The sequence below is a fragment of the Paraburkholderia sp. EG286B genome, from assembly GCF_040965655.1.
Lineage (GTDB): Bacteria > Pseudomonadota > Gammaproteobacteria > Burkholderiales > Burkholderiaceae > Paraburkholderia.
Genome location: NZ_JBFRCF010000021.1, coordinates 1 through 114902, shown reverse-complemented (window position 1 = coordinate 114902; position 114902 = coordinate 1). Strand labels below are relative to the sequence as shown.

Below are 114902 nucleotides of genomic sequence, written 5' to 3'. Positions count from 1 at the left end.
GGCCGGGCGCGGCCGAGGCGAAGCATCTGTCCGACTCGCTCACGAAGCTCGCGAACGCGAGCCCGGCCACGCGCGACCGCGCGGAAACCGCCTTCAGCCTCACGCTCAAGCTCGCCTTCGCGCAGCTCGCGCGCCTGTTGCAGCCCTCGGAAATCACGCGTGAAAACCTGCCGCCCGAGATGGCGCGCGACTGGGTGGCGCCGACCGGCCAGGCGATCGTGGACGTCGCGCCGCGCGTGCCGCCGGGCGTCGATCCCAACGACGACGTGATGCTCGCCCGCTTTGCACACGCGGTGAAGGCGGCCGAGCCGAACGCGATCGGCGGGCCGATCTCGATCCTGCACTCGGCGAACGTGATCATCCTCGCGTTCTTCCAGGCAGCGGGGTGGTCGGTGCTGCTCATCACCGCGCTGCTCTGGATCACGCTGCGCAATTTCGGCGACGTGCTGCGCACGCTCATTCCTCTGCTGGTATCGGCGCTCGTGACGCTCGAACTGTGCGTCGTATTTGGAATTCAGCTAAATTTCGCCAACATCATCGCGCTTCCCCTGATGCTCGGCGTCGGCGTCGCGTTCAAAATCTACTTCGTGATGGCCTGGCGCGCGGGGCAGACCGGCCTCCTGCATTCGAGCCTCACACACGCGGTGCTTTTTTCCGCCGCGACCACGGCCACGGCGTTCGGGAGCCTGTGGCTATCGCATCATCCGGGCACGTCGAGCATGGGCAAGCTGCTCGCACTGTCCTTGTTCTGTACGCTAATAGGCGCCGTGGTGTTCCAGCCGGTGCTGATGGGCAAGCCGCGCGCAAAACGCGCGAGATCGGAAACTCAGGGGATCGACCAATGAAGAAGAATCAAGCCGCGCTCACCATGGCGGCGGCGAGCCTGGCGCTCCTCGTGACGTCAGGCTGCGCCACGGGCCCCGACCGCAAACCGGGCGATCCGTTCGAGCCCGCGAATCGCGCAATTTTCACGTTCAACGACAAACTCGATACCTACGTCGCGCAGCCAGTTGCCAAGGGCTACCAGAAGGTGACGCCGCAGCCGCTGCGTCAGGCGATCACGAACTTCTTCTCGAACATCGGAGACGTCGACAACTTTGCAAACAACGTGCTGCAGCTGAAGATCACCGACGCCGTCCAGGATCTGATGCGCATCGCGATGAACACGACCTTCGGTCTGGGCGGCCTGATCGACTTCGCGACGTTGGCGGGGCTGCCCAAGCATCATCAGGACTTCGGCCTCACGATGGGCCATTACGGCATGCCGGCCGGTCCGTATCTCGTGCTGCCGCTGTTCGGGCCCAGTTCGGTGCGCGACGGCATCGGCATGGCCGTGGACGTGAAGTTCAACGTCATCAACTACTTCGAGCCGGCGGTGCGCAACCCGATGTATCTCGCGCAGTTCATCAGCGCGCGTGCGGACCTGCTCGGCGCAACCGACCTGCTCAAGCAGGCCGCGCTCGACCCGTATTCGTTCGTGCGCGACGCCTACCGCCAGCAGCGCGAATCGCTGATCCGCGGCTCGCGAGGCAACAATGCGCCGCTGCCCAACTATGGCGAGCCGGACGGCGAGGCGACTCCGAACGAGAACGGGGCACCCAATTACGAGGATCCGGGCGAGTCGGGCGGTGCCGGCGGTGCGGGTGGTGCGGCCGCCCCCGGCGCGTCGAACAATGGTCTGCCGAATTATGAGGATCCGGGCGACGGGAGCGCGGCGGGCGCTGCCGGGGCGGCTGCGACGGGTGCTGCCGCGGCGGGTGCGGGTCCAGGTGCTGCTGCCGCGGCCGGCACAGCGGGTGTAGCGGCAGCGGCGGCCGCTTCCGCACCGGCGAGCGCATCGGCGCCCGTCGCGGCTTCGGGTGCGACGGCAGTGCCTGCGAAGCCGGCATCGGCGCCCTGAACGGCACATAGCGGCCGCCCGTTTGTGGGCGGGCGGCGTACGAACGCAAAAAAACCCGGCAACCTTTCCAGGTTGTTTTTTACTGCGTCGTGCGCGCCGCTCAATGCACCGAAGCGTCCTCGCTCTCGGCCTGGCGCTCGGCTTCGTTCGCCGCCGCCAGCGCCGTGGCGTCCGCCGACGTCTGCACGGTCTGGCGATAGCGCTCGTAGGCTTCATCGGCATAGCGGATGCGTTCGCGGCCGTGCGGGGCCGGCACGCCATCGGCGCCCAGGTTCACGAACACCATCTTCTCGATCGTCAGGATGCTCTTGCGCGTGATCTTGTTGCGCACTTCGGCGCGCAGCGTGATCGACGTCCGGCCGAAATCCGTGGCCGTGATGCCGAGTTCGATGATGTCGCCCTGGCGCGCCGAGCTCACGAAGTTGATCTCCGACATGAACTTGGTCACCACGCGCTGGTTGTCGAGCTGGCAGATCGCGTAGATCGCCGCTTCTTCGTCGATCCAGCGCAGCAGGCTGCCGCCGAACAGCGTGCCGTTCGGATTCAGGTCTTCTGGCTTGACCCACTTGCGAGTATGAAAATTCATGGCTGGTAACTCCCCGAAATGTGATTCGTCCCCAGCTCGCGAGTACGAACCTAGGGTTAACACTCAGATCTTACCAGAGATAGGGGTTTACCCTAGGTATTTCAATAACCCGCCAGAGTCATTTGGGGAAAAAGGCGCCGGTGGCCGTCAACACCTGCCGCGCGGCGCTCAGCGACTGGCGTGCCGCTTTCGCGTCCGCGGCCAGGCGCAGCAGGCCGCCCAGCTGCGCCGGGTCGCGCGCCAGCTCGCGCAGGACCGGGAGCACCGCCGTCGTGCCGTCGTCGCGCAAACCGGCCATGGCCGCTTTCGGCAGGCTGCGCCACGCCGGATCGACGATCGCGCGGCACACTGCGAACGGCACGCCATGCGCGGCCGCCGCGGCGGCGGCCAGATGCGATTCCATGTCGACGGCGAGCGCTCCACACGCGCTGAACAGCGCGGCCTTGTCCGCCGCACCGGTGAGCGGCGCGGCAACGGCTGCCTCCACGCCGCGCCGGGTTTTCGCGGCGAGCGGCGAGGCCATCAGCGCGTCGGCCATGCGTGCGCTCCAGGCGGCATCGGTCGCGACACGCCCGAACGGTCCTTCGATCGCCTGCGCGATCACGAGGGTGCCCGGCTCGAGATCGGGCGCCAGACCGCCCGCCGTGCCGAAGCTGACGATGCCCGCCGCGCCGTCCTGGAGCGCCGCCGCGAGCGCACTCTGCAGCAGATCGGCGCGCGCGGCGTAGACGGCGCGCACGCCGTCCTGGCCCTTGCCTGCGGCAATGCTCGCCTCGAAGGCCATACCCGTTACTGCGATCACGGGCAGGGCACGCGCCTTGATACCAGCCGCCACGCTCACAGACCGACCGTGACGCGCGTCACGCCCGCGCGCTTGAGGTTGCGGTAGCGCGCCAGCGCCCACAGCGGGAAGAACTTGCGATAGCCGTGGTAGCGCAGATAGAACACGCGCGGGAAACCCGTGGCCGTGAAGCGCGTCTCGTCCCAGAGGCCGTGCTCCTGCTGCGTTGTCTGCAGATACTCGATGCCGCGTGCCACCGCCGGATGATCGACCGCGCCCGCGGCCATCAGGCCGAGCAGCGCCCAGGCCGTTTGCGAGGCGGTGCTCGAGGCGCGCTCGTAGCCGCGGTATTCGAGCTTGTAGCTCGTGCCGTCTTCGCCCCAGCCGCCGTCGTCGTTCTGGATCTGCACGAGCCATTGCACCGCACGCTTCATGCGCGGGTCGTCGTGATCGAGGCCGGCCGCGTTGAGCGCGCACAGCGCCGTCCACGTGCCGTAGATGTAGTTCATGCCCCAGCGGCCGTACCAGCTGCCATCGGCTTCCTGCTCTTCGAGCAGGTAGTTGTACGCGCGGCGCGCGTGCTCGCTCGCGGCCGGCAGTTCGCCGAGCTGCGCGAGCATCGACAGGCAGCGGCCCGAGACGTCGGCGGTCGGCGGATCGAGCAGTGCGCCGTGGTCCGAGAACGGGATGTTGTTCAGGTAGTACTGCGTGTTCTCCGGCTCGAACGCGCCCCAGCCGCCGTTGCTGCTCTGCATGCCGACCACCCATTCGCGCGCGCGGGCGATCGGGGCGTCGTAGGCCTGCGTGTTGTCGAGCTTGTCCACGCGGTCCATCGCGGCCACGACCACGGCCGTGTCGTCGACGTCGGGGTAGTGCGGGTTCGCGTACTGGAACGCCCAGCCGCCCGGGCGTACCGCCTCGCGGCGCGAGATCCAGTCGCCGCGCACGTCGAGAATCTGCAGCGGACGCAGCCATTCGAGGCCGCGGCGCGCGGCATCCTCGGCGCGGGCGTCGCCGGTCTCCAGCAGGGCGTGCGCCGCAAGCGACGTGTCCCACACGGGCGACAGGCAAGGCTGGACGTACGCTTCCTCCGTGTGCACCGTCACCAGCTTTTCGAGCGACTGGCGCGCGATCGCGCGATGCGGATGATCGGCGGGATAGCCGAGCACGTCGTACATCATCACGGCGTTGGCCATGGCCGGGAAGATCGCACCGAGACCGTCCTCGCCGTTCAGGCGCTCGTCCACGAACGCCACCGCGGCGTCGATCGCGCGCTGGCGCAGATAGCTCGGAAAGAGCGGATCGGTCACGCGCAGCACGCCGTCCACGGCGCGGAAGAAACCGAACCAGCCCTTGCTCTGATGCGGGGAGCGGGCGTTCAGGCCCACGCTCACCGGCGCGCCGCGGAACAGCTCGTCGATGCGCACGCCACGCGGGTTGCGCGCCACCGGGCGCTTTGCGCCCAGCACGAGCAGCGGCACGATCACCGTGCGCGCCCAGTACGACACCTTCGACAGATGGAACGGGAACCACTGCGGCAGCAACGTGATCTCGACGGGCATGATCGGGACTGCGTACCACGTGATCACGCCGAAGAGCGCGAGCAGGATGCGCGTGAACACGTTGACCTGCTCCGCGCCGCCCGCCGCGAGAATCGCCTCGCGCGCGCGCACCATGTGCTCGGCATCGTCGGCGTCGCCGATCATCTTGAGTGCGAAGTAAGCCTTCACGCTCGCGCTCACGTCCATCGCGCCGTCGGTGAAGAGCGGCCAGCCGCCGTCCGGCAGCTGGATGCGGCGCAGGTAACGCGCGATCTTCTGTTCGAGCTCGAGGTTCGCGGTTTCGCCCAGGTAATGCACGAGCAGCACGTATTCGGCCGGGATCGTGGCGTCCGCTTCGAGTTCGTAGACCCAATGGCCATCGGCGCGCTGGTCGGCGAGGATCGCGTCGGTCGCGCGCGCGACGGCGGCGTCGAGCGTCGCGAACGGTGCGGCCGTCTCATCGGCAAACGTGGGGGTGGGCATCGCCACGCCTGGCGTGGCGACGCCGAGCGTGTGCTGGGATAAATCGTTCATCTACGTTCCAAATTTTCGGTCAGGAGCAGCTCGGCGGCCTTGCGGCCCGAGCGGATCGCTCCTTCGATCGTCGCGGGCAGACCGGTAGCCGTCCAGTCGCCTGCAAGCATCAGATTGTTCCAGCGCGTGCGCGTCGCGGGGCGGCGCCATTCCTCGTCCGGCACCGCGGCGAAGGTCGCGCGCGCGTCGGCGCACACGCGCCAGGCGGGCAGCGGCTCGAGCGGCAGCGAGGCCGCCTCGGCCACGTCGGCCCACACGCGGCGCGCGATCTCCTCGGGATCGAGGTCGAGCACGCCCTGCGCGTCGTGGATCGTCGCCGAGAGGCGACCTTCGGCCGCGCACAGCCAGTGGGCCGTGCCGTTGACGAGCGCCATCGGCGTCACGAGGCCCGGCGGCGCCGGCACCGCGTAGTGCACCGTGACGATCGCATTGTGGCGCTGCGGCGCCTGCAGCGCAGGCACGAGCGCCGCGGCGGCCGCGCCGGGCACGGCCAGCACCACCGCCTCGTCGGGCGCGAGCGTGACGCGCCCGTCTGAAAAATCGAGTGCGGCGACGCGGCCCGCCGCGTCGTCGTACACGATCTCCCTGAGCGGCGAGTCGAGGCGAATCGCCGCGCCGCCGTGCTGAAGCATGCGCAAGGCCGGATCGACGAACGCGCTGGAAAGGCCCCCGCGCGCCGCCAGCGGCCGGAACGACTCGCCGCCCGCCGCGAGCGACTCGCGCAGCATCGCGCCCGCCAGCTCCGCGCTGCCCACGCGCGGCTCGACATTGAGCGCCGTGAGAAAGAACGGGTGCAGCAGCCGATCCCACAGCACGCCTTCGCAGCGCATGGTCTGCGCCATCGTGCGGCCCGGCTTGGCGAACAGCAGCGGCAGCAGCCCCAGATAGTCGGCGGCGCGCGTACCCGGCACGCGCGAGCGCGAATCGCCGATCCAGAACGGCATGCGCGAACGCGAGAAGCGCACCGTCCAGCGCGAGCGCGCGGCGATATCCATGAACGCGAAGCCCGGCTCGGTGGGGCCGGAGAGCGCGTCGCCGGCGCCGATCGTGCGCACGTACTCGAGCGTGCGCGCATGTCCCGCCAGCACCAGATGATTGCCCGTATCGAGCGTCGCCGACAGCGTGCGGTCGTAGTACGAGCGGCAGCGTCCACCTGCCTGGCTGGCGGCCTCGTAGAGCGCCACCTGCACGCCGCGCCGTTGAAGCCGCACGGCCGTCGCGAGGCCCGCAAGCCCAGCGCCGATGACGTGGACTAGCCGAGGCATCAGAACAGCGCGTAACGCGCGACGATCCACATGAGCCGTGCGCGCGGCTTGCTGACTTTCGTGCGCGGCAGGTCGAAGCCGCGATCCACGGTGCGCTCGAGCAGCACGCGGTAGACGCCCGACATGATGCGCGGCGCTTTCACCTGCGCGCGCGGCGCGGCGTCCATGATCGCGTCGGCCTGCGCGAAGTGCGCGCGGGCGCGCTGCACAAGCGTCTCGCACACACGCGGCAGCGACGGGTCGGCGGCGATCGTGTGCGGATTGCCGGCCGCGATGCCTTCGCGCGCGAGCAGCTCGCGCGGCAGATAGCAGCGGTTGATGTCCGCGTCTTCGTCGATGTCGCGCAGGATGTTGGTGAGCTGCAGCGCGCGCCCCAGATGGTGCGACAGCAAGCGGCCCGGCTCCTCCCGCATCCCGAAAATCCTCACCGACAGCCGGCCTGCGGCGCTCGCCACGCGGTCGCAGTACAGGTCGAGCGTGTCCTCGTCGGGGGCGCAGATGTCCTCGGCGGCGTCCATGGCCATGCCGTCGATCATCGCGTGGAAATCTTCGCGCTGCAGCCCGAACGTATGGATGTGGCGCGTGAGCGCCGCAAGCGTGGCGCGCGGCGTGCCGGCATAGCACGCGTCGATGTCGGCGCGCCATTGGTCGAGCCCTGCCGCGCGCTCGGCACGCGGCAGGTCGCTGTCCGCGATGTCGTCGACAGCGCGGCAGAAGGCGTAGACCTGATACATGGCGTCGCGCTGCGCAGGGGGCAGGATCCGCATCGCCAGATAAAACGAGCTGCCCGACGAAGCGGCGGCAGCGTCGGTTTGTTGTGTATCGTCCACGACGAGATTGGAAACAGCCAAGACGATCTCCGCTGGGGGCGCCCTCACGGGCGTTCGACTCTATTCGGGCCCGCATTGCCGCGGGTCGCCCGCGCGCGCGGACACGCGCGAGGCACCCGACCCTTAAATTGCTCGCCAGGAGGCGCGCAAGGCCGGAAACGGGCAAAAGTATATCAACCTTTGGGCGACCCGCGCAGGGCGGTCGGCGCATCAGGACCGCAGCGGAGACAGGGGCGCGCGGCCCCGGGGCATGCATGGGGCGAAGAGCCGGATTGAGGCGGGGGCCGTCGGCGCCCCGGCCGGGATCAGGCGAGCGCGACCGAGCGGTTGCGCCCCTGGCGCTTGGCCGTGTAGAGGGCGGCGTCCGCCTCGTTGATCATGCCTTCGTAGTCGGGCGCACCCGTGCGCGCCGTGGCGGCGCCGACGCTGGCCGTCACGGGCACGATCACGCCCTGCACCTCGATCGGTTCGTCGCCGATCGTGCGGCGGATTTTCTCCGCGACGTAAAGCGCGTCGTCCAGCGGCGTGCACGGCAGGAGCAGCGCGAATTCCTCCCCGCCGAAGCGGCCGAACACGTCCTGCTTGCGCACCACGCCCGAGACGCGCTGCGCCATCGAGCGCAGCACCGTGTCGCCGGCCACGTGGCCGAATTCGTCGTTGATGCGCTTGAAGTGATCGAGGTCGAACAGCAGCATCGACAGCTCGCCGCCGTAGCGCTGCCAGCGCAGGAATTCGTCGGCGAGGCGCGTTTCGAAAAAGCGCCGGTTCGCGATGCCGGTGAGGCCGTCGCGGTCGGCGTATTCGCGCAGCTTCGCCACGGCGTCCTCGCGCTCGCGCTGCATGACGCTCACGTGCGTGACGTCCGAGATGGTCACGCACACGGCGATCACATCGCGCCCGCGCATGAGCGGCATGAAGGTGCAGTCCTGCTGCATGTAGTCCACACCGCCCGTGATCGGCCGGTCATGGTCGAACTGGAACAGATACGGGCGCTGCTCCCACGAGCTGAACGCGAAGCTGCCCAGCTGGAACACGCTCTCCACCTTGCGCGTGAGCCACGCGCGCGGCAGGTCGGGGAAGCGCTCGAAGATCGAGCGGCCGATCACGTCCTCGGCGGTCACGCCGCTGTGATCCTGCATGAAGCGGTTCCAGCTCAGCACGTTCATGTCGCGATCGACCACGAAGATGCCGAAGCCCACCCGTTCGACCACGAGGTCCGCTAGTGTTGGCAACCCGGCTGGCTCGTTCATAGGCTATGTAACAACGCGTCGATGGCCCGGCTCACGACATGGATCGACTCCTCGGCCATCAGCATGACGAGGTGGGCGCGAAAGCGCTGGTCTTCCAGCGCGAAATTGACTTCGACGAGCAGCGCGACGTCCCAGGCGAGCAGGCCCGGCTGGAACACCTCGTCGAGCATGATCGCCTCGCCGAGCAGGCCCGGCTGCGAAAACACCGGCATGCGCCCGAGCTGGTCGAGCATCGACGACACGCACGCGCCCGTGAGCGCGTTGGCGACGTCGAACATCAGTTCTTCCTCAGTGAGGGCATCGTCGCCGATCGTCGCATAAGGTCCGCCGACCAGACTGCCAAGTTCGGCGATCTCGCCGCTGCGGCAGATCACCAGCGCCTCGCCCTTGATCTCCGAGCGAAAGCCCTGGCGCACGGCCGCAACCGGGCCGTCGATACCGGTCATCTCGCGCAGCGCCGCCGCGGCCTCGGAGACGGCGACCACGCGCACGCGCGGCACCGACAGCTCGATGAAGGCGTTGAGCAGCCCCGACAGTCGCGTCGCAGCCTGCCCCATGCCGAGATTGGCGATCTCCTGCAGCGCGTCGCGCTGGAGTTCCGTAAACACTCGATCAGGCATACAACCCGTACTCCTTCAGGATGGGCAGCAGCGCCTCCTGGGTTACCGGCTTTGCGACGAACGCCGCCGCGCCGAGCGCGTGCACGCGCTCGCGGGCACGAGGCTGGACGTCCGCGGAAACGACGATCACGAACGTATTCAGGTCTTCGTGCTGCAACGCTTCGAGGACCTGAAAGCCCGTCAGGTCGGGCATCGTGAGGTCGAGAAACATCACAGCCGCGCGACCGGCGCGGTAATGGGCGAGCGCTTCGTGTCCGTTCGACGCGTACGAAATCGCCACGTCCCAGTCCTCGGGCAGCGCCTTCGTGAGCACCTTGCGGGCTAACAGCGAGTCATCGGCGATCACGATGGGCAAGGACATGGATATGCTGAATGAGTGTGCGTTGGACGGAGTGCGTTTCGACGGATTAACGGCGGCGTGGGCAATTACTTTAGGGAAACTGCAAAGAAAATTGCAAACCGGGCCGAATAATTCGTAACGCATAAACGGACCCGCGCGCGGGCGCGCGGGCGCGCCGACGCAAGGCGCATGGCCGCGCCGTTGCCCAATGGCTACCGGCAACCCGTGCGCCGGTCGTGAAGGCCCTCGTCTGCATGCCTGCAGCCACCCCGTAGCGTGGCCATGCGCCGCAATGGCGAGCATGGCGCTCATGCGAATGCGTTATTTATCGTGTCCGGGATTCTCGAATCAAATTGAATCAAATGCAACTCGCCGTTAATCAATCAACGAACAAAATCGACTCATTCCAGCTAGTTTATGGAAATAAATGATCCATCCCCTAAATAAAGAACGTCGATTATCCCTTTGTGGTACGTTTGCGCTTTGCCGATTTTCGCGCATTCGGCATCCGGCGAGAGGAAAACCCCTGGGCGGCCAGCCTGCCGCACGATGCTTGCGGCGCGCCGGGGATGCGCTGGCGTCGGGGCGTCATCGCGGTCGTTTATCATGTCGACTGCCCCGCCGCCTTTTCCCTGCTTTTCCGTACGATGATTGCTGACCGGCCCGAGCGGCCAGACGAACGCATAGCCCAGCCGCCCCCTGCCGACGACGCGCCGTTTCCGGCCGCGCCGGGCCACGACTTCACGGTACGCCGGCGCACGCTGCTCGCGCTGCTCGTCGCGGCGATCGTGCTGCCGTGCCTCTACGTCGCCGCCATGGCGTACAACGACCTGCGCGCGCGCGAAGCCGACGCCACCGACACCACGCTGCGCACCGTGCGCGTGGCCGAAGAGCACGCGCTCAAGGTGTTCGACATGAACGAGGCGCTCGACGCGCGCGTCGTCGACCTCGTGCGCGACCTGAACGACGACGGCATCCGCGCCAGCGAGCCGCAGATCCACGAGAAACTCGATGCGATCGGCGGCGGTTATCCGCAGGTGGCGGCGGTGTCGATTTTCGGGACGGACGGCGCCCTGCTCGCGAGCAGCCGCTATTCGCCGCCGCCGCCCATGTCGATCGCCGCGCGCGACGACTTCACCGGCATCCGCGACGGCCACGTGCTCGACCATGTCTCGCGCGTGATGCAGGGCCAGGTGAGCGGCGAGACCGTGTTCAACATGGGCGTGGCGCGCCTCGACAACGCCGGCGGATTCGCGGGTCTCGTCTCGGTCGCCTTGCGCCCCGGCTATTTCAGCTCGTTCTACCGCGACCTGCTCGGCCCCGACTCGCCGATGTCGCTCGGCCTCGTGCGCAGCGACGGCACGATCCTCGCCTTCGACCCGCCGCCGCGCGTGGACGCCCCGGCGATCACGCCGCACTCGCCGCTGGGCGCCGCGCTCCAGCGCGGCACCGAGTCCGGCGTCGTGCGCATGCATTCCGCGCTGCTCGGCAGCAACGTGATCCTCGCGTTCCGGCGCGTGGGCGCGTACCCCGTCTACGTGACCTGCGCGTATCGCACGCCGGCGATCTGGGCGGCCTGGTACCGGCACCTGAGCGTGCTCATCATCTCGATGTTCACGCCGTCGATTGCCCTCTGGTGCGTGATCTGGCTGTCGCTGCGGCGCCTCGCCGCCGAAGAGGAGGCGTGGGAGCGCTGGCAGGCCGAGGCTTCGATGCGCCGCTCGATCGAATCCGCCTACCGGCAGTCGCGCAAGATGGAAGCGCTCGGCAACCTCGTGGGCAGCGTCGCGCACGACTTCAACAACCTGCTGATGATCGTCTCGGCCAACGTGCAGATCGCGCGGCGGCGCGGCGCGGCGGGCTTCGAGCGCGAACTCTCGGCGGTCGAGCGCGCGCTCAAGAGCGGCCAGTCGCTCACGCGCCAGTTGCTCGGCGTGGCGCGCAAGCAGCCGCTGCGCAACGAGACGATCCACGTCGGGCGCTGGCTGCCGGCGGCCCGCGAACTGCTGCGCGCGTCGCTCGGCGCGAAGGTGTCGCTCATCGTCGAAGTCGACGACGACGTGTGGTCCGTGCTCGTCGATGTGGCCGAATTCGAGCTCGCGCTCATCAATCTCGCCGTGAACGCGCGCGACGCGATGCCCAACGGCGGCCGCTTCACGGTGCGCGCGCGCAACATCAGCTTCCGGCCGGGCGAAGGCTTCCCGCTCGACGGCGACTTCGTGCATGTCACCCTCGAAGACACCGGCACGGGCATGCCGCCGGATGTGCTCGCGCGCGCGTTCGAGCCGCTCTATACGACCAAGTCGAAGGGCACGGGCACCGGACTCGGGCTGCCGCAGGTGTTCGCGTTCTGCGAGCGCACCGGCGGGCTCGCCGCCATCGACAGTGCGATCGGCGCGGGCACGACCGTGCATCTGTATCTGCCGCGCTCGCTCGCCGAGCCGCCCGCGCCGCGTCCGAGCGAGCCGCGCGAGGAGAGCGCCCAGGTGCAGCACGGGCTGAACGTGCTGCTCGTGGAGGACAACGACGAAGTCGCGGCCGGCACCGAGGCGCTCCTGCAGATGATGGGCCACCGCGTGACCTGCGCGAGCGACGCGGCGAGTGCGCTGGAACGGGTCGAAGCGCCGCCTGCCGAGGGCGAGCCCACGCCGCGCTTCGACCTCGTGCTTTCCGACATCCACATGCCGGGGACGATGAACGGCATCGATCTGGCCGAGGCCCTGCAGGGGCTCGAGCCGGACCTGCCCGTGATCCTCGTGACAGGCTACGCGGAGGAACTCGAGCGCACGCGCAATGCCGATGTGCGCGTGCTGTCGAAGCCGTTCGACATCGCGCTGCTGGAGAAGATGCTCGAGGCGATTCGCGAGGACCGCCAGGCGCGTGCGAAGCGCGAGCACGATGCGACGCTCCCGAGCCCTCGCGCATGACAGGCCGCGGGTGACGCGCCTCGCGGCACGAGGCTTGCGGCAGGCGGCACGACCCGCAGAATCAGGCGGTTAGACGTCGCGCGCAGCATGCGCCAGCCGATGCACGAGCCACGCACAATCGGCGCATGATGGAAGCAGGCGTCGCCATCTGGCGAAGGAGGCTGCCATGAAACAGACCGTGACCGGCGTTTTCCAAACCTACGACGAAGCACGCCACGCGCAGGACGCGCTGCTGCAACGCGGCTTCGCGGCGGGCGACATCGACCTGCCGGCGCGCACCGAGGGCGTGCTGGCCGGCATCGAGCGGCTCGTGGGAAGTTTTTTCTCGTCGACGGGCGATGCGCGTCGCACCACCGAGGTGCAGACGGGCATGACGCCGCCGCCGGGCAAAGCGGTGCGCATCGGCGTGCACGTGAGCGATGAGGCGCACGCCAATCTCGCGTACGAGACGCTGCGCGAAGAGCACGCGACGGAAGTCGCGCTACGCGGCACGCCGTGGGCTTGGCCCGCGACGGACCGTCCGGTTGCGCGCGAGCACTCGGCGCTCGACGAACTGGGTCTCTCCGAATTCGCCGACGCCATGCGCCGCCGCGCCGCGCAGACTGAAGCGGCACGCGAACGAGGCTCCGTTGCCCCGACCGTCGAACCCACTGTCGAACCGGTGCGGCCGACGAGCGAGGCCGAAGCGACCGTGCTCACCTCCGCCAGTGCACCGGGCGCCGGTGCGGTGATGGGCGCGCATCACGTGGACGTTCCTGGCGCGCCCGAAGCGACGCGACCCGCAGCGGGTGTCGCGCCGCAAATTCCGGACGAATTCCTCGAATACGAGGAAGACACGCCCGAGCACCACAAGGATATGCCGGGGCAGCGCCGCACGTTGCACTGAAGCCCCTCGCGCCAATGCGGCGTGGGTCGCGATCAGGCGTCAGCGGCCGAGCTGGCGCTTGACCCAGGCCACGTAGGTGTCGACGAAGCCCTGCAGGAACTTGCGCGTATCCTCGCTGACGATCTCGCCTTTCTCGTTGATGCGGCTCGGGTCGTGCTTGATGAACATCTCGGGCTGACCGAGCAGCGCGACGTCGAGATAGGCGAGCACGTTGCGCAGATGCTGCTGCGAGAGCGCTGTGCCCGTTGCCCCCACCGACGTGCCGAGCACTGCGCCCGGCTTGCCGCGCCACGAATTCGTGCCCCACGGCCGCGAACCCCAGTCGAGTGCATTTTTCAACCCGCCCGGAATCGAGCGGTTGTATTCGGGCGTGACGAATAGCAGGGCGTCGACGGCTTCGATCTGCTGCTTGAAGCGGCGCGCCACCTCGGGATAGTCGGCGTCGTATTCCTGGCTGTACAGCGGCAGCACACCGATGTCGAGATACTCAAAAGTAAAATCGGCGGGGGCCAGCGAAGTCACCGCGTGTGCGAGTTGCCGGTTGAATGAATCCTTGCGCAGACTGCCGACCACAACTGCGATCTTGTAGGCCATTTCGGTTTCCTCGGTAGCGCGCGCGAAGCGCAGTGGAAGGAAACATCATCATAGACGCGTGCGCATTCCGGCGATGCGCACGCGCACGCCCGGACCCGCCCGATATCAGTATCGGCGCGGCGCTGTGGATAACCAGGGGTAACGCGAATTTATCCACAGATTTTGGGCATAAGCTTGTGGACAACTTGCGTGGAGAGCCGATGAACAGGGGCCTCGCGTCGGATTCGTCTGCAGGTTAGCAAAGATGCAATTTCCATGCGCGCATGGCCGGGTTGGCACCTCGTCCATGCACGCGGGCGCATGCGCTCGCAATTCGCTCGCGTTTGGCGCGTGAGCAACCCAACGCATGCATCCCGGCAAGGTCAACCGAACAGCGCCGCGATGTTTTCGGTCGGGCGTCCGATCACGGCGCGGCCATCGCGTACGACGATGGGTCGCTGCAGCAGAACCGGATGCCGCGCAATTGCTTCGTAGAGCTGATCATCGGTGACACCGGGTGCATCGAGGCCGAGCTCCGTGTACTCGGTTTCGCCGGTGCGGATCATGTCGAGCAACGTGCCGCCCAGCATTGCGTGCAGCGCCTTCAGTTGGCAGACGGTGAGCGGCTGCTTCAGGTATTCAATCACCTCGACTGGCTCGTTCGCCTTTGCGGTGGAGACCAGCTCGCAAGCCGCGCGGGACTTGGAGCAGCGGGGGTTGTGGTAGATCGTGATCATGGCGTCGGAAGTGCGAGAGGGGAGTAGTGGGTGAGCCTCGGTGAGGCCGGGGCGTCGCTGCGATTTTACCGGGGGGCGTGTTGGCACGCGTAGGGCTTCAGTCGATGAGGTCGGACTCTTGTGCTCAAGGCTTGCTGCCAGGGGGTCCCGCGTGTGGGATTCGCGCTGAGATTCTCCGGTCGCGCGCTTGTGCGAGACGGGAGTGCGACGAGGTGAGCCTGACTTTATGCGCATAAAGCGGTGAGGTCCGCGCAGGGTCATCTTCCAGCGCGCCCGTTATTCGACGGATCGACACCACGCAAGCGTATGTCAGTACTGCAGGCGACCGCTACGCGGCATCCCCATCCTCCCCCGAGCTTTATGCGCATAAACCTTATCCGAATGGCTAATTCAGCCACGAATTACACCAAAAATCATTGAACTGAAAAACATTCCAGGTAAAATCCCAACCTAATAGCAAAAAGGAGAATACCAATTGGCAGCAGAGATAATCGCAGTCACGCAGCAAAAGGGCGGAGTCGGCAAGAGCACGATCGCGATGCATCTCGGCGCGGCCTTTCACGAGAAGGGGAAGCGGGTTCTCGTCGTGGATGCCGACGGCCAAAACACGCTGGTCCATTGGGCCAGTGCGTCAGCCGATGGTGATACCGGCATCCCGTTTCCGGTCGTCAATCTTTCGGAAGCCGGTGGCCAGATCCACCGGGAGATCAAGAAGTTCGTCAACGACTACGACGTGATCGTCGTGGACTGCCCGCCGTCGATCACGGAAAAGGTCTCCGGTGTGGTGTTGCTCGCTGCGACCGTCGCCGTCATCCCGACTTCGTCTTCTCCGGCTGACTACTGGTCGAGTGTCGGTCTCGTGAAGCTCGTCCAGCAGGCCCAGGTCATGAATGAAGATCTGCGCGCGGTATTCCTGCTGAACAAGACCGAAGAGAAGCGCATGCTCACCCGCGAGCTGAAGCGCGCCCTCGAAGAGCTTGGTTTCCCTCTGCTCAGAACGCAGATTCCCACACGAGAGGCGTACAAGCAGGCGATGGCCTTGGGCCAGACGGTTCTGCAAATGAACGACCGCGGCGCTCGCCTCGCCGCAGTGGAAGTGCGCGCATGTGCCGACGAGATCGCGGCGATGCTCCCCTGACTTTATGCGCATAAAGGACCCTGAATGAAACCCTCCCAATTCGCCAAAGGCTTTCAGGCTCGCCCTGACACGACGAGCAGCGAGAAGCGCACTGCGCTCGACCGCCTCAACGCCATCGACGGGCTCGTCCAGGACAAGCCAAAAACGCGCGAAGTTGCTGGGCGCTCGAGTCAGCCTGCGCTTGTGACGGGCCTTGAACCTGCCGTCGAGCCGATTCTCGACGACGCAGTCGGCCTCGAAAACGAGTCGGTCGAATACCGCGCCTGGCGCATCGCGCAAGGCTACCGCCCGGGGCAGATCATCGAGTTGCCCCTCAAGGACATCAAGCCGAGCCCCTTCAACCCGCGTCACTTTTATCTGAAGGCCTCGATCGCCGAACTCGCTGTCAATCTCGCGAAACAAGGTCAGCAGCAGGCGATCCATGTGATCCCCGACTACGCAGCGCCGGGCAGCTACTACGTGAGCGATGGCGGCCGTCGCGTGCGGGCCCTGAAAGAAGCGAACAAGGAAGTCGTCAAGGCCATCGTCGTCGACCTGCCGATCGGCATCCAGAGCTACAAGCTCGGTTACGACCTGAACGTCCAGCGTGATTCGCAAACCGTTTTCGATAACGCGGTGGTCTGGAAGCGATTCATCGACGAAAAGCATTTTCAGAGTCAACGCGAACTTGCGGATCACCTCGGCCTCGACGAATCGACAGTCGCGGTCGCGCTCGCGATCGGCAAGTTGCCGGAACCGGTCATGCAGGAAATGGTGGCACGCACGGACCGCTTCGGCTCGAACATGGCCTATCAGGTCGGGCGCTATCACGGCGCGCGCGGCACCGACGCCACGCTGCGTCTCATCAACCGCATCGTGGCCGACGACCTCAGCACGCGTCAGGTGGCGGATATCGTGAAAGGCCGGGCGAGCGCACAGGAAAGCCCGAAGCCGGCTGGGCGGCAACGCTACGCACAACGGCTGGAGATCAAACTGGATGGTGTCGCCGTCGGCGACCTGAAGTCATATGGCGACGACCGGCTCGAGTTGCGCCTGAAGGGACTCACCAAAGATCGACGCGACGCGATTCTTCAGCAGATCGAGCAGATCCTGAAGACGAAGTAAGGTTGGAAAATGTGTCGACGGCTGCCATGCTTTGGGCGGACCGTCGACGATGGAAGCAGGATCGTTTCACGCCTTCCAATCGGCCGAACGGCCCCCACCATCACCGCCCCGCCTTGCACGGGCCGGCCACTCCTGACGCTCAGGCAGCGCGCGTCTGGCTCAACGTGAACGCGAGCAGATCGCCGTCGGTCGGTTCGCCCCAGGTCTTGCGCGCGAGCCAGTCGAAGAACGCCGTATCGGCCAGTTTCGATTCGAGCCCACGACGACGCCAGTCGTCGCGCAAATGCGTGCCCAGTCCGGGCAGTTCATCCGTCTCAAACGACTGACGCGCCAGTTCGCGCTCCATGTCGCCCTGCTCCTCGTAGAGCGAGCGCGCTTCCTTGCGCCGATACGCCGCGTATTCATCGAGCAGGCGCGCCTTCGGATCGTCGGCCGTCACCGCTGCCGCCGCGCTGCGGCCCACGGCCGGTGTCGCGCCAGCCGCCGTCTCGACCGGCGGCGCATAGCCCTTCTTCAACGCGTCCTTGAACAGCGCCGCGGCGCTGCGCACCGGCGGCAGGCTCGTACTGCGCATGCGCTGTTCGGTCAGCTGCAACGCGGCGCGAATGCGGTTTTCCTCGCTGTCGGCGTAAAGCGACTGCGCTTCCTTGAGCGGGATCCCGATCTTGACCATGCGGTCGACGAGCGTGCTGTCGAACACATTCGGATGCTCGTCGAGCGCAAGCATCGGCTGTTTGCGCTCGGTTACGCGAAACTGGATTTCGGCGACCCGGCGCCCTTCGCGGTGCTCGATCAACTCGACGAAGATATTCGTCACCGCGTTCACTTCGGCAATCGCTGGCCGCAGATAATCGCGCTTGAAATACTTGTACTCGCGTTTGGCTTCGTCGCCCGCTTCGGTGTCCGGGGTGCCGGACAGGATCGGGCGCCACCACTCCCAGGTCTCGCGCATCGTCAGATGGCTGGGGTTGGTCAGATAGCGCACGCAGATCTCGTAGAGCGCCAGCCCCGCGCTGCTGCGCAACTGACTCTGGAATTGCAGGCTCAGGCGGGCGTACTGGACCGGATCCAGCAGCTTCTTCTTGATCTTCGGCGCGAATGAGAACTCCACCCAGACGCGACGGGTTTGCGGATCCTCAAGAATTTCCGCGTCCGCAATCAGCGTGGAGATCCCCCACTTGCGACCGGGCTTCTGGCTCGACGTGCCCTGGCTCCATTCGACCTGCACCGACACCATGCGACGCAGGTGCTCCTTCACGAGCGCCGTATCGTTCGAATCGAACGCCGAGTTGGCGACGATGTCGGACAGCAGCGCACGGTAGGTATCGCCAGACTCGTCGGCCTGCTGGGCGACGGCCAGCAGGACGTTGAACAGCTTGCGGGTCAGCAGGGTGATCTTGCCGCTCTTCGGCTGGATCGCGATCGCCTCGACGGCCTTGCGCAATTCCGCCGAGCTGGGGCTTACCACATCGGTCTTTTTCACGCGCTTCGTGGCCATGCGTCGGGTCGAGGAGAGAATTTCGCGAAAGGATACCGTCTGTGGTGATAGGCGTCTATAGGGCCTCCCTCACCATTGCCGGTGATGCGCATCTCGCGCGCGCCGCTCACCGCGACACCTTCCCGTATCGCCTCACCTTTAGCCAGACGCCCATCCGGCGGGGCGCTTTGCGTCATGCACGATCCGGCTGGGTTCCGCATTTCTGCCGGTTGCCAGGGGGCGACATCGGCTCCCGTATTCGCTCACCTTAAATATTTTCGCGCGGACGGTGAAAAAAGTCCGTCGATGGTCGCGAAATCCTGGCGACCGGCCAGTTGTCAACCCAAACATACGCAATGAGGCGATCGCACTGCAACAAAACATGGCGTGTCACCGGCACAAAGCGATCGGAAAGCCCCAATTGTGGCGGCAAAAGTGGCCCGACACGGCGATCGAGGCATCTAATCATCGGCGCGGCGCCCAAAAGTGCCCGAAGGATCCCGAAAAGCCTCACCTGTCGTCGCGCGGACCAATCACATCGAACCGCTCCCGAAGGCCGTCGCTGCGGCTGCCATGCCGTAACCGCTCCTGAAAACCCTCACCTTTGGCGTCCAAGTACGGTTCCGCTGCACCGTCGTGGCCTCTCCCGGAGATCCTCACCATTCATCGCATCGAAAAGAAAAATTCAATGGATTCCGTGACTTATCCACATGCGTGGCAGGCGGGGGACGGCGATATCGGCTCCCGCATTTCCTCACCGCAGATCGCGACGCAAAATTCAACCACGTGCGAGTTTGCCGCGAAAACCCTCCTGAAAAATCTCACCCACGCTGGATTCCAACCGGGAGCGACACCATCCGCGAACCCGTAATCTCGGCGTTTGCAGCGCAGTGAACACCAACTTTCTCCCGAATCGGCTCACCTTCGGCAGGAAATGTGCCAAAAAGCGCCCCCGAAAAGCCTCACCTTATCCCTCCAGGCGCCAACGAACGCCTCTGGTTTCGCGGCACTGCGGCAATCTCCCGAAAATCCTCACCTTATGTCGCGAAAAGTCTTCGCGAACGTCCTGCGGGCAGCTGGCCGATCCGCGCGGCTCGCGTGCAAGCCCCCGAAAAAGCTCACCTCTGGGCCCCGAAAGCGCCCATTTCGCCCGATTTCGGGCGTCGGCTCCCGAAAAACTTCACCTTCGACTCGCATTTTTTCCCGATCCTTCTCACCCCACGCGTTTTCGCCCCTCGATTTCGCCGAAAAATGGCGCCAATCGCCCCTCCCGAATCCGCTCACCGTTGCATTTCCAGTAACATCCAGGCCAGGCCCGGCCACGCGTGATCTGCCCGGCCGTGACTTCCCGTATCGCCTCACCCTTGCCGGGAAGTCAAGAATCCCCCCGCTCCTGAACCCGCTCACGTCCTCTCCTGCAGTGGCTCACCGGCGTTCCCGAAGCCCGCCACCCATCTGTCCCGCAGGCGCTCACCCAAGGTCCCGTAAAGCTTCACCTGATCGGCCGCAAAGTCCCGCCAGGTAAGGATTTGCCGTGGCGTTAACGTTTTTAACCGGTATCAAGGGTGTTTACTTTTATATCTCTCAAGCAAGAATCCCCCCGCGAGCTACCCGAGATATCCACATCCCAAACCAGACACCGCGCCAGATCCTCGAGGCCGCTCGCGTGAAACAACGGATCGCAGTAGAATCGAGCGAGAAATTCGCGCGTTTACAAGGGCTTATGAAACAAAGTTCGATTTGTTTCACGGAAGCCCCACGCTAATTGCCTCTCGCGACGAGATAAAGGCCCCATGAGCGCCATTTTGCCACTCCCGGCAATCTCCAGATTCAAAAACGTAGCAAATAGAACGTAATTTGTTATTATTCGTCCACTCCCCTGCCGAGAAGACGAAGATGCGAGACCAGGACCGCCAGGCAATCCGCGAAGAAATCGAGGATTTGCGCAAAAACGGAGCACGCAGGCAGGAACTGTCCTTACACGCCTGCAAACGCTTGTTCTTCGATTTCGAGATCAAGCCATCGATGGCTGCCGTCCGTGAGCTGACCCAAACCGGAAGCGCCAGCGACATCCCCAAGGACATCGAGCTTTTCTGGCAGCGCATTCGCGCGACTTCCAAAGTGCGGGTCGGCGCCGGGGCCATTCCGCCCGCGCTGGAAGAGCGCGCCGGCGAGTTGCTGGGCGCGCTTTTCGAGGAAGCGCTCGCGCTCGCGGGCGAAGCCCTGCAGGCGGACCGCACGGAATTCGAAGCCGGCCGCCTCGATGCCGAGCAGGCGACCCGGGAGGCCGAAGCCCGTCGTTCAGCCGCCGATGAGATGCTGCAACGCAGCGAAGCGCGTGTGGAAGCCGCCTATGAGCGGGTGCGCGAACTCGAAAGCCAGCTCGCCGCGACATCCGCCCAGGGCGTCGCGGCACATGGCAACCGCGAAGTGCTGGTACAGCGTCTGGAAATGGAAAACGACGCCCTGCGCAAACGGGTCGAGGCGGAGCAGACCACCAACGCGGGGTTGCGCGATCGCATCGACGGCTTGCACGAGGAAATGCGCAAGAGCACCGAGCATTACGCGCAGCAGATCAAGGACGCGCTCGCCGAGGCCGAACGGCGCGTCAAGCCGATGCTGGTCGAACTGGATTCGTTGCGTTCGATGTCGTCGACCTGGCAGGCGGCCCAGCGCGATGCCAGCAAGAAGGAATTCGATTTCATCCAGCAGCTGGCGACGGCGAAGGCCCGCGCCGACCGGCTCGACGCCGTGCTGCGCGAACGCTCCGACGAAGTGGACGTGCTCACCCGCCAGGTCACGGCATTGCGCGGACAGCAGGGACTCGACACCTCGGTCGCGTCCTTGCTGTGTTCACTCGCCGCCGCGGGCCGGCTAGGCGCAACCGAACTGGCGAACCTCGGCACCGTGGTCGATGGTCACGTCGCCTTGCCCGCGCGTTGTCCTAACTGTCACGAAGGGGAACCGGAGTTGTCCGAAGTGGACGAGGGTTTCGAATTCACGTGCCCGGAGTGCGAGCACACCTCGGGAGCGGGGGCGTCGAAGCTTGCGGCGTACGCGCGCTTCATGGCCGGCAAGCATTCGCACGAACAGGCTTGACGTGAGCTTTTACGGGAGGCGCGCACGCGCCTCTCAAACGCCCGATCACCGGCCGACGCGGCGTTTCACGCCTCGTCCGCTTGCTCAGAGATGTGCTGGGACGCCTCGCGTTCCGCCCACGTTTTCCATGCGCGATGGAGCCGGCCCGCAGAGATCGGCTGCAGGAAGCCGAGCCACTGCCCTACCTGATCGGTATCGACGCCGCGCTCGAACAGGTCCGCCGCGAACGTGTTGCGCAAGGTCTGTGGGCTCGCGCGCTCGGCGCGCGTTTCCGCCACGCCGGCCGCTTCCATCAATGCGTCGATGGCGCGCAGCACCGTGGCCTTGTGCATGGGGCGCCCCGAGGGCGAGCCCGGAAACACCAGCTGTCCCGGCAGTCCAGCCAGGCGGCGTGCTTCGAGCCAGGCGCCGAGCACGTCGACGGCAAACGGCGTCAGTCGCGTGACGCGCGTGAATGCCGGGTTGGCGGCTTCGATCGTGACCCACTCCGAGCCGATCGCCACGCAATCGAGCGTGAGCGCGATGGCGTCCCCCGTTTTCAATCCGCCGCCCAGAAAGATGGCGACGAGCGCCCGGTCGCGGCGTTCGCGCCATCGTTTCGCAGCCGATGGCTCGACGAGCGGTGAGAACAACTGGCCGATGATCGCGGCGCGCTCGGCGGTCGCCAGGAAGCCGGTCGGCTCGTTTTCGCGCGCGTTGCGCCATGCGGCCTCGCCGTCCTGGGCGATGAAGCGCGCCGGATTCGTCGAGGCAAGTTCGATTTCGCGCACGTGATCGAGCACGCGCTCGATGAGCCGCAGGTAGCGAAGCCGTTGCGGTTTCTTCACGTCGAGGCTCGCGACGAATTCGGCGATCGTGCCGGTATCCACGGTCATGATCGTCTTGCGCTTGAGCGCGAGCCATTCGAGAAAGCGTCCCCATTGCACGCGATAGACCTCGGCGGAGGAACGGCGCAAGTCCTGCGAGGCGAGCCAGGCGTCGAACGCGGCGACGGGGTCGCGCTGCCAGTCCTGGCGTTGCTGGTCGAAGAGGTCGCGTGAGGAAGTGGAAGACGCCATCTCTATCATTCCGTTAGTTGCGTTACGGGGCCATTATAGCGATAGCACGATCCTGGCTGACGCTATTGTTCCGTGCGATGCCTCGCCGCCTTGCGATCAGCCACCCCAGGCCCTCGCACGCCGTACCGCGTCGTGGCGTCTTGCCTGCCGGCGCGATTCTTCTGCGCCTTGTGCGGCGCGTTCGTAGGCCGACACCGCGAACGCAAATACGGCCGGCAGCGCGTTGGATTGTCCGAAGTCGACGGTCTCGTCCGTTTCCGGCCAGGCGAGGTCGCCCGGCCGGAAACGGACGAGCATGAGGGCGTCGTGGCGGCTGGCGAAGCCGAGATCCGCGAGGGCTTCGGCCTCGATCGCATGCAGCAGACGCCAGGTGAGCGGCACCTGCCGCGCGATATAGCGCTGCGCGATGTTGCGGACGATGTGTTCGAGGTCGCGCGCGGCGGCCTGAAAGCGCAAGGCCGCTAGAGCGGGCTCGCACGGCAGTTCGGTTGGGAGGGACATCGACGGCTCCAGTCGGACTTTCACTGTATAAATATACAGTAGTCAAGCCGATCGCGCAGCCTCGTCCGTTCGGTCAGGGCGAGTGGTGAAGCGCACTCTCAGCCGTGGATCACCACCAGCAGAGCACGCGCCTCGCCCTTGCCGACGTTGCGGATCGCATGCGGCTGATCGGCGATGTAGCGCGCCGTGTCCGCGGCCTTCAGACGCTGTGCCGCGCCGGCCGCCTCCACCTCGATGCTTCCCTGCAGCACCGTGAGATGCTCGCGCGTGCCCGGTTCGTGCGCCGCCGAAACCAGCGCCCCGCCCGGCTTGAGCGTCAACTCGTACCATTCGAAATGGCCGGCCAGCTCGATGGGCCCCCACACGCGCAGCTGGTAACCCGCGTCGTGGCCGTGCAGCGTCGGGATGTCGTGCGGACCGGCCACGGCGATCGCTTCGGGCGCCTTCGGGGCGGCGAACAGCGAATCGAGTTTGACGCCTAGCGCGTTCGTGAGCCGCCAGGCCACGGCAATGGTCGGGTTCGCCTTGTCGCGCTCGATTTCCGATAGCATGGATTTTGAGACGCCCGCGGCGCGCGACAGGTCGTCGAGCGTCATCTTGCGCTCGGTGCGCAGCCGCTGGATCTGTTCGCCCACGCGCGGCGGCGTGGTGGCAGGTACGGCGGATGCAGGCGGCACGTTGGTTGCAGCCGATGCAGCCGACGCCGGAGCGTCAGGAACAGCGCCCGCCGGGGCGGTTCGCGATTTGCGGGTGCTTGCCATTCACGGCCTCATCGATTAGAGTGCGTTCGACATATCGAACTTAGGTTCGAAATAAAGGAAATTTTCGCCAACGGCTGACGGCGACTATAGCACCGCAGCAAAACTGCGGCAGGCCGCAGCGATGTGAGGAGCACGACTCATGCGTACCCCGTATCTCGACCACTTGCGCGCAACGCTCGACCAGATCCGCGCCGACGGCTTCTACAAGAACGAGCGCGTGATCGCCACGCCGCAGTCGGCCGACATCCGGCTCGCAGACGGCAGCGACGTGCTCAACTTCTGCGCGAACAACTACCTCGGCCTGGCGAATGACGCGCGGCTCATCGCCGCCGCCAAAGACGGCCTCGAGCGCGATGGCTTCGGCATGGCGTCCGTGCGGTTCATCTGCGGTACGCAAACCGTGCACAAGCAGCTCGAAGGCGCGCTCGCCACGTTTTTGCAAACCGAAGACTGCATTCTCTATTCCAGCTGTTTCGACGCGAACGGCGGTCTCTTCGAAACGCTGCTTGGCGAAGAAGACGCCATCATCAGCGACGAACTCAATCACGCGAGCATCATCGACGGCGTGCGTCTTTCGAAGGCGCGCCGCTATCGCTACAGGAACAACGATCTCGCGGATCTCGAAGCCAGGCTGAAAGAAGCCGACGAAGCCGGCGCGCGCTACAAGCTCATCGCCACGGACGGCGTGTTCTCGATGGACGGCATCATCGCCGACCTCAAGGGCATCTGCGATCTCGCCGACCGCTACGACGCGCTCGTGATGGTCGACGACTCGCACGCGGTGGGCTTCATCGGCGAGCATGGGCGCGGCACGCCTGAGCACTGCGGCGTCCTGCAGCGCGTCGACATCATTACCGGCACGCTCGGCAAGGCGCTGGGCGGCGCGTCGGGCGGCTATATCGCGGCGAAGCAGGAAGTCGTCGACTTGCTGCGCCAGCGCTCGCGTCCGTATCTTTTCTCGAACACGCTGACGCCGAGCATCGCGGCCGCCACGCTCGCGGTGCTCGAGCTGATTGCGAGCGACGAAGGCGCGCAACTGCGCCGCCGGGTGCGCGAGAACGGCGCGCAGTTCCGCCGCGAAATGAGCGCGCTCGGCTTCACGCTCGTGCCCGGCGAGCACCCGATCATTCCGGTGATGCTCGGCGACGCCCAGGTCGCCTCGAAAATGGCCGACGCGCTCCTGCACGAGGGCGTCTACGTCATCGGCTTTTCGTATCCCGTCGTGCCCAAGGGCCGCGCGCGCATTCGCACGCAGATGAGCGCCGCCCACACGTCCGCGCAGATCGGGCGCGCCGTCGAGGCGTTTGCACGCGTCGGCAGACAGCTCGGCGTGATTTAACAAGGATTGCGAATCAAATGAAAGCACTCGCCAAACTCGAACGCGCGCCTGGACTCACGCTCACGCGCGTGAAGAAGCCCGAAGTCGGCCATAACGACGTGATGATCAAGATCCGCAAGACCGCGATCTGCGGCACGGACATCCACATCTGGAAATGGGACGACTGGGCGCAGAAGACCATTCCGGTGCCGATGCACGTGGGCCACGAATACGTGGGCGAGATCGTCGAGATGGGCCAGGAGGTGCGCGGCTTCCAGATTGGCGACCGCGTGTCGGGCGAAGGGCATATCACCTGCGGTTTTTGCCGCAACTGCCGCGCGGGGCGGCGCCACCTGTGCCGCAACACTACGGGCGTGGGCGTGAACCGCGAAGGCGCGTTCGCCGAATACCTCGTGATTCCGGCCTTCAACGCGTTCAAGATCCCGCCCGAGATCTCCGACGAGCTCGCCGCGATCTTCGATCCGTTCGGCAATGCCACGCACACGGCGCTGTCGTTCAACCTCGTCGGCGAGGACGTGCTGATCACGGGCGCGGGGCCGATCGGCATCATGGCCGTGGCGATCGCGAAGCACGTGGGTGCGCGCAACGTCGTCATCACGGACGTCAACGACTACCGGCTCGAGCTTGCGCGCAAGATGGGCGCGACGCGCGCCGTGAACGTTTCGCGCGAGTCGCTGCGCGACGTGATGAACGAACTGCACATGACCGAAGGCTTCGACGTGGGCCTCGAAATGTCGGGTGTGCCGAGCGCGTTTACGGCGCTGCTCGAGTCGATGAACCACGGCGGCAAGGTGGCGCTGCTCGGCATTCCGCCCGCGCAAACCGCCATCGACTGGAACCAGGTCATCTTCAAGGGGCTGGAAATCAAGGGCATTTACGGCCGCGAGATGTTCGAGACCTGGTACAAGATGGTCGCGATGCTGCAGAGTGGGCTCGATCTCTCGCCCATCATCACGCACCGCTTCGACGTGGACGACTACGAGAAGGGTTTCGCGGCGATGCTCTCGGGCGAGAGCGGCAAGGTCATTCTCGACTGGACCACGGCCTGATCGTGCATTGATTCGATGCTGCGCTTACGACGCTGCGCCCGGCGCCGGCTGCTCGAATTCGGCCTCGATGCGCACGTCGATTTCGTCGCCCACGGCCGGATACCAGCTCGTCAATCCGAACGCCGAGCGCTTGAAGTGGCCCGCTGCGGTGAAGCCGAGCGTGGGCTGCTTGGTGAGCGGATTCGGCGCGTAGCCGTTCAAGGTGACGTCGAGCGTGACTGGTTGCGTCACGCCGCGGATCGTGAGATTGCCCGTGAGCGTGCCGCGCCCTTCGCCCGTGCGCTCGAAGTGCGTGCTCGTGAAGCGGATCTGCGCATAGCGCGCTACATCGAGCATCTGCGGTCCTTTCACCATGGTGTCGAGTGCGCCGACGTTGGTGTCGAGGCTCGTGGCGTCGATGGTCGCGTCGACCGTGGCCGCTTCGAGGCCGCCGGCCTGCCAGTCGAGCGTCGCCTGCGCGCGGTCGAAGCGCATGACGAAGCGCGTGTAGTGGAAGTGATCGACGTCGAACACGACGCTCCAGTGATGCGCGTCCATCACGTAATGTCCCGCCGGCACGTCGGTTTCCGTGCGGCTCACGCTGTGCGTGACGACGCGCAGCGGCGTGCACGCCGCGAGACTCGCTGCGCATAGCGCCATGCAGAAGGCGCGGCGCGAGCCGCGAACGAGAGGCGCAAGCGATACCAGCGGCCGGTCTTTCATCTCATCTCCCTTTGACTCGTCGACACCCGTAAGGACGTTTGGCGACGTGCGTTTCTTCCATCCGGTTCGCGAAGCATAACGGACGGGGTCGGATCACGGCGAACCGCGCAGTTCCTCGTCCAGGTCACGCGCACATTGCGCGCCGCGCGAAACTCGGGTCTCATACGCCGATTGGAGCCCGAACGAGCGGAGAGCCGAGCATGCCAGCCACGAACCACGCCGTGCGTTTTCACGCCACGCTGGTGCGCGACGTCGACGCGATGACGGCGGCCACGGCGCGCGCGTTCGGGCGTCACACGCACGACCAGTACGGCATTGGCGTGATCGATCGCGGCGGCCATGTCTCGCTCAGCGATGCCGGCCAGGTCGAGGCCGTGCCGGGCGACCTCATCCTCGTCAATCCAGGCGAGGTGCACGACGGCCGCCCGCTCGACGCCGCCGGGCGCACGTGGCGCATGCTGTATTTCGAGCCGCGCTGGGTCGATGCGCTGCAAGCCGACATCACGCAGGGTGACGACGCGGCGTTTGCGCTGCACGCGCCGGTGATCAGCGAACCGCGTTTGCGCGCCTTGTTCGATGCGGCGTTCACCCACGTCACCAACCAGAGCAGCGACCTCTCGCAGATGGCCTTCGACGCCGCCGCGCTCGAGGTGATGACGCGGCTCGTCGAGGCGCTCGGCCACCGGCGCGCGCTCGCGCAGTGCTCACCGGCGTCGCTTGCGCGCGTGCGCGAGATGATCGACACCGATCCGGCTCAGCCGTTCTCACTCGCCGAACTCGCGCAGGCGGCGGGGCTGAGCCGCTTCCAGCTCCATCGCGGCTTCCTGCGTGCGTTCGGCGTCGCGCCGCACGGCTACATCCTGCATCGCCGCGTGGCGCTCGCGCGGCGCCTGCTCAAGGCGGGCCATGCGCCGGCGCAGACCGCGCTGGCCGCCGGTTTCTGCGACCAGAGCCACCTGAACCGCGCGTTCGCGCGGCAGTTCGGCGTATCGCCGGGACGTTACCGGCTCGCGCGCGCGGCATGAGTCGCACGCGCGTCAGGCGCTGACGCACAACGATCCAAGACGGCGCGTCGTGGTGAGCCTATACAGGCGTATCACCACGAGGAGCGCTCCATGTCGAACCGATTGCCGTCGCGCGAAAAAGCGCGGCGCTTGACCCACTCCCCCCGATCCGTCGCGCAGGCGCAATTGACGGCAGCCATGCTCACCGTCGGCAGCACGGTCATTGCGAGCAAGGCCATCGGCGCCGGGCTCGATCCGCTGCCTGCCACCGCGCTGCGCTTCGGCATGGCGTTGCCGGTATTTCTGCTGCTCATGCGTCTCACCGGCACAGCGTTTCCGCGTCCCGGCCTGCGCGACGAGCTGCTGCTCGTCGCGCAGGCGGCGATCGGCAGCGTCGGCTATACGGTCTTGCTGATCGCGGGCACGCAGCGTACTTCGGCGAGCGACGCCGGCATCATCCTCGGCACCCTGCCGGCCGTTTGCGCATTGACGGCGGCGCTCGTGCTGGGCGAGCGGCTGCGCGCGAGCACGCTCGTTCCGGTGACGATCGCGAGCCTCGGCGTGGCGCTGGTCACGCTCGCGCCCGGGGCGCATCGCGATGGCGCACGCTCGCTCACGGGCGACGCGATGATCCTCGGCGCCGTCGTGTGCGAAAGCCTGTTCGTCCTGCTGAACAAACGCCTTTCGCGGCCGTGGCCGCCCCTTGCGCAGGCTGGCGCGATGACCGGAATCGGCTTCGTCGTAGCGGGTTTGTGCGCGCTACCCGGCTGGCTTGGTGCGCCCCACGCCGTGCCGCTGAACGCCGTGCTCGGCGTGGCGTATTACGCGCTCGTGCCGACCGTGGGCGGATTCTGGCTCTGGTACGCGGGCGCGGCGCGCGTGCCGGGCAGCGAGGCCGCGGTGTTTACCGCGGTGGCGCCGGTGTCGAGCGTGGCACTGGCCACGGTGCTGCTAGGCGAGCCGCTTACGCTCACGCGCGTGCTCGGCCTCACCCTGGTCGTGGCCGCCGTGTTCGCGGTCTCGGGGCGCGCGCTTTGGGAACGCTTAAGCGCGCAACGCGGCGCGCGCGACAGCAAAGTGTCTTGACTTCGGAGAATGATCGTTCTACATTGCGGGCTGGGAGAACGATCATTCTCCCGCTGATTTCCGCAATCCCGCCGCAATCGCGCTGAACGAGACTAGCCATGAGCCCGCCCGCCGTAACGAACTCCGAAGCGTATGCAGACGCGCCGCAGGCCGACGCGCGCGAGCGCCTGCTCGAAGCCGCCGAGGCGTTGATCTACGCGGGCGGCATTCACGCAACGGGCGTCGATGCGATCGTTCGCGCAGCGGGTGCGGCGCGCAAGAGCTTCTACACGTACTTCGAATCGAAGGACGCGTTAGTCGCGGCTGCGCTTTCGCGGCGCGACGAGCGCTGGATGCGGTGGTTCGTCGCCGGCACGCTCGCTCACGGACGTACGCCGCAGGCACGCCTTGTCGGCATGTTCGACGTCTTGCGCGAGTGGTTCACGTCCGAAGGCTTTCACGGTTGCGCGTTTCTCAACGCCGCGGGTGAGATCGCGTCGTCCGACGACCCCGTGCGCGTGGTCGCGCGCGAACACAAGGAGCGTCTGCTCGACTTCGTGCGCGAACAGAGCGAGGCGTGGGCCGCGAGCGTCGGCGTCGATCGCCGGGTCGCCGCCCGCCTCGCGCGGCAATGGCTGATCCTGATCGACGGCGCGATCGGTGTCGCGTTAGTAAGCGGCGACGCCGATGCGGCGCTCGACGCGCGCGCGGCAGGCCGATCGTTGCTCGACACCCTCGCACCGAAAAGCGGTGCCGATTCCCAAAACCGATCCCCATCGCGCGCACCGTCCAGGCGCGCCATCCAACGCAAGGAGCAAGACCATGAGTGATTCGCCCGAAGTGCGTCCGCCGCTGCCGCCGTTCACGCGCGAGAGCGCCATACAGAAAGTGCGCGCCGCCGAAGACGGCTGGAACACGCGCGACCCGCAACGCGTTTCGCTTGCGTACACGCCGCAAAGCGTGTGGCGCAATCGCGCCGAGTTCGTGACGGGCCGCGAGGCCATCGTCGAACTTCTCACGCGCAAGTGGGCGCGCGAGCTCGACTATCGCCTGATCAAGGAGCTATGGGCGTACACGGACAATCGCATCGCGGTGCGATTCGCCTATGAGTGGCACGACGATTCGGGCAGCTGGTTTCGCTCGTATGGCAACGAAAACTGGGAGTTCGACGCGAACGGCCTGATGGCGCACCGTCACGCATCGATCAACGACCTGCCGATCCGTGAGGCGGATCGTCTCTACCACTGGCCGCTCGGGCGCCGTCCCGACGATCATCCGGGCCTCACCGAGCTCGGCCTCTGACGCTTCGCTTTCATCGGGACGACTCGCTACGCGGCACCATGCCAGCGGTGAGCGAGTTGCCCGATCCGAGCCTGGACTCCATTGCGCACGCATCGGGTTGCGGTACAGTTCGTCATTCACCGCGAACCAGCAATCAGAAAACAGGCGATCCCCAGGTGGATCGGCGCAAGAAAGGACGGAGAGCCCATGCGGTTTTGGCAGAAGCAAGGTGGCGCAACTACCATAACGACAACGAACGCGACAACGCGAGCGAACACGCAATCGAAGAGAACGAAACGCGGCGCGGCGGCTGCCCTGCTGCTCCTGCCGCTGCTGTTCGGCGCGGCGCAGTCGGCACACGCGGCGAACTGGTGTAGTTCGGGACTGTGGGTCGATGCGATGGTGGGCTCGTACCACATCCATCCCGACAAGGACTTCGAACAATTCAACCCGGGCCTCGGCGTCGAATGCTGGCCCGGCGATACGTGGGCGCTCACGGCTGGTGGCTTTCGCAACTCCTTGCGCCGGCCCTCTTATTATGGCGGCGCAGTGTGGGCGCCCGAGTTTCTGCACTGGGGCTTCGTGCGGCTCGCGGCGATGGGCGGCATCATCTCCGGCTACAACTATGGCAACTGGGGCCTTGGCCACGACCATACGATCGGGCCCGTGGTCGCGCCTATCGTGATGGTCGCGTACAAGCGCGTGGGCGTGAACTTCATCGTCATTCCGCCGATACCGTCTGACGATCTGCCGTTTACCATCGGGTTTCAGTTGCGGTTCAAGTTTTAAGGGCCCAACGTCCTCCCGCAAACTCTCACCTTTGCTGCTCACCTGACGCCTCTGCCATATTGGCGTCAGTGACGTGCCACGGCCCGACCCTAAGATACGAGCCTTCGCTTCACAGGCGCGCGACGTGACGCGCTATCCAAGTCAGAGGAAAAGAATGAAGAAGTTCACACGCATGCTGATCGCCGCAGGCGCACTGGCCATGAGCGCCGGCGCCATGGCCGCCGCGGCTCCTGAGCCCACCTGGTTGCCCGCAACGGCGGCTGCAAGCCTGCAGAATGCGAGTGCGATCGTCGAAGGTGCGAATGGGTCGAACGTGAAGTCGACGCTTTATGTCTTTATGGACCCAAACTGTATTTACTGTCACCTGGTGTGGAAAGCGCTGCAACCGTATGAAGCGGTCGGCCTGCAAGTGCATTGGATTCCTATGGGCTTTCTGAAGCCCGATTCGGCGGGCAAGGCGGCCGCGTTGCTGGAGGCGAAAGACGGCGCTGCGCTGCTCAAAGAGCTGGAAACGCACTACTCGGAGAAGGACGAATCGGGCGGCATCGCGCCGCTCGCGCACATTTCGGCCGCCGACAAGAGCAAGCTCGACGACAACATCAAGCTCTTTCAGGACCTCGGTTTCGACGGTACGCCTACGCTTGTTTATCAGGGCTCGGGCGGCCGCTGGGCCAATGTCAGCGGCCTGCCGAAGCTGGGCGACCTGCCGGGTATGCTGAATCTGCCGGCGCAACCGATCACCGATGCCGAACTGCAGAAGTATCGTTGAGCGCGCGGCGGTGAGTCATTCACCGCATCGTGAGTTCACCGATACAACGATAGGTGAGGAGTTCCAGGAGTCGAACGTCGTGCTCTCCTCCCGAAAAGTCTCACCTTTGCCCTCGCGGCCCAGGTTTCAGAACTTGTATTCGGGATTCTTCGGATCGAATGCGTCGTCGTCGAAGGACTTCGGCGTGATGCTGTCGATGACGATTTTCTCGAACATCTGGCCGTCGTCGCCGTAGGCTTCGACGGTGCGGAAATACGGATGCCGCAGGTCCAGCCCGAGCGTCTGCTTCTTCGCGTAGAATTGCGGCTTGCCGCTCGGCGAAACGTAGGTCAGCGCCACGACGCGCACGCCATCTATCGTTTTCACCTCGACTTGCGGCTTGTATGACGCGCCCACTTCGACGTACTTCTTCGCGTCGGTCATGAACTGGCTCACGATGAATTCGGTGCCGAGATCCGTGATCTTGTGATTCGACTGCGAGCGCGCGAGCGTGCCGTCGAGCGCGGTCCACATCGGCATCACGCCGAGCAGGCCGCCGAGGTGTCCGTACATTTCGTCGTGGCGCTTCGAGGCGTCGTAGATCACCTCCTCGCCCGAATGATCGCTGTCAGGCAGCCATTTCGCGTAGATGCGCAGCGGCTCGTGATCCAGCTTCACCAGCATGTGCGCGGGCTTCGCGGGCCACTTGCCGTTCAGGCGCTCCCAGCGCGACAGCACGAATTCGTATGAGGGATAGCCAGCCGGGCCGAGCTTGATGAGCGTGGGCACGACGAGCGGATCGAACGCCTCGAAGAGCGCGGTGAGCTGCGCGTCGTCCAGCTTCGTGAGCGCGTCGGTCTTCTGCGCGCGCTGCAGCCAGCGTACCTGTTGATCGACGCTCAGTTTCGCGACTTCGGCGGCGGACGTCGCGCCTGGCGATGCGTTGCCTGTTTCTGTGCCGTCGCTCTGGGCGAATGCCGTGGCGCTGGCGAGCGCAAGCACCGCACACGCGATGAACGTCCGCGCTTTCTGAACTTTCATTGCCTGTCTCCCTTGATGAATGCTTGCGGCCCGCGCGTTCGCACGCGGGCCGACGCATTTTTCAGCTTCGCGGTTTCCTCTTCACGCAGCGCACGCCGCGTGGCGAGGTCGGCTAAGTCGCAGACGGATTGCCCAGCACGCCCGGTGCCGGCGAACCGGTGTCCGTGCCCGGCTGATCCGCCTCGATCGCGCGCGCGTGGCCCGCTTGCACCGTGCCCGCGAGCGCGCAGAGCAGCCAGTCATAGGTCGTGGACGGCGCGGTGACGGGCAGCATGTGGCCGCCGCTCACCACCTTGAGCGTCACCTGGCTCGTGAGGCGGCTCAGCGCGTCGCCGTGTCGGGTCCAATTCAGTACGATGTCGTCGCGTCCAAACAAAACATCGACGGGAACGATCAGTTGTGCGTAGCGTCGCTCCATCTGCGCGAGATCGTCGGTGTCTTCAATCGCGATGAGATCAGCCGAGGCGTGGTAGAAGCCGCTGGGCCGCAAGCTCAGCAGTCCGCCGCCGCGCGTGCGGAAATCGCCCGGTACGGCCTCGGGTGCGAACACCTGCTTGAGGACGGCGGAACTGGTCGCGAGTCCGATGGGGGTCGCGAACGTGCGCGCCACGAAGCGGCGCACGGCGTGCGAGCGCAGCACGAGCGCGCGAAAGGCCCTGGGCACCTCGGTTTGTACGTGCGTGAGCGGCGCGATCAATGCCAGCCGCGAAACGGCGTGCGGATGATCGAGCGCCACGGCCAGCGCGATTGCCCCGCCCAGCGAATGCCCGACGAGCACCGGCGATTCGAGACCCAGCGCTTCGATGAAGCGCGCGACCGTGCGCGCCTGCGCGCGGATGGTCGCCGATGCGTGCGGCCCGCGCGTGGAGTAGCCGGAGCCCGGGCGGTCGATGAGTATCACGCGATGTTCGCGCGCGAGCGCCTGCATGGGCAGCCACGCGAAGTTGCGCATTTGCCCGCTCAGACCGTGAATGAACACCATGGGCGGCCCACTGCCGTATTCGACGTAATGAATCCGGTCGCCGTCGATGTCGATCAGTTGACCGTCCATCGGCACGGCGGCTTCGATGCGGCGCGTGGCGCGTCGCGAGAATGCGGCGAGCGCGGCGCTTCCTGCGACGAGAGCGGCGCCGGCGGCAATGACCGCGGCAGGCAGGGCAAGTGGGTTCACTGGCGGTCCTCAGAGTGCAGGTTGGGTTCGAAGCCTTGTGCGCGAGGCGAAGCGCACGTGGCAAAACGCGTGAAGCGCGCCGCGATCTGCCGTGCCTCGCTCACCACGGCCCAATGCGGCGCGGCGATAATCTCGCGCTGATGTTGTCCAAGCCAGCGCTCGATGCCTTCGGACATGGCCGGCGTCACATAGCGGTCGAAACGCGGCACGATGAACTGCACCGGAATACGCGTGCGGCGCTCGCGCGGGCGCCGCGCACGCGCAAGAAAATTCGCGCGATAGAGTTGCAGCCCGTTGAGCGCGTTGCGCAACTGCCGGGGATCAGGCTCGACGCGCACGCGCTCGGTCTTGCGCAGCCACCACGGCCACAACGCTGCGCCGCCGAGCCGCCAGGCGAGTTCGGGCACGAGCGGCAGATGAAAGAATGCGATGTACCACGACTTCAGCAATTGCGCGGGAACGCGCGGCTTGAGAAACACATGGTCGAGACAAGGACCGGAAATCGAGGTGTACGAAGCGATGCGCGAGGTGTTTGCCGGATCGGTCACGGCCTCCCAGCACTGGATCGACCCCCAGTCGTGCGCCAGCAGATGAAATGGCTGCGCGCCGCAGGTGGCATTGGCGACCGCAAACAGATCGCGCGCGAGTTGCGCGAGCGCGTAGCCAGACTGCGCACGCGGCGCTTCGGAGGCCCCCATGCCGCGCACGTCGTAGGCGATCACGCGAAAGCGCGTCTCCAGTTCGCTGCGCAGCGCGCTCCAGATGCGCGCCGAGTCGGGGTAGCCGTGTACGAGCACGACGGGCGGCGCATCGACGGGCCCGCTGACGTAGACCGCGAGGCGCACGTCGTCGGACTGGACGAACACGGGTTCGGGCGCGCCGCGCATGACGTGGCTCACACCGCGCGCGGCGTTGCCGCCGGATGCAGCGGCACGCGGCGCGGGGCGGCGCGCGAGGCGTACTGCGCGTTGGCCTCGTCGATCTGCGCAACGAGGCCGTCAATGCGCGCGAGATGCCGCCGGTTGTCGTGATCCCACGGATGAAAGCCGGGCTTGAAAAAGCGCAGCCATTCGAGCGCGATGCCGGAAAACACGCCGTGACGCGGCCCGTAGAGAAACTTCACGAGCTTCCACATGCCGCGCCCCTTGCCCTGGCGTCGGCGGTGCGCGCGCAAGAGCGCCAGGTGATAGTCGAACACGATGAGCCAGAAGAGAACCGTGGTGGCGAGCATCGTACCGGTTCGCATGAGATAGCGCTTGACGCCTGGCTCGATCACGAGATTCCAGACATCGAACGAGACCGACTTGTGCTCGGTTTCCTCCAGCGCGTGCCAGAGCCACATCTGCTTGTAGCCCGCCACCGAGCCTTCGATACGCGTGCCCGTGTCGGCGAGCAGCAGGTCGGCGAGCATGGCCGTGTAGTGTTCGAGCGCCACGGTTTGCGCGAGTTGCAGCGAAGGCGGCAACACCTTGCGCGCGAAATTGAGGATGGCCCACAGACGCTTGTCGAGCTTGTGCGCGGGCAAGCCTGCCGCCTGCAGCAAGTCGTTGTACTCGACGTGCTCGCGCGTGTGCATCGCTTCCTGACCGATGAAGCCCATGACCTGCTTCTTGAGTTCGGGGTCCTCGATGCGGTCGCGATAATGCCGCACCGAATCCATGAAGAAGCGCTCGCCCGCGGGAAAGAGCAGCGAAAGCGCGTTGAAGAAGTGGGTGACCGGCACGCCCTCGACGTGCCAGTCACACGCCCTCTCGGGCGGCAATGCAAAGCGGATGTCGCGCCGTATCGGCATCATGTTATGGCTCCCTGTTGTGTGCCTGCTGTTGTTCATGGCGTGGCGGCCGACCCGCGCGCGGCGCGGCGGCGTGCCTTCGCGGCTTCGCGCCGCGCGCTCAACACGACCAGTGCCTGGTAGGCGGCGGGCAGCGTGCGCGCGAGCCAGTCCGCCGCGCGCGCGTCGCGGCCGATCAGCACGCGCCGCGCGTTGCGCTTCACGCCGCTCAGGATGGCGCGGGCCGCGTCGTCGGCGGTGGTGATGAAAAACTTCTCGAAGTCGTCCTTGCCTTGCTGCTCGCTAGCCACCATGAAGCCCACCATGTTGGGCGCGACGCGGCTCGATTGCGCGATGTTCGTGCGGATGCCGCCCGGATGCACGCAGGTCGCGGACACGCCGCAGCGCATCATGTCGAGTTCCTGGCGCAGCGCTTCGGTGAAGCCGCGCACGGCGTATTTGGTCGCGTTGTAGCCGCTCATGCCTGGTTGTGCGAAAAGACCGAACACGCTCGAGGTATTGACGATATGCCCTTCGCCGCATGCCTTCAGATGCGGCAGAAATGCTTTCGTGCCATGCACGACACCCCAGAAGTTGATGTTCACGATCCATTCGAGATCGCTGTACGCCATGCCTTCGATGGTGCTCGACAGCGCGACGCCCGCGTTGTTGAAGACGAGATTGACGCCACCGTGCGTGGCCGCCGTCTCGTCGGCCCACGCGAATACGGCGTCGCGCTCGCTCACGTCGAGCACGCGCGTGCTCACGCGCACCGAAGGGGCAAGCGCGCCCACGATGCGGGCGGTCTCCTCGAGCGCCGGGGCGTTCCGGTCGGCGAGCGCGAGATGGCAGCCGGCGCCGGCAAGCTGGAGCGCGAGCGCGCGGCCCATGCCCGAGCCGGCTCCGGTGATGGCGGCGACCTTGTTGTCAAAGCGTTTCATGGGCGGGCTCCGGGTGGGGCGATTGCGCCTGGTCAGGCGGCCTCGGTGGGTTGCGTGGCGACGGTGAGCGGCGCTTCGTCCTGCGCGGCATGCGGCGCGCGATAGACCTGGTAATCGGCGAGGGAGAAGTGCGCCGTGGCGCGGCGAAAGCGCCAGGTGAAACCGGGCCACAGCGTCGTGTTCCGGCCGGTGCGGGGGTCGAGATACCAACTCCTGCAACCGCCCACCGACCAGATCGCGCGGCCAAGCTTGTTCTGGATGCGCTCGTTGTAGCGCGCTTCCACATAAGGCCGCACCTCGAGCGAATCGGCGCCGTCGTGCTTCATGGCGGCGAGCGCGCCGAGCACGTACTCGATCTGCGATTCGATCATGAACACCATCGAGTTGTGGCCGAGTCCGGTGTTCGGGCCGACCAGCATGAAAAAGTTCGGATAACCAGGCAAGCTCGTGCCGAGGTAGGCATGCGCGCCGTTGCGCCAGGTCTCGACGATATCGATGCCGCCGCGGCCCACGATCGTGCCCGGCGGGAAGGGATCGGCCACCTGAAAGCCGGTGCCGTAGATCAGGCAATCGACCTCGTGATGCACGCCATCGGCGGTCACGACACCGGTGCGGTCCACCCGCTCGATCGCGTTCGTCACCACCTGCACGTTCTTGCGCGAGAGCGCCGGATAGTAGTCGTTCGAAATGAGCACGCGCTTGCAGCCTATCGTGTAGTCGGGCGTCACGGCCGCACGCAGTTCAGGATCGGGCACCTGATGGCGGATATGGCGCAACGCGAGCTTCTGCACGTTCTTCATCAGCGCGGGATGCACCGCGAAGCCGAGCACGCGCGTTTCGAGCAGCCAGTAGAGCCCTGCGCGCGCAAGCGTTTGCGTGAAGGGCAGCGTGCGGAACAGCCATTGTTCGAAGCCCGAAATGGCGCGATCGGGCTTGGGCATGATCCACGGCGGCGTGCGCTGGAAGAGCGAGAGCTGCGCCACGCGCGGCGCGATCTGCGGCACGAACTGGATGGCGCTTGCCCCCGTGCCGATGACCGCGACGCGCTTGCCTTCGAGTGCATAGCCGTGGTCCCAGTGCTGCGAGTGGAAGGTCTTGCCTTCGAAGCTGTCGAGTCCCTCGATCGCCGGCAACGCGGGGCGCGAAAGGCCGCCCATGCCCGAGATCAGCACGCGAGCGGTGAGGCGCCGGCCATTGGCGAACGCGAGGCGCCAGCAGTGCGCGGCCTCGTCCCATGTCGCGTTCGTGAGTGCGTGCCCGAAGTTGAGCCACGGAAAAAGCCGGAAGCGATCGACGCAGCGGTTCAAATAGGCGCGAATCTCGGGCTGCGGTGCGAACATGCGGGTCCAGCGCGGATTGGGTGCGAACGAGAACGAGTACACGTGCGATTGCACGTCGCAGGCGCAACCGGGGTAATGATTGTCGCGCCACGTGCCGCCCACGGAGTCGGCCTTCTCGAACACCGCGAAGTCCTGGTTGCCGCTTTGCAGCAGGCGGATCGCCATGCCAAGGCCGGCAAAGCCAGTGCCGATGATGGCGATGCCGATCGCGTCGCCGGTACGGGCGGGTGCGTTCATCCGGAGCGTCTCCCTGTTGTCGATCCATCTATGACTGTGACATTGATGGATGTAAACATAGTGCGATCGACGTCGATGCGCAAGGGGCTAGATTCAGCGCTCTAACTCATCAACAACCGTAGGGGCGCAAAGGGGGCGCGAGCGCGCGAAAGGCCGCCTGGCGGGGCCTTTCACACGTTCGGCAAAGCAGAAACCAGCAGGGAGGACGTGCGCGTTCAGCGCTTCTTGAGCGCGGTTTTCTTCGCCGGGCGAGCCGGTTTCGCTGCAGCCGGCGCGCGCGCGGCGCTCTTGCGAGGCGCGGCTTTGGGCGCGCGTTTCTTCGCGGCGCTGGCAGGCGCGGAAGCGGGCGAAGGCGCGGCCTCGCTCGCACGCTCGCGGCCGAGCGTCTTGTCGAGGATCGTCGCGACCCGGCCGCCCAGATAGTCGCTCGACTGCGCTTCGAGCGCGCGCAGGATCTCGTGCTCGACGAACACCGTGGAAAGCGGGCGCAGCCGCCAGATCGCGTCGACGAGCGCGGGCATGTCCGTGGCGGGCGGCAGCGCGCCCTGATCGTAGCGGTCCAGATGGCGCACGACCATTTCCACCAGCACGCGCGCGATGGCGTCGAAATGCGGACGCGTTTCTTCGAGCACGTCGAGCAGCTCGCGCGCGGGAATGCCTTCGCGCACGGTTGCGGCCGCCGCGTCGAGCATGCCCGGATTGCGCGAGACGAACGACAGCCCCTGGCGTTCGAGCAGCCCGAGGTCTGCGAGGCGCGCAAGGCTGCTCGGCGCCTGCGGCCCGAACAGCTTGATGAGCTGCGGCAGCGAATATGTTTTCGGCCGCGCGTGCGACCACGGACCGCCAATCGCATTCTCGAGGCCGAGGATCGAGCGCAGGTCGCCGCCGTCGTCGATCGCCAGGATGAGGTCCTGAATGTTGGCGAGCGTGTAGCCGCGCGCCAGCAGGTGGTTGATGAGCTTGAGCCGCGCAACGTGCGAGTCGTTGTAAATGCCGACGCGCCCGCGCTTCTCGGGCGGCATGAGCAGGTCGCGGTCCTGATAGGCGCGCACGTTGCGCACCGTCGTGCCCGCCACGCGAGCGAGTTCGTCGACGGTGTATTCGCTGTCGGTGACGCGCTCGGGCGCGGTATCGGTCACGGGGGCTTTGGGCGTTTTCGGCATGCAGCGATTTTAGCGCGAGCGGCCCGGCCCACGCGAGCGCGCCTGGGTACACGCTCAGGTCCGTGCCCGGGCGTGCCCTTTCTCGCCCTTACGCGCAGGCGCCGCCTCGCTGTTGCGCCGGCCCGGCGCGCCCCTAGAAGCGGTAAGAGAGCGCAAGGAACGAGATGATCGGATCGGCCTTGAGGTCGGCCCGGCTCACGCCGAGCTCGCTGCCGTCCGCAGCCTTGACGATCACCGATGACGTCGTCTTCAGCGGAATATAGGTGACCGACGCAACGATCCCCAGATGCTTCGTGACGTTGTAGGTCGCCCCGAGATTGAAAACCGGCGACCACGACGACGACGCCTTCGCGCTGATCTGCGTTTGCCCTGGCTTGCCCGCGCCCGCCGCGAGCACGGAGCCGAGATCGTCCTGGGTGGCCTTCACGAAGTTCGGGTTGAGCTGGATATCCGAGAACCAGTTGTACGACACGCCGATGCCGAGGAACGGGCGGAATTTCGCATCGGCGTCGCGAAAGTAGTACTGGAAGATCAGCGCCGGGCTCCATTGGCGCACGCTGCCGACAATGGGGTTCGTTGCCGGATCGTTGAGATTCTGGCTGCCGAGCGCGCCCGCTGGGCCTGGCGGCTTGATCGTGCCGTGACCATAGAGCTTGAAGGTGGGCGGCACGCCCGCCACCGAGGTAAGCGCGATATGGTCCGTGAAGAAGTGGCTGATGACGAGGCCGACCGTATCCGCGTTCGATGCCGAAAGCCCCGTGCCCGCCGAAGTGAACGAGCTGGGCAGCCGCAGCGGCGTGTTGATCGGCACGGGCGCGACGTCCGTGGTGAGCGGCGTGCTCGAATTCTGCGTCGTGACGTGAAACCAGCCGAGTGCGACGACATTGTCGCCGGCGTGCTGCGCATACGCGCTCGCCGTCAGCCCGGCGGTCAGCGCCGCCACTGCCATGCGTTTCATGATGTCCCTCCCAGGAGCGGGTGTGCCCTTACCCGCGCGCGGGGCGGCTCGATGCATGCTTCGGGATGCCCGGCATGCATCGTCCGCCTTTGCTGCGCGCGCCTTTGCGGCCCGGCCGCCGCCGCGTTGCGCGACGGCCGGGAGTGGCCACCTCGTGAATGGCGCGGTTCGCCGCGCCGGTTATTGTTCGATACGTTGCTTCGTGATCCTTACTGAACGAACGCGCCAGCCGTGAAGTACGGGTCCGATGGCGTCGTCATGTCGAGGTAGCCGAACACGCCGCCCGTGAAGATCATCTTGCCGGTGGGTGTCGCGCCGGTGGAGGCTCCCACGTGCGTGGTCGTCACCGTGCCCGGTACGGTCTGGGCGAAGTTCAGATCGAGGGCGGTGGCGAGCGCGGCCTGCGAGGCGTTGAACGGATCGAGCAGCGTGGCCTGGGTGCCCTCCAACGCGAGCGTGCGATAGTCGAACTGGCTGTCCCCGCCGATGTATTCGCCGTTCTGCGAGCCTTGCGCGATGGCCGTTTGCGGCGCGAGCACGGAGATGCCCGATTCGTCGTCGGCCACCGGGCCCGTGGCGCCGCTTTGCGGATCGACGCCGACCTGCGGATACGCCACGCCGGTGCGCACGAGCACGGGCACGAGCTGCCCGCGCAGCTTGCCGACGATCATGAAGCCCTTGCCGGCCGGCTCCGTAGTGACGAGCGTCGGCTTGACCTGCCCCTGGAAGTGATCGGTTTCGAACGCGCCGCTGCCATCGGCCGACTGCGCGAAGTTGGTGCCGGGCTGCTGGCATTTGCCGGCGTTCACGCCCGTGTTGTCGCATTCGGTCCATGTGCCGTTGGCATTGATCGTGATCCTCGCGTCAACCGCAGCGGGCTGGAAATTCTGCGAAGGCACCTTGTGATAGCCGAGCTGGCTGTACGTGCCGGCGACGTTCGCGAGATTCGTTTCGATCGCGGAGAAGCCGATGAACGGGTAGTACGGGAACGTCGTGTCCGGCACGACGCCAATACCGCCCGAGCCCTTGTACGCGATCTCGGCGCCCGGAATCGTGCCGCCGGCCACCCCTTCGCCGATGAATACGCGCGCCGGGCGGTTGGGATCGAGGCTCGCGCCGTTCAGGCGGAACGCGCACTGGTTGAGCTTCGCCGTGGGGAGACCGGTTTCCGCCGTCAGCGTGCCGGTGGCGACCTGGCCTTTGCGCGTGGGCGTCACGGTGCCCGTGGTCTGCGGGATCGGCGACTCGACATAGGTGATCTGCCAGGTCATTTTGGCCGTGTCGAGCTGCAGCTTGACGAGTTCGCCGTCGCCGCCGCCGCCGGTGTAGACGGTGTTGTAGTCGAGCGAGGTGGGGCACAGCGCTGTTTCCACGAGCGGCGCGCTACTGCTGCTGCCATTGCCGCCACCGCACGCGCTGAGCGCAGCGATCATCGGTGCGGCAATCGAGAGCGCCGCTAAAAATTTCCAGTTCATACCGCGTCTCCAGAGTCTTGTTGTTGGCGAGAGCGCCTGGCCTGTCATTCGTAGTGCGAAATTAAGGCGGTCGTGACGGATCGGGCTGCCGCGACCGCCTGATGGACTACTGTGGCTGGATCAGTGCACCGACACCGAAGTAAGGCTGATTGGGCGTGGCGCTGTTCGCCGAACTGGCCGTGACGCCGCCGTTTTCCTCGCCGTCGATGAAGATGCCGTAAAGGCCGCCCACCGCAATCAGATTGCCCGCCTTGCCCTGGGAATCGGTCACACCGATCAGGCCGGGGTGCGTCTGCGTGTAGTCGAGCGTGAACTGGCTCTGCGTCGTCATCGTCGAGGGTTTGAGGAAGCCGGCCTGCTGGCCGTTGATGAGCGTTGCCGTGTAGGCGAAGTTCGAGTCCGCGCCGATGTAGCTGCCGTCGAACGCGCCCGACTTGAGCATCGTCGCGGGCGCGAGCAGGGCGATGCCTGACTCGTCGTCCACGGCGATCTGGTTGCTCAGGCTGATGGTTTCGTTCACGTAGCCGGTGCGTACGACCACGGGCACGATGGCCCCGTTGAGCTTGCCGAGGATCAGGTGCCCGGCGCCGCCCTGGCGGCTCACGATGACGTTGTTGCCGAGATTCAAGGGGAACGGCAACGGTGTGGGCGTCTCGATCTGCGGTGCGTCGGCGCTGTCGAAATAGCTGCCGCTCGTGCTCGCCGTCCATGCATTCGCGGCGGTTGCGCAGCTCGTGTTGGTCGCGCCGCCGGGCACGCTGCAATTGCCGCTGGCGTCGTACTGCTCCTGTGTCACCTTCGCCGCCGGCGCAAAACTGCTGGAAGGCAGGATGTGATAGAGCAGCGCGTTATACGAGCCCTTGAGATCGGCAAGGCTCGTGCTCACCGACGAAAAGCCGATGAACGGATAGAAGTCGAACGTGCGCGGCGCGACGCCGCTGAAGAGCAGATTCGCGGTGGTGTCGCCGTCGATGTTCACGGTCGCGCCCGGAATGCCGCCGCCCGCCACGCCAAAGCCAACATAGATCGTGGGCGGATTGTTGGCGTTGTACGCCGTGGTGTAGGTGCTGCCGTTGATCGTCCCCGTGCCCGCCTGAAGCTGGAACGCACACGTGATCTGCGCGGCGGTGGGCAGCGAGCCCGCGGGCGGATGTTGCACGGCGCCCGTGATGGTGAGGCCGGCACGCGTGTTTTGCACCGAACTCGCCGCCACGGGAATGGGCGAGGTGAGGAACGTGAGCGTGTACGTCATCTTCGTCGGGTCGATGTTCAGGCTCACGACCTCGCCACTGCCTGCGCCGCCCAGATACGTGTTCGCCGCGATGTCCGCCGCGGCGGGACACAGCGCCGTGGCCGTGGGTGCGCTACTGGGCGGGCCCTGGTTCGCGCATGACGAACCCGAGCATTGCGCCGGGGTGATGGGTGCCGGATTACTGGCGGTACCTCCGCCGCAGGCGACCAGCAAAGGGGTCGCGGCCGCGGCCAGCATCAAGCTGCTGCGGACAATGCTCTCCAACATTTGTCTGCCTCCCTGTGTCGTATTTATGCGCAGAAGATTGGATCATGACATTGACCACTGTCAATTGAACGAACCGTCTAAAACGCGTGACGAGGTCGCTTCTGCTTGATGCTTCGCGGTTTGCGCACGCGGCAAGCGGGGTTTTTCCCGAGGCCGCGGTGCACGCGCCGTGCGCCCCTGCGCAATTGGCGTGCCTGAAACGCCTCGTTGACATGTCATCGCGATTCGTTGCGTGCGCGACGGTCGCTGAAAGGCAGAGGAAAGCCGACGATGGAATCGCGTTAGTCGACCAATTGATTCGGAATGCAGATGAATATTCGCGTACTGTCTGTGGGTGAGGATATTCGGGGGTAGTCATCGCGCCGCAATGCTCAACGGTGAGTACATACGGGAATGGTCGGGGTGAAGCACTGCACAAACCTGCGTAGCAGGGTGGGCGTCGCAAAGAAAACCAAAGGTGAGCGTGTGCGGGAGCGTAAGTTCACTGCGGTGTGCGCCGCGCGATTTTTCGTCGCACCGTTTCGCACATCGACGGCCATATTGAGGGCTATGTGCCACGTGTTGCGCAACCCAAAGGTGAGTGTTTTCGGGAGCATGAACGCAATTCGGGCCGTTGCTGCGTTGCGGCAGCGTCGCCGCGGGTGGGTCGTGATTCGCGGTATAGTCATTCGCGACAAGAGGCCTCGTTGTGCGCCCTGCGCTTCACCGCCGCCGTGTCCGAGCGGTCTGCAACGGAGTTAATCCATGGGTATCCTGGACAGGCTTTGGCCGCGCGCCCGCGCGAAGCAGGTGCCGGAATCGCCGCAAATCCAGACGCTGATCGGGCGTCTGCTCGTGCTCAGCCCGACGCTCAAGCTCGTGCCCGAGTGGCGCGAACGGCTTGCCCCCGCGCTCGCGCAATCGGTCGCGTATGTGCGCGAGGTGGTGGACCGTATGCCGCCCGCGCGCGAAGCGAGCGCCGCCACGTGGTCGAGCGACCCCTATATTCACGCGTTTTTTGCCGCGCCCGACGAGGTCGGCCATGTGCTGAGCCGCTCGCCCGAGCTGCATGCCTGGTTCGAGAGTCATCCGCTTGCGCGCGAGACTTACGCGGTGCTCGGCATGGCCCTGAACGAGCGGCGCGCCTTCGGCGCTGAGCAGCATGGCGACGATGTGCACACCGATGTCATGCAGACGACGTTGAGCTTCGACGATCATCAGGTGCGCGTGTGCGGCGAAACCGAAAGCGACCTTCGCGAGCAGATCGTGCAGCGCGTGGTCGAGCAGATCGCCCTGGAAGGCCTCGAGCAGATCGGCGCCGACGAGTCGCGCCGCGACGTGCTGGAACAGGAGCGCGCGCTGCTCAGAACGCGCCTGCAACTGCTCACGCGCCACGGCGCGGGGACGCAACGCATGCTGGGCGAGCACGCCGTGCCAAACGTCGCCGAAGTGGCGAAGGTCGAGGCGCAGATTGCGCAGAACGAGAGCGAGATCGCCGCGCTCGGCCTCAAGAGCGAAGCGCTCGAACATCAACTCACGGTGATCTGCAGGGTGCTCGCGAATCCCGCGCAATACACGAACGTCGAAATGCGCGAGATCTGCCTGAGTCCGATGAATGTCCTGCTCGCGAACGGCGGCCCGGGCAACAGCGCCTCGATCATGTTCCCGCTCGCTCGGCTGCCGTCGAGCCCGCAAGGTTTGCGCGCCTTCTCCCTGGTGCGCTTTGCGCGCACCGACCTGCAACCGTTGCCGCGCGTGCTCGTGGAAGACAGCCGCTTCATGATCTGAGCATGGTGCCGCGGTCATAGGTGAGAAGATCCGGGAGCCGTGCGCGTGGCTTTGCGACGGTTCGTCGACGAAGCGTGCCGTAATCACCGTCGCGCGCGATCGGCTGCGGAAGTTTCGTGATCCCGATGGACAGGAGAACCTGGTTCCAGCGCGCAAGATTTTCCTGGTAGTCCCAGGTTAAGGGATGCGAATATTGCCGACTACCAGGTGTTCGCAGTCGAAACCTTGCGTGCTCGAGCGCGAGATGCCAAAAGGTGAGCGTTTTCGGGAACCGTGAGCAACGGTGCGAAATGGCGTATCGAATCGCTAACCGTTTACGCAAAAAGCCCCTTTAGCCGGGGCTTTTTTGTCATCGGCCGCGACAACGGTGCAGGTCCGTCGGCGCGAAAGGTGAGCGTTTTCAGGAGGCGTGAATCAGGCGCCCTGCGACGCCGGCCAGGCAAGCACGGCGTTCGCGTCGATCGAGAAGCGCAGCTCGCCGGTATGCGATGCCGGCGCATCTTCTGCGGCGATATCGAAGGTTTCTCCGGTGATCTCGACGGTAACGTAGCGGTCGCCGTGACGCAGCGACGTCCCCGCAATACGCCCTTGCCAGGCGCCTTCCTGCGTCGCGACGAGCGCGCGCGGCGAGACCCGCCACATTACGCGCGTGCCCACCGCAAGCGAGGTATCTGCGCAGGGCAGGCGCAGTCCCGTCGGCGTTTCGATCGCGCCGCCGGCACGCACGATCCCCTCGCCGACGTTGTGCAGGCCGAGCAGTTCGGCCACGCGCAGTGTGGCGGGCCGCCGGAACACGTCGGCCACGGTGCCCGCCTGCAGCACGCTTCCCTGTTCGATCACGAGCACTTCGTCGGCGAGCAGCGCCGCTTCATCGGGGTCGTGCGTGACGATCACGGTTACCGCGCCGACTTCGCGTTGCAGCGCCCGCAACGACTGCTGCAGACGGCGGCGGCGCGGCGTGTCGAGCGCGGCGAACGGTTCGTCGAACAGCAGCAGTTGCGTGTGCCGCGTGAGCGCGCGCGCGAGCGCTACGCGCTGGCGCTGGCCGAACGAGAGCTGGCGAGGCAGGCGTTCGGTGAGCGTGTCGAGGCCGAGGTGCGCGAGCCAGTAGCGTGCGCTGGCCGCGTCGGCATCGACGGGAAACGCGAGTTGCTGCGCCACCGTCATGTGCGGGAAGAGCCCGTAATCCTGCGGCATGTAGCCGATCTGGCGGCGCTCGGGCGGCAGCGCGCCGAGGTCGGTTGCCCCAAGCGTGACGGAGCCCGCGTCGTTGCGCTCGAGCCCGGCGATGATGCGCAGCGCGAGCGACTTGCCCGAGCCCGAAGGGCCGATGATCGCGAGCCGGCGCGTTTGCGGCTGCCACGCCACATCGAGCGTGAATGCGCCGAGTTGCCGGCGCGCCGCGAAGGCGAGACGCAGGCCGGCGTTTTCGGCCGCGGTGGCGGCCGGCGTGATAGCGGTGAGTTCGTCGCCGTTGTCCACGTTCACCGCCAGCGTCGAGCGTGCGCTGCGGCTATAGACGGAGAGCACCGCGCAGATGATCGCAATGCCGAGCGTCGGCAGCAGGAGCGGCATCATCGCGGGCAGGCCCTGGCCGCCGAACACGACGTAGGTATACACAGGCAGCGAATACGGGTGATACGCGACCATCACGGTCGCGCCGAATTCGCCGAACGCGCGCAGCCAGGCGAGCGCGAGCCCCGCGCGGATGGCGGGCCACGCTATGGGCAGCGTAACGCGAAAGAAACGGCTGGCGGCGTGATGGCCGAGCGTGGCGGCGACGTCGTCGTACACGGGATCGACGGCGCTGAACGCCGAGCGTGCCGCGACGATCAGGAAGGGCGCGGCCACGAAGGTCTCGGCGAGCACGATGCCCGTGAAGGAGTCGGTAAGCGAGCCGCCGAAGAGCTGGCCGATGCCGCTATACGGCCCGATGAGAAACAGCAGCAGCACACCGCTCGTGAGCGGCGGCAGCGCGAGCGGCAACTGCACGACGAAGCCGAGCAGGGCAATGCCGCGCGCGCGCGAACGCGCGAGCCAGTAGCCGAGCGGCACGCCGCCCACCAGGATGATGAGCGCGGCCACGCTCGCGCTCGCGACCGAGACGCCCACCGCCGACCAGGTGGCGTGCCAGTCGACGCCGGCCCAGTCCGCCTGGCCGATCTGCGGAAGGCTCGCAACGAACGGCGCGCACAGGTAGACCGCGAGCAGCGCGCCGAGCCACCAGAGCGGCTGGGAGCGTTTCACGGCAACCTGTTCGGCACGTTGCGGGGCTTGTGTCATTGCTGTGCGGCGTCGATTACGGCTTGCACCGACGGCGGGATCGCCTGGGTCTGACCGTTGACGGCAGGCTTCGTCACATCCACGCCGTGCTCGGCGAGCAGCTTGCGGCCTTCTGCCGAGAGCAGGAAGTTCACGAAGCGCGCCGCGCCGGCGCTGTTGGGTGCGTCGTTGAGAATCGTGAGCGTGTAGTTCGCCTTGATCTTCAGTTCGGGCGCGGGGTGGATCGCCGGAATCTTCAGGTCGGACGTTTCGGTCGAGTAGAAGAAGCCCGCGTCGAGCTGACCCGACTGCAGACGGCCAACGAGCGTTTCTTCCGGCAGCACCTGCTCGGGATTGTCCGGCGTGCCAAGTGTTTTCTGCACGAGGTCAGGCTGGTTGTACGCCTGCGCGGCCTTCGTCATGAGCTCGACGGTGAAGGCGCCCTTCGGGTCGAGCTTCGGATCAGTGCGGCCGAGGCGGATGCCCGGTTCCTGCAGCACCTGATCCCACTTCTTCGTCTTGAAGTCGCCGGCGAAACGGCTCTTCGGGTTGTAGCCGATCAGGAGCGGCGATTCGGCGAAATTCACGTACCACGTAACGTGATTGCCGTTGGCCTCGCCCGTCAGGCTCGCGTTGACCTTCGGGCTCGCACTGATGAACACATCGCCGCGGCGCAGCTTGCCCTTGATCTCATTGGCGATCTTGTTCGAGCCGGCTGCATAGCCCTTGAAATGCAGGCCCGTTTCCTTTTCGAACGCGGGGCCCACGCTCTTCTCCATGAGGTTCACGAGCGAGCCTGCATAGAGCACGTTGACATCGGATTCGTCGGCGAATGCGTTGGTGCTCGCACCCATCGCGCCCATCACACCGCTCATCACGACGACTGAAGCCACCAGCTTGCGGATAAACATGTTCGATACCCCGTGCGTTATAAAGGCCAATATATTACGATGGACTGCTGTATTCATGTGCTGATTCAAATGGCTATTTTGGTGATCAGTGCGCGTGCGCGTCACACTGACACGGCTAAACTGTCAGTCCAGTCTTTTCCCGGCTCATTGTCCTGTTCAATTGTGGAGGACCTCATGCGTACCAGCGCCCGTAACCATTTCTCTGGTCAGATCAGCGCGGTCAAGGCCGGCGCTGTCAACGACGAAGTCACGCTGCGCGCCGACGGCGGCCTCGAGATCGTCGCGATCATCACGCATGGCAGCGCCGCTTCGCTGGGTCTCGCCGCTGGCAAGCCGGCCTTCGCGCTGGTGAAAGCATCGTCGGTGATCCTGATGGTCGACGGCGACGCGAGCAAGGTGTCCACGCGCAATGTCGTGGCGGGCACGGTTTCGTCGGTTACGAAGGGCGGGGTGAATGCGGAAGTCGTGCTCGCGGCGCCGGGCGGCGCGCAGATCGCGGCCATCGTGACGAACGACAGCGTCGATCGTCTCGGCCTCGCGGCGGGCAAGCAGGCTGCGGCGCTCTTCAAGGCATCGAGCGTGATCGTCGGCGTAGACGGTTGATACGCGGCTTCGGTCGCAGGTGAACGCAATGACTCAAGGCAGTCAGGACTCCGGCGCGCCGCCGCGCAATGTCGATGCGCTGGCCGCCGCGCGCAGCGACGCCCTGACGGGGGCGCCAGAGGCGCCGCGCACGCCCGATGCCTGGCTCTTCGCACGGCTCGTCGCGGCGCGCGAGGTGCGCGGCGAATTGCCGTTGCTCGGTCTAACGCGCGCGCAGATCGACGCGCTCGGGGCGCGGCACTTCGTGTGTGCGGTGACGAGCGAAGCGCCGCACACGCACGTGATGGCCGATGCGTCGCAGGCTGCATTCGCCACCGCAATGCATGACTTTCTCGTGGCGCTTGCCGCACCGCAAGCAGACTCCGACGATGTGCGTTGCCTCGCCGCGATCATTGCCCACGCGTGCCTGCGCCCCGATCATCTGTGGCGCGATCTCGGCCTGCGTGGCCGCGATGACGTGACAGGCATGCTGGAGCGCTTTTTCCCCGAAGTCGTGGCGCGCAACGTGGAAGGCTTGCGCTGGAAGAAGCTGCTGGCGCGCGAACTCGCGCTGGCATCGGGCGCCACGCCGGGCCCGGCGCCCGGTTGCCCCGGCTGCGAGGACTTCGGCTTCTGTTTTCCTGCTGGTCATTAGCCATCCAGAGGGGAACGGGGTGCGGCACGCATCGTGTATCCTTGCGCGCATGACCAAGTCCCCCAACGACCAACCGCGCGCAGACGCTCGCGTGCCCGCCCAGGCGCAGCAACCGGCCCGACCCGAGGTGCGTTTTCGCATGCGCATCATTCAGGACGGCACGATCGCGCTCGGTCCAGGCAAGGTGTCGCTGCTCGAGGCCGTTCGCGAGCATGGCTCGATCTCGGCTGCGGCGCGCAGCATGAACATGTCGTACCGTCGCGCGTGGCTGCTGATGGATGAACTCAACCGCGCGCTGGAGTCGCCGGCCACGGTCTCGGAGCATGGCGGGCAGAGCGGCGGCGGCAGCATGCTCACGCCCGTGGGCGAAGAGATCGTGCGCCTGTATCGCAGCATCGAGGCGCGCGCCGCGGCGGTCTGCGAGGCCGAGATCGAAGCACTCGTCAAACTCGTGAAATCCTGATGCGATCTGACGTGATGTGACGCGGCGGCGCACTGCCGCCAACGCCAGGCGCCTAGCCGTGGCGCAGGCAGAAACGCGAAACGGGCACCGCCGCAAGCGTCGGCGTCGTGTTCGCATGTAGCCGCATCATCAACTCGACGAAGCTGGCAAGGCTCGCCGTGCGCAACGGGTGCCACGTGACCTGGTGGCGTTCGCACACGCGCTTGAGCGTGCTCATCGAATCGTGGTCGATGCAGTCGACGGGAAACACCGCGAGATCCGCGTTGGCGAGCGCTGCGGCGAGCAGGCCCTTGCGATCTTCCATGCCGCCGTCGTGCACGGTCAGCTCGCCTCCCGCCGACTCCACCCAGCGCCTGAGCGCGTGATTCGAACCCGGCCTGCCACCCACGTAGACGATCCGGCGCCCCTTGAGCGCATCCTCGGGCAGCGCGCGTTGGGCCTGCGGGTCTTCGTGCGCCTGCGTGGTCTGCTCCATCGCGTGGACTTCGGCGCGCAAGGCGTCGATCAGCGCGTGGGCTTCGTCGAGCTGCGCGCGCAGCGTGTGGAGCGCGGCGGCATCGGCATGCGCGCGCTGCTCGGCGATCTCGCGGCGGCTCGTGTGCAGCGCGACCCGCGCGTCGCGTGCCGCGAGCGCTTCCTGCAGCGCTTCGAGCTGCGCGTGCTGCGTCGTCGTCTCGCGCTGCGCCGCCAGTTGCGCGGTTTGCGCATCGAGGGCATGGCGCGCGGCGTCGCGCTCACGGCTCATCTCGTGCAGACGCGCTTGCTGGCGCTCGATTTTGGCCCGGAGTTCGGCGTTTTCTGCTTCCAGCGCCACGAGGCGGCGCAAGTCCGCGCGATTGGCCGCGCCAACCAGGTGCGAGAGCATGTGCAGCTCGCCGAACGCGGCCTGGCGCACCTCCATCGTCGTGGCCGGATGTGTCATCACCGCCCAGTACGCGGGCGGGATGTCGCCGTTCGCGAGCGCTTCGTTCCAGAGCGCGAGCACGGCCTGCGTGTCGCGTGCACTGGCGAAACGGCGCACCGCGCCGGCATAGCGTGTGTCGAGGGCCTTTTGCAGTGCCTTGCCGCCCGCGCCGCCTTCTATCGCCAGCTCGACCGCGGCGTGGTGGATCTCGAGATCGCTCGCGCGCTGGGCGTCGAGCCGGGTAAATTTCGGGACGAGCTTGCGCAGCTCGTGCGTGCTCAGGCACGTGCCGATGATGGAGCAATGCAGATGGGCGTCGAGTTCGACGAGGCGCGTGCGCTGCCGCGCGCGGGCGAATTCGGCTTGCGAAGGGCCGCAGCAGTCTGCGCTCGTCAGGCCGCGCAGCGTGGTCTCTTCGGCGGGTATGCCGCCCGGCGTGCGGGCGAGGCGGAACGGCGGTGCGTGCATGGTGACCTCTGATCCACTGCGGAACGCGGGGCGGTGCATGGGCGCGTGCGGCGGCTGTGCCTCGACCCGGCCAGGCGCCCCCGGCTAGGCGCGCCGACAGCGCAATATACCATGGAATATAACGAAGGCCGGATGGCGGCCAGGGACACGGATCAGGCGGCGGGTTCGCGCACGAGCGTCGCTTCGACGGCGGTGGCGGTGACGGCTTTGGTCACTGAGCGGCCCGCGGCCGCCTCCCGTGAAAGCGTTTCACAGTGCGCTTCGGCCGCGTTGGCATGCTGCGCGAGCACGTGCTCGACGCCGAGCCCGACGAAGGCCGCATCGAGCCGCTCCAGTTCGGCCACGGTGCGGCGCAGCGCTTCGGTATCGAGACAGAACGCGTCGCTGAAAAGCGCATCGCGCGTCTTGTCGAGGCGGCGCGCGTCGCGAATCGCGCGCTTGAGTTCGCGCTGGTGGGCGAAGCGGGCCAGATCGATGCGCCGAGAGAGCGCGACGAGGAGCGGTTGCAGCGACGCCCCGGCTGGCGCCGCGTGCGCGTCACTCATGCCGCGACCGTCAGCGCCTTCGCCACGCGCGAGCATGCGCTCGAAGCGCTCGATGCTGTTGCGCAGGCGCCGGAACGCGTCGATCAGGTCGCGGATCAGTTCCGCGCGCTCGTGCCCTGACGCGGGACGCAGCGTCGTGATCGTGGCCGCGAAGCCGTCCGCGCCGGCCCGCGCGGGTGCGCGACGCACCCGCCGTATCGATGGTGCCGGTGTTGCGCTTACGAGGCGCCGACTACTCGCCAATTCCTGCCTCCGTCTGCTGGATGGTCGTTCGATGTATTCTATAGGATATAACGATTCAGAGAGGGAGCGCATGAATCGCGCGGCCCCGTGTTTCTGTGGCGCCACGTCGCATGAACTAAAATTCCCCCTTCGCGCCTCGTTGCGCACGCACCCGATTTTTCGCTTTTTCCCGCTGTTCAATGACCACACCTTCTCCGGAGGCGGCGTCCGACGACCCGCCCAGCCTTTCGCGCAATCGCGGTTTCCAACGCTTTTATGGCGCACGCGTGCTGTCGTCGCTCGCGTTCCAGATGCTCGCCGTCGCCATGGGCTGGCACATCTACGCGCTCACGCATAGCGCGTTCGCGCTCGGTCTCGTCGGCCTCGCGCAGTTCCTGCCGATGTTCTGCCTCACGCTCGTCGTCGGCCACGTGGCGGACCGCTACGACCGCAGACGCATCGCCTCCGTCTGCCAGCTCATCGAATGCGCCGCCGCGCTGACCTTCGCGGCCGGCACCGTCGGCGGCTGGCTGAGCGCGCCGCTCATCTACGCGCTCGCCGCGTGCGTGGGCGCAGCGCGTGCGTTCGAGTCGCCCGCCATTTCGTCCTTGCTGCCGGGCGTCGTGCCGCGCTCGCAGCTGCCGAACGCGACCGCGTGGTCGACCTCGGCGAACCAGACCGCGAACATCGTCGGCCCGGCGCTGGGCGGCCTGCTGTACGGCATCGGCGCGACGCCGGCCTACGCGGCCTGCTCGCTCGCGTTCGCGGCGGCGGCCACGCTCTCGGGCACGATCCCGCTGCGCGCGAAACCGCCCGCGCGTGCGCCCGTCACGCTCGAGTCGGTGTTCTCGGGCATCGCGTTCATCCGTTCGCAGCCCGTCATTCTCGGCGCGCTGTCGCTCGATCTGTTCGCGGTACTGTTCGGCGGCGCGACGGCGCTCTTGCCCGTGTTCGCCCGCGACATCCTGCACGCCGGGCCCATCGCGCTCGGTCTGTTGCGCTCGGCGACGGCCGCGGGCGCGCTGGCGGGCTCGATCTGGCTCGCACACTTTCCGCTGCGGCGCCGGCCGGGTCTTGCGATGTTCGGCGGCGTGATCGTGTTCGGCTGCGCGACGATTGCGTTCGGGCTCTCGCACAACATCGTCGTGTCGCTGATGGCGCTGGCGGTGCTGGGCGCGTCGGACGTGGTGAGCGTGGTCGTGCGCACGTCGCTCGTGCAGCTGCGCACGCCCGATGAAAAGCTCGGCCGCGTGAGCGCGGTCAATTCGCTTTTCATTGGCACGTCGAACCAGCTTGGCGAGTTCGAGTCGGGGCTCACCGCCGGCTGGTGGGGCGCGCAGCGTGCCGTGCTGGTGGGCGGCGTGGCGACGATCTGCGTCGCGCTGCTGTGGATGCGGCTCTTTCCGGCCCTGCGCGACACGCGCTCGCTCGAGCGCGAAGAGGCGCACGCCACCGCCAGCGCGAACTGATCGCGCGCGGCCGCCTGCGGCGCCCCGTCCCGCCGCTGCCGCGCGCCGGGGTTTGCCGTTATCCTTGCTCCAGGGCCCGCTCGCCGCAGCGGAAGTAGCGGACCGCCGTTTTTCTCATCCACCCATCAAGTCATGCATCCATCGACCATCGCCCCGAGGAGCGCCGCATGCGCGTAGGCCGCCCCGTCAAGGCGCTGCCGCAGCCGCTGTGCGACTACTGCGGCGCGAAAGCGGTGCTCGCGCGCTTTGCCGACGAGGCCTACCCGTATCGCGACGATCATGGCCCGCTCTGGGTCTGCACGCCCTGTGAGGCCTGGATCGGCGTGCCCGCGCGCAGCACGCGCAACGTCCCGCTCGGCCGGCTTGCCAACGCCGCCCTGCGCGACGCCAAGAGCCGTCTGCACGACGCGCTCGAACCGCTGGTGGCCGCGAAGATGCGGCGCGACAAGGTCAACGCCTTCGAAGCGCGCGGCAAGGCCATCCGCTGGCTCGGGGAGGAGCTGGGCTTCGACCTGCCCAATCCGTCGATCCACCTCCTGAGCCTCGAGCAGTGCGAGCAGGCCATCGCCCACATCGAGGCGTTCATGGCCGCGCGGCGCGCCGAGGGCAGGGGCGAGCGCGAACCGCGCTGAGCCGGCCGCCGCCAGCCGCTTGCCCGCCCATCAGGCGATGCGCGGCGCATGTCTGTCACTGATCGTTACATTCGATTTGAGGGTCGGCGCTTAACCTTCGGCGCGCCGTGCCGTTATTGCACGGAACAGACTCTTACTTGCCCTTCCATGGCCAGGACCATCCCTTTTCCGCAGCGCTCGCAAGCCGGTCGCCCCCGACGCAGCAAGTCGATGCTGCTGCCGATCCCGCGCGCGGTCGCCAACGAGCTCGCGCTGCAGGTACATCTCGCGCTCGCCGCGCTGCGCCGCGGCGGCACCGGCGCCGACGCACGCGCCTTGCTCCATGCTCACGTGCTCGCGCAATCGATTGCGGAGGCCGGATATGGCGTGCTCGAACCGGAACAGGTGCGGGCGGCCGATGCCGCGCTGATCGCCTGCTTCGAGCGCGGCAACACGGGCGGCGGCTGGCAGCTGGACGAAGCGGGCTTCGAGGCGGTTGCGCAGCTCGTGAGTGTGTACGACCGGCAGCTGCAAGGCGCGCCGCTGTGGGCGCTGACCGAGGCAAGCGAGCGGCTCGAGCGCATGGGCGCGGGCGATGCCAGCCAGCAGGCCTTGCGCAAGAGCGCGTGACGTGAGGGATGGGGCACGTCGGGTACGCCCCTTGCGGCGAGGTGGAATGACCGTCGCCGCACAGAAGCAGTGGGCAGCAGGCAGTATGGTGAAGTGAACGATCCCTCTTCGAAAGACGAGCCGGATCGAGGCGATGGACGGAAGGCCGCCGGCGATGTATCCCCAAAAAGTGCATGGCCGCTCCGGTCGAGCCTGGGATGCGCTGGAGCGAACCTGGGGCGAGCCCGACGCGGGCCGCCGGCGGGCGCTGTGGCGACATTGGCACGAGATTTGACGCGGGACGCGAATCGTGTTGACTTCGGACAGGTGGCGCGCCTAAAATTCGCCCGTCTTAACAAAAGGGGCTGACGCCTTGGACAGTAGCAGTTGTCGATCTTCGAACAGTTTCGCTGCCTGACCGGCAGGACGTCCGCGCTCCCTTTCTTTCAGCCGCCGTCTTGCCAGCCAGGCAGATGGTGCGCGTCCAGCAGTAAATCCTCGTGCACTCTTGAATAGCGTCGACCGACGCCGCAGCGCCTTGACCGTATCAAGCGCCGCGGATGGCCGACATCGCGCCGTAAGCCCGCCCTGATCGATGTGCGCTTGCGGCACGGTTCGTTCGTTGCGCCCTGCGCGCGACGCGCGGATCGACACATGCGCGCTTTGCAGCCCTTGAAGCCGCTTCGCGTTCGAGCCACCGGCTCGATGCAAGCCCTGGGGTCAGCCGCCGTGACGATAAGGAGTTCCGATGTCTGACAGTGACAGTTATCCGTTATGCCGCTTCCTTTTGAATTGCACTGAGGAAAGCGGGCAGACGCGAGCCGCCGCGCGCTGAACGAAGCGCTCTGCCGGGTCTGCTGGCTTTCCTCCTCAACGCGTCCCCCGCGACGCCAGGAGAACCAGTATGAACTTCGGCCTTCTTTTGCCGCATCTGTCGCAACTGCAGCAAACGCAGCACACCCTCCATCCCGATGTGCTCGGCGCGCGTGAGCGTGCGAGCGCCCCGCCGCCCTGCCGGGAATCGCAACTCGCCGCGCGCTGGCGAGACCTGCGAGCGCGCGTGTTTCGGGTCTGAATCAGACAAGCAGTAACGGATCCCCGCGCGTATGCCCAGCCGGCCGGGCCGGCCCTACGCGCTGCGCGAGGGATTCGCGCAATAACTCATCGCCGGTGCTTCGACATGAACCAGTTCAACCACACATTGCGAACGACCCGCCGCGCAGCGCGCGCCTGCGCCGGCGTGCTCGTGCCCACGCCTGTACTCGCCAACGGAGGCCGCTAATGGAGTTCAGCTTCAACCTGAACCGCACGGCCAACGCCTCGGCGTGGCGCGTGCTGCCGAACCGCTGGGACTTCGTGGCGTTCCCGCTGATGATCGGCCTGATCGCGATGGCGGCCGTGGGCTTTCACGAAACGATGGCGCCCATCGCCACGTTGAAGGCGCAGCCCATCTCGCTCGATCCCGCGAACCTGCCCGAGTACGCCATGCGCACCACGCTGCGCATGCTCGCGGCGATGGTGGCGTCGCTGATCTTCACGCTCGTCTACGGCACGCTCGCGGCGAAGAGCCGCCGCGCGGGCCAGGTGCTCGTGCCGATTCTCGACATCCTGCAGTCGGTGCCGGTGCTCGGCTACATCTCGTTCACGGTCACGTTCTTCCTCGCGCTGTTTCCCTCGCGCGTGCTCGGTGCCGAACTCGCGGCGATCTTCGCGATCTTCACGAGCCAGGCCTGGAACATGACGTTCAGCTTCTACCAGTCACTGCGCACGGTGCCGCGCGATCTGGACGAAGTCTCGCGAAGTTTCCACCTCACGGGCTGGCAGCGCTTCTGGAAGCTCGAAGTGCCGTTCTCGATGCCGGGCCTCATCTGGAACATGATGATGTCGATGTCGGGCGGCTGGTTCTTCGTGGTGGCCTCCGAAGCCATCACGGTGGGCAACAACACGATCACGCTGCCGGGTGTCGGCGCGTATCTCGCACAGGCCATCACCGAGAAGAACCTGCACGCGGTGGGCTGGGTAATTCTGGCGATGACCGTCGTGATTCTCGCCTATGACCAACTCCTGTTCCGCCCGCTCGTGGCCTGGGCCGACAAGTTCCGCATGGAGACGACAAGTTCTGGTGATGCCCCCGAGTCGTGGCTGCTCGACCTGATTCGCCGCACGCGCCTCATTCACCGCCTGCTCGTGCCGATGGGCTTCCTGCTCGCCACGCTCGCACGCGTGCCGTTCCGAGTGCAATTGCCGAAGGCGCTGCCTGTCGTGACCACGGTAAGCAAGCGCTCGCGCATCGGCGACATCGTCTGGGCCGTGCTCGTGATCGCGCTGACCGTGTTCGTGTTGTGGCGCGTGGTGGCCTATGTGCGCACGGGCGTCACGCTCGATGAAGTCTGGCACGTGTTCGTGCTCGGCCTCATCACGCTCCTGCGCGTGCTGCTCTTGATCGCCATCGCTTCGGTGATCTGGGTGCCGCTCGGCGTGCTGATCGGCCTGCGCCCGTCGCTCGCCGAGAAGGTCCAGCCGCTCGCGCAGTTTCTCGCGGCGTTCCCGGCGAACCTGCTGTTCCCGGTGTTCGTGATCGTGATCGTGCGCTTTCACCTGAACCCGGACATCTGGCTCTCGCCGCTCATCGTGCTCGGCACGCAGTGGTACATCCTCTTCAACGTGATCGCGGGTGCCAGCGCGTATCCGAACGACTACAAGGAAGCGGCCACGAACTTCCGCATTCGCGGCTGGCAATGGTGGAAGAAGGCCATGCTGCCGGGCATTTTCCCGTACTACATCACGGGCGCGATCACGGCTTCCGGTGGCGCATGGAACGCGAGCATCGTCTCCGAGTTCGTGCAGTGGGGCGACACGAAAGTCGTCGCGCATGGCCTCGGCGCGTACATCGCACAAACGACCGCCGCCGGCGACTTCCCGAAGATCATTCTGGGCATCGCGATGATGTCCCTGTTCGTTACGTTGTTCAACCGCGTGCTCTGGCGTCCGCTGTATGCCTACGCCGAGTCCCGGCTGCGCCTCGATTGAGATGGAGTGACATTATGCTGAATCCGAAAATCGTCTCATCCGATCTGCTGCCGATGCGGCCCGCTCCCGGCCAGGAAGTGCTCGCCGTCAAGCATGTTTCGCGCGGCTTCGCGAAGAAAGAGGACGAGCGCCTCGTGCTCGACGATGTGAACCTCACGCTGCGCGAGGGCGAGATCGTCGGCTTGCTGGGCCGTTCCGGCTCGGGCAAATCTACGCTGCTGCGCATCATCTCCGGGCTCATCGAGCCGACCGAAGGCGAGGTGAACTGGCTCGGCAAGCCGCTCGAAGGACCCGCCGAAGGCGTGTCGATGGTGTTCCAGACCTTCGCGCTATTCCCGTGGCTCACCGTGCTGCAGAACGTGGAAGCGGGCCTCGAAGCGCAAGGCGTGGGCGCGCGCGAGCGGCGCGAGCGCGCGCTTGCGGCCATCGACCTGATCGGTCTGGACGGCTTCGAAAACGCGTATCCGCGTGAGCTTTCCGGCGGCATGCGCCAACGCGTGGGTTTCGCTCGCGCGCTCGTGGTCGACCCGACGCTCCTGCTCATGGACGAGCCGTTTTCCGCGCTCGACGTGCTGACCGCCGAAACGCTGCGTACCGACCTGCTCGACCTGTGGACGCAAGGGCGTTTGCCGATCAAGTCCGTGCTGATCGTCACGCACAACATCGAGGAAGCGGTGTTCATGTGCGACCGCATTCTCGTGTTGTCGTCGAATCCGGGGCGCGTGTCGGCCGAGATCAAGGTGCCGTTCAAGCATCCGCGCAACCGTCTCGACCCGGCGTTCCGCAAGCTCGTCGACGACATCTACGCGAAGATGACGGCGCGCGAAGCCGCCGAGGCCACGACTCGCCGTCTCGAAGTGGGCAGCCGTCTGCCGGACGTGTCGACCAACATCATGGCGGGTCTGATCGAGACGCTGGCGGCCGCGCCGTATCACGGCCGCGCCGACATGCCGGAAATCGCGCGCTCGCTGCATCTGGAAGTCGACGACCTGTTCCCGATCGTGGAAATGCTGCAGCAGCTCGGCTTCGCCGACGTGCGCGAAGGCGATGTGCTGCTCACGCCGCCCGCACGCGTGTTTGCGGAGATGGGCACGCAGGCGCGCAAGCTCATGTTCGCCGACCACCTGCTGCGCAACGTGCCGCTCGCGGCGCGGATCAAGAAAGTGCTCGACGAGCGGCCCGGCCATCGTGCGCCGCGCGTGCGCTTCGAGCAGGAGCTGGAGGACGTGCTTTCCGATGTCGACGCCGAAGAAACGCTCGATACCGTGATCGAGTGGGCGCGTTACGGCGAGGTCTTCTCGTACAACGACCAGTCGGAAATCTTCAGTTTCGAGGACGTCGAGGCGTAACGCCTGCGCCCTTGCAAAAACAAGAACGGGCGGCGAGGGTGACACCTCAACCGCCCGTTTTTTTGCCTGCAGAATCTGCTGGCCTTACTGGCCGATTCCGAGCAGCTCGATTTCGAACGTGAGGTCGCTGTTCGGCGGGATCGGGCCGACCGCGCGATCGCCATAAGCGGTCGCCGCCGGGCAGGTCAGCTTCGCCTTGCCGCCGACCTTCATCTTCTGCACGCCCTGGGTCCAGCACGGAATCACGCGATTGAGCGGGAAGGTCGCCGCCCCGCCATGCTTGTCGGAGCTGTCGAATTCGGTGCCGTTCGCGAGCGTGCCGCGATAGTTCACGCGCACGACGTCGGTGGCGGTAGGCTGCGGACCGGTGCCTTGCTTGATGTGTTCGACGACGACGCCCGACGGCAACTTGTCGATGGGGTTGGCGGCGAACGCGGTCGTTGCAACGGTGGCAGCGGCGACCAGGGCAATCAGTGATTTCATGAGATGTCCTCGTTGAATGGCAAATCGATTATATCGGGCGCGCCGCCTGGGTCCCGGTTCGCTGCCGGTATGGCATTTCAGGCGCCGGTGTACGGCGTGCCGTCCTTGTGCAGAAACCGCCCGTCACTGCTGGGGCTGATCATGTCGACGTCGGAGCAGGTGATGACGTCTGCCGGCGAACGTGAGCCGACTTCGAGATACACGGCGACGCGATCCGACCGGTTGATCATGTGGTGCCCGTTACCGGAGTGCTTCGCAAACGCCGCGCAGTCCCCCGCGCGCAGCACGGTTTCGCCATCGTCCTCGATCAGGGTCAACTCGCCTTCGACGACGTAGACGAATTCGTCTTCGTCCGAATGCCAGTGACGCTGGCTCGACCAGTTGCCCGGCGGCAAGTGCATGAAGTTGACGCCAAAGTCGCGCAGACCGCCGGCGTCGCCGAGCCGCTGGCGGATACGCTCGGCGCATGGCGCGTCGAATGGCGCGGGATAGCCGGTGCCCTGACGCTTTGGCACGCTCGCGATGTCGATCTTCGGCATGGACGACTCCACAATTTGCGAAGGCAGAGGCAAAGGTGAGCTTCTTCGGGACTCACCGCGCCGCGCGTGCGGCGCACCATGCCACCGCTCGCAGACCCTTGATTAGACGGAGAACTTTACCCTGCCAGCGTTGCGCCGCGAGGTGGCTTGCGGCGTATCGGTGAGACTTTTCGGGAGATCGGCCGAGTGAAGCGACGGGTGAGGCCGGCGCGCGTAAGGCGCGCACCGGCTAGTGTGTCGATGCATCAATTCGGCTTGCCGCTCGACGACCCATTGCCGTCGCCCGAGGCACCGGCGCGGCCAGGGCGCGGCTTGCCGCCTTGCGAAGCCGTCTTCGAAGCGCCGTGCGCCTGCGCCCGCGCGCGATCGTTGTCGGTGGCGTCGTCGTCGTGATCGTCGTCGCCATACGTACGCCCTTCGACATCGTCACCGCGCGCCATGCCGATGAGGAAGTTGCGCTGCGGATTCGCCAGTTCGATGCCGCGTTCCGTGAAGCGCAGCAACACGCGCTTGTTGAACTCGCGCTGCACGCCCCAGCGCGCCGAGTCCTTGCACTGAATCTGCCCGACGAGCGTCACGGCCGCGCCATCCACCTGATCGACGCCCCAGTAGGCGAAGTCGCTGAGAATGCCGTTCTTGAACGCGTCTTCCTTGCGGATCTCGGCGCCGATGTCCTTGAGCGTGTCGATGGCGCGCTGCAGATCCACGCCATGCGCGATCTGCACCTTCACCGCCGCGTTGCCGATGCCGCGATTCGTGTTGTTCACCGTCGTCACCGAGCTGAACGGCACGGTGTAGAGCGAACCGTCGCCGCCGCGCAGGCGCACGGTGCGGATCGAGAGAAACTCGACCGTGCCCGAGACGCCCGCCACCGTCACCCAGTCGCCCACCTGCATGGCGTTTTCCGTCAGCAGGAAGATGCCGGTGATGAAGTCCTGCACGAGCTTTTGCGAGCCAAAGCCGAGCGCCACGCCGAAGATACTCGCGCCCGCAATCAGCGGCGCGGTGTTCACGCCGAGCTGCGAGAGCGCGGTGAGCCCGACCACGACGAGGATCGACACGAGCAGCGTGGTGCGGAACATCGGCAAGAGCGTGCGCAGACGCGCGGCGCGCACGAAGTCGCCCGCGTCGGTCCAGGCGTTCAGGCGCCGCTCGGCCGCGCCGTTCGCAAACTCCCAGATCGCGACGGCGGCAATGACGGCGATCACGATAGTGAGGAGTGCAGAGCCCAGCAGATGCCCCATCGGCGCGAGCGCGAGAATGCGTGCGGGACGCAGGCCCCAGACGTGCAGCAGCAGGTCGAGCGTGACGATCCAGATCGCCACGACGACGATGCGTCGCAGCGCCGGGTAATAGCGATACGCACGGCGCTGGCCGAAGCTCATCTTCTCCTGATCCTCGCGCAAGCCGAACGCGCGGCTCAACGCGCCGAGCAGCACGATGGCGCTCACGCGCGCGGCGAGCAGGACGACGAGCGAGAGTCCACCGGCGCGCAGCAGCGCCGCGTAGCCGCCGCGCAGATCGAGCGCCCAGACGAACCAGAGCGCCAGGACGACGAAGAGCGCGACGCCAACCCAGATGTCGGCAAACCATTGCATGAACCAGGCATACGAGCCATGGCGCGCGGCGGCGGCGCGCATGGCGTCGGCCACGGGGCGGCGCAACTGCAGGATCATCACGGCGAGCGCGAGGTGGCCGACCAGCGTGACGACCTTCACGAGCGCGAGATGCGCGTCCTCGGTCATGCCGAGCGGCACCGCGCCGCCGATCGCCCCGCCCACACCGCCGATCACGACGATGCGTACGAGCCAGCGCTGCGCGTAAGCGGCCCAGTCGTCGGGCAGCGGCACGAGGCGCAGCGCGGCGGCGTCGGGGGCGAACAGCAGCTTGCCGAACATCACGATCACGCGGCAGATCACGTACGTATCGACGATCTGGCCCACGGCTTCGGCGGGCGCGGCGTCGTCGGGGCCGAAGAGCGACAGCACGCCCGCGGCGCACAGGCCGAAGGCGACCACGGGCACGACTTCGAGCAGCATCACGAGCAACGCGCCCGGCAGACGCTGCAAGAGGCGCCAGTGATGCGCCCCACGCAGCGCGTGGTACGCCTCTTTCGCGCGGTCCGCGGCGGTCTTCGGCGTGGCGCCGGCGTTGTCCTCGGCTTGCGCCGCGACCACGGTGGCGCGCGCTGCGGCGTTGGCGCTGGCGTTCGCGTTGGGGCCGGCGTTCGGGTCGCTGTCCTTATCGTCCTTGCCGTCCTTGCCCTCGGCCGGTTCCATGCCGGCGGCTTCGCGCAGGGCGTCCTGTTCCGCGTCGGCCTTCGCATCGGCGGCTTTCGCCTGCGCGGCGAGCGCGAGGCTCGTGCCCGTCGCTTCAGGCGTTTGTGGCTGCGGCGTCGGTGTGCCGCCTTGCGCGGGGCCGGCGTCCTCGCGCTGTTTCGCGGCCTGATGCGCGGCAATGGCGCGCTCCGGCGTGGCGACGACGCGGCGCAGCAGCGTGGCGAGCGCGAGCGCGGGCACCAGCGTGAGCAGCAGCACACGCAGGAGCGCGAGCAGCAGCGCGTGGCCTTCCGGCGTGTTCAGGTGGTCCTGCCACCAGTTGCGCGTGGACCAGAGGCCGAGCAGCGTCGCGAACGTATGGTTCAGATGCTGGCCGATCGTGCGTGCGCCGTGCGCGGCGTGATCGGCGATCTGCACGACCAGACCGTTGGAGCGCAGTGCGCCCGCGAGCGGCGCCGAAGCGGGTGTGGCCGCCGCCGCGCCGGAGGCCGCGGCGGGCGCACTGGCCGGCGCGCTCGCCGAGGGGGGCACGGCCAGCGCGCCGGCGGCGGCGATGGCGCGCAGCGTGTCTTCCATGTGGCCGCGCTGCACGGGATCGTCGAGAACCTGCAGGGCGGCTTGCGCCTGGGTGGGCGTGAGCGCCACGGGGGCGGCCGGGTTGGCCGCGTTGGCGCTAGTGGCGGGCGCGGCAGGCTGGGCGGGATGCGCTGGGCTCGTGCCGGGCCTGAGCGCTTCGGCGACGGTGGCCGGTGTCGCCGCCGCCGCACTCGACGCGCCGAGCGCTAACGTCAGGCCGGCGGAAACGGCGAGGACGGCAACGAGAGCATGCAGGCTCGACGCGCGCGGGAACCGAAAGGCAGAAGAAAGGGACATCCTTGTCATTGGCTTACGGGTCGCGACTGCGGCGACCCTTCAGTGGCGGCGGAGGAAAAGACAGCGGGACGAAACGCGCGGCGGGAAGCGCGTTGGCGCGGCGCACAGCCTGCCGCCGCCCGATTCGTCGGAACGTTCGACGCGCTGCCGCAAGTTTGGTGCCCACTTTGTGGGTGGGTGGCCCGCATGGCGTTTGCGGAACCGCCAAAAACGGCGCGGCGCGCGAAACGTGAGTGCTGACTATGCCGGGAGTATGCCTCTTTTACCTTACGAACGCGGATGAGGTGCGCACGCCGGGGCGCCGATAAAAGGGACGCTTCAATGCCGTGCGGTCTGTCGCCTACGCGGGTTTTGATCAGTGGCGCGTGCGCCCGCGCGAGTGCTACCGTTGCACGGTCAACATTCAGGCCCGCCAGAGGCCGACGAGGAGAGCCATGAACAGCGTCAGCATGACCGGAGTGCGCAAGGGCAAATTGAGCCGCACGCAGTTGATCGTCGCCGCAACGATCGGCAATGCGCTCGAATTCTTCGATTTCACCGTCTACAGCTTCTTCGCGCTGACCATCGGCAAGCTGTTCTTTCCCACCATGTCGAGCTACGGGCAGTTGCTGGCCTCGGTGGCGACCTTCGGCGTGGGCTTCGTGATGCGGCCGCTGGGCGGCGTCGTGATCGGCGCGTATGCCGATCGCGCCGGACGCAAGCCCGCCATGACGCTCACCATCTTCATGATGGCGCTGGGCTGTATGCTGATCGGCCTCGCGCCCACCTACGCGCAGATCGGGGTGGCCGCACCGGTGTTGATCGTGTTCGCACGCCTGCTGCAGGGGTTTTCCGCGGGCGGCGAAGTGGGCGCTTCCACCACGCTGCTGATCGAGGCGGGCACGCCCGTCAATCGCGGCCTGCTCGGCAGCTGGCAGTTTGCGAGCCAGGGAATGGGCGTTGCGCTCGGCGCATTAACGGCCGGACTCCTGACGACTTTCCTCGCCGCCGACACGCTGCTCGCCTGGGGCTGGCGCGTGCCTTTCCTCATGGGCGTGGCGATCGCGCCGCTCGGCATGTGGATTCGCCGGCGTCTGGACGAGCAATTGCCGCAGCAGGCGAGCGTGGTGCGCATGCCGGTGCTCGCCGTGCTGCGCGACCACTGGCGGCGCGCGGCGCTCGGCATCCTGCTGACGATCGGCTCCACGGTCACGGCCTATGTCGTCACGTTCTATATGCCGACGTATGCGATTCACGAACTGAAGGTGCCCGCGCCCACGGCCTTGCTCGCAGGGCTCGTTTCCGGCGTCGTGACCTTTCTGGTGGCGCCCGTATCGGGCCTGCTCTGCGACCGGTTCAGCCGCCGCGCGCTGATCTTCTGGCCGCGCGTGGGCGTCTTGCTGTCGATCTACCCGGCGTTCCTGTGGCTCGCGAGCGGCCCGGACGCCACGCGTCTTTTGATCACCGTAGGCGGCCTGAGTGTGCTCCTGGGGCTGCAGGCCGCGCCGTCCATCACCATGCTGCCCGAGATGTTCCCGCGCGCGGTGCGCGCGACGGGCATGGCGATCGTCTATGGCATCGGCGTGGCGATTTTCGGCGGCTTCGCGCAGACCGTTGCCACCTGGCTCGTGAAGAGCACGGGCAATCTGCTCGCGCCTGCGTGGTACGTGATGGCGTGCGTGGCGATCTCGTGCCTCGCGTTGCCGTTTATTCGCGACCTTACGGGCAAGCCGCTCGAGGACTGATGGCTAGCGTATCTGGCGCGCCGCTTCGAGATTCGCGTCGAACTGGCGCGCCAGACCGTAGAGCATGCCGAGCGAGGGCGCCGCGACGCCCACACGCTGCGCCAGTTCATAGGGCGCGCCTAGCAGCGCTTCGACTTCGAGCGAGCGTTGCGCTTCGACGTCTTGCAGCATCGAGGTCTTGAACGCGCCGAGCTTGCGCGTGATCGCGTTGCGCTCCTCGATGGTCATCGCGAGGCGAATGCCGAGCGCTTCGCCGATTGCACGCGCCTCGACCATGACCGCGCTCACGAGTTGGGTCGTGAGCGGGTCGTCGAGAATCACGTCGGCGGTCGAGCGCGTGAGCGCACTGATGGGATTCATCGTCATATTGCCCCAGAGCTTCGCCCAGATATCGGCCTGAATCGGCGCGGCCTTCGTGACCTCGAAGCCGGCCCGGGCCAGCAGATCGCACGCTTGCTGCGCGCGTTCGGCCATGTGCGCCGAGCCCTCGCCGACGATCAGATGATTGCCGCCGCCCTTGCGGATCACGCCCGGCCCCGCAATCGACGACGACAGATGCACGACGCAGCCCGAAGCCTGCGCGGGCGGCAGCGCCTTGGAGACGACACCGCCCGGATCGACCGCTTCGAGCCGGCCGTTCGCGTGCGTGCCGCCGAAGCCGTGGAGGAACCACCAGGGCACGCCGTTCATCGCCGAGACGATATGCGTGTGCGGGCCCACCAGCGGCGCGAGCGAAGCGGCCGACTGGGCGAGCGCCTGACCCTTCAGGCAAACGAAGACGATGTCTTGCGCGCCGAGCGTGGCGGCGTCGTTCGTGGCGTTGACGGCATGCGTGTAGCGCGTGTCGCCTTCGACGATCGTGAGACCGTCGCGGCGAATCGCTTCCAGATGCGCGCCGCGGGCGAGCAGATTCACGGCGATGCCCGCGCGCGCCAGACGCGCCGCGATCAGGCCGCCGATCGCACCGCCGCCGACGACGGTGATCTTCTGATTCGGTGTGTTCAAACTTTCACTCCAGATAGGACGGGTCGATGCGCGTGACACGGCGGACCAGTGCGTCGAGCACGTTCTGGCCCGCGCCGTGTTCGGGCGAGAACTGCAAGGCGTCGCGCGTCGAGCGTTCGGTGATGGCGGGCGCGATCGGCAGCGTCTGGCCGCGCATCGAATCGGTCACGACCTGCACTTCGCACGCGCGGTTGAGCGTCCACAGCAGCGCAAACGCGTGCGCGAGGGTCACACCATGCGAGAGCAGCCCGTGATTGCGCAGGATCAGCAGCCGCTTGTCGCCCATCGACTTCAGGATGCGCGATTTTTCTTCGGCGTGCACGGTGATGCCTTCGAAGTCGTGATACGCGACCATGTCGTGCAACTGCGCCGAATAGAAGTTCGTATACGCGAGGCCGCCTTCCATGCACGCCACCGCGAGCCCTGCCGTGGTGTGCGTGTGCATGACGCAATGCGCGTCTGCCACGTTTGCATGAATCGCGCTGTGAATCACGAAGCCGGCCGGGTTGATCGGGTATTCGCTCGGGCTCAGGATATTGCCTTCGAGATCGATCTTGACGAGATTCGAGGCCTTGATTTCGTCGTACGTGAGCCCGAACGGGTTGATGAGGAAATGCTGGTGCGGCCCGGGCACGCGCAGCGTAATGTGATTGAAGATCAGCTCGGTCCAGCCCATCAGATGAAACACGCGATACACGGCGGCAAGCTGCACGCGCGCCGCCCATTCCGTGGGGTCGCACCATTCGGCGCGCGTGCGCTGGATGTTTTCATTCATGAATGTCTCCTCGTGGCGGGCTCAGATCAGGCCGATCCTACGCGCAAATAAATGCGTGTGCAAGCATCATATTTTCCATGAAATGCCTGCAGAAAAGGGCTCTCATCGATGCTATCCTGATGCCGTGGCCGCATTTCGCGGCCGGTGAAAACCTGGCGGGAAGATCCATGACGGGGAAGTACAACATCGCGGAGCTGTTCACCTACCGGCTCCATGTGCTCAAGAAGCAGACCGATCGCACGATGGGCGACGCGTTCGAGGCAGCGCTTTCCCTGTCGCTCACGGAGGCGCGGCTGCTGCTCAGCGTGGGCGCGTTCGGATCGCTGTCGGTGTCGGATCTCGGGCGCGTGTCGAATCTCGACCGCAGCCAGGCGAGCCGCGCCACCGACGTGCTCGAACGCAAGGGCCTGCTCGCCAAGACCTCGAACGAAGCGGACGCGCGCGGCGTGCTCGTGGCGCTCACGGCGCAGGGGCGCAGCACCTACCGGCGCGCCGCGACGATCTCGAAGGCGACGAATGAGGCGATTCTCGCCACGCTGAGCGAGCACGAGCGCGAAGTGCTGGCGAGCGTGCTGGCCAAGCTCGTGGCGCACGGGGAAGCGGGCGAATGAAGCGCCGCCCGCGCGTAATGGAGTGAGCGCAGAATGAACGCGCGTTAGCCGCGCGCCGCAGGCTGGCGGAATTTCGCGGCCAGTTCGCTTGCGCTGCGTGCGAGCAGGGACACGTCGCTGCCTACGGCGACGAATGTCGCGCCCGCTTCCAGATATTCGTTCGCGACGACGGAATCGGCTGCGAGCACGCCCGCGCCCTTGCCTTGCGCGCGCACGGTGCGAATCCCGTTGCAGATCGCCTCGCGCACCGGTGGCGAGCCCGGTTGGCCGAGCAGGCCCATCGAAGCGCTCAGGTCCGCGGGCCCGAAGAACACGCCGTCCACGCCCTCCACCTGCGCGATCGCTTCGAGCTGGGCGAGCGCGCTTGCCGTTTCCACCTGGACCAGCACGCACAGTTCTTCCGCCGCGTGATGCAGATAGTCGGCCGAACCATTCCAGCGCGAGGCACGCGCAAGCGCGCTGCCCACGCCGCGCACGCCGTGCGGCGGATAGCGCGTCGCGGCGACGGCGGCGCGTGCTTCGTCGGCGTTCTCGATCATCGGCACGAGCAGCGTTTGCGTGCCGATGTCGAGCAGTTGCTTGATGATGGCGGCGTCGTTGCGCACGGGCCGCACGATCGCGTGCGTGGGGTAGGGCGCGACGGCCTGCAGTTGCGCGAGCGTGCTGCGCAGATCATTGGGCGCGTGTTCGCCGTCGATCAGCAGCCAGTCGAAACCTGTGTTGGCAAGCAGTTCGCTCACGTACGCGTCGGCGAGTGCGGCCCACAGCCCGATTTGCGGGTGGTCTTGCGCGAGCGCGCGCTTGAACGGGTTGGCGGGTACGGCCATGATTTCGGCGTCCTGATCAGATGAAATGGAAGCCGATGCCGCCCAGCGGGCCGTAATCGGCATGGAACGTATCGCCCGCGCGCGCCGGAACCGGGGCCGTGAACGAGCCGCTCAGGATCACGTCGCCGGCTTCGAGGCGCTCGTCGTGCCGCGCGATCTTGTTGGCGAGCCACGCAACGCCGGTCGCCGGATGGTTGAGCACCGCGGCGGCCAGGCCGCTTTCCTCCACGGCGCCGTTCCTGTAGAGCAGCGCGCCGACCCAGCGCAGGTCCACGTCGAGCGGCTTCACCGGGCGGCCGCCCAGCACGACGCCCGCGTTGGCGGCGAAGTCGGAAATCGTGTCGAACACCTTGCGCGGCGCTTTGCTTTCGCGGTCGAACTGCTCGATGCGCGCGTCGATGATTTCGATGGCCGGCGTCACGTAGGCCGTGGCGTCGAGCACGTCGAAGAGCGTGACGTCGGGCCCTTGCAGCGGCCGGTTCAGCACGAACGCCAGTTCCACTTCCACACGCGGCGCGATGAAGCGGTCCGCGCGAATCTCGCTGCCTGCGGGGATGAACATGCTGTCGAGCAGCGGCGCGTAGTCGGGCTCGTCGATCTGCGACGCGCGCTGCATGGCGCGCGACGTGAGGCCAATCTTGCGGCCCTTGATCGTGTGGCCCGCGGCGAGCTTGAGCTTGACCCACTCGCGCTGGATCGCGTAGCCGTCGTCGATCGTCATCTCCGGATGCGACCGCGAGAAATGCCGCAGCTGAGTGCGCGTGCGTTCCGCTTCGTCGAGCCGTGCAGCCAGCTCGCAGATGGTTTGCTGATCTAGCATCATGAACTCACGTTTTTGAGCCGGGCGTGCAGGTTGTTGTGCTTCCACGCGCCTTCTTCGCTGAACTCGACGATTTCGAGCGAGAGCGCGAGGCCGTGCGACGCGAAGGCTTGGGCGAAGTGCTGCTTGATCGCCTCGAAGAGCGCCTCGCCCGTCGCCCGGCGCACGGCCTGGGAGCGGCCCGCGCCGATTTTCAGGCAGCCGTGCAGGAAGGCGTTGCCGGGATCGCCGTCGGCCACGAAGTACTGTTCGCAGCGCAGCGCGCGCGTGCGAATGCCGCCGCGTGGATAGACGCGTGCGCCGCTTTCATCGCGTTGCGCATCGAGCACGTGGGCAAGCGATTCGCATAGCTGACCCATGCTGCTCGCGTCCGCGAGATTCGCGCTGTATTCGAGGGTGAGATGGGGCATGGCGTTCTCCCGTGCTTAAGCCGCTTAGACCGGCAGCGGCGTGACCGGCAGGATGGCGTTGATCTGCCCGGTGCCGGAACTGCCGAAATACGGCGTGACGACTTCCGCGCGGCCTTCGTAGCGGTCCCACCCCAGCGCGCCGAGCAGCATGGCGGTGTCGTGCATGCCGCCTTCGCCCCAGCACTTTTCGTTGTACATCGGCAGCATGGCGCAAAAGGTTTTCCAGTCGCCGCGCTCCCACATCGCCACGACGTTGCGATCGGTCGCTTCGAGAAACGGGTCCCAGACCTTGTGCATGAAGGCTTCGGCCGTGCCGTTGTTGGCGAAGTGGTGGCTGAGCGATCCGCTCGCGAGTATCGCCACCGTGCCGTCGTAGCGCTCTTCGATCGCGCGTCGCACGGCGAGGCCGAAGCGCGCGCTGGTGGCGAGGTCGTGCCACATGCACCAGCCCGCGACCGAAACCGTGCGGAAATGTTCGTCGCCGTTCATGTAGCGCATGGGGACGAGCGTGCCGTATTCGAGGTCGAGCGTCGTTTCGCTATGGGCGCGCGTCTTGACGCCCATTTCGTTCGCGACATCGGCAATCAGCTGGCCAAGCTGCGGATTGCCGGGATACGCATACGGCATGTTCTTGATGAAGTGCGGCAGCTCGTTGCTCGTGTAGACGCCTTCGAAGCGCGGCGCACAGTTGATGTGATACTCGCTGTTCACGAGCCAGTGCACATCGAACACGACGATCGTATCGACGCCCAGCTCGCGGCAGCGGCGGCCGATCTCGTGATGGCCGTCGATGGCCGCCTGGCGGCAGCCCTTGTGGGGACCGTCCAGTTCGGAGAGGTACAGCGAAGGCACGTGCGTGACCTTGGCTGCCAGCGCAAGTTTGCCCATTACACGCCCCAGTGCGGAATGTGATGCGAGCCGAGCGAAACACACACGTTCTTCGGCTCGAGGAACACTTCGTAGCTCCACGTGCCGCCTTCGCGGCCCACGCCCGAAGCCTTCGTGCCGCCGAACGGCTGGCGCAGGTCGCGCACGTTCTGGCTGTTCACGAAGCACATGCCCGCTTCGACGGCGGCGGCCACGCGCAGCGCGCGGCCGGTGTTCTCGGTCCACACGTAGCTGGACAGACCATAGGCGATGTCGTTGGCCAGGCGGATCGCGTGCGCCTCGTCGTCGAAGGGAATCAGGCACGCCACCGGGCCGAAGATTTCTTCCTGCGCAATGCGCATGCGGTTATCGACATCGACGAACACGGTCGGCTGAACGAAGTTTCCGTTCTTCACCGCGTCGGGCAGCGCCGGCGCGTCGAGGCCGCCACACGCGAGCGTCGCGCCTTCCTTCGGGCCGAGTTCGATATAGCTGCGTACTTTCGCGAGATGGCCCTGGCTGATCATCGGGCCGACGATGGTTTTCTCGTCGAGCGGATCGCCCACGCTGATGCGCTTCGCACGCTCGACGAAGCGTTCGGCGAACTTCGCGTAGATCGAACGCTGCACGAGAATGCGCGAGCCGGCCGTGCAGCGCTCGCCGTTGTTCGAGAAGATCATGAACACGGCGGCGTCGAGGGCGCGCTCGAAATCGGCGTCGTCGAAGATCACGAACGGCGATTTGCCGCCCAGCTCCATCGAGAACTTCTTGAGGCCCGCAGCCTGCACGATGCGGTTGCCCGTGGCCGTCGAGCCCGTGAACGAAACCGCGCGCACGTCGGGGTGCGCGACGAGCGGCTCGCCCGCTTCCTTGCCATAGCCGTGCACGACATTGAGCACGCCCGCCGGAATGCCGGCATCGAGCGCGAACTGGCCGAGCATCGAGGCCGTGAGCGGCGACAGCTCGCTCATCTTCAGCACCGCGGTATTGCCGAACGCGAGGCAGGGTGCGACCTTCCACGTGGCGGTCATGAACGGCACGTTCCAGGGCGAGATGAGCGCGCACACGCCCACGGGATGAAACAGCGTGTAGTTCAGATGCGTGGACGTGGGGTAGGTGTGGCCGTCCACGGCGGTGCAGACTTCGGCGAAGTAGCTGAAGTTGTCGGCGGCGCGCGGCACGAGTTGCTTGCCGGTTTGCGAAATGGTCTGGCCCGTGTCCTTCGTTTCGGTCTGCGCGATTTCGGGCACATGCTTCGCGATCAGCTCGCCGAGCTTGCGAATCGCCTTCGCGCGCTCCGCGGCGGCCGTGGCCGCCCAGGCGGGAAAGGCGTCTTTCGCGGCGCGCACCGCGAGATCGACTTCCTCCGCGCCGCCGCGCGCCACTTCCGCGAGCACGTCCTGGTTGGCCGGATTCACGGTCTCGAAGTAGTCGCGCCCGCTGTGCGCGCGGCCGTTGATCAGATGGTCGATTCGCATGTCTAACGTAGTCCGTGTTCGATTTGTTGGCGGATCAGCGCCCGTAGTCGGCGTCGCTCGCGATGGTGTTGACGAGACGGCCCAGACCGTCGATCTCGCACACCACTTCGTCGCCCGCATTCACGTTGACGACGCCTTCGGGCGTGCCGGTCAGGATGACGTCGCCGGGGGCGAGCGTCATGAAGCCGCTCAAATATTCGATGAGTTCCGCGATGCCGGTGACGAAATCGCGCGTGTTGCCGTTCTGTTTGAGTTCGCCGTTCACGTAAGTGCGCAGGCCGAGTGCGTTGACGTCGGCAACGTCGGCGGCGTCGACGAACCAGGGGCCGAGCACGGTGCCGCCGTCGCGGTTCTTCACGCGCAGATTCGGGCGGTAGTAGTTCTCCAGATAGTCGCGGATCGCGTAGTCGTTCGCGATCGTGTAGCCGGCCACGTACTGCATGGCGTCCTCGCGCTTCACGTGCTGCGCGGTGCGGCCGATCACGACGGCAAGCTCGCACTCGTAATGCATGAAGGTGACGTCGGCGGGGCGGCGCGTGGTGCCGCGATGGCCGATCACGCTGCCCGGCCCCTTGAGGAACACGAGCGGCTCTTCCTGCTTCGAGAACTGCAGTTCTTTGGCGTGCTCGGCGTAATTGAGCCCGAGTGCGAAGATCGTGCCGGGCTCGAACGGCGCGAGCCAGACGACTTCGCGCTCCTCGCGCAGGCGGCCGTCGGCGAGCCGCACGCGATTTCCCTCGGGCGTGGCTTCGTGGATGGCGCCTGCGTAGGCTACGCGTCCGCGCGTCATGCTTGTACTCCTTGCGCTTCACCTGCCGCGACGAATTCGATTTCGAGTGGCGCCCAGTCTCCAATGGAGATCGCTGCACGCGCACCGGCCTGCACCACGGGTGCGCCATGCGGCACGCCGAGCGTGATGACGTCGCCGGGGGCGAGCGTCATGAAGTCGGTGACATCGGCGAGCAACTGGGCGACGCCGCGAACGTTCGTAGCCGTTGTCGCACGGAAGGCCGCGCCGCCTTCGACATTCACCGCAATGGCAAGCTCGTCGGGATCGGCCACATGCCGGCGCGCGACCACGGCGGGGCCGATGACGCAGAAGCTGTCGCGCGCGCGAAACCGCACCGAGGGGCGGTAGACGCTCGCGTGCGGCACGCTCAGATCGGCCACGAGCGTATACCCCGCGATGTAATCGAACGCTTCGTGTGCGGCGACGCGCGCGGCGGTGCGCCCGATCACGACGCCGAGCGACGCGCCCACCTGGACGCCCTCGCTGCCCGGCACGGCCACGCGCGTGCGGTGGCCCGCGAGCGTGTTGCGCGGCTTCAGGTAGAGGATGGGCGCGCGCGGCGGCGCCTTGTAAGGGGGCGCGTTCACGGCGTCGCCCAGCGCTTCGAGCGCGTGACGGTCGTTGAGCAGCGTGCCGTAGACAGCGCCGCTCACCGGCGCCCGGCAACGCGTGCCCGTGGCGAGCAGCTTGCGCATGGCGGCGGCGCTGACGTCGCGCGGCAAGGCCTCGCCTTCGACGTGCAGCAGATGATCGGCAACGGAAAACATGGCTTGGATGGGCTTCACGGAAACACTAATATGTGAGTGATAGTGCGCTTGCTATCATCCGTCGTCAATCGTCGATGAGAATTTTTCGGGTTTCCCCCAGGGCCTGTCCTCGAATTCCTCGTTTAGCTGAAACCGCCATGTCCGATACTTCGCGTCCGACCACTCGCGTTGCGCACCGCAATCTGCCCATGCTGCTGCTGCGCGCGCGCGAAAAGATGATGGAACGCTTTCGCCCGCTCATCACGGCGCACGGTCTCACCGAGCAGCAGTGGCGCGTGATCCGCGCGCTCAACGAAAGCGGACCGCTCGAGCCGCGGCAGATTTCCGACCTCTGCACGATATCCAGCCCGAGCATGGCGGGCGTGCTCGCGCGTATGGAAACGCTTGGGCTCGTGACGAAGGAGCGTTTCGCCGACGACCAGCGGCGCGTGCTCGTCTCGCTCACGAAGAAGAGCCATCAGCTCGTGAAAGCGATTTCGAAGGAACTGGAGGCGCGCTACAAGGCGCTGGAAGCGGAGGTGGGGCCGGAGGTGGTCGAGCGTGTGTATCGCGCGATCGACGATCTGCTCGCTGGCCTGGAGGCGTGAGCGCGGCGCGCGCCTTCGGGCGCGCTCGCGGGCAAAGGTGAGGCTTTTCGGGAGCGGTCCGCGCAGATCGTTCGGACCGCGTAGGAGGGCCGCGCGCGACTACGCGAGCGAAGCGAACGCCTCGTCGAGTTCGGCGGCGTTTTGCGGACGCACGACACGCGCGACCTCCACGCCGTCGCGCAGGAAAATGAGCGTGGGCCAGAGCTTCACGCGAAACGAGCGGCCGAGCGCGCGGCCCGGTCCGTCTTCCACTTTCAGGCGACGCACCTGCGGATTGCGCTCGAACGCCGCGCCGATCAGCGGTTGCGCGCCCTGGCAATAGCCGCACCAGTCGGTGCCGAATTCGACGACGGCGGCCCCGCTCAGCGAGTCGATTTCGTTGCGGGCGGGCGCGTGCGTGGCGTAGCTCATCGTGTGATTCCTCGTAATGGCATCTGCAGACATCCACGTACGATACCGCAACGCGCGGCATCGTTCAGACTTCGTATCGGCGGCCCACATGGACGTTTGCGCGAGAGGTGAGGCTTTTCGGGAGTGAGCAGGTTGGCACCTGGTCACGCACCTTGAACGGAACGGTGCGAGCGCGCGGGTTGCGCCGTCACGAGCAAAAGTACCTTGAAAACAAGGGCGAAACGCCAATCCGGCGCGTGATGCGGTGAGCGCGAACCGATCGGCGGACGCACTCGAAGCGGCGTGAATCCACGCTTCGAAGCACAAAGGTGAGCGTTTGCGGGAGAGGCCGGAACGCGCCATCGGCGCTCGTGAGAAACGATGCGAGGCACCTGCCGATCTATCGTGCGAAACCCACCTTAGCCCTGATTTCAAGGCATTTTTTAATCGCCTGGCGTGACGAAGCGACAAGCCGTCGCGCTCGCCGCCTCGGCGTGTACGCGGCAAAGGTGAGAAGATTCGGGAGTGCGCCTGCCGTCGGCCCTCGCGCCGCCGGGCCTCGAATGGACGCCCGCACCCGATGGGTATATAACATTGAAAAGTGCGGGATTCTTTTGACTACTGCTCACCAAGGGAGATCGACTTCATCATGACGAGCGACGACAAGCAAAAGCAGGACGCTCAAAAGCCTGGCGCCGGTTCATCGCAACCGGATCTGGAGAGTCTGAACGCCGCCTTCAGTCACGTCGACGAAGGCGTGAAGTCCGGCAAGATCGCGGCGGGCGCGGCCAAGGGCCTCGTCTTCAGCCTCGTCGAAACGCTGGGCGCGCTGGTGGGCGACCCCGACCTGCCGCAACACGCGCGTTCGGGCTACGAAGGGTTGCTCGAAGCCGCGCGCGAGCTGCGCGCCAAGCTGGAGCACTAATCGTTCTTAACGCGTGCGGCGGCTCTGGCGGGTCGGCAGCCGCACGCTCACGCAGCCAGCAGGGCGGCCGCGAGGCCGTCCGGCGCGGCGCCGATGCGCAGCTCCGGCGTGCCGTGCCAGTCCGCGCAACGCTGCAGCGCGCGGCGCAAGTCGGCAACCAGACGGCCGCTCGCGCGCACGCCGGGCTCCAGATGCAGCGACTTCACCTCGAACACCTGCTGCCCCCGATGCGCCTTCGCGTCGATGCGCCCGATCAATCGCCCGCGATTCAAGATCGGTAGTACGAAGTAACCGTACTTGCGCTTCGCGGCCGGTACATAGCATTCCATGGCGTAATCGAAATCGAATAGCGCGAGCGCGCGCTTGCGATCCCACACCACCGGATCGAAGGGCGAGAGCAGGGTCGTGACCGTGGAGGCGAGCTTGCCGCTCGCCGCTTCGTCGATGAGCGCCGCGTGCTCGCGATGCACGAACGCGTCGTGCTTCCAGCCTTCCACGCGCACGGGCAGCAGCTCGCCCGCGTCGGCGAGTGCGTGCAGGGCATCGGCATACGGGCGGCGCGGCAGGCGGAAGTAGTCGGCGGCCCAGTCCGCGCGGATCACGCCGAGCGCGCGGCAGGAGCGCAGCAGCAGCTCGCGTTCCGCGTCGGCGCGTGGCGGCAGGTCGCGCGCGTCGTTCCAGTGCGGCAGCACGCGCTCGGCCACGTCGTACACGCGCTGGAAGTTGTGCCGCTGGGCCACCATCAGCGCGCCGGTTGCGAACAGCACTTCCAGATGCCGCTTCTCCGGCTTCCAGTCCCACCAGCCGCTGCCTTTGGCGCCTTCGGCGCGCGCGAAGTCGGCGGAACGCACGGCGCCCCCGGCGCGAATGCGCTCGAGCAGGGCGTCGATCTCGTCGCGGTATTGGTCATGCCACTCGGCTGCGTATTTCCAGCCCATGCCGGAAGGATCGAGCATTCGATGGCGCAGCAGCCCGTAGTCCTCGATGGGCAGGAAGCAGGCCTCGTGCGCCCAGTATTCGAACAGGCGCCCTTGCGCGAGGTGCGCGTCGAGCCACGCCGGCTCGAACGCGCCGATGCGGCTGAACAGCACGAAATAGGGACTGCGCGCGACCACGTGGATCGTGTCGATCTGCAACTGCGCCATGCGGCGGATCGCGTCGAGCACGTCGTCCTGGGTCGCCTTGCGGCGCGGCGGCGCAAGCAGCCCCTGCGCCGCGAGGTGCAGCGTGCGGGCCGCCGCGAGCGGCAGCACTAGCGAGGAACCGGCTTCGGCAAGCGTGGGCGCTTCTGCAACCTCCGCAGCGCGCTCACGCATGGACGCCCGCGACCACCGTCACCGGCCGCAGCGCCGCGAGCCGTTGGTGGATCTGCGCGACCACGGCCGCGCCTTCGCCCACCGCCGCGGCCACGCGCTTGGTCGAGCCCGCGCGCGCGTCGCCGATCGCGTAGACGCCTTCCACCGAAGTCGCGAGGCTGCACGACTCGTTGTCGCCGGTCAGCACGAAGCCGTGCGGGTCGAGCTCCACGCCGCATTCCCGCAGCCAGCCGGTGTTCGGGTCCGCGCCCGTGAAGAGGAACAGATGGCGCGAATCGAAATGGTCGACGCCCTCCGGGCACGGCATCTTCAGGCGCACCGCGGCGAGGCCGCTCGTGTCTTCGTCGAGGCCGCCGATCTCGCTGTGCCCATGCACGCGCACATTCGAGAGCGAGGCGATCCGGTCGATCAGATAGCGCGACATCGTCGATTCGAAACCGGCCTTGCGGATCAGCACGTCGATCTGGCGCGCGTGCGTGGAGAGATAGACGATCGCCTGGCCCGCCGAATTGCCGCCACCCACGAGCACGATGTTCTCGTGCTTGCAAAGCTTCGCCTCGACCGGCGAGGCCCAGTAGTAAATGCCGCGCCCCGTGTAGCGATCGATGCCCTCGATCGCGGGCTTGCGATACACGGCCCCGCTCGCGATCACGACCGTATGCGCGCGCACGTCGCCGCTACAGGTTTCGAGGCGGCGCGGTTCCTCATCGCAGATCAGCTTGCGCACCGAGACCGGAATGGCCACGTGCGCGCCGAACTTCTGCGCCTGCACGAACGCGCGGCCCGCGAGCGCCTGGCCGGAGATGCCGGTGGGAAAGCCCAGATAGTTTTCGATGCGCGAGCTGGCGCCCGCCTGGCCGCCGGGCGCGCGCGAGTCGAGCACGATCACCGAAAGGCCTTCGGAAGCGGCATAGACCGCCGTGGCGAGACCGGCCGGTCCGGCGCCCACCACGGCGACGTCGTAGACGCGCTCGCCGTCCAGTTCGGGCAGGATGCCGAGGGACGTGGCCAGTTCGGGCGCGCTGGGACGGCGCAGCACCGAGCCATCGGGGCAGATCACGAGCGGCAGGTCCTCGCAGCGCGCGGCGAAGCGCTCGATCACGCCGCAAAGCATGCCTTCGTCGCGCTCGTCGAGCACGGAATACGGATGGCCGTTGCGCGAAAGGAAGCCTTGCAGCGCAACGAGCGTGGGATCGTCGTGCTTGCCCACGAGAATCGGGCCGCCCGCGCCCTTTTCGATCAGCGAGACGCGGCGCAGGATCAGCGCGCGCACGATGCGCTCGCCGAGTTCGGCTTCGGCGACGATGGCCGCGCGCAGCCGCTCGGGCGGAATCAGGATCGCATCGACAGGTTCGAGCGCCGTGCCGTCCACGAGCGCCGGGCCGCCCGAAAGCTGGCCCACTTCGGCGAGAAAATGCCCGCGCCCATGCTCGACGATGAGCCGCTCGCGGCCCAGCCCGTCGCGCTGGGACACTTTCGCCGAACCGGAGAGCAGCACGAACATGCCGGGGCCGGTTTCGCCCGTGCGAAAGAGCAACTCCCCTGCCGACCAGTGGCGCTCTTCGCCGAAGCGCGCGAGGCGCGCGATTTCGTCGTCGGTGAGCTGGGGGAACATCTGATGGCGCCGCGTGGAGAGCGTCGAGAACGGCGCTTCGGCGGGTTGCGGCTGCGTGTCGGAGTGGCGGCTCGCGGAAGGAAGTTCCGCAGATTCCGGAACCTCGGCTTCGGTGATCGTGCCCATCTGGCGGTTCTCCTCGTGCGGGCGGCTCGGGAGCGGGCCGCCCGGATCAGACAGCTTTAGGCGTGATGTTGACCGGGACGTCGGCGTGGGCGTGCAGCTGGAGCGACTCGAGCGTGCGGCCGGCGTCGCGCCACGCATCGAGACCGCCCAGTAGCGGCACCACGTCGGTAAAGCCGGCCTCGGCGAGCTTCTTCGCCATCCAGGCCGCGGAAATTTCATTGGGGCACGAGCAGTAGATCACGAGCTTCTGGTCGTTCGGGTACTTGCCGACGATCTCGTCGAGCTTGCGCTCGTCGGCGAACAACGCACCGGGGATGATGTACGGATCGAGCTTGCGCTTTTCTTCTGAACGAATGTCGAACACGACCGGCGGCGGCTTGGCGCCCATCGCGCGGTAAAGATCTTCCACCGTGATGCGCGCGTTCGCGAGCTTTTTGATGAGCTGGCGGCGGCGCTGCCAGCGGTAGGTCGCGTAGAGCACGAGCAGCACGGCCACCACGACGAGGGCGAAGCGGCCAAGCCGGCTCGCGCCGCTCATCAGCATGTCGATCTGCGGCGCGAACATCACGCCGACGAGCAGGCCGGTGCCGGACCACAGCGCCGCGCCGATGCCGTCGAAGCCGACGAACTGGCGGTAGGGCACGCCCATCGCGCCGGCCATCGGCACGGACACGAGCGACAGCCCCGGCACGAACTTGGCGACGGCGAGCACGCGCACGCCCCAGCGGCCAAAAAAGCGCTCGGTTTTTTTCACGCAGGTGTCGCGCGAGAGCGAGAGCTTGCAGAGCGTCTTGAGCGTGTTGCCGCCGTAGAGGCGCCCGGCCATGAACCACACGCTGTCGCCAATCAGCATGGCGAAGATGGCGAGCCCGAGCACCGGCGCGACCTGCTGGCCGATCGAACCGGGATGCATGGCCGCCATCGCGCCGAACAACACGAGCGCGGGCATCGCGGGCACGGGCAGCCCAAGCGATCCGGCGAGCACATTGATGAACACCAGCGCAGGCCCGTATTGCGCGACGAGGTCATGTAGCATCGGCTTACTTCCGTTGCGCCGTCAGGCGAGGAACGGGAAAGATAGGAGGGTAACGTAAAGATTATGGACGCATTTCGAAGGCGTGCAAGCGACCCCCCTGTACGCGCGTGAGAATGCCTGCCGAGTGGGACAGGCATGTGAAAAAAGCGCCGGATTGAAACGAGAGAAACGCGAGGTGTTCGCGAGATGCGCGCGATGAGTGGAAAGCGACAGAACGCGGCACACGAGACTGCGCGTGCCGCGTTCGTGCCGGCAGTTTCCGTGCGCTTAACGCGTGTGTGATTCCCCGGGCAGCTCGGCGCCTTGTGCGCGAATGGCCGCGATCAGCTCGGCCGGCGTGATTTCGTAACGCACTTCGCGATGGATGCCCGGCTTGCGCTCGTCGACTTCGACCAGCAAGAGGCTTTTGCCGTCGGCCGCCGATTCGAGGCGCAGTGAACGCAGTTCGCGTCCGGTCGCGTCGTCATGCTCGGTGAGCAGGGTCATGTTTCCGGAAGACCCGGTCGTGCGCATTGATGTTGTCCTCGTGCGTTGGGTGGTCGAGCCATTGTACGGGGTCGGCTGCGCGGCGTGTTTATGCAAGTGAGCGCAGACACACACAGCGAGATCGCTGTGCCGCGACCCTGGCCAGCCAGTGTAACGCGACTCGCCGCGGCAACGCCCGTTTTTGCGCGCCCTGCAACGGGCCATGCGAAATGCGTTGCGCGTTGCACCGCTGTCATGGTTGCGAAGCAAAGCGATGCCAGGCGCCAGGCGGGCGCAGCAGAAAAAACGGCCCACCCGGGCAGGCCGGGCGAGCCGTTGAAACGCCGTTGTTACTCGGATCAGCAAACCGGGGTACGGCTTGCTGACGGTTTTCATGGTGCCGCCCGCGCGCCGCACTGTCGAGATGGGACTAACGCCGATCTCTCAGACCAATAGACGAAGCCTCCCGGCTGCGTTTGCGGCGAGGCGCGCGAGCCGGTCGTTATGCTGCGATCTCCTCGGCCGCTTCGGCAAGATTGACGCTCCGGCGGCGCGCCGGGGGGCGGGCGGGCTTCGCGCGCGTGGCCGCCTCGGCGCCCGCCACGGTAAAGAGGCGCACGGCCTCGTCGAGCACGTCGGCCTGCTCGGCGAGCCGCTGCGCCGTGGCGGCGGCCTGCTCGACGAGCGCGGCGTTCTGCTGCGTGGCGCTGTCCAGATGCGCGACGGCCTGATTGACCTGGCGGATGCCTTCGGCCTGCTCGCCGCTCGCGTTCGCGACCTCGGTGATGATCGACGAGACACGGCTCACGGCTTCGTCGATCGAGCGCATCTGCGCGGTCGTGTTGCCGACGAGGCGCGTGCCCTCGGCGATCTCGTTGACGCTGGCGTCCACGACCTGCTTGATCTCTCTTGCCGACGCCGCGCAGCGCTGCGCGAGCATGCGCACCTCGCCCGCCACCACGGCGAACGAGCGGCCGGCCTCGCCGGCGCGCGCGGCTTCGACGGCAGCGTTGAGCGCGAGGATGTTGGTCTGGAACGCGATGCCGTCGATCACGCCGGTGATGTCGCTGATCCGGCGCGACGCGTCGGTGATGCCCGTCATCGTGCGCTCCATCTGCGCGGCGATCGAGCCGCCCTCGGCCGCGGCGGATTGCGCGTCGCGCGCGAGATCGAGCGCGCGGGCGCTGGCTTCGGCGTTGGCCTGCACGGTGGTCGTGAGCTGATCCATCGTGGCGGCGGTTTCTTCGAGCGATGCGGCCTGCATTTCAGTGCGGCGCGAGAGATCGAGATTGCCGCTCGAGATTTCGTGCGCAGCGTCGAGCATGCCGTCGATCTGCGAGCGCACGTCGAACACGATCGCCGTGAGATTGGCTTGCAACTGGTTGAGCGCCTGGAGCACGTCGCCGAGATCGTCGTTGGTCGCGACCGCGAGCGTGGCCGTGAGGTCGCCCGCGGCCATGCGCGTGGAGGCCGTGGTCATCTGCGCGAGCGGTGCGCCGAGGTGGCGCGTGGTCAGACGCCAGGCGCCGAGCGCACACACGCAGGCCGCGCCGAATGCACCCCAGAACGGCAGCGGCGGCAGGCCCTGCCAGGCGGCGAAGCCGGCCGCGGCGAACACGGCGGGCACGGCGCCATAGCCGAAGGCGATACGCGTGGCGATCGGCACGCGCAGCAGCGACTGCAGCGCGCCCACGAGTCCCGTGCGCACCACCGAGCCGTGGCGCAGCCGCACGCCTTGCAGACGGCCCTCGCGCATTTGCGCGTAGAAGGCTTCGGCCGTGCGGATTTCTTCGCGCGTGGGCTTCACGCGCACGCTCAGATAGCCGACCACCGTGCCCTGCTCGGAGACTGGCGTTACGTTCGCGCGCACCCAGTAGTGGTCGCCGGACTTGCGGCGGTTCTTGACGATCCCGGTCCAGGGACGGCCATCGCGAACGGTCTCCCACAAGTCGGCGAACGCTTCGGCCGGCATGTCGGGATGACGAATGATGTTATGTGCCTTGCCGATCAGCTCTTCTTTCGTGAAGCCCGACACCGCGACGAACGCAGGATTGCAGTACTGAATGCGGCCCTTGAGGTCGGTGGCCGAGACGAGCATCTGCGAAGCGGGATAGTCGAATTCCTGTTGCGTGACGGGTTGATTGTTGCGCATGAGATTCCTTCGATGGGGCCGCTTGAGACCCAACAACACAGCGAGGCTTAACGGCATTTCCCTTACAAACTTTAGGGGTATGCACGCGTGAGGCAGGTCTGAGCCGATCCGCGGGCAGCGAGAAAATCCGTTGTGCTATCAATGGATTGGCGCGGATGTTGGGGGCTGTATGCACAGACTTTTCCCCGTTAACTGTGGACAAGTCCAATGCCTCCAAAACGTGCAACTTCTCTGTCGCTTGGCGCATTGACGTTTGCGATCAGGGACTTAGGTTCGCTGTCCAGAAGTTGTGCACAGGGCTGCCAACAAAATCTGTGGAAAAGACGGGTGAGTTTCGAGGCGCTGCGAGACGCTGTTGCCGCGATTGGGAACGCCATGGGTTAACCGAAACGCATCAAGGACTTGATGCGGTCTTCCAACGGTTACGCACAGGGCTGCCAACAAAATGTGTGGACAAGTCATGGCGCGCGGAACGGTTCGTGTTGCCAACGAAACCGGCCTCGACGGCGGCGCTTCGAACGGCGCGCCTTCACCGGCGACTTAACCTTGAGTTATGTCGACGTAACCGATTTCAATTGCCGCCTCGCTGCAAGGCATGAATACTCGAGTGCGGCGCACGAAGCGCCGACGGACCATCCGGAGGAGACTCAATGAAAAAAGTTACAACGCTCGCAGCCGTCGTCATGGGATGCACGTATCTCGCACCGGCTCAGGCGCAGGACGCCACGAGCGCTACCCTCAAAAAAATCCGCGATACAGGCGTGATTTCCCTGGGCGTGCGGGAATCGTCAGTGCCGTTCTCCTACTACGACAGCGAGCAACACACGATCGGCTATGCGCAGGACATCGCGCTGAAGATCGTCGACGAGGTGAAAAAGGAGCTGAAGCTCGACAAGCTCACGGTCAAGGAAATTCCGATCACTTCGCAGAACCGCATCACGCTCGTGCAGAACGGCACGATCGATATCGAGTGCGGTTCGACCACGCACACGAAGGATCGCGACAACCAGGTCGCCTTTACGAACAGCTTCTTTCAGTATGGCGTGCGCCTGATTGCGAAAAAGGATTCCGGCATCAAGGATTTCCCCGATCTCGCAGGCAAGACGGTGGTGACCACGGCGGGCACGTCGGAGGACCGGCTGCTGCGCGAGATGAACAACGACAAGAAGATGGGCATGCAACTCATCGCCGCCAAGGACCACGCGGAGTCGTTTCTCAACGTGAAGACGGGGCGCGCGGTCGCGTTCGTCATGGACGAGCCGCTGTTGTACGGGGCGCGGGCCAAGGAAGCGGACCAGCAGGACTACGTGATCACCGGCACGCCGCCGCTCTCGGAGGTTTATGGCTGCATGGTGCGCAAGGACGATCCCGTCTTCAAGAAACTGGCCGACGGCGTGATCGCTCGCATGCAGACTTCGGGTGAAGCGCAGCGGCTGTACACGAAGTGGTTTACGCAGCCCGTGCCGCCCAAGGGGATGAACCTGAACTATCCCCTGTCCAACGAGAATCGGGCGCTGTTTGCGCATCCGAATGATCGGGCGCTCGACTGATCGCAGGTTTTCAATGTGGCGGCCGCAAGCGCGCAAGCGCGCGGCCGCCACGCAACGCGCGCTTATTTCGCTTCCCCTTCCTGCCATTCTTCGGTCGCTTCCACATCCCCCGCAACCGAGTAAAGCACGCGCGTATTGCGGCGCGGAGCCGATCGGTATTCTCCGGCGCAGCACCGCTACGCTCGACGGGGCGATTGGCGCCCTCGCGCAGCAATTGCGCGAATGAGCGCAGTTAGCCTGGAGCAACGCTTTGAATTTATTTCGGCATGCAGATGATATGTGCCGCGCGCACAGGTTTTAATCAGACGATTCATCGGCGTGCCCATTCTTTCGTCATTCGTAAAATTACATTTACCTTGATGTCACCAATGGTGTCGCTAAAACGGTGTCGCTAAAACGCCAATTCCATTTGAAAGAATATGCAAGATATGGAATGATATCGATTCTCATTACCGTGGACATTTCCGCGGCCAAACAACAAGACCAGCCAGCCTAGCGTCGTTTCCCTCGGTCCTTTCGGGGCGGCCCAGCCAGCCAATCGACCCGTGTCGTCCACGCCAGCTATCCGCGTGTCGCACGGCCGGGTCATACGCCGTGTACAGGGACCTCATGTTGAACCGGACGCCGCTCGCGAGTGCGCTCGCGCTGACCTTTGCTGTGCCTTTCGCTTCGTCTGCACTCGCCCAAAGCGAGCCTGCCGCCGCTACGGCGGCAAGCGCCACGAACACCACCACGCTGCCCACGATCGCCGTATCCGCCCAAAGCGATGCCCGGGACTTCCAGGCGGATCGCTCGACCGTCGGCGCGAAGACGCCCACCGCGCTGCGCGACATTCCGCAGTCGGTCACGGTGATCAACAAGGCCGTGATGCAGTCGCAGGGCGCCACGTCGTTCCAGGACGCGCTGCGCAACGCGCCCGGCATCACCATCGGCGGAGCGGAAGGCGGCCAGATCGGCAACAACATCAACCTGCGCGGCTTCACGGCGCAAAACGACATCTACCTCGACGGCTTTCGCGACCGCAACCAGTACTACCGCGACACCTTCGACCTCGAATCGATCGAAGTGCTCTACGGCCCCTCGTCGATGCTGTTCGGCCGCGGCTCCACGGGCGGCGTCATCAATCAGGTCACGAAGCAGGCGAACCTCAAGCCGCTCACCGAAGTGTCGACCACGATCGGCACCGACGACCGTTATCGTGCGACGCTCGATGTGAACCGTCCGCTCGGCGATCACGCCGCCTTTCGTCTGAATGCGTTCGGCCAGTCGATGGGTTCGACGCGCGACGTGATGAAAAACAAGGACTACGGTTTCGCGCCCGAGTTGCGCTTCGGCATCGGCACGCCGACCGAGGTCACGATCTCGGCGCTTATCCAGCACAACTACGACATGCCGGACTACGGCGTGCAGGCGGTCAACGGCCGTCCATTCGCCCCTTCGAAGAGCACGTTCTACGGCCTGACCGACGACCGCACGATCCAGGACGTGCAGACGGTGCAGGCGCGCGTGGAGCACCGTTTCAACGACCAGTTCAAGCTCACCAACCAGACGCAGTTCTCGCACTCGCTCACGGACGCGCGCGAGACCGCGCCCGGCGCGGTGCTGACGGGCCCGCTTGCTTCGAGCACGGCGCTCAAGAACGGCAACTTCACGAACCTGCCGCTCGAAGATCTCTACATCAAGCTCGCGAGCCACGATCGCGTGATCGAGAACCACTCGATCTACAACGATACGATGGCGCAATACAAGTTCACCACGAGCTTTCTGAAGCACGAGATGCTCGCGGGCATCGAGGTGGGCCACGACAGCTACACGAATCAGGCCTATACGCGTAACAACCTGCCGATTCTGTCGCTGCTCAACCCCGTCTATATCTCGACGCCATCGAACGTCACGACGACGGTCGGCAATCACGCGGAGTCGGGCGCAAACACGTTCGCGGCCTACTTCAACGAGACCATGTCGATCGGCGAGCACTGGAAGCTCATCGGCGGCGTGCGTTGGGATCGCTTCCAGGCGCATATCGCCAACACGATCAGCGCGCCGGCCTACGCGGATCAGACCAACACGTTCACGAGCGTGCGCGCGGGGGCGATCTATCAGCCGACCGACTGGCAGTCGTACTACTTCTCGTACGGCACCTCGTTCGATCCGTCGCTCGAAGCGCTCACGGTCACGAACAACACGCAAAACCTCTCGCCCGAACATACGAAGTCGTATGAAGTCGGCGCGAAGTGGGACCTGCTGGGCGGCAATCTTTCGGTGACGTCCGCCTTCTTCCAGCAGGAGATGGACAACGCGCGCACGCAGACTTCGACGGGCGAGTACACGCTCGAAGGCGATATTCGCGTGCGCGGCTTCCAGGCGGGCGCGACGGGTCACATTACGAACAAGTGGCAGATGTTCGCAGGCTACACCTACATGGACGGCGTGGTCCTCAAGGCGCTCGACGGCACCCAGGGCAACACGCCGGCGAATACGCCGCGCAATACCTTCACGCTGTGGACCACGTACGCATTCACGCCGCATTGGGAGATTGGCGGCGGGCCGACCTATATGTCGGCGCGTTACGCAGCGAACACGAATTATGTGGAAACCGGCGGCTACACGCGCTGGGATGCAACGGCCGCGTACCACGAAAAGAAGTGGGACGTGCGGCTCAATCTGCTGAATCTGACCAACAAGTTCTACTACGACGCCCTCATCCAGTCGGACGGTGGGCGGTCGGTGCCGGGTATCGGTCGCACGTTCCTCGCGACGGCCGATTACCGGTTCTGACACCCGAGTGTTACGTGTGCGCCGAGCGTTTTTGCGTGCCGTCGCGCGAAGCCCGCATAATGCGGGCTTTTTGCGCAACGGCGCGCATGCACATGAACGCGGCCGCCTTGCCGCTTATGCGGCACAACGAAGGAATTGACGATGCTGGTTCACGTCCCCAACGTATTGACGCCCGAGCAGGTGCGCACTCTGCGCGCGCGGCTCGACAACGCGGGCGACGCCTGGGTGGACGGCCGCGCAACGGCCGGCTGGTCGGGTGCGCCCGTGAAGCGCAATGTGCAGATCGCCGAGCACACGCCCATCGCACGCGAGCTCGGCGACATGGTGCTCGCGGCCATCGAGCGCAATCCGCTTTTCATCAGCGCGGCGCTGCCCAACCAGGTGTATCTGCCGCTCTTCAACCGCTATGAAGGCGGCATGACGTTCGGCAGCCACGTGGATGGCGCAGTGCGTGTGCTGCCCAACGGCGTGAAGCTGCGCACCGACGTTTCCTGCACGCTCTTTCTCTCGTCGCCCGACGAATACGACGGCGGCGAACTCGTGGTCGAAGACACCTACGGGGTGCAGGAGGTCAAGCTGCCGGCGGGCGACATGATCGTCTATCCGGCCACGAGCCTGCACCAGGTCACGCCGGTCACGCGCGGCGCGCGTGTGGCGAGTTTTTTCTGGGTGCAGAGCCTCGTGCGCGACGACACGAAGCGCGCGCTGCTCTTCGACATGGACACCGCCATCCAGCGCCTGAACGCAAGCGACGCCGACGCCCAGGCGCGGCGCAGCCTCGTGGGCTGCTACCACAATCTTTTGCGACTCTGGAGTGAAACATGAGCTTTTCCGATACCGCCGAGATCGACGCGCCGGCAACGCCGCGCACGTATCTCGACGCCGAACAGCGCGACGAACGCGCAAAGCGTTCGCGCCGTGCGACCTTCATCAAGTGGCTGCGCAAGCTGCACGGCTGGGTAGGCCTGTGGGGTGCGGCGCTCGGCCTGCTGTTCGGCGCAACGGGATTCGTGCTCAACCATCGCGCCGAACCGCTGCGCATTTCGCCGGGCGCGCCGCAAGTCTCGACGGTGCAGATCGCCGTGCCCGACCCCGCGCCCGAAACGCCGCGTGAGATGGTGAAATGGCTGCGCTCGCAACCGGATCTCAAGTTGCCCGCGCGCATGGGCCGCGTGCAGAAGGAGCCCGAGCACAACGTGGCCTGGGGCGACCGCGAGGTCGTGCAGCCCGAGCATTGGCAGATGATGTTCACGTCGCCCGGCGAGAGCGTGATGGTCGAGTACTGGGTGGGTAACGACAAGCTCACGCTCAAGCGCAACGACAACTCGCTCGTCTCGACGATCACGAACCTGCACAAGGGTACGGGGATGAGCGTCGGCTGGGTGCTGTTCATCGACAGCTTCGCCGGGGCGCTCATTCTGCTTTCGCTCACGGGCGTGCTGCTGTGGACGGAGCTGAACAGGCGCAAGACGGTGGGCGCCGTGCTGTTGTTCGGCTCGATTATCGTGGCGGTATGCGTCGGGCTGGCGTAAGCCTCGACGTGTGAACCCGGCAACGGGCGCGAACGCCGAGGTTCGCGCCCCTTCTGTTTCAGTCTTTCACGCCGCGCTTGCGCAGCAGATAGGTGTCCATGATCCATCCGTTCGCTTCGCGCGCCTCGGCGCGAACGCGGACGATCTCGTCTTTCACGTCTTCGAGCCGGCCCGCCATCAGGATCTCGTCGGGGGTGCCGACATAGGCGCCCCAGTAGATATCGAGTGCTTCGCCCGCGAGCTGCGCGTACGCGTTCTGCGCGTCGAGCATGACCACCGCGCTGTCCACGTCCTGCGGAAAACCGCCCTCCGCGAGCCGCCTTCCCGTCGTGATGCTCACCGGTTTGCCGATGAAGTTGAGCGGCACGCGATGCTTCGCCGCGAGCGCCTGCACGCTGCTGATGCCGGGAATCACCTCGAAGTCGAACGCGAGCCGGCCATCGGCCAGGATCGAATCGAGAATGCGGATCGTGCTGTCGTAGAGCGACGGGTCGCCCCAGACGAGAAACGCGCCGCATTGGACGTCGGTCAATTCCTCTTCGATCAGGCGCTCGAATACGCGCTGCTTGTCGCGGTTGAGCTCGTCCACGGCGGCCTTGTAGTCGAGACCTTCGTCGCGGCGCCGCTCGGGGCTCGTGGCTTCCACGATGCGATAGTCGTGGTCCTGGATGAAGCGGGCGCAGATTTCCTTGCGCAGCGCGACGAGCTTGTCCTTGGCCGCGCCCTTGTCCATCACGAAGAACACGTCGGCCGCGTTGAGCGCTTCGATGGCCTGCACGGTCAGGTACTTCGGATCGCCCGCGCCGATGCCGATGATGAGGATCTTTTTCACGTTGCAGTTCCGGAATGGGAGTCGTCGGTGCGGCGCAATGATAGCGCGAGTTCCGCGCGGTGCCGCGCTCGCGGGCAGGGCAATTTTCTTCAATACGCGGGCGGCGCGCGCGTCTACCCTCGACGCATGTTGATCGCCCCTGAGCGTAGCGAGGAAAACCGTGAGCACTGCCTTGTCGATGGCCGCCTTCGCGCTGGCCACTTCCATTACCCCCGGACCCGTCAATATCGTCGCGTTGAGTGCGGGCGCGCGCTACGGGCTGCGCGCGAGCCTGCGCCACGTCACGGGCGCGACCGTGGGCTTCACATTGTTGCTGCTGCTGATCGGTCTCGGCATGCAGGAACTGCTCGCGCGCCTGCCGTTTCTCACGCGCGCGCTCGAATGGGCGGGCGTGGCTTTCCTGCTGTACGTCGCCTACCGGCTCGCCACCGACGATGGCCGCATCGACTCTCCGAACGCGGCGCGCGGTCCCTCGCTGATGGTGGGCGCCACGATGCAATGGCTCAATCCCAAGGCGTGGCTCGCCTCGGTGGCGGGCATGGGCTTATATGCGGCATCCGGCGAGAATGCGCTCGTCTGGCAGTTCGCCGCGATCTATTTCGTGGTGTGCTACGTGTCGATTGCGTGCTGGGCGTGGGCGGGCGCGTCGCTGCGCCAGGCCTTGCGCGAACCCGCACGCGTGCGTTTCGTGAATCGCGCGATGGCGTTGTTGCTGGCGGGCAGTGCGGTCTGGCTGGTGCTCGCCTGAACGCGCGACGGCTCCGTTAGCCGCGATACTGGCCAGGCGTCGCGGCAACGAACTGGCGGAACGCGCGCTGCAGATGTGCTTGATCGGCGAAACCCGCTTGCGCCGCCACATCGGCAATGGCGTGCCCGCGACGCAGTTGTGCGCGGCTGAACTCGATCCGGCGGTTCACGACATACGCGTGCGGCGTCATGCCATATTGCTCGCGAAATGCGCGAATGAGGTACGAAGGCGAAAGATCGGCGGCGGCGCAGATCTCTTCGAGCTTGAGCGTGCGCGTGTAGTTGCCGTCGATGAATTCGGCCGCGCGCGCGAGGCGCTCGTTCGGTTCGCGTGCGCTGACCGGCGCAGGATTCAGGGACTGCTGGAGCCTCGAGAAATAGGCGACGGCGGCGCATTCCTTGCGCAATGCCGACTCATTTGTGTCGACGAGCAACGCGTAGAGCGCGTTGAGCCCGTCGAACAAATCGCGCTCCCAGCTCAAGGTCTGTTCGAACGGGCGAAAGCCCTCGTGCGCGCCAAAGCCCAGGTCGTGTTGCAGATTCGCGAGCCACGCGGTGTCGAGATAGAACATGCGGTAGGCCCAGGGCTCGTCCGCGGCCGGGTTGCAGGCGTGCACGGCTTCCGGGTTGATGACCACCACCGCGCCCGCGCTGATATGCGAGAGCGTGCTCCCGTTCAGGTAGGTGCTGCGCCCGCCCGTGACCGCGCCGATCGAGAACGTGCTGTGTGCGTGGCGGCCGTAGCGGACCTTGCGGCCGTCGGCGATGGCGCGCACCTCGATGAACGGCAGGTCAGCGTCGCGCCAAAAGTAGGGTTGTGCGTCGGACGTCGTGGCTTGCGGCATGGGAGACCTCGGAGTGATGCTGCGTGCATCGAGCGACGCAGGTGGTCCATATTAGCGTAACGCGAGCAGGCAGGGGGGACGTGATAGGCTTGTTCGATTCGCGCGGGTGATTCCCTTTCCATTGCCAGGCACTGCACATGAACGAAACGAAGCCAACGCATGCAACAAACGCAACAAACGCAACGAATGCAACGATTCGCCCGTTGACCGAGCAGGACGCCGAGGCGTTTCATGCCATGCGTTTGTACGCGACCGAAAATTATCCTGCCGGCATCGTCCCGACCTATGAAGAGGAATCGAAGCGCACGCCCGAAGAGAGCCGGGCCCGGGTGCGCGCCACGGAGAACCAGGTCGTATTCGGCGCATTCGTGGGCGACACGCTCGTCGGCATCACCGGCCTCATGCGCGAGCCGCGCCGCAAGCTCGCGCACAAGGGGCTCATTTGGGGCGTGTTTGTCGATCCCGCGTGGCGAGGCGCCGGCATCGCCAGGCAATTGCTGGAAGGAGCCATCGCTCATGCCCGCGCGCTAGGCCTTCTCCAGGTGCAACTGGTGGTGAGCGTGCTGAACCCCCGTGCCCAGGCACTCTACCGCGCGTGCGGCTTCGTGCGCTACGGGGTCGAGCCCCGCGGCCTGTGCATCGACGGCGAGTACGCCGACGACGAACTCATGGTGCTCTTTCTCGACGACCCCGCCGAGCCCGACTGAGCGCCACGCCGTGGCCGGACAATGCGCAACGCAGCGCGAACGTCAAGTGTGGTGTAACGCACAGTGCGCTCGGGCGAATTATGCGTAGTCATCATTTCGTCATACCTGAACGTCGATAATCCACCGCGAATAAATTGGCCAACGTGTCCCGAGCTGCGCAACCATAGCGCAGCCGGCGCGACGAAGGCCCGGGGATTTCGACATGACCATTCGTCACCGCATCACGCTACTCATCGTCCTGATGTTCGTCGCGCTGTCCGCCATCGGCGGCTACGCGGCCTTGCAGGCCCGCCGCAGCGCCACCGACGTCCGCCAGGTTACCCAGGGCGTCGTGCCGAGCGCTCTCGCTTCATCCGACCTCGTGTCGCTCGTGAAAGACGTGCAGCTCGCCACCATGACGCTCGTCTACGCACCCGACGCCACGGTGGCGTCGCTCGCGCAAAACGAACTCAAGGACAAGGAAGCCGCGCTGCGCGCCGCGCTCGACGTGCAGCGCAAGGCGGCAGCCAGCCACGCGCAGGAAGGCCTGGTTTCGCAGGCCCAGGAAAGCCTCGCGAACTACTTCTCCGCGATCGACGACACCGCGAAGATGAAGGCGAGCGGCAAGAACGAACTCGCGCAGGCCTATCTCTTCGCGAACGTCGCGCAGTACCGCGACGAACTCGAAGGCATCGTCACGACGATGCGCGTGGAAAAGAACCGCCAGAAGGACGACGCCATCCGTACGCTCAACGGCACGCTCGACACCACGACGAGCGCGATTGCCGGCGTGACGGGCGGCGCGGTCCTGCTGCTCACGCTCATCGGCGCGCTGCTGTACCGCCAGATCACCCGGCCGCTTTCGCGCATGCAGGCCATGATGAGCGAGATCGCATCGAGCCAGGACTTCACGCGCCGCGTGCCCGTGGGCCGCATGGACGAAATCGGTCATTCGATCGTCGCCTTCAACGGCATGATCGAGAAGATCCAGCAGAGCTCCGCGCAGCTCAAGCGCAAGACCGCCGACATTCAGGCGATGCTGCAGAACATGCAGCAGGGCATTCTCACGGTGGTGGAAGGCGCGACGATCCACAACGAATATTCGGCGTATCTAGAGGCAATCTTCGAAACGAACGAGATTGCGGGCCGTTCGCTGATGGACCTCGTGTTCTCGCATACGGATCTCGACGCCGACACCCTCGCGCAGATCGACGCCGCCGTGCACGCGTGCCTTGGCGAAGACGACGTGAACTTCGCGTTCAATCAGCATCTGCTCGTGAACGAGATCACGCGTACGCTGCCCGATGGCCGCGCGAAGGTGCTCGACCTGAGCTGGTCGGCGATCACCGACGAAAACGACGTGGTCGTGCGCCTCATGCTGTGCGTGCGCGACGTGACGGAGCTGCGCGAACTCGCGGCCGAAGCGGGCGAGCAGAAGCGCCGCCTCGAAATGATCGGCGAAATTCTCGCGGTGAGCGAAGAGAAGTTCCATCACTTCGTGGAAAGCTCGACGAGCTTCATTCACGAGAACGAGCACATCATTCGCCAGCACGACTGCGCGGACACGAGCGCGATTGCCGCGCTGTTCCGCAACATGCATACGATCAAGGGCAATGCGCGCACCTACAGCCTGCAGCATCTCACGGGCGTGGTGCACGAAGTCGAGCAGCGCTACGACGCGTTGCGCCGCGAAGACACGAGCCACACGTGGGACCAGCAGGCGCTCATCGACGATCTGGAGCGCGTGAAGACGGCGCTCGAGCACTATACGAGCATCAACGAAGTGAGCCTCGGGCGCGGCCCGCGTGCGGCTGGCGCGCAAAACGGCGCGGCGAGCCTCACGGTCACACGCGAAGCGATCGAAGAGACGCTGCGCATCGTCGATCGCACCGACGACAACGACCTGCCCGCACTGCGTGCGATGCGCGCCGAACTGCGCGCCACGCTGCGCGCCATCGGCACCGAGCGCGTGGCCGATGCGCTCGCGGGCGTGACCGGTTCGCTGCCCTCGCTCGCCCTGGAACTCGGCAAGGTCGAACCGGTGGTGCAGATCGCCGACAACGGTTATCGTCTGCGCAGCGAGGCCGCCGGCACGGTGAAGAACGTGTTCATGCACCTGCTGCGCAACTCGCTCGACCACGGCATTGAAATGCCGGCGCAACGCCGCGCGATCGGCAAGGACGAGTCGGGTCATATCGACATCGACGTGAACGTGCACAACGGTGCGCTGCAACTGACGCTCGCCGACGACGGCCGCGGCCTCGCGCTCGCGCGCATTCGCGGCATTGCGGTGGAGCGCGGCTGGCTGCAGGCGTATGAAGCGGTGAGCGACGACGTGATCGCGGCGTTCATTTTCCGCCCCGGTTTTTCGACGGCGGCGAGCGTGACCGAAGTCTCGGGCCGCGGCGTGGGCATGGACGCGGTGCGCGATTTCCTCGAACGCGAGGGCGGCGCCATCGAACTGCGTTTCACCGATGACCGTGCAGGCGCCGATTACCGGCATTTCCAGACCGTCGTGCGTTTGCCGCAGCAGTGGGCCGTAAAGATGACGGATGCAACGCAGGCAAAGCAAGAGGAAGCGCTGGCGGGCTAGCGCATGGCGGGGGTGGAAGTGGTCTTACCGTATTTGATCGAAGGCGCGGCGCTCGTCGCCGTGGCGGCCGGCCTGGCCGTCGCGTGGGGCAAGCGCGCACAAACGCAGGCACGTGAGGCAGCGCGCGCGCAGGATGCCGCGCATGCGGCCGTGCTTGCACAGGCTCAGGCGCACCACGCGGCGCAGCAGGAAGACGCGGCGCGCGAACACGAAGGGCTGGCTGCGCAAATCGAGTCGCTGCGCGCGGAACTCGCGCAGCGCCGGTCCGTGGCCGACGCACTCGAAGCGGCGCTCGCCGGCGAGCGCGCGCAGCGTGACGACGCCATGCAGCACGCGGCGCGCATCGCGAGCGAGGCTTCGCGGCTGAAGCTCATGTCGTCGACGTTCGAGCGCTGGCACGAGCAAATGATCTCGCTGATGGCGCAGAACAACGACATGCACAAGAAGAACCAGGAGCTGTCGTCGATCGTGAGCCATGTGCTGATCGTCTCGCTCAACGCTTCGATCGAAGCGGCGCGCGCGGGCGCGGCCGGCCGCGGCTTCTCGATCGTGGCGGGCGAAGTGCGCTCGCTCGCCACGCGCTCGCAGGACCTTTCGAAGAGCTATCGCGACAGCCTGAACCGCAACGACCTCATCACGGCCGCGACGTTCCAGGACATTCAGGCGGGCGGCAAGATGATCGCGGCGACGCTCGCGAGCGTGGAAGCGTCGACGCAGCAGCTGCATCACCAGCTCGAAGCGACGCGCGCCGGGGCGCACGCATGATCGGCACGCACGCGAAGGACAGCATCGAGCGGATTTTTTTCGCGGCGGCGCGCATGCGTCTCGTGGCCGATGCGCAGCACAGCTGCGAAATCGAGCCGCGTACGGGCGACGCGCCCCAGGGCGAGCAGTTGGTTGTGCTGACGATTTCGTCGATGCAGTTCCGCCTGCTGTTGCTGCTGCACTTCGAAGACGACGAGCGCACGCAGCGCTACTACGTGGGCGACACCTCGCGCGCGCTCACCGAATGCTTCATGGAGTTCGGCAATCTGTGCTGCGGGGCTATGAACCAGCAGCTGGTCGAGCATTTCCCCGACCTCGGCATGTCCACGCCCTATGCGCTCAGCAGTGGATGCCTGCCGTATCTGCGCGAACTGAAGCCGGATTACGTGCAGTCGTATGCGCTCACGATCGATCACGACGTCCGTCTGGGCGCCACGCTGTGCGTCTGCACGCATGCGCCGCTCGATTTCGTGGCGAGCACCGCAGCGGTCGAAGTGCACGACAGCGCGGGCGAACTCGAATTGTTTTGAAGGCAGAGAACGGAAACATGAACGCGAACAAGCCAGTCAGCAAGCTGTTGCTGCTGGAAAGCGACACGGCGCGCGCCGAGGCGATCGCGCGAATCGCAGCCGCACACGATTGCGTGTGCGTGCCGGTGCGACGCGACGCGCTCTCGGCGGCGCTGAAGACGCATTACGATCTGGGCGGCGTGCTGCTCGGCGAGGACTTTGGCGGCTCGCTCGAAGCCGCGGCGGCGGTGGCCGTCGCGCTGGAAGCGGAGCGCCCCGAACTGCCCGTCGTGCTGCGGCGCGCGGCAAGCGAGCAGGACGATGCGTTGCCCGAGCCGTTGCGCCGCCTGCCGTGCGCCAGCTGGCACGACAGCGATCCCGCCACGCTGATCGCGGCGCTCGAAGCGCACGTGTTCTCGCACGACTATCCGGACCCGCTCGTGGACGGCATCACCGACATGACGCTCGGGCGCCTGCGTGGCCTCTTTGCCGGACTCGAAGTGAACTGGGACACGCCGAGCATCGTGCGTGACCGCATCATCTTCGGCGAGGTGTTGACGCTCATTCCGATCGAGACCGCATGGTGCCGCGGCTGGCTTCTCATGCAGACTGAGGAGACGCCGCTGATCGAGCTGCTGCCGCCGCGCGCGGGCCGCGACGAGGCGAGCGACTTCCGCGACGTGAACGGCGTGCTCGCCGAACTCACGAATCTCGTGTGGGGGGCGTTCCGCAACCGTTATCTGGGCAACGCACACGCGGCCGGCGAGGCGGGTTGGGGGCGCGCGCAGGTGCAGGTGCCGCTGCTCATCAATCATCGGCGGCGCTATCTGTCGTTTGGCTCGGATAACCCGCAGCTGTGCATCAAGTACCGGCTCACGTGCCCGGATACGGGCCGCGAAGTCGTGATCGACCAGCGTTTCGTGTTCAGCCTCGGCTGGTCGCGCGAAGGCTTTGACGAGACGGCCGCGCAGGCCGCAGCCGCTGCCGTTGAAGAACAGGCGAGCGGCGAACTCGAATTATTTTGATCAAATGCGCGCCCTACGCGGCGCAACAGAGAGGGACAACATGGCAAAGATTCTGGTGGTGGACGATTCGAGCACGGTGCGCGACGAAGTGGCCGGCTTTCTGCGCAAAAACGGTCTGGACGTCGATACGGCCGTGGACGGCAAGGATGGCCTCGCGAAACTGCGCTCGAATCCGGGCGTGAAGCTCGTGGTGAGCGACGTGAACATGCCGAACATGGACGGCCTCACGATGGTCGAGAAGATCCGCAGCGAACTCGCGAATACGGCCGTGAACGTGGTGATGCTGACCACGGAAAGCAGCCCGGCCATGAAGGAGCGCGGTAAGGCGGCCGGCGTGCGCGGCTGGATCGTGAAGCCGTTCAAGGGAGAAGCGGTGCTCGAGACGTTCCGCAAGCTCGCGAGCTAAGCGCAGCGCACGCAAAAAGGCCCCGGCGCCATTGCCGGGGCCTTCGGATCAGACATCACGCCGCGATGGCGTGATCGTTAGCCTTCGCCGGGGTCAGCAGCACCGGAATCGACTTCGAAGTCGGCGTGCCCGCGCCGTCAGCAATCGACGAAAGCGGCACGAGCGGATTGGTCTCGGGATAGTACGCGCCGAGGCAACCGCGCGGAATGTCGTACTCCACCAGCATGAAGTCTTCGACGTGGCGCTCCACGCCGTCGTCCCACACGCTCGTGATGTCCACGTGCTGGCCGGGCTCGAAGCCGAGCATCGTCATGTCTTCGCGGTTCGCGAACAGCACGCGGCGCAGGCCGTACACGCCGCGATAGCGGTCGTCGAGACCGTAGATCGTCGTGTTGTACTGATCGTGCGAGCGCGTGGTCATGAGCGTCATGAGCCGCGGGCCATGCTCGGCGCGCGCGCGGTGAATGGGCGTATCGAGCGTGATGGCGTGCACCACGAACTGTGCCTTGTTGCTCGGCGTCTTCCACACGCGGTCGCGCGAGGCCACCCCCAGGTGGAAGCCGCCCGGATGCTTCAGGCGCTCGTTGTAGTTCTCGAAACCGTCGAACACTTTTTCGATGCCGTCGCGGATCTTCGCGTAGTCGGCGGCGAGGTCGAGCCAGTCCACCTTGTCGCTGCCGAGCGTGGCGTGCGCCATGCGCGCGACGATCGCGATTTCCGAAAGCAGGTTCGTCGAAGCGGGCCGGTTCATGCCGTAGGAGATATGCACCATGCTCATCGAGTCCTCGACGCTCACGCCTTGCGGCACGCCGTTCTGCAGATCGATCTCGGTGCGGCCGAGCGTGGGCAGAATGAGCGCGTCGTGGCCGTGAACGAGGTGGCTGCGGTTGAGCTTCGTGGTCACATGCACCGTGAGCGCGCACGCGCGCATGGCTTCCCACGTGCGCGGCGTGTCGGGCGTGGCGATCGAGAAGTTGCCGCCCAGACCGATGAACACCTTCACGTGGCCTTCGAGCATCGCGTGGATGGTTTCCACGACGTCGTAGCCGTGCTCGCGCGGCGGTTCGAAATCGTAGGCCTTGCCGAGGCGGTCGAGGAACGCCTGCGTGGGTTTTTCCTCGATGCCCACGGTGCGGTCGCCCTGCACGTTCGAATGGCCTCGCACGGGGCACAGGCCCGCGCCGCGGCGGCCGATATTCCCGCGCATCATCATGAGGTTCGACAGCAACTGGATCGTCGCCACCGAATTCTTGTGCTGCGTGAGGCCCATGCCCCACGTCGAGATGACGGCGCGGCCCTTCACGTAGATGTCGGCGAGCTTGAGCACTTCTTCGATCGGCACGCCCGCTTCGGCGACGATGGTGTTCCACGACTCGGCACGCAGGTCGGCGGCGAAGGCGTCGAAGCCCACGCAGTGTTCGGCGATGAAATCGACGTCGAGCACGCGCTCCGTGCCTTGCGCGAGCGCTTCGTCGTCGAGTTCGATCACGCGCTTCGCCACGCCCTTGATCAGCGCGAAGTCGCCGCCCACGCGCGGGCGGATGAACACGGAACTGATCTGCACGCCCTTGGGCGAGAGCATGTCGAGCGTGTGCTGCGGGCTGGCGAAACGCTCCAGCCCGCGCTCTTTCAGCGGATTGATCGAGACGATGGTCGCGCCGCGCTTCGCGCAATCGCGCAACTCGCCGAGCATGCGCGGATGGTTCGTCGCCGGGTTCTGGCCGAAGATGAGCAGCGTGTCGGCGTGCTCGAAGTCGTCCAGCGTGACCGTCCCCTTGCCGATCCCCACCGTGCCCGGCAGGCCGCGGCTCGTGGCTTCGTGGCACATGTTCGAGCAGTCGGGGAAGTTGTTCGTGCCGTACATGCGCACGAACAGCTGGTAGAGGAACGCGGCCTCGTTGCTCGCGCGGCCCGAGGTGTAGAACGCGGCGCGGTTCGGGTCGTCGAGCGCGTTGAGGTGCTTCGCGATCAGCTTGAATGCGTCGTTCCACTCGATCGGCACGTAGCGGTCCTGCAGCGCGTCGTAGACGAGCGGATCGGTCAGGCGGCCGTGCTGCTCCAGCTCGTAGTCCGACTGGGCCATCAGCTCGCTAACTGTGTGCTCCTGGAAGAACTGTGGCGTCACGCGCTTGCTGGTCGCCTCCGCCGCCACGGCCTTCACGCCGTTTTCGCAGAATTCGAACGTGGACGCGTGCTCGCGGTCGGGCCATGCGCAGCCGGGGCAGTCGAAGCCGTCGGGCTGGTTCTGCTTGAGCAGCGTGCGGTAGTTGCCGCCCGTCACCTTTTCCTTGATCAGGTTGATGGCGACCTGCTTGAGCGCGCCCCAGCCGGCGGCGGGGTGGTGATACGGCTCGATGCGACCTTGCGGCTTCTTCATGATGCGGTTGGCTTTTCGTTTTCCAGGGCGGTCTGCCCGATGACTCAAGGCTACTGTGTTCCTGTGCCCCCGGAGATCACAGAAAAACCAAAAAGCAAGGGATACAGTTGCGGCGTTTTGTCATAGACTTGCCGGGATCGGCCCCGCGCGCGTGGCCTCACCCTTTCGCCTGATCGAACGCAACCCGAACGTGACCCGCTACGAGCAACTCGCCGACGATATCGAAGCCGCCGTGCGCCGCGGCGTGTTCGGCCCCGGCGAGCGCATTCTCTCCGTGCGGCGCGCGAGCCAGCAGCACGGCGTGAGCATCAAGACGGTGCTGCGCGCTTATGCGCTGCTGGAAAGCCGCAGCGTGATCGAGTCGCGGCCGCAATCGGGCTATTTCGTGCGCGCGCGCGTGGGTGCGCCGCAAGGGCGCGGCGCGGCGGACGCACGAGGCGCACAGGGCAAGGACGCCGTCTCCCCGGGCAAGCCGCGCCGCGCCAGCGCGCCGAGGCAGCCCGTGCCCGCCAACGTGGACGTGAGCCGGCTCGTGCTTTCCACGCTGCGCAGCATCGGCGCGCAGGACGCCGTGCCGCTCGGCTCGCCGTACCCGGACCCGGCGCTGTTCCCCTGGCGGCGCATCAACCAGTACGCCAACGCGATTGCGCGCCGCCATGCGAGCTGGAACCTCATCGACGACCTGCCGCCCGGCAACCCCGAGCTGATCCGCCAGATCGCGCGGCGCTACGCCGAAAACGGCGTGAACGTCGATCCCGAGGAAATCGTCATCACCGTGGGCGCCACCGAGGCGATCAACCTGAGCCTGCAAGCCGTGGCCAAGCCGGGCGACACAGTGGCCGTCGAGTCGCCGACCTACTACGCGATGCTGCACGCCATCGAGCGTCTGGGCATGCGCGCCATTGAAGTGAGCACGCACGCGGATACCGGCATCGACCTCGACGCGCTCGAGCGCGTGCTGACGCGCCAGAAGGTCGCGGCCTGCATGGTGATGCCGAACTTCCAGAATCCGCTGGGTTTTCGCATGCCCGACGCAAACAAGGCGCGGCTCGTGGCGCTTGCCGAGGCGCACGACTTGCCCGTGATCGAGAACGACGTCTATCAGGAGCTGTACTTCGGACAGACGCGGCCTTCCACGCTCAAGCAGTTCGACACGCGCGGCCTCGTGCTGCATTGCGCCTCGTTTTCGAAGAGCCTTTCCGCCTCGTACCGCATCGGCTGGGCGCTGCCGGGGCGCTACCGCGCGCAGGTCGAGAAGCTCAAGTTCCTCAATACGCTCACGACACCCTCGGTTCCCCAGGTGGCGCTGGCCGACTACTTGCGCCACGATGGCTACGACCGGCACCTGCGCCGCGTGCGGCGCTTCTACCGGCAACAGGCGCGACTCATGCGGGCGATGGTCGAGCGCTTCTTTCCGGCGGGCACGCGCACCTCGGAGCCGCAAGGCGGCTACGTGCTGTGGGTGGAACTGCCGCCGCGCGTCGATTCGATGCGGCTTTATCAGGCGGCGCTCGCGCAGGGCATTACCATCGGGCCCGGCTACATGTTCTCGATGCGCAACGAGTATCACCACTACATCCGGCTGAACTACAGCTACCCATGGAACGCGCAGACCGAAGCCGCACTGAAGACGCTAGGCGAAATGGCCGCGAAGATGGCATGAGGAGACAGACGATGAACGCAGATAAAGAGCGCGACGATGACGACGCAGACGAGTCGGGCGTCGACCCGGTGCTGATTGCTGTGCTCGAGCAGTTGTGGCGCGCGGAGTGCGAGAAGCACGCGCGGCATGAGACTCAGGGCCGGGCGTGGTCGCTCGCGAAACTCTCGAAGCAGGCCGGCGTGCCGATGAGCGGACTGCGCAGGCAACTCACGGCGCTCGTGGACAGCGGCCTGGTGGTGACGACGCAGGCCGAAGACGGGACCGGCACGGCGAGTCTGTCGGATGAGGGGCGGGCGTTTTGTGCGGAGGTGTTCGGCGAGGGCGAAGCGTAGCGCGACGCCTTGCTCGTTTGTAACCCGATGTTGCCGTTGTCTGTTTGCGACAAGTCTCATGCGCAACGGGTCAATACATCTAAGACAAATCTGAAACTTCTGCGACATCGCCGTTTTGACAATTTTTGACGTGTTTTGAGATAGCCGCCTGACCAGAATCGCCTGATCAAATGAAAGTGTCGGGCGACGATGAACAAGATTTACAGGCTGGTGTTTAGCCGTGCGCACAACATGCTCGTCGCAGTCGAAGAGTGCGCAACGGCATGTGGCAAACGGGGGCGCGGCGAGGCCGCTGTGGCGGCGGCCGTGTTGCTGCTGGGCGGGGCACCGCTGCTCGCGCACGCCCAGATCGTTCCATCGGGTGCCCATGCGCCCGGCGTCATCGACACGCCCAATGGCCTGCCGCAGGTGAACGTCAACCGCCCTTCGGGCGCTGGCGTGTCGATGAACAGCTACTCGCAGTTCGACGTCCAGCAGCGCGGCGCGATTCTCAACAATTCGCCGACGATCGCGAATACGCAGCTGGCGGGGCAGATCAATGGCAATCCGAACTATGTTGCGGGCCAGTCGTCGCGGATCATCGTCAACCAGGTCAACAGTGCCAACCCTTCGCAGTTCAATGGCCCACTCGAAGTTGCAGGTCGGCGGGCCACGGTCGTGCTGGCCAATCCATCGGGGATTTCCGTCAACGGTGGCAGCTTCATCAATACGAACCGTGCCGTTCTGACGACCGGTGTCCCGCAACTCGACGCAAACGGCGCGCTCACGGGCTACAACGTCACGGGCGGCAATATCGCCGTCCAGGGCGCGGGCTTTAACGCGTCGAATGTCGATCAGGTGGATTTACTGGCAAGAGCCGTGCAAATCAATGCGGCGGTCTATGCCAACAGCCTGAACGTCATCGCCGGCGCGAACAACGTCAATCACGATACGCTCGCGGCGACGCCGATCGCGGGCAATGGCGTTCCTGCGCCGGTCTCGATTGACGTCAGCCAGCTGGGCGGTATGTACGCGGGCAAGATCTATCTGGGGTCCAACGAGCACGGCGTGGGCGTGTCGAACGCGGGCGTAATCGCCGCCCAGGCGGGCGACTTTACGCTGCGTTCGGATGGCCGCGTCCTGCTTACAGGCAGGACGACCGCAAGCGGCAACGTCGCCGTGAACTCGAATACCGGTATTACGAACACCGGCACCACTTACGCGCAGGGCTCGCTTGCGGCGATTACCGCAGGCGATCTCACGAACAGCGGCACACTCGCGGCGCAGGGCGCACTCGATGCGGGTGCGGCGACGGTGAATTCGACCGGTTCGCTCGCCGCGGGCGTGAACGGCGATGGCGCGGTGACGCAGATGGCGAATCTGAATGTTGATTCGTCGGGCGCGCTTTCAGCCACGGGCCATAACGTCGCGGGCGGCGATGCGTCGCTTTCGGGCGTGTCGGTCAATCTCGCAGGCAGCGAAACGGCGGCGAACGGCAACCTGTCGCTCACGGCGAACGCAGGCGACCTGAATCTCTCGGGCGCGACGACGAGCGCCCAAGGCGCAGTGAACGCGCAGGCATCGGGCGCGATGGTCAACGACCACGGCGCGATGACGGGCGGTGCCGTGACGCTCAACGCGGGCAGGCTCTCGAACCAGGGCGGCAATGTCTCGGCGCAGGGGCCGCTCAACGCGACGGCGACAGGTGACGTGTCGAACCAGGCCGGTGTGTTCGTTTCGCAGGGCGCGATGCAGGTGCGCAGCGGTGGGGCCGTCGCCAACGGCCAAGGCACGATGCAGAGCGCGATGGGTTTTTCGCTGTCCGGCACGTCTCTGGACAACACGGCAGGCCGCATTACCTCACTGAACGGCGACGGCCTGAACCTCGGTGTGACTGGCACGCTGCTGAACAGCGTGGGTGGCGTGATCGGCGGCAATGGCAACGTGCAGATCAGCGCCTACACCTTCAGGAACGCGGGGCAGGTGAGCGCGCTGCATAACGCCATCCTGAACGCATGGAACCTGAACAATAGCGGCTCGGCGAGCGCGGGCGATGCGTTGACGGCTACCGCGACCGGGTCGCTATCCAACGCAGGCGGCACGCTCTCGGGTACGACCGTGACGGCCATCGGTGCGTCTATCGACAACGCGAAGGGCAACATCGATGCGGATACCGTAGCAGTCTCGACGCCAGGAGACCTCAACAACGAAGGCGGCGTGATCACGCAGACGGGCAGCAGCGCGCAGACGGTGAGCGCGGGCGGCAGGCTGGACAATTCGAATGGCGGGCAGATCGCATCGAACGCCACGAACCTGAGCGTAACGGGGGCATCGGTTGATAACGACGCCGGCGCGATTGCGCACGCCGGTACGGGCACGCTGACGGTCAGCGCGGGCAACGGCGCGGGCGCGGTATCGAACGCCGGCGGTGCGATCACCAGCAACGGGAATGTCGTGGCCCAGGCGGGCTCGCTCAACAATACGGCGGGTTCGGTCAGCGGACAGCGCGGCGTCGCGGCGACGGTCAGCGGCGCGCTGGACAATACCGGCGGCAAGGTACTGTCGAACACGGACCTGAGCGTCACAAGCACCACACTCACGAACGATGCCGGCCAGCTTGGCGCGGGCGCCAGCGGGACGATCCACACCGGTTCGATGACGAACAGCGGCGGCAAGGTCGTCGCGCCAAACCTCACGATCTCGACCGCCGACACGCTGGACAACAGCGGAGGCGATATCGAGTCAAACCGGCTCGCGCTCTCCGCCACCGACCTGCTGAACCACGGCGGCACGATCACGCAATACCACGCGGTGCCGAAGGGCCTGCACATCAGCGGGACATTCGACAACTCGTCGGGCGGTACGCTGCAAACCAGCAGCACCGACTTCTCGCTCACGCCCTGGGCGCTCAACAACAACGGAGGCTCGATCCTCCACGCCGGCACGGGCTCGTTCACGATTGCACCGGGCAACGGCGCGGGTGCGCTCTCGAATGTGGGCGGCAGGATCATCACGGCGGGCGAACTCGTCGCGAACGCGGGGAGCTTCGACAACGCGTCGGGCGTATTTGCTGCGCAGGGCTATCTCTCGGCCACCATCGTGGGTGTCCTGAACAACACGCAGGGTGTGATGCGCTCGCTCGCGTCCGCTTCCATCGACAGCGGCGGTGCGCTGACGAACGTGAACGGCCAGATCCAGTCCGGCACCGGGGCGGCGGGCGACGCCAGCATGCTCGCCGTACGGGGTGCGTCCACTGACAACACGCGTGGTGTGATCGGCAACCTCGGCAGGGGCGACACGACTGTCCAGGGCGGCAGCGAACTCCTGAACGCGGGTGGCCAGGTCACGGGCAACGGCAATCTCGACGTCAATGCGTCGTCGATCCTGAACACCCGCGGCGCTCAGGTGAGCGGCGCGAACGTCGCGGTGACGGGCGATAGCCTGGACAACACCAGCGGCGCGATCGGCAACGTCGCGGGCCTGACCGGTGATGTGACGATCACGACCACGGGCGCGATCAACAACACCAGCGGCCAGATCGGCGCGACCCACGACCTCGCGGTGAGGGCATCGACGCTCACGGGCGGCGGCGCGTACAGCGCAGCCAATGACGTGGCGATCAACATGCAGGGCGATTTCGCGCCCACGTCCGATGTGCAGTTCAACGCCGGTCACGACCTCATCTTCACGCTGCCAGGAACGTTCACCAATGCGGCGCTGGTGGAGGCGGCCAACAACCTCGGCGTCGACGCAGGCGACATCTTCAATAGCGGGACCATGATGGCGGGCGGCACGCTCACCACGCACTCGGGCACACTGCAGAACACGGGCGCCATGGTGGGTGGCAGCGTATCGCTGTATGCGAACCGCAGCCTGACCAATGTGGGGCCAGCCGCGCTCATCGGTGCAACGGACAGCAACGGCACGCTGGAGTTGCTTGCGAACGATATCGAGAACCGCGACGACACCACGGCCACCGATTCACAGGCGACGACCGCGATCTATGGCCTGGGCAAAGTCGTGCTGGCGGGCGGCAAGGATGCGAACGGGCACTACACCAACGCGGCGCTGATCCGCAATCAGTCGGCGCTGGTCGAATCGGCGGGCGACATGGAGCTGCACGCCGACCAGGTGACGAACACGCGGCGCGTGATGACGACGACCGGCCTTAATCAGCCTGTCGATCCCGCGCTGCTGGAACAGCTTGGCATCAGCCTGTCCGGGTGCGTCGCGACCTATATGGCCGCGTGCGGGCCGGGTAATCCGCAGGTCCTGGGTTCAAAGGGCGATCCGACGATGATCGGCGGTGTGCCGACCGACCCGCCGCATGGCGGGCAGTGGAACAGCACGTACCAGTACACGACCTATACGGGCGTCGCGGTGGCGAACCTGATTGCCGGCATCAGCCCGCAGGCGCAGATCATTGCTGGTGGCACTCTTGATGCCTCGTCGGTGGGCCTGTTCCAGAACTACTGGAGCGCGGTCGCGGCAGTCGCCAACATCGCTGCGCCTGTCTCGCTCGACCAGAATAGCTGGCGGGTTCAGGCCGCACCCGGCGTGCAGGTTACGTACTCGGGCCAGTATCACTACGACAACTACGACAACAGCGAGCACAACTGGCAGTTGCCGTTCGGTGATGCCGGGTTCGTCACCAACCATCCGGGCGGCTATACGCAGGCCGCACCCGCAGACATCCGCAACTACGCGCTGCCGGCCTACGAGTCGAGCTTTGTTGCGGGCGGCACGCTCTCCGGGGCGGGCATCCGCATCGACAACACGGCAGGCAACGCGGGCATTCCCTCACTCGGGCTTGCCGCTGGCCAGTCGCTGACCGGTGCGGATATCGGCGCGGTGAGCGGCAATGCCGGCGGCACGAAGGGCGGCACGGCCTCGGTCAAGGGCGGCGGGAGCAGGGTCGATCCGGTCATCCCGAGCGCGACCGCACAGAACGTGCTGCAAAACCTCACGATCCCCCAGGGCGGTCTCTTCAGGCCGGTGAGCACGCCCGGTGTGAGCTACCTGATCGAGACGAACCCAGCGTTCACGAGCCAGAAAGCGTTCATCTCGAGCGACTATTACCTGCAACAGCTTGGCCTGAATCCGCAGACGACCGAAAAGCGCCTGGGCGATGGCTTCTACGAGCAGCAACTCGTGCGCAACCAGATCACGTCGCTCACCGGCAAGGCCGTCCTTGGGCCCTATACCGATCTCCAGTCGATGTACGAAGCGATGCTTGCGGCGGGCGCGTCGCTTTCGAAGTCGCTGGACCTGCCGCTCGGCATGAGCCTTTCGCCCGAGCAGGTGGCGCAACTCACGAGCAACGTCATCATCATGCAGACGCAGGTTGTGGACGGACAATCCGTGCTCGTGCCCGTGGTCTATCTCGCGAAGGCGAGCCAGCAGAACATGGACGGGCCGCTCATCGCGGCGACCGATATCGACCTCAAGAACGCGCAGACCTTCACGAACAGCGGCACGGTGCAGGCGGCGAACTCGATGCAGATCGACGGCCAGTCGATCAACAACGCGTTCGGCGCGCTCACTAGCGGCGGCCTCATGGCGCTGGCCACAGCAGACAACGTCGATCTGACCTCTGCGAAGGTGAACGCCGGGAGTCTTGTGCTCAACGCGGGCGGCAACGTGATCCTCGACACGGCCACGAAAACGCTCAACCAGGTGAGCGCCACAGGCGCCACGCGCGTGAACACGACGTTGGGGCCAGTTGCGAGCCTGAACGTGGCGGGCGATGCGGCGATCATCACAGGAGGCAACTTCGAGCAGCACGGGGCCAACCTCAATATCGGCGGCAACCTCGGCATGGCAGTGGGCGGCAACTACGATATTGGCACGGTGCAGACGGGCGAACACAAGGTGGTCGAGCGCGCGAATGGCGTGTCGGACACGAACATCAACAGCGTGACGGGCAGCACCGTGAACGTGGGCGGCGTCTCGGTGATTGGCGTGGGCGGCGACCTGACGGCGAGCGGCGCGAACCTCAACCTGGGCGGCGGGGGCACCATCGCGGCGAAGGGCGACGTCACGCTCGATGCGGCGAAGGCAACCTCGACCATCGACAGCAATAGTTCCGGCAGCGACGGTCACGGCAGTTACTCGGAGTCGTCGCACAGATCGCACGATGCGTTGACGGCGACCACGCTCAATGCGGGGGATTCACTCGCGGTGGTGTCGGGCAAGAACATCGACATCAACGGCAGCTCGGTCAACCTCGACAAGGGTACGCTGGCACTTGCAGCAACGGGCGATGTCAATATCGGCGCGGCGACCGAAACGCGCGTCGATAACTCGCAGGAGCAGCACAGCCACAGCAACGTGGTCAGCGGCAAGGCGGTGGCGAGTTCGCGCGATACGACCGTCACGCGCTCGCAGGGCAGCACGATTTCGGCGGATAGCGTGTCGATCTCGGGCGGCCACGATATCAATGTGAACGGCAGCACGGTTGTCGGGACGAACGATGTGGCGCTCGCTGCCGCGCATGACGTGAACATCGGCACGACGCAGGACACCATGCAGTCCTCGGGCAGCTATGCGGAGAAGCGCACGGGCCTGGGCACGAGCGGCCTGACGGTGACGGTCGGCACCAGCAAGCTCGCGAAGACTGATCAGCAGTCGAGTGTCACGAACAACGCGAGTACGGTGGGGTCGATCAACGGCAATCTGGCGATCCAGGCGGGCAATACGCTGCATGTGACGGGTAGTGACTTGCTGGCGGGTGGCAACGTCACGGGCATGGCCTCGAACATCATCATCGATTCGGCCACCGATTCCGCACACCAGGCGCAGACGCAAAAGACCAGCAGTAGCGGCGTGACGATTGGCCTCGCCGGTTCGGTGGGCGATGCGATCAACAATGCGTATTCGGAAGGTCGCGCCGTCAGCCATTCTGCAGACAGCGGCAACGATCGCGCGGCGGCGCTGCATGCGATTGCAGCGGGGAGCGATGCGGCAATGGCAGGCGCGGGAGTGAAGGCCCTTGCCGATGGTGGGAAGCCCGATATCGGCATCAAGGTGAGCATCGGTTCGAGCAAGAGTCAAAGCCAGTCGTCGGAGGACATGACGACGCAGCGCGGCTCGAACGTGGCGGCGGGCGCTGCGGCGGCGTTCGTCGCAACGGGCGACGGTACACCCGGCAGCGGCAACGTCACGATTGCCGGTTCGAACGTGAGCGCGAACGACGTGCTGCTGGCCGCGAAGAACCAGGTGAACGTGGTCAACACCACGAACACCGATTCGACGCGCAGCTCGAACAGTTCCAGTAGCGCGAGCATTGGCGTGCAGTACACGCTGGGTGGCGGCTTTGGTGTGTCGGCCGCGATGGCGAACGCGCATGGAGATGCGAACAGCGACGCGGCGATCCAGAACGCCTCGCACGTGAACGGCGCGAACAGCGTGACGGTGATCTCGGGCAGCGACACGAACATCACCGGCTCGCAGGTCAACGGTGGCAAGGTGATCGCGGACGTGGGCGGCAACCTGAACATTGCAAGCGTGCAGGACGTGACGAACAGCGCCGCGCACCAGAGCAGCGCGGGTGGGGGCTTCACGATCAGCCAGGGCGGCGGCAGCGCGAGCTTCAGCGCGCAGAACGGCCATGCAGATTCGAACTATGCGGGCGTGAAGGAGCAGGCGGGGATCAATGCGGGTAGTAGTGGCTTCGATATCAGCGTGAGGGGGAACACGGACCTGAAGGGCGGCGTGAAAACGAGTGCGGCCGACGCAGCACAAAACAGCCTGACGACCGGGACGCTGACGTACGGCGATATCGAGAACCAGTCGCACTACAGCGCCAACAGCAGTGGCATCAGTGTGGGTGGCGGGCTAGATTCGACGGGCAAGGCGATCGGCCCCGGCTCGACGCCGGGCGGGGCGATCCCGACGTTTGCATCGCAGGCGGGCGACGAAAGCGCGACGACGAGGAGCGCCATTGGCGCGGGTACGATCACGATTACCGACGCGACGAACCAGACACAGGACGTGGCGAGCCTGAGCCGCGACACGACCGGCACGAACGGCATGGTGTCGAAAACGCCGGACGTGAACGAGATCCTGAACCAGCAGGCCGACACGATGCAGGCGGCGCGAGCGGCGGGTCAGGTGATTGCGCAGGGGATTGGCACGTATGCGCAGGGCAAGTACAGGGAGGCCCAGGATCAGGCGGATGCGGCGACAAAGGCGGGCAATCTGGAGCTGGCCGCTCAGTACCAGGCGGTCGCGGATTCGTGGGCTGAGGGTGGGAGTAACCGTGTAACGCTGCATATCGGGGGCGGAGCGCTGCTGGGCGGGCTGGGTGGCGGCAGTGTCGGGCCGGCGCTGCAGGGGGCGGCCGGAGCAGGGCTGTCGGCAGCGCTGGCGAATCAACTGGACAGTCTGTCGAAGGGAATCGCGGACAGTACTGGCTCAACGCTGCTGGGCAGTCTGGCGTCGAACGTGGCGGCGGGTGTTGGTGGCGCGCTGGTTGGTGGGGGTGTGGGCGCGACCACGGCGGCCAATGCGGACCTGTACAACCGGCAGCTTCACCCGGACGAGCGGCAGTGGGCGAAGGAGAACGCAAGCAAATTCGCGCAGTTCTACAAAGATCAGACCGGACAGACGATCACGGCTGACCAGGCGCAGCAGATGTTGTTGGCAAGCGGCTACCGGTTGGTTGATGCGGCAGCAAGCGCAGGACCGGCGCCGGACGGAAACCAGTACGCGACGGCGTTCATCAGCCAGAAAGGTGGAAGCATGTTCCGTGCGGCGCCAACTGAGTACAACAGTCCGTTCCTCTATGGCAACGCGGACCATTCGCTCTCGCCGGAACAACAGGCCCTTCCAGGACACGACGCTCACCCGCAAGTTGGTGTTGCAGCAGGAGGCGCTCTCGCAATGGTCGCAGTCGGTACTGTTTCGCCATTGCTCGCAGGAGCTTGGGCTCTCAATACCGCCTACGATTTCTCAGGTGACGCGATCAGTTACCTTACCCACACGAGCAGCGACGCCCCGAACGCTGGGAAGTCTCTGATAGTTGGAGGTGCGGCCGCCGCCTTGACACCACTTGGGCTTCCTCTGGATACACTTGGAAGTGGTATCGGAGCGAAGATCGCGGTCGGCACCTACAATGGGCTTGTAAGCGCGACGGGAGCGTTCGCTGGGGGGGGAATGGTCAATCCATCGAGCGACCCGTCCGCTTCCGCAGCGACTTCGGCAACCGCGTATGGCGTTGGCACGGCAGCGCAAATTTGGCTCCCCGGTCTCACGGGCAATATTGCAAACCACGTTGTCCAAATTCTCTCAGGGCCAGCGCAAACGAAGGTCCAGAATAGCTTGAACAATCCGAATTCCTCAAAATGAGATCGCTCTAATGAGTCGCTTGCTAGTTTTTCCGTTCGAACTGGTCAATCAAGGCGGTCTAAGCGCCGTTGTCGGGTGCCTATTTTTCGCTATAGGGCTATTGCTAATTTTCATCGTTTTCAAAATCTCACTTGGCTTACTCAACTTCAGTGTCGTGAGTCCGGCAACAAAGAAGGGCCGGGTAACACGAAAATTCGTCGTGCCGGAACACACCGAGCAGCAAGGTCGGCTTTTGGTCAAGGTGCCGGCTAGAAATATGCTGGAGGTGGACGTGGATGGCCACTTGTTTGTGATTGGGCCACCAGATTGGAAATATCAAAGAGTAAGCGAAGGTGACGAAGTTGATGTTCTGTTGCGCATCGGTCGCCTAACCCGAGCCGAAGTACTCGACGATATCGGGCCGTTTTAAAACTGCTGCTGAACGGGGCGTTTCGGCGGGGGCGCTAGACCTGTACAACCGGCAGCTTCACCCGGACGAGCGAAAACTGGCGAAAAATATTGCCGATAAAAGCAACGGCCAGTACACGCAGGCGCAGGTGGAAGACCAGTTGCGGCTCATGGGCCTGTCGTCCGCGGATGGTAGCTCGGTGCTGCCGGGAACCGCCGAGGAACTGAACGGGCGCACCCCAACCGATCCGGGCGCGAAGTGGATCGATACGGGCTTGACGAACGCAAACGGAAATCCGCTGGTGATCCAGGCTGCCGCTGCGGGAGCCAGTCTTCCGACGCCGTATGCCCCGGCCCTAGATACCATCGCCTTTGGCAGCACGGTGACGGGCATCGCAGCAGATTTTATCCAACAAATCGCGCAGCCGAATTCGGCGCAATATGTGTTCAACGGCTTCACGGCAATGTTGAGTAACTACGCATCAAGCAAATTTCATGGGCTCACGCCGGCTATTAATGAGCTAACAAACCAGGTGAACTCCAGTAGCGCCGCAGTCTCGGTTCAAGACCGTATGAATAAAGAGGTGGGCGCAAACACCACAGGGAAAAAGCAATGAAGATTCGATTCATCGAGGACGGAAACCTTAGTTCGTGGCTGCGTCTTCTTCTTATTCTCCTCGGCATTGGGTTTGCTGCCACTGCAATTGAGTTCGATCTTCCCATTGTCTGGGCTCGCATGCTCCTGCTTATCGGATTCGCTATTGCACTTGTTGGGGGAATGACGAGTCGCGCTAAATTTCTGCACATAAAACCCTTCGACAACAGCTACAAAAAGGCGCGCAAGAGTTACGAAGTGAAAGACGACGGGCAGAACAAGTCCTGATAGCAAACCGGCGTTGGCCGGGTTTATTGTTTGCAGTACTGTTCAATCTGTCGTGGTGACAAGCCTGCTGTGCTCGACGATGATTCTCACGCGCTGACCGGGTTCCTCATTTGAGCGTCGGCTCCAGCAAGAGTGAAAGCCGGTTTTCGGAGGACCAGACGATCCAGCGCGGCTCGAACGTGGCGGCGGGCGCTGCGGCGGCGTTCGTCGCAACGGGCGACGGTACACCCGGCAGCGGCAACGTCACGATTGCCGGATCGAACGTGAGCGCGAACGACGTGCTGCTGGCCGCGAAGAACCAGGTGGACGTGGTCAACACCACGAACACCGATTCGACGCGCAGCTCGAACAGTTCCAGTAGCGCGAGCATTGGCGTGCAGTACACGCTGGGTGGCGGCTTTGGTGTGTCGGCCGCGATGGCGAACGCGCATGGAGATGCGAACAGCGACGCGGCGATCCAGAACGCCTCGCACGTGAACGGCGCGAACAGCGTGACGGTGATCTCGGGCAGCGACACGAGCATCACCGGCTCGCAGGTCAACGGTGGCAAGGTGATCGCGGACGTGGGCGGCAACCTGAACATTGCAAGCGTGCAGGACGTGACGAACAGCGCCGCGCACCAGAGCAGCGCGGGTGGGGGCTTCACGATCAGCCAGGGCGGCGGCAGCGCGAGCTTCAGCGCGCAGAACGGCCATGCAGATTCGAACTATGCGGGCGTGAAGGAGCAGGCGGGGATCAATGCGGGTAGTAGTGGCTTCGATATCAGCGTGAGGGGGAACACGGACCTGAAGGGTGCGGTTATTTCCAGCGCTGCGGATGTGGAGAAGAACAGCTTGAGCACCGGCACGCTCACATACAGCGATGTGCAGAACCGCTCGCACTACGACGCGACGAGCAACGGGATCAGCGCGGGCGTGGGGATTGCAAATACGGGTAAGGCGGTAGGCCCCGGCTCAGGGTCAAACAGGGGCGGCGTAGCACCGATGTTGCCGCAGAGCGACAGCGGATCGGCGGATGCGACTACGCGCAGCGCCGTGACTGCAGGTGCGATCACTGTGACGGACGGGGCAAGCCAGAGGCAGGACGTGGCAAATCTCTCCCGGGACACGACGAACACGAACGGTACTGTGTCGAAGCTGCCTGACGTGAGCGCCCTCCTGAACGAGCAGGGCGACAGAATGAACGCCGCACAGGCCGCAGGGCAGGCGGTGGCGCAGCGCATCGGGGACTACGCGGACGCGCAGGCCAGGGCGACGGGTGACTCCGCATGGGCCGAAGGCGGCAGCAAGCGTGCGGAGATGCAGGCGGCGGGCGCGGCGGTCGTAGCGGGCTTGGGCGGCGGCGTGGGCAGTGCTGTCGCGGGTGCAGCAGGCGCGGGTATCGGCTCGAAGCTGGGGGGCGAGTTGAACAAGCTCAGTGATTCGATTGCGGCGTCGAACCTGACCGGCGATGCGAACATGAACGCCGCGCTTGGCAACATCGTGGCGAACGTGGTCGCGACAGGCGCGGGTGCGGCAGTAGGTGGCGCGGGCGCGTTTGGCAGTTCGACCGTGGATCTTTACAACCGGCAGATGCATTCCGAGGAGAAGACGCTGGCCAAGCGATTGGCGGACAACAGCGGTGGCCTGTACACCCAGACACAGGTCGAGGAACAGATGCGCATCATGGGAGTTTCCACTGATGGAAATCATGAGTCAGGGGCACCCGAGACACTGATCGGACAGGCCCCGAGCGATTCGGAAGCGCGATGGATTTCTGCTGGAACGACTGCCGACGGCAAGCCCATCCTGACGCAGGTCACCGCACAAGCCGATCCTGAGTTACAGGCCTACATTCTGGCGAACTACAACTCGACATCGCGGGGCGATGTGCCGAGCCAATTCACCTATGACCGACCGACCGGCACGGGTTCGTGGAACATCTCGGGACCCTTTACGAAGTTCGATCAGTCGGATACGAACTTCGTACGCAGTACAACGGCGGATGGGGCGTCGATGATTTCGACGAATGCGGGACGTATCAGCGCAGCAGCCGGTGCTGCAGCTGCAGTTCCCGGCGTGCACCAACCCGCCGCAGCTTCGTTGGCAGCCGGGTCAGGGATGGTTGGCTTGGTAGCCGATGCCGTTGCTCAAATAATCAGACCGGACCCGGCTGCCATGTTCAAGGATGACATCATTATTGGCGTGCCGAGCAGCATTTTGGGGGATCGGTATCCCATGCTAGGTCCAGTAATCAACGAAGTTGGCGAGTACCTGAAGGGGGTGACTAGCAAATGAAACTATTGCAAGAAGGGAACCTAGCCCAACCACTTCGCGACGTGTGCATAGTGCTCGGATTGGCGCTGATATGGGGAAGCGCCTTTTTCATCAAAGACTTAGCTAATCCCTTGCTTTGGATATGCGTGTCAATCGGTACATTATTGGGCGGTGTCGGCGGCGCGTGTCATTTAGCCAGCAAGGCGGGTATCAAGCCCTTCGACAATAGCTACAAAAAGGCGCGCGACAGCTACACGGCAAAGGACGACAGACAGGAATGGCGAGAATGAATGAAACAGAACTTGATAGGGTCGCGATCGAGGATAGCTTTGCCGTCGCCCAAGTTGCGCTCTACCTATTTGCGATTCATCAGGTGGTGTTCACGCTGATGACTGTCACCGCGGGCGGTTCCGCTCGGCATCGCTCCGCAGGCATCGACAATGCAGCGCCTGTCGGCGACTACAAATGCGGCCGTCAACGTGCTTTGCTTTGCGGTGGGTTACATGCTGCTGGCGAGGTGTCTGAATCGATGCACGCCTCTGCTGTGGCGCATTGCGTTGGGCATATTCCTGCTCAACACAGGCGGCGGTGCACTAGCTGTAGTAGCTCAACCCAACCTCTATCCAGCTTTGACCTGCGGTCTTTCTGTCGTCGGCGCGATCTCGGTATGGAACGGGCGCGGAGTGATCAGAAGGTGTGAACGTCTGGACCCGATCCGCAGACCTCTACAACCGGCAGCTACATCAGGACGGTAGGGCGCAGGAAAAGACGCTGGCAGAGAAGCTAGCTGACGAGAGCGGCGGCAAGTACACCGAGCAGGACGTGGAAAACCAGATGGCGACGATGAACTTGACGGTAAACGGCCATACAGAATCGGGCGGCGTGCGGGTGGCGACCGGCGCGCAGCCGCAGGACGGGACCGACTGGCAACCGTATGGCGTGAACCAGGCTGGCCAGCAGGTGTGGGCGCAAAGCCTTAGCCAGGGCGATCCCGATTTGCAGGCGTATATTGTAAAGGGTGCGCAGGGCAGCGGTCTGACGTATCAGGCGACCACGACCGGTTCGAACCCTGGACTAGCAGGTCGCTGAAATACACCCGAGCTGACGCGACATCGCTCCAATTACGCGGCTCTCGCGGCAAGATCTTTCGCATTGTGCAAATTCAATGCGAATTCAACGTCCTTTTAAGCGCTTTGAGGCCA

General features: G+C 65.7%; 100 protein-coding genes (1 of these 100 running past the window's edge). 50 read left to right on the top strand and 50 right to left on the bottom strand.

Annotated elements, in window-relative coordinates:
- Both AB4Y42_RS34060 and AB4Y42_RS34055 read left to right on the top strand, forming a co-directional pair.
- On the top strand, window positions 1-845 hold the 3' end of the coding sequence (locus AB4Y42_RS34060; protein WP_368696595.1) for an MMPL family transporter. The gene continues 1783 nt to the left of window position 1, outside the view; 845 of the gene's 2628 nt are visible here — the last part of the coding sequence; its start codon lies off the left edge, out of view; its stop codon occupies window positions 843-845.
- Window positions 842-1900 (top strand): VacJ family lipoprotein, encoded by a 1059-nt coding sequence (locus tag AB4Y42_RS34055; protein WP_368696594.1) that lies wholly within the window; start codon window positions 842-844, stop codon window positions 1898-1900. Before AB4Y42_RS34060 ends, AB4Y42_RS34055 begins: the two co-directional genes overlap by 4 nt.
- 100 nt (window positions 1901-2000) lie before the next feature.
- Here AB4Y42_RS34055 and AB4Y42_RS34050 read toward each other — a convergent pair whose 3' ends face one another.
- The 8 genes from AB4Y42_RS34050 to AB4Y42_RS34015 all read right to left on the bottom strand — a co-directional run bounded on the left by AB4Y42_RS34050 (window position 2001) and on the right by AB4Y42_RS34015 (window position 9668).
- Window positions 2001-2486, bottom strand: coding sequence for an acyl-CoA thioesterase (locus AB4Y42_RS34050; protein ID WP_368688685.1), 486 nt, complete (start codon window positions 2484-2486; stop codon window positions 2001-2003).
- Between the two features lie 118 nt (window positions 2487-2604).
- Window positions 2605-3270: a phosphorylase gene (locus tag AB4Y42_RS34045; RefSeq protein ID WP_368696617.1), complete on the bottom strand. Its 666-nt coding sequence runs from the start codon at window positions 3268-3270 to the stop codon at window positions 2605-2607.
- A 53-nt stretch (window positions 3271-3323) separates the two neighbouring features.
- Entirely contained in the window at window positions 3324-5342 is a 2019-nt protein-coding gene (shc, locus tag AB4Y42_RS34040) for a squalene--hopene cyclase (protein WP_368696593.1), read from the bottom strand.
- Window positions 5339-6607, bottom strand: coding sequence for a hydroxysqualene dehydroxylase HpnE (gene hpnE, locus AB4Y42_RS34035; protein ID WP_368688686.1), 1269 nt, complete (start codon window positions 6605-6607; stop codon window positions 5339-5341). The genes shc and hpnE overlap by 4 nt, the downstream gene beginning before the upstream one ends.
- On the bottom strand, window positions 6607-7458 hold the full coding sequence (hpnD, locus tag AB4Y42_RS34030; protein WP_368696592.1) for a presqualene diphosphate synthase HpnD: 852 nt from the start codon (window positions 7456-7458) through the stop codon (window positions 6607-6609). The genes hpnE and hpnD overlap by 1 nt, the downstream gene beginning before the upstream one ends.
- A gap of 284 nt (window positions 7459-7742) precedes the next feature.
- The gene (locus tag AB4Y42_RS34025) at window positions 7743-8687 is read right to left on the bottom strand and encodes a diguanylate cyclase (protein WP_324160122.1); all 945 of its coding nucleotides are present in this window, start codon (window positions 8685-8687) and stop codon (window positions 7743-7745) included.
- A complete protein-coding gene (locus AB4Y42_RS34020; RefSeq protein ID WP_110383369.1) occupies window positions 8684-9307 on the bottom strand; it encodes a chemotaxis protein CheC in 624 nt (207 codons plus the stop codon). The genes AB4Y42_RS34025 and AB4Y42_RS34020 overlap by 4 nt, the downstream gene beginning before the upstream one ends.
- Window positions 9300-9668: a response regulator gene (locus AB4Y42_RS34015; protein WP_321925897.1), complete on the bottom strand. Its 369-nt coding sequence runs from the start codon at window positions 9666-9668 to the stop codon at window positions 9300-9302. The genes AB4Y42_RS34020 and AB4Y42_RS34015 overlap by 8 nt, the downstream gene beginning before the upstream one ends.
- Before the next feature lie 626 nt (window positions 9669-10294).
- On the opposite strand from AB4Y42_RS34015, the gene AB4Y42_RS34010 reads away from it, so the two are divergent.
- The gene (locus AB4Y42_RS34010; protein WP_368696616.1) at window positions 10295-12574 is read left to right on the top strand and encodes an ATP-binding protein; all 2280 of its coding nucleotides are present in this window, start codon (window positions 10295-10297) and stop codon (window positions 12572-12574) included.
- Between the two features lie 166 nt (window positions 12575-12740).
- Entirely contained in the window at window positions 12741-13460 is a 720-nt protein-coding gene (locus AB4Y42_RS34005) for a hypothetical protein (protein ID WP_368696591.1), read from the top strand.
- 39 nt (window positions 13461-13499) lie between these two features.
- On the opposite strand, the gene AB4Y42_RS34000 is transcribed toward AB4Y42_RS34005, so the two are convergent.
- Together AB4Y42_RS34000 and arsC are read right to left on the bottom strand one after the other, a co-directional pair.
- Window positions 13500-14054: an NADPH-dependent FMN reductase gene (locus AB4Y42_RS34000; RefSeq protein WP_368688690.1), complete on the bottom strand. Its 555-nt coding sequence runs from the start codon at window positions 14052-14054 to the stop codon at window positions 13500-13502.
- Window positions 14055-14416: 362 nt separating this feature from the next.
- Entirely contained in the window at window positions 14417-14770 is a 354-nt protein-coding gene (gene arsC, locus AB4Y42_RS33995; protein ID WP_368696590.1) for an arsenate reductase (glutaredoxin), read from the bottom strand.
- Between the two features lie 475 nt (window positions 14771-15245).
- Between arsC and parA the strand changes: the two genes are divergently transcribed.
- Window positions 15246-15908 carry a ParA family partition ATPase gene (gene parA / locus AB4Y42_RS33990; RefSeq protein ID WP_368696589.1) on the top strand — a complete coding sequence of 221 codons (663 nt, stop codon included), beginning with the start codon at window positions 15246-15248 and terminating at the stop codon, window positions 15906-15908.
- A 24-nt stretch (window positions 15909-15932) separates the two neighbouring features.
- Window positions 15933-17012: a ParB/RepB/Spo0J family partition protein gene (locus AB4Y42_RS33985; RefSeq protein ID WP_368688692.1), complete on the top strand. Its 1080-nt coding sequence runs from the start codon at window positions 15933-15935 to the stop codon at window positions 17010-17012.
- 139 nt (window positions 17013-17151) lie between these two features.
- On the opposite strand, the gene AB4Y42_RS33980 is transcribed toward AB4Y42_RS33985, so the two are convergent.
- Window positions 17152-18510 carry a replication initiation protein gene (locus AB4Y42_RS33980; protein ID WP_368688693.1) on the bottom strand — a complete coding sequence of 453 codons (1359 nt, stop codon included), beginning with the start codon at window positions 18508-18510 and terminating at the stop codon, window positions 17152-17154.
- Window positions 18511-20385: 1875 nt separating this feature from the next.
- Here AB4Y42_RS33980 and AB4Y42_RS33975 point away from each other — a divergent pair.
- Window positions 20386-21588, top strand: a complete 1203-nt coding sequence (locus tag AB4Y42_RS33975) for a DNA-binding protein (protein WP_368696588.1) — start codon at window positions 20386-20388, stop codon at window positions 21586-21588.
- Between the two features lie 65 nt (window positions 21589-21653).
- Here the strand turns inward: AB4Y42_RS33975 and AB4Y42_RS33970 are convergent, their stop codons facing one another.
- The 3 genes from AB4Y42_RS33970 to AB4Y42_RS33960 form a co-directional block, all read right to left on the bottom strand.
- Window positions 21654-22646 carry a tyrosine-type recombinase/integrase gene (locus AB4Y42_RS33970; protein ID WP_368696587.1) on the bottom strand — a complete coding sequence of 331 codons (993 nt, stop codon included), beginning with the start codon at window positions 22644-22646 and terminating at the stop codon, window positions 21654-21656.
- A gap of 96 nt (window positions 22647-22742) precedes the next feature.
- Window positions 22743-23147 carry a DUF2471 family protein gene (locus AB4Y42_RS33965; RefSeq protein WP_368696586.1) on the bottom strand — a complete coding sequence of 135 codons (405 nt, stop codon included), beginning with the start codon at window positions 23145-23147 and terminating at the stop codon, window positions 22743-22745.
- 98 nt (window positions 23148-23245) lie between these two features.
- A complete protein-coding gene (locus AB4Y42_RS33960) occupies window positions 23246-23908 on the bottom strand; it encodes a helix-turn-helix domain-containing protein (RefSeq protein ID WP_368688697.1) in 663 nt (220 codons plus the stop codon).
- Window positions 23909-24047: 139 nt separating this feature from the next.
- On the opposite strand from AB4Y42_RS33960, the gene AB4Y42_RS33955 reads away from it, so the two are divergent.
- Both AB4Y42_RS33955 and tdh read left to right on the top strand, forming a co-directional pair.
- The gene (locus AB4Y42_RS33955) at window positions 24048-25247 is read left to right on the top strand and encodes a glycine C-acetyltransferase (RefSeq protein ID WP_368696585.1); all 1200 of its coding nucleotides are present in this window, start codon (window positions 24048-24050) and stop codon (window positions 25245-25247) included.
- A gap of 17 nt (window positions 25248-25264) precedes the next feature.
- Entirely contained in the window at window positions 25265-26296 is a 1032-nt protein-coding gene (gene tdh / locus AB4Y42_RS33950) for an L-threonine 3-dehydrogenase (RefSeq protein WP_368688699.1), read from the top strand.
- 24 nt (window positions 26297-26320) lie between these two features.
- Here tdh and AB4Y42_RS33945 read toward each other — a convergent pair whose 3' ends face one another.
- The gene (locus tag AB4Y42_RS33945) at window positions 26321-26935 is read right to left on the bottom strand and encodes a YceI family protein (protein ID WP_368688736.1); all 615 of its coding nucleotides are present in this window, start codon (window positions 26933-26935) and stop codon (window positions 26321-26323) included.
- Window positions 26936-27198: 263 nt separating this feature from the next.
- On the opposite strand from AB4Y42_RS33945, the gene AB4Y42_RS33940 reads away from it, so the two are divergent.
- From AB4Y42_RS33940 to AB4Y42_RS33915, 6 genes are all read left to right on the top strand, one after another.
- Window positions 27199-28023, top strand: a complete 825-nt coding sequence (locus AB4Y42_RS33940) for an AraC family transcriptional regulator (protein WP_368688700.1) — start codon at window positions 27199-27201, stop codon at window positions 28021-28023.
- A 90-nt stretch (window positions 28024-28113) separates the two neighbouring features.
- Window positions 28114-29088, top strand: a complete 975-nt coding sequence (locus tag AB4Y42_RS33935; protein ID WP_368696584.1) for a DMT family transporter — start codon at window positions 28114-28116, stop codon at window positions 29086-29088.
- 98 nt (window positions 29089-29186) lie between these two features.
- A complete protein-coding gene (locus AB4Y42_RS33930) occupies window positions 29187-29897 on the top strand; it encodes a TetR/AcrR family transcriptional regulator (protein ID WP_368696583.1) in 711 nt (236 codons plus the stop codon).
- On the top strand, window positions 29890-30369 hold the full coding sequence (locus AB4Y42_RS33925; RefSeq protein ID WP_368688703.1) for a DUF1348 family protein: 480 nt from the start codon (window positions 29890-29892) through the stop codon (window positions 30367-30369). The genes AB4Y42_RS33930 and AB4Y42_RS33925 overlap by 8 nt, the downstream gene beginning before the upstream one ends.
- 186 nt (window positions 30370-30555) lie before the next feature.
- The gene (locus tag AB4Y42_RS33920) at window positions 30556-31137 is read left to right on the top strand and encodes a hypothetical protein (protein ID WP_368696582.1); all 582 of its coding nucleotides are present in this window, start codon (window positions 30556-30558) and stop codon (window positions 31135-31137) included.
- Window positions 31138-31291: 154 nt separating this feature from the next.
- Window positions 31292-31906: a thioredoxin fold domain-containing protein gene (locus AB4Y42_RS33915; RefSeq protein ID WP_368689133.1), complete on the top strand. Its 615-nt coding sequence runs from the start codon at window positions 31292-31294 to the stop codon at window positions 31904-31906.
- A gap of 126 nt (window positions 31907-32032) precedes the next feature.
- Here the strand turns inward: AB4Y42_RS33915 and AB4Y42_RS33910 are convergent, their stop codons facing one another.
- From AB4Y42_RS33910 to AB4Y42_RS33865, 10 genes are all read right to left on the bottom strand, one after another.
- Complete coding sequence (locus AB4Y42_RS33910; RefSeq protein WP_368696581.1) at window positions 32033-32926, bottom strand: DUF1571 domain-containing protein; 894 nt, start codon at window positions 32924-32926, stop codon at window positions 32033-32035.
- Between the two features lie 112 nt (window positions 32927-33038).
- Entirely contained in the window at window positions 33039-34097 is a 1059-nt protein-coding gene (locus AB4Y42_RS33905) for an alpha/beta fold hydrolase (RefSeq protein ID WP_368696580.1), read from the bottom strand.
- On the bottom strand, window positions 34094-34984 hold the full coding sequence (locus tag AB4Y42_RS33900) for an alpha/beta fold hydrolase (RefSeq protein ID WP_368696615.1): 891 nt from the start codon (window positions 34982-34984) through the stop codon (window positions 34094-34096). Before AB4Y42_RS33900 ends, AB4Y42_RS33905 begins: the two co-directional genes overlap by 4 nt.
- 8 nt (window positions 34985-34992) lie before the next feature.
- Window positions 34993-35892 carry a metal-dependent hydrolase gene (locus AB4Y42_RS33895; protein ID WP_368696579.1) on the bottom strand — a complete coding sequence of 300 codons (900 nt, stop codon included), beginning with the start codon at window positions 35890-35892 and terminating at the stop codon, window positions 34993-34995.
- Between the two features lie 32 nt (window positions 35893-35924).
- Complete coding sequence (locus AB4Y42_RS33890) at window positions 35925-36809, bottom strand: SDR family NAD(P)-dependent oxidoreductase (protein ID WP_368696578.1); 885 nt, start codon at window positions 36807-36809, stop codon at window positions 35925-35927.
- Between the two features lie 32 nt (window positions 36810-36841).
- Entirely contained in the window at window positions 36842-38386 is a 1545-nt protein-coding gene (locus tag AB4Y42_RS33885) for a flavin-containing monooxygenase (protein WP_368696577.1), read from the bottom strand.
- Between the two features lie 215 nt (window positions 38387-38601).
- Complete coding sequence (locus tag AB4Y42_RS33880) at window positions 38602-39549, bottom strand: MerR family transcriptional regulator (RefSeq protein WP_368696576.1); 948 nt, start codon at window positions 39547-39549, stop codon at window positions 38602-38604.
- Window positions 39550-39682: 133 nt separating this feature from the next.
- The gene (locus AB4Y42_RS33875; RefSeq protein ID WP_368696575.1) at window positions 39683-40507 is read right to left on the bottom strand and encodes an OmpW family protein; all 825 of its coding nucleotides are present in this window, start codon (window positions 40505-40507) and stop codon (window positions 39683-39685) included.
- Window positions 40508-40716: 209 nt separating this feature from the next.
- On the bottom strand, window positions 40717-41982 hold the full coding sequence (locus AB4Y42_RS33870; RefSeq protein WP_368696574.1) for a DUF2957 domain-containing protein: 1266 nt from the start codon (window positions 41980-41982) through the stop codon (window positions 40717-40719).
- A gap of 106 nt (window positions 41983-42088) precedes the next feature.
- Window positions 42089-43501: a DUF2957 domain-containing protein gene (locus AB4Y42_RS33865; RefSeq protein ID WP_368696573.1), complete on the bottom strand. Its 1413-nt coding sequence runs from the start codon at window positions 43499-43501 to the stop codon at window positions 42089-42091.
- A 744-nt stretch (window positions 43502-44245) separates the two neighbouring features.
- On the opposite strand from AB4Y42_RS33865, the gene AB4Y42_RS33860 reads away from it, so the two are divergent.
- Complete coding sequence (locus tag AB4Y42_RS33860; RefSeq protein WP_368689142.1) at window positions 44246-45268, top strand: hypothetical protein; 1023 nt, start codon at window positions 44246-44248, stop codon at window positions 45266-45268.
- A 414-nt stretch (window positions 45269-45682) separates the two neighbouring features.
- Here AB4Y42_RS33860 and AB4Y42_RS33855 read toward each other — a convergent pair whose 3' ends face one another.
- Entirely contained in the window at window positions 45683-47515 is a 1833-nt protein-coding gene (locus tag AB4Y42_RS33855) for an ATP-binding cassette domain-containing protein (protein ID WP_368696572.1), read from the bottom strand.
- Between the two features lie 32 nt (window positions 47516-47547).
- Window positions 47548-48393 carry an extracellular solute-binding protein gene (locus AB4Y42_RS33850; protein ID WP_368696614.1) on the bottom strand — a complete coding sequence of 282 codons (846 nt, stop codon included), beginning with the start codon at window positions 48391-48393 and terminating at the stop codon, window positions 47548-47550.
- Between the two features lie 222 nt (window positions 48394-48615).
- Between AB4Y42_RS33850 and AB4Y42_RS33845 the strand changes: the two genes are divergently transcribed.
- The 3 genes from AB4Y42_RS33845 to AB4Y42_RS33835 all read left to right on the top strand — a co-directional run bounded on the left by AB4Y42_RS33845 (window position 48616) and on the right by AB4Y42_RS33835 (window position 50141).
- On the top strand, window positions 48616-49044 hold the full coding sequence (locus AB4Y42_RS33845) for a molybdopterin-binding protein (protein WP_368696571.1): 429 nt from the start codon (window positions 48616-48618) through the stop codon (window positions 49042-49044).
- A gap of 28 nt (window positions 49045-49072) precedes the next feature.
- On the top strand, window positions 49073-49678 hold the full coding sequence (locus AB4Y42_RS33840; RefSeq protein ID WP_368696570.1) for a nitrogen fixation protein NifQ: 606 nt from the start codon (window positions 49073-49075) through the stop codon (window positions 49676-49678).
- A gap of 139 nt (window positions 49679-49817) precedes the next feature.
- Window positions 49818-50141 carry a winged helix-turn-helix domain-containing protein gene (locus AB4Y42_RS33835; protein ID WP_133183914.1) on the top strand — a complete coding sequence of 108 codons (324 nt, stop codon included), beginning with the start codon at window positions 49818-49820 and terminating at the stop codon, window positions 50139-50141.
- A 52-nt stretch (window positions 50142-50193) separates the two neighbouring features.
- Here the strand turns inward: AB4Y42_RS33835 and AB4Y42_RS33830 are convergent, their stop codons facing one another.
- Together AB4Y42_RS33830 and AB4Y42_RS33825 are read right to left on the bottom strand one after the other, a co-directional pair.
- A complete protein-coding gene (locus tag AB4Y42_RS33830; protein ID WP_368696569.1) occupies window positions 50194-51513 on the bottom strand; it encodes a DUF2325 domain-containing protein in 1320 nt (439 codons plus the stop codon).
- A 152-nt stretch (window positions 51514-51665) separates the two neighbouring features.
- Entirely contained in the window at window positions 51666-52247 is a 582-nt protein-coding gene (locus AB4Y42_RS33825; RefSeq protein ID WP_368696568.1) for a hypothetical protein, read from the bottom strand.
- Between the two features lie 233 nt (window positions 52248-52480).
- Here AB4Y42_RS33825 and AB4Y42_RS33820 point away from each other — a divergent pair, with 233 nt between their 5' ends.
- The 6 genes from AB4Y42_RS33820 to AB4Y42_RS33795 all read left to right on the top strand — a co-directional run bounded on the left by AB4Y42_RS33820 (window position 52481) and on the right by AB4Y42_RS33795 (window position 59348).
- On the top strand, window positions 52481-53749 hold the full coding sequence (locus AB4Y42_RS33820) for an MFS transporter (protein ID WP_368696567.1): 1269 nt from the start codon (window positions 52481-52483) through the stop codon (window positions 53747-53749).
- 167 nt (window positions 53750-53916) lie between these two features.
- Window positions 53917-54381 (top strand): zinc-finger-containing protein, encoded by a 465-nt coding sequence (locus AB4Y42_RS33815; protein ID WP_368689150.1) that lies wholly within the window; start codon window positions 53917-53919, stop codon window positions 54379-54381.
- A gap of 210 nt (window positions 54382-54591) precedes the next feature.
- Entirely contained in the window at window positions 54592-54990 is a 399-nt protein-coding gene (locus tag AB4Y42_RS33810) for a hypothetical protein (protein ID WP_368689151.1), read from the top strand.
- 883 nt (window positions 54991-55873) lie between these two features.
- Window positions 55874-56044, top strand: a complete 171-nt coding sequence (locus tag AB4Y42_RS33805) for a hypothetical protein (protein WP_368689152.1) — start codon at window positions 55874-55876, stop codon at window positions 56042-56044.
- Between the two features lie 206 nt (window positions 56045-56250).
- On the top strand, window positions 56251-57999 hold the full coding sequence (locus AB4Y42_RS33800) for an ABC transporter permease (RefSeq protein WP_368696566.1): 1749 nt from the start codon (window positions 56251-56253) through the stop codon (window positions 57997-57999).
- Between the two features lie 14 nt (window positions 58000-58013).
- Window positions 58014-59348 (top strand): AAA-associated domain-containing protein, encoded by a 1335-nt coding sequence (locus AB4Y42_RS33795; RefSeq protein WP_069261521.1) that lies wholly within the window; start codon window positions 58014-58016, stop codon window positions 59346-59348.
- Window positions 59349-59432: 84 nt separating this feature from the next.
- Here the strand turns inward: AB4Y42_RS33795 and AB4Y42_RS33790 are convergent, their stop codons facing one another.
- The 3 genes from AB4Y42_RS33790 to AB4Y42_RS33780 form a co-directional block, all read right to left on the bottom strand.
- Complete coding sequence (locus tag AB4Y42_RS33790) at window positions 59433-59831, bottom strand: FKBP-type peptidyl-prolyl cis-trans isomerase (protein WP_368696565.1); 399 nt, start codon at window positions 59829-59831, stop codon at window positions 59433-59435.
- Window positions 59832-59908: 77 nt separating this feature from the next.
- A complete protein-coding gene (locus tag AB4Y42_RS33785) occupies window positions 59909-60370 on the bottom strand; it encodes a cupin domain-containing protein (protein ID WP_368696564.1) in 462 nt (153 codons plus the stop codon).
- A gap of 245 nt (window positions 60371-60615) precedes the next feature.
- Window positions 60616-63522, bottom strand: coding sequence for a mechanosensitive ion channel family protein (locus AB4Y42_RS33780; protein WP_368696563.1), 2907 nt, complete (start codon window positions 63520-63522; stop codon window positions 60616-60618).
- A gap of 434 nt (window positions 63523-63956) precedes the next feature.
- Between AB4Y42_RS33780 and AB4Y42_RS33775 the strand changes: the two genes are divergently transcribed.
- Complete coding sequence (locus AB4Y42_RS33775) at window positions 63957-65246, top strand: MFS transporter (protein WP_368696562.1); 1290 nt, start codon at window positions 63957-63959, stop codon at window positions 65244-65246.
- 3 nt (window positions 65247-65249) lie between these two features.
- Here AB4Y42_RS33775 and AB4Y42_RS33770 read toward each other — a convergent pair whose 3' ends face one another.
- Window positions 65250-66251 (bottom strand): 2-dehydropantoate 2-reductase, encoded by a 1002-nt coding sequence (locus tag AB4Y42_RS33770; RefSeq protein ID WP_368696561.1) that lies wholly within the window; start codon window positions 66249-66251, stop codon window positions 65250-65252.
- Window positions 66252-66255: 4 nt separating this feature from the next.
- Complete coding sequence (locus tag AB4Y42_RS33765) at window positions 66256-67026, bottom strand: class II aldolase/adducin family protein (protein ID WP_368696560.1); 771 nt, start codon at window positions 67024-67026, stop codon at window positions 66256-66258.
- A 167-nt stretch (window positions 67027-67193) separates the two neighbouring features.
- Between AB4Y42_RS33765 and AB4Y42_RS33760 the strand changes: the two genes are divergently transcribed.
- The gene (locus AB4Y42_RS33760; protein WP_368696559.1) at window positions 67194-67637 is read left to right on the top strand and encodes a MarR family winged helix-turn-helix transcriptional regulator; all 444 of its coding nucleotides are present in this window, start codon (window positions 67194-67196) and stop codon (window positions 67635-67637) included.
- A 44-nt stretch (window positions 67638-67681) separates the two neighbouring features.
- On the opposite strand, the gene hpaI is transcribed toward AB4Y42_RS33760, so the two are convergent.
- From hpaI to AB4Y42_RS33725, 7 genes are read right to left on the bottom strand one after another with little or no spacing between them, the layout of a single operon-like run.
- Window positions 67682-68464, bottom strand: a complete 783-nt coding sequence (hpaI, locus tag AB4Y42_RS33755) for a 4-hydroxy-2-oxoheptanedioate aldolase (protein ID WP_368696558.1) — start codon at window positions 68462-68464, stop codon at window positions 67682-67684.
- A 16-nt stretch (window positions 68465-68480) separates the two neighbouring features.
- Window positions 68481-69284 (bottom strand): 2-oxo-hept-4-ene-1,7-dioate hydratase, encoded by an 804-nt coding sequence (gene hpaH / locus AB4Y42_RS33750; RefSeq protein WP_368696613.1) that lies wholly within the window; start codon window positions 69282-69284, stop codon window positions 68481-68483.
- Window positions 69284-69694 (bottom strand): 5-carboxymethyl-2-hydroxymuconate Delta-isomerase, encoded by a 411-nt coding sequence (locus AB4Y42_RS33745; RefSeq protein WP_368689162.1) that lies wholly within the window; start codon window positions 69692-69694, stop codon window positions 69284-69286. Before AB4Y42_RS33745 ends, hpaH begins: the two co-directional genes overlap by 1 nt.
- Window positions 69695-69718: 24 nt before the next feature.
- Window positions 69719-70582: a 3,4-dihydroxyphenylacetate 2,3-dioxygenase gene (gene hpaD / locus AB4Y42_RS33740; RefSeq protein ID WP_368696557.1), complete on the bottom strand. Its 864-nt coding sequence runs from the start codon at window positions 70580-70582 to the stop codon at window positions 69719-69721.
- Window positions 70582-72039, bottom strand: coding sequence for a 5-carboxymethyl-2-hydroxymuconate semialdehyde dehydrogenase (gene hpaE, locus AB4Y42_RS33735; protein ID WP_368696556.1), 1458 nt, complete (start codon window positions 72037-72039; stop codon window positions 70582-70584). The genes hpaD and hpaE overlap by 1 nt, the downstream gene beginning before the upstream one ends.
- Before the next feature lie 34 nt (window positions 72040-72073).
- Complete coding sequence (locus AB4Y42_RS33730; protein ID WP_368696555.1) at window positions 72074-72829, bottom strand: fumarylacetoacetate hydrolase family protein; 756 nt, start codon at window positions 72827-72829, stop codon at window positions 72074-72076.
- Window positions 72826-73596 (bottom strand): fumarylacetoacetate hydrolase family protein, encoded by a 771-nt coding sequence (locus tag AB4Y42_RS33725; protein ID WP_368696612.1) that lies wholly within the window; start codon window positions 73594-73596, stop codon window positions 72826-72828. The genes AB4Y42_RS33730 and AB4Y42_RS33725 overlap by 4 nt, the downstream gene beginning before the upstream one ends.
- Before the next feature lie 188 nt (window positions 73597-73784).
- Between AB4Y42_RS33725 and hpaR the strand changes: the two genes are divergently transcribed.
- Window positions 73785-74183 carry a homoprotocatechuate degradation operon regulator HpaR gene (gene hpaR / locus AB4Y42_RS33720; RefSeq protein WP_368689335.1) on the top strand — a complete coding sequence of 133 codons (399 nt, stop codon included), beginning with the start codon at window positions 73785-73787 and terminating at the stop codon, window positions 74181-74183.
- A 99-nt stretch (window positions 74184-74282) separates the two neighbouring features.
- Here hpaR and AB4Y42_RS33715 read toward each other — a convergent pair whose 3' ends face one another.
- Window positions 74283-74594 (bottom strand): thioredoxin family protein, encoded by a 312-nt coding sequence (locus AB4Y42_RS33715; RefSeq protein ID WP_368696554.1) that lies wholly within the window; start codon window positions 74592-74594, stop codon window positions 74283-74285.
- 628 nt (window positions 74595-75222) lie between these two features.
- On the opposite strand from AB4Y42_RS33715, the gene AB4Y42_RS33710 reads away from it, so the two are divergent.
- Window positions 75223-75498, top strand: coding sequence for a hypothetical protein (locus AB4Y42_RS33710; protein WP_028207911.1), 276 nt, complete (start codon window positions 75223-75225; stop codon window positions 75496-75498).
- A 47-nt stretch (window positions 75499-75545) separates the two neighbouring features.
- Here AB4Y42_RS33710 and AB4Y42_RS33705 read toward each other — a convergent pair whose 3' ends face one another.
- From AB4Y42_RS33705 to AB4Y42_RS33685, 5 genes are all read right to left on the bottom strand, one after another.
- Complete coding sequence (locus AB4Y42_RS33705; protein ID WP_368696553.1) at window positions 75546-76814, bottom strand: winged helix-turn-helix domain-containing protein; 1269 nt, start codon at window positions 76812-76814, stop codon at window positions 75546-75548.
- Window positions 76807-78555: an FAD-dependent oxidoreductase gene (locus tag AB4Y42_RS33700; RefSeq protein ID WP_368696552.1), complete on the bottom strand. Its 1749-nt coding sequence runs from the start codon at window positions 78553-78555 to the stop codon at window positions 76807-76809. Before AB4Y42_RS33700 ends, AB4Y42_RS33705 begins: the two co-directional genes overlap by 8 nt.
- Before the next feature lie 46 nt (window positions 78556-78601).
- Window positions 78602-79591 carry a DedA family protein/thiosulfate sulfurtransferase GlpE gene (locus AB4Y42_RS33695; protein ID WP_368689169.1) on the bottom strand — a complete coding sequence of 330 codons (990 nt, stop codon included), beginning with the start codon at window positions 79589-79591 and terminating at the stop codon, window positions 78602-78604.
- A gap of 267 nt (window positions 79592-79858) precedes the next feature.
- Window positions 79859-80104 carry a hypothetical protein gene (locus AB4Y42_RS33690; RefSeq protein WP_028207914.1) on the bottom strand — a complete coding sequence of 82 codons (246 nt, stop codon included), beginning with the start codon at window positions 80102-80104 and terminating at the stop codon, window positions 79859-79861.
- Between the two features lie 454 nt (window positions 80105-80558).
- On the bottom strand, window positions 80559-82208 hold the full coding sequence (locus AB4Y42_RS33685) for a methyl-accepting chemotaxis protein (protein ID WP_368696551.1): 1650 nt from the start codon (window positions 82206-82208) through the stop codon (window positions 80559-80561).
- A gap of 650 nt (window positions 82209-82858) precedes the next feature.
- Between AB4Y42_RS33685 and AB4Y42_RS33680 the strand changes: the two genes are divergently transcribed.
- The 4 genes from AB4Y42_RS33680 to AB4Y42_RS33665 all read left to right on the top strand — a co-directional run bounded on the left by AB4Y42_RS33680 (window position 82859) and on the right by AB4Y42_RS33665 (window position 88068).
- On the top strand, window positions 82859-83758 hold the full coding sequence (locus AB4Y42_RS33680) for a glutamate/aspartate ABC transporter substrate-binding protein (protein ID WP_368689171.1): 900 nt from the start codon (window positions 82859-82861) through the stop codon (window positions 83756-83758).
- A 609-nt stretch (window positions 83759-84367) separates the two neighbouring features.
- Entirely contained in the window at window positions 84368-86536 is a 2169-nt protein-coding gene (locus tag AB4Y42_RS33675) for a TonB-dependent receptor (protein ID WP_368696550.1), read from the top strand.
- Window positions 86537-86677: 141 nt separating this feature from the next.
- The gene (locus AB4Y42_RS33670) at window positions 86678-87361 is read left to right on the top strand and encodes a Fe2+-dependent dioxygenase (RefSeq protein WP_368696549.1); all 684 of its coding nucleotides are present in this window, start codon (window positions 86678-86680) and stop codon (window positions 87359-87361) included.
- Window positions 87358-88068, top strand: a complete 711-nt coding sequence (locus AB4Y42_RS33665) for a PepSY-associated TM helix domain-containing protein (RefSeq protein WP_368696548.1) — start codon at window positions 87358-87360, stop codon at window positions 88066-88068. The genes AB4Y42_RS33670 and AB4Y42_RS33665 overlap by 4 nt, the downstream gene beginning before the upstream one ends.
- Window positions 88069-88126: 58 nt before the next feature.
- Here AB4Y42_RS33665 and cobF read toward each other — a convergent pair whose 3' ends face one another.
- Complete coding sequence (gene cobF, locus AB4Y42_RS33660; RefSeq protein WP_368689175.1) at window positions 88127-88900, bottom strand: precorrin-6A synthase (deacetylating); 774 nt, start codon at window positions 88898-88900, stop codon at window positions 88127-88129.
- Between the two features lie 160 nt (window positions 88901-89060).
- On the opposite strand from cobF, the gene AB4Y42_RS33655 reads away from it, so the two are divergent.
- Window positions 89061-89648 carry a LysE family translocator gene (locus tag AB4Y42_RS33655; RefSeq protein ID WP_368696547.1) on the top strand — a complete coding sequence of 196 codons (588 nt, stop codon included), beginning with the start codon at window positions 89061-89063 and terminating at the stop codon, window positions 89646-89648.
- 16 nt (window positions 89649-89664) lie between these two features.
- Here the strand turns inward: AB4Y42_RS33655 and AB4Y42_RS33650 are convergent, their stop codons facing one another.
- Window positions 89665-90492, bottom strand: a complete 828-nt coding sequence (locus AB4Y42_RS33650; RefSeq protein ID WP_368696546.1) for an AraC family transcriptional regulator — start codon at window positions 90490-90492, stop codon at window positions 89665-89667.
- 137 nt (window positions 90493-90629) lie between these two features.
- Here AB4Y42_RS33650 and AB4Y42_RS33645 point away from each other — a divergent pair, with 137 nt between their 5' ends.
- The 6 genes from AB4Y42_RS33645 to AB4Y42_RS33620 all read left to right on the top strand — a co-directional run bounded on the left by AB4Y42_RS33645 (window position 90630) and on the right by AB4Y42_RS33620 (window position 96476).
- Window positions 90630-91199 (top strand): N-acetyltransferase family protein, encoded by a 570-nt coding sequence (locus tag AB4Y42_RS33645; RefSeq protein ID WP_368696545.1) that lies wholly within the window; start codon window positions 90630-90632, stop codon window positions 91197-91199.
- Between the two features lie 202 nt (window positions 91200-91401).
- On the top strand, window positions 91402-93771 hold the full coding sequence (locus AB4Y42_RS33640; RefSeq protein WP_368689179.1) for a HAMP domain-containing protein: 2370 nt from the start codon (window positions 91402-91404) through the stop codon (window positions 93769-93771).
- Window positions 93772-93774: 3 nt separating this feature from the next.
- A complete protein-coding gene (locus tag AB4Y42_RS33635; RefSeq protein WP_368689180.1) occupies window positions 93775-94536 on the top strand; it encodes a methyl-accepting chemotaxis protein in 762 nt (253 codons plus the stop codon).
- Window positions 94533-95066, top strand: a complete 534-nt coding sequence (locus AB4Y42_RS33630) for a hypothetical protein (protein ID WP_368696544.1) — start codon at window positions 94533-94535, stop codon at window positions 95064-95066. The genes AB4Y42_RS33635 and AB4Y42_RS33630 overlap by 4 nt, the downstream gene beginning before the upstream one ends.
- Window positions 95067-95083: 17 nt before the next feature.
- Window positions 95084-96070 (top strand): chemotaxis protein CheX, encoded by a 987-nt coding sequence (locus tag AB4Y42_RS33625; RefSeq protein WP_368696543.1) that lies wholly within the window; start codon window positions 95084-95086, stop codon window positions 96068-96070.
- A gap of 40 nt (window positions 96071-96110) precedes the next feature.
- Window positions 96111-96476: a response regulator gene (locus AB4Y42_RS33620; RefSeq protein WP_028229743.1), complete on the top strand. Its 366-nt coding sequence runs from the start codon at window positions 96111-96113 to the stop codon at window positions 96474-96476.
- A gap of 55 nt (window positions 96477-96531) precedes the next feature.
- On the opposite strand, the gene AB4Y42_RS33615 is transcribed toward AB4Y42_RS33620, so the two are convergent.
- Window positions 96532-98853, bottom strand: a complete 2322-nt coding sequence (locus AB4Y42_RS33615; protein ID WP_368696542.1) for an FdhF/YdeP family oxidoreductase — start codon at window positions 98851-98853, stop codon at window positions 96532-96534.
- Between the two features lie 190 nt (window positions 98854-99043).
- Between AB4Y42_RS33615 and AB4Y42_RS33610 the strand changes: the two genes are divergently transcribed.
- From AB4Y42_RS33610 to AB4Y42_RS33565, 10 genes are all read left to right on the top strand, one after another.
- Window positions 99044-100516 (top strand): PLP-dependent aminotransferase family protein, encoded by a 1473-nt coding sequence (locus AB4Y42_RS33610; RefSeq protein WP_368696611.1) that lies wholly within the window; start codon window positions 99044-99046, stop codon window positions 100514-100516.
- Between the two features lie 11 nt (window positions 100517-100527).
- On the top strand, window positions 100528-100848 hold the full coding sequence (locus tag AB4Y42_RS33605) for an ArsR family transcriptional regulator (protein ID WP_368696541.1): 321 nt from the start codon (window positions 100528-100530) through the stop codon (window positions 100846-100848).
- A 189-nt stretch (window positions 100849-101037) separates the two neighbouring features.
- Window positions 101038-110175 (top strand): hemagglutinin repeat-containing protein, encoded by a 9138-nt coding sequence (locus AB4Y42_RS33600; protein ID WP_368696540.1) that lies wholly within the window; start codon window positions 101038-101040, stop codon window positions 110173-110175.
- Window positions 110176-110185: 10 nt separating this feature from the next.
- Window positions 110186-110584, top strand: a complete 399-nt coding sequence (locus tag AB4Y42_RS33595) for a hypothetical protein (protein WP_368696539.1) — start codon at window positions 110186-110188, stop codon at window positions 110582-110584.
- Between the two features lie 127 nt (window positions 110585-110711).
- Window positions 110712-111179: a hypothetical protein gene (locus tag AB4Y42_RS33590; RefSeq protein WP_368696538.1), complete on the top strand. Its 468-nt coding sequence runs from the start codon at window positions 110712-110714 to the stop codon at window positions 111177-111179.
- A complete protein-coding gene (locus AB4Y42_RS33585; RefSeq protein WP_368696537.1) occupies window positions 111176-111445 on the top strand; it encodes a hypothetical protein in 270 nt (89 codons plus the stop codon). The genes AB4Y42_RS33590 and AB4Y42_RS33585 overlap by 4 nt, the downstream gene beginning before the upstream one ends.
- Before the next feature lie 110 nt (window positions 111446-111555).
- The gene (locus AB4Y42_RS33580) at window positions 111556-113721 is read left to right on the top strand and encodes a hemagglutinin repeat-containing protein (RefSeq protein ID WP_368696536.1); all 2166 of its coding nucleotides are present in this window, start codon (window positions 111556-111558) and stop codon (window positions 113719-113721) included.
- A complete protein-coding gene (locus AB4Y42_RS33575; RefSeq protein WP_368696535.1) occupies window positions 113718-113990 on the top strand; it encodes a hypothetical protein in 273 nt (90 codons plus the stop codon). The genes AB4Y42_RS33580 and AB4Y42_RS33575 overlap by 4 nt, the downstream gene beginning before the upstream one ends.
- On the top strand, window positions 113987-114400 hold the full coding sequence (locus AB4Y42_RS33570; protein ID WP_368696534.1) for a hypothetical protein: 414 nt from the start codon (window positions 113987-113989) through the stop codon (window positions 114398-114400). Before AB4Y42_RS33575 ends, AB4Y42_RS33570 begins: the two co-directional genes overlap by 4 nt.
- Window positions 114397-114789 (top strand): hypothetical protein, encoded by a 393-nt coding sequence (locus AB4Y42_RS33565; RefSeq protein ID WP_368696533.1) that lies wholly within the window; start codon window positions 114397-114399, stop codon window positions 114787-114789. The genes AB4Y42_RS33570 and AB4Y42_RS33565 overlap by 4 nt, the downstream gene beginning before the upstream one ends.
- Window positions 114790-114902: the final 113 nt, after the last annotated feature.

Bases quoted from the DNA above. Each gene is read 5' to 3' on its own strand.
- AB4Y42_RS34055 (WP_368696594.1), top strand. From the start codon at position 842: ATGAAGAAGAATCAAGCCGCGCTCACCATGGCGGCGGCGAGCCTGGCG.
- AB4Y42_RS34050 (WP_368688685.1), bottom strand. From the start codon at position 2,486: ATGAATTTTCATACTCGCAAGTGGGTCAAGCCAGAAGACCTGAATCCG.
- AB4Y42_RS34045 (WP_368696617.1), bottom strand. From the start codon at position 3,270: ATGGCCTTCGAGGCGAGCATTGCCGCAGGCAAGGGCCAGGACGGCGTG.
- shc (WP_368696593.1), bottom strand. From the start codon at position 5,342: ATGAACGATTTATCCCAGCACACGCTCGGCGTCGCCACGCCAGGCGTG.
- hpnE (WP_368688686.1), bottom strand. From the start codon at position 6,607: ATGCCTCGGCTAGTCCACGTCATCGGCGCTGGGCTTGCGGGCCTCGCG.
- AB4Y42_RS34025 (WP_324160122.1), bottom strand. From the start codon at position 8,687: ATGAACGAGCCAGCCGGGTTGCCAACACTAGCGGACCTCGTGGTCGAA.
- AB4Y42_RS34020 (WP_110383369.1), bottom strand. From the start codon at position 9,307: ATGCCTGATCGAGTGTTTACGGAACTCCAGCGCGACGCGCTGCAGGAG.
- AB4Y42_RS34015 (WP_321925897.1), bottom strand. From the start codon at position 9,668: ATGTCCTTGCCCATCGTGATCGCCGATGACTCGCTGTTAGCCCGCAAG.
- AB4Y42_RS34010 (WP_368696616.1), top strand. From the start codon at position 10,295: ATGATTGCTGACCGGCCCGAGCGGCCAGACGAACGCATAGCCCAGCCG.
- AB4Y42_RS34005 (WP_368696591.1), top strand. From the start codon at position 12,741: ATGAAACAGACCGTGACCGGCGTTTTCCAAACCTACGACGAAGCACGC.
- AB4Y42_RS34000 (WP_368688690.1), bottom strand. From the start codon at position 14,054: ATGGCCTACAAGATCGCAGTTGTGGTCGGCAGTCTGCGCAAGGATTCA.
- arsC (WP_368696590.1), bottom strand. From the start codon at position 14,770: ATGATCACGATCTACCACAACCCCCGCTGCTCCAAGTCCCGCGCGGCT.
- AB4Y42_RS33985 (WP_368688692.1), top strand. From the start codon at position 15,933: ATGAAACCCTCCCAATTCGCCAAAGGCTTTCAGGCTCGCCCTGACACG.
- AB4Y42_RS33980 (WP_368688693.1), bottom strand. From the start codon at position 18,510: ATGGCCACGAAGCGCGTGAAAAAGACCGATGTGGTAAGCCCCAGCTCG.
- AB4Y42_RS33975 (WP_368696588.1), top strand. From the start codon at position 20,386: ATGCGAGACCAGGACCGCCAGGCAATCCGCGAAGAAATCGAGGATTTG.
- AB4Y42_RS33970 (WP_368696587.1), bottom strand. From the start codon at position 22,646: ATGGCGTCTTCCACTTCCTCACGCGACCTCTTCGACCAGCAACGCCAG.
- AB4Y42_RS33965 (WP_368696586.1), bottom strand. From the start codon at position 23,147: ATGTCCCTCCCAACCGAACTGCCGTGCGAGCCCGCTCTAGCGGCCTTG.
- AB4Y42_RS33960 (WP_368688697.1), bottom strand. From the start codon at position 23,908: ATGGCAAGCACCCGCAAATCGCGAACCGCCCCGGCGGGCGCTGTTCCT.
- AB4Y42_RS33955 (WP_368696585.1), top strand. From the start codon at position 24,048: ATGCGTACCCCGTATCTCGACCACTTGCGCGCAACGCTCGACCAGATC.
- tdh (WP_368688699.1), top strand. From the start codon at position 25,265: ATGAAAGCACTCGCCAAACTCGAACGCGCGCCTGGACTCACGCTCACG.
- AB4Y42_RS33945 (WP_368688736.1), bottom strand. From the start codon at position 26,935: ATGGCGCTATGCGCAGCGAGTCTCGCGGCGTGCACGCCGCTGCGCGTC.
- AB4Y42_RS33940 (WP_368688700.1), top strand. From the start codon at position 27,199: ATGCCAGCCACGAACCACGCCGTGCGTTTTCACGCCACGCTGGTGCGC.
- AB4Y42_RS33935 (WP_368696584.1), top strand. From the start codon at position 28,114: ATGTCGAACCGATTGCCGTCGCGCGAAAAAGCGCGGCGCTTGACCCAC.
- AB4Y42_RS33930 (WP_368696583.1), top strand. From the start codon at position 29,187: ATGAGCCCGCCCGCCGTAACGAACTCCGAAGCGTATGCAGACGCGCCG.
- AB4Y42_RS33925 (WP_368688703.1), top strand. From the start codon at position 29,890: ATGAGTGATTCGCCCGAAGTGCGTCCGCCGCTGCCGCCGTTCACGCGC.
- AB4Y42_RS33920 (WP_368696582.1), top strand. From the start codon at position 30,556: ATGCGGTTTTGGCAGAAGCAAGGTGGCGCAACTACCATAACGACAACG.
- AB4Y42_RS33915 (WP_368689133.1), top strand. From the start codon at position 31,292: ATGAAGAAGTTCACACGCATGCTGATCGCCGCAGGCGCACTGGCCATG.
- AB4Y42_RS33910 (WP_368696581.1), bottom strand. From the start codon at position 32,926: ATGAAAGTTCAGAAAGCGCGGACGTTCATCGCGTGTGCGGTGCTTGCG.
- AB4Y42_RS33900 (WP_368696615.1), bottom strand. From the start codon at position 34,984: ATGCGCGGCGCGCCCGAACCCGTGTTCGTCCAGTCCGACGACGTGCGC.
- AB4Y42_RS33895 (WP_368696579.1), bottom strand. From the start codon at position 35,892: ATGATGCCGATACGGCGCGACATCCGCTTTGCATTGCCGCCCGAGAGG.
- AB4Y42_RS33890 (WP_368696578.1), bottom strand. From the start codon at position 36,809: ATGAAACGCTTTGACAACAAGGTCGCCGCCATCACCGGAGCCGGCTCG.
- AB4Y42_RS33885 (WP_368696577.1), bottom strand. From the start codon at position 38,386: ATGAACGCACCCGCCCGTACCGGCGACGCGATCGGCATCGCCATCATC.
- AB4Y42_RS33880 (WP_368696576.1), bottom strand. From the start codon at position 39,549: ATGCCGAAAACGCCCAAAGCCCCCGTGACCGATACCGCGCCCGAGCGC.
- AB4Y42_RS33875 (WP_368696575.1), bottom strand. From the start codon at position 40,507: ATGAAACGCATGGCAGTGGCGGCGCTGACCGCCGGGCTGACGGCGAGC.
- AB4Y42_RS33870 (WP_368696574.1), bottom strand. From the start codon at position 41,982: ATGAACTGGAAATTTTTAGCGGCGCTCTCGATTGCCGCACCGATGATC.
- AB4Y42_RS33865 (WP_368696573.1), bottom strand. From the start codon at position 43,501: ATGTTGGAGAGCATTGTCCGCAGCAGCTTGATGCTGGCCGCGGCCGCG.
- AB4Y42_RS33860 (WP_368689142.1), top strand. From the start codon at position 44,246: ATGGGTATCCTGGACAGGCTTTGGCCGCGCGCCCGCGCGAAGCAGGTG.
- AB4Y42_RS33850 (WP_368696614.1), bottom strand. From the start codon at position 48,393: ATGGGCGCGATGGGTGCGAGCACCAACGCATTCGCCGACGAATCCGAT.
- AB4Y42_RS33845 (WP_368696571.1), top strand. From the start codon at position 48,616: ATGCGTACCAGCGCCCGTAACCATTTCTCTGGTCAGATCAGCGCGGTC.
- AB4Y42_RS33840 (WP_368696570.1), top strand. From the start codon at position 49,073: ATGACTCAAGGCAGTCAGGACTCCGGCGCGCCGCCGCGCAATGTCGAT.
- AB4Y42_RS33835 (WP_133183914.1), top strand. From the start codon at position 49,818: ATGCGCATCATTCAGGACGGCACGATCGCGCTCGGTCCAGGCAAGGTG.
- AB4Y42_RS33830 (WP_368696569.1), bottom strand. From the start codon at position 51,513: ATGCACGCACCGCCGTTCCGCCTCGCCCGCACGCCGGGCGGCATACCC.
- AB4Y42_RS33820 (WP_368696567.1), top strand. From the start codon at position 52,481: ATGACCACACCTTCTCCGGAGGCGGCGTCCGACGACCCGCCCAGCCTT.
- AB4Y42_RS33815 (WP_368689150.1), top strand. From the start codon at position 53,917: ATGCGCGTAGGCCGCCCCGTCAAGGCGCTGCCGCAGCCGCTGTGCGAC.
- AB4Y42_RS33810 (WP_368689151.1), top strand. From the start codon at position 54,592: ATGCTGCTGCCGATCCCGCGCGCGGTCGCCAACGAGCTCGCGCTGCAG.
- AB4Y42_RS33805 (WP_368689152.1), top strand. From the start codon at position 55,874: ATGAACTTCGGCCTTCTTTTGCCGCATCTGTCGCAACTGCAGCAAACG.
- AB4Y42_RS33800 (WP_368696566.1), top strand. From the start codon at position 56,251: ATGGAGTTCAGCTTCAACCTGAACCGCACGGCCAACGCCTCGGCGTGG.
- AB4Y42_RS33795 (WP_069261521.1), top strand. From the start codon at position 58,014: ATGCTGAATCCGAAAATCGTCTCATCCGATCTGCTGCCGATGCGGCCC.
- AB4Y42_RS33790 (WP_368696565.1), bottom strand. From the start codon at position 59,831: ATGAAATCACTGATTGCCCTGGTCGCCGCTGCCACCGTTGCAACGACC.
- AB4Y42_RS33785 (WP_368696564.1), bottom strand. From the start codon at position 60,370: ATGCCGAAGATCGACATCGCGAGCGTGCCAAAGCGTCAGGGCACCGGC.
- AB4Y42_RS33780 (WP_368696563.1), bottom strand. From the start codon at position 63,522: ATGTCCCTTTCTTCTGCCTTTCGGTTCCCGCGCGCGTCGAGCCTGCAT.
- AB4Y42_RS33775 (WP_368696562.1), top strand. From the start codon at position 63,957: ATGAACAGCGTCAGCATGACCGGAGTGCGCAAGGGCAAATTGAGCCGC.
- AB4Y42_RS33765 (WP_368696560.1), bottom strand. From the start codon at position 67,026: ATGAATGAAAACATCCAGCGCACGCGCGCCGAATGGTGCGACCCCACG.
- AB4Y42_RS33760 (WP_368696559.1), top strand. From the start codon at position 67,194: ATGACGGGGAAGTACAACATCGCGGAGCTGTTCACCTACCGGCTCCAT.
- hpaI (WP_368696558.1), bottom strand. From the start codon at position 68,464: ATGGCCGTACCCGCCAACCCGTTCAAGCGCGCGCTCGCGCAAGACCAC.
- hpaH (WP_368696613.1), bottom strand. From the start codon at position 69,284: ATGCTAGATCAGCAAACCATCTGCGAGCTGGCTGCACGGCTCGACGAA.
- AB4Y42_RS33745 (WP_368689162.1), bottom strand. From the start codon at position 69,694: ATGCCCCATCTCACCCTCGAATACAGCGCGAATCTCGCGGACGCGAGC.
- hpaD (WP_368696557.1), bottom strand. From the start codon at position 70,582: ATGGGCAAACTTGCGCTGGCAGCCAAGGTCACGCACGTGCCTTCGCTG.
- hpaE (WP_368696556.1), bottom strand. From the start codon at position 72,039: ATGCGAATCGACCATCTGATCAACGGCCGCGCGCACAGCGGGCGCGAC.
- AB4Y42_RS33730 (WP_368696555.1), bottom strand. From the start codon at position 72,829: ATGACGCGCGGACGCGTAGCCTACGCAGGCGCCATCCACGAAGCCACG.
- AB4Y42_RS33725 (WP_368696612.1), bottom strand. From the start codon at position 73,596: ATGTTTTCCGTTGCCGATCATCTGCTGCACGTCGAAGGCGAGGCCTTG.
- hpaR (WP_368689335.1), top strand. From the start codon at position 73,785: ATGCTGCTGCTGCGCGCGCGCGAAAAGATGATGGAACGCTTTCGCCCG.
- AB4Y42_RS33715 (WP_368696554.1), bottom strand. From the start codon at position 74,594: ATGAGCTACGCCACGCACGCGCCCGCCCGCAACGAAATCGACTCGCTG.
- AB4Y42_RS33710 (WP_028207911.1), top strand. From the start codon at position 75,223: ATGACGAGCGACGACAAGCAAAAGCAGGACGCTCAAAAGCCTGGCGCC.
- AB4Y42_RS33705 (WP_368696553.1), bottom strand. From the start codon at position 76,814: ATGCGTGAGCGCGCTGCGGAGGTTGCAGAAGCGCCCACGCTTGCCGAA.
- AB4Y42_RS33700 (WP_368696552.1), bottom strand. From the start codon at position 78,555: ATGGGCACGATCACCGAAGCCGAGGTTCCGGAATCTGCGGAACTTCCT.
- AB4Y42_RS33695 (WP_368689169.1), bottom strand. From the start codon at position 79,591: ATGCTACATGACCTCGTCGCGCAATACGGGCCTGCGCTGGTGTTCATC.
- AB4Y42_RS33690 (WP_028207914.1), bottom strand. From the start codon at position 80,104: ATGCGCACGACCGGGTCTTCCGGAAACATGACCCTGCTCACCGAGCAT.
- AB4Y42_RS33685 (WP_368696551.1), bottom strand. From the start codon at position 82,208: ATGCGCAACAATCAACCCGTCACGCAACAGGAATTCGACTATCCCGCT.
- AB4Y42_RS33680 (WP_368689171.1), top strand. From the start codon at position 82,859: ATGAAAAAAGTTACAACGCTCGCAGCCGTCGTCATGGGATGCACGTAT.
- AB4Y42_RS33675 (WP_368696550.1), top strand. From the start codon at position 84,368: ATGTTGAACCGGACGCCGCTCGCGAGTGCGCTCGCGCTGACCTTTGCT.
- AB4Y42_RS33670 (WP_368696549.1), top strand. From the start codon at position 86,678: ATGCTGGTTCACGTCCCCAACGTATTGACGCCCGAGCAGGTGCGCACT.
- AB4Y42_RS33665 (WP_368696548.1), top strand. From the start codon at position 87,358: ATGAGCTTTTCCGATACCGCCGAGATCGACGCGCCGGCAACGCCGCGC.
- AB4Y42_RS33650 (WP_368696546.1), bottom strand. From the start codon at position 90,492: ATGCCGCAAGCCACGACGTCCGACGCACAACCCTACTTTTGGCGCGAC.
- AB4Y42_RS33645 (WP_368696545.1), top strand. From the start codon at position 90,630: ATGAACGAAACGAAGCCAACGCATGCAACAAACGCAACAAACGCAACG.
- AB4Y42_RS33640 (WP_368689179.1), top strand. From the start codon at position 91,402: ATGACCATTCGTCACCGCATCACGCTACTCATCGTCCTGATGTTCGTC.
- AB4Y42_RS33635 (WP_368689180.1), top strand. From the start codon at position 93,775: ATGGCGGGGGTGGAAGTGGTCTTACCGTATTTGATCGAAGGCGCGGCG.
- AB4Y42_RS33630 (WP_368696544.1), top strand. From the start codon at position 94,533: ATGATCGGCACGCACGCGAAGGACAGCATCGAGCGGATTTTTTTCGCG.
- AB4Y42_RS33625 (WP_368696543.1), top strand. From the start codon at position 95,084: ATGAACGCGAACAAGCCAGTCAGCAAGCTGTTGCTGCTGGAAAGCGAC.
- AB4Y42_RS33620 (WP_028229743.1), top strand. From the start codon at position 96,111: ATGGCAAAGATTCTGGTGGTGGACGATTCGAGCACGGTGCGCGACGAA.
- AB4Y42_RS33615 (WP_368696542.1), bottom strand. From the start codon at position 98,853: ATGAAGAAGCCGCAAGGTCGCATCGAGCCGTATCACCACCCCGCCGCC.
- AB4Y42_RS33605 (WP_368696541.1), top strand. From the start codon at position 100,528: ATGAACGCAGATAAAGAGCGCGACGATGACGACGCAGACGAGTCGGGC.
- AB4Y42_RS33600 (WP_368696540.1), top strand. From the start codon at position 101,038: ATGAACAAGATTTACAGGCTGGTGTTTAGCCGTGCGCACAACATGCTC.
- AB4Y42_RS33595 (WP_368696539.1), top strand. From the start codon at position 110,186: ATGAGTCGCTTGCTAGTTTTTCCGTTCGAACTGGTCAATCAAGGCGGT.
- AB4Y42_RS33585 (WP_368696537.1), top strand. From the start codon at position 111,176: ATGAAGATTCGATTCATCGAGGACGGAAACCTTAGTTCGTGGCTGCGT.
- AB4Y42_RS33575 (WP_368696535.1), top strand. From the start codon at position 113,718: ATGAAACTATTGCAAGAAGGGAACCTAGCCCAACCACTTCGCGACGTG.
- AB4Y42_RS33570 (WP_368696534.1), top strand. From the start codon at position 113,987: ATGAATGAAACAGAACTTGATAGGGTCGCGATCGAGGATAGCTTTGCC.